Below are 115,343 nucleotides of genomic sequence, written 5' to 3' on the forward strand. Positions count from 1 at the left end.
AGAATTTCTTCGGACACTTCGAAGTTGGAATAGACATTCTGCACGTCGTCATCGTCTTCGAGATTGTCGATGAGCTTCATCAGCGACTGCGCCTTTTCCTCATCCACCGGCACCGTGTTCTGCGGCTTCCAGATGGCCTTGACGCTTTCGGCTTCGCCCAGCACGCTTTCCAGCGCCTTGGAAACCTCGTTCATCGCTTCGAAACCGCAAATGATGGTGTGACCGTCTTCGGAGGATTCGACATCGTCAGCGCCCGCTTCGATGGCCGCTTCCATGACCTTGTCGGCATCGCCCACTTCCGCCTTATAGGTGATTTCGCCAACGCGGTCGAAGGAGAAGGAGACCGAGCCGGTTTCACCGAGTGCGCCACCAGCCTTGGTGAAGATGGAGCGTACGTTGGAGGCGGTGCGGTTGCGGTTGTCGGTCAGGGCCTCGACGACGACGGCGACGCCACCCGGGCCGTAACCCTCGTAACGGACTTCATCGTAGTTTTCACTGTCAGCACCGGCGGCCTTCTTGATCGCACGCTCGATATTGTCCTTCGGCATGGACTGGGCCTTGGCGTTCTGGATCGCCAGACGCAGGCGCGGGTTCATGTTCGGGTCGGGCATGCCCGTTTTAGCCGCAACGGTGATTTCGCGCGCAAGCTTGGAAAACATTTTGGACCGTACTGAGTCCTGCTTGCCCTTGCGGTGCATGATGTTCTTGAACTGTGAATGACCAGCCATGGAAAACCTGATTGTCGTAATTTGGAGATTGCGGGCCTTATAAGTGCGATAGGCCCATCGTTCAAGCCCGCAGGCGCTTTCTCTTCCGCGAACAATGAAAGGAACTGATTTATCCGCTTCTCGTTCTGATCATGAACGCGGTGGAAGAAGGCATGATTTCTCTCCCCCGCGACGTGAAACCGGAAGGAGAGAACATATGGTCAGCCTGACTGAAGCAAGAGAAGCCCCGGCCCGCCAGCTCTGGGACGAGATCAACTCGGTCCATGCCGGAATGCTCGGTCTCGAAGGCCTGCACACTCATATGCAGCCGATGGCGCCTCACGCTGACCCCAGGACCAACACCATCTGGTTTTTCTCCAGGAAAGACACCGATCTCGTGAAATCGCTGAAATCCGGCTCACGCGCGCATTTCTGCCTCGTCGGCAAGGATCATGACTATCACGCTTGCCTCTCCGGTATTCTGGAGGCGCGCGACGACAGGACGAAGATTGACGAATACTGGAATTCCGTCACCGCCGCCTGGTACGAGCACGGCAAGACCGATCCGCAATTGACGATGCTGGCCCTTCATGTCGACGATGCCGACATATGGGCGTCAACCGACAGCACGCTGAAATTCGGCTGGGAAATCGCCAGGGCCAATATGTCAGACGAGAAGACGCCTGACGTCGGCGTTCGCCAGCACCTCACCTTCGCCTGATCGACAGAGTTTCACCGGGCTCCCCCGGCCTTCCTCGCCCGCCGCCTGCTACATGCCTTTCGGCACCAGTATCTGCGGCTGGCGGGGAAGGTTTCTCATCGAAACCCGGATAACCGGGTCGGCGGCATAGGCAATCTGGAAACTCTCGCCGAACATCGTCAGGAACTGCTCAAGCGGCGCCCCGGTGCGGTGCATCGGCAGGATCAGCGCGGAACGCAGGCGCTTGACCACGCGGCTCATGCTGTCGGCACCCATGGTCAGGCCACCATCCACCGGCACCATCAGTACATCCAGCCGGCCTATTTCTGCATAATGCGTATCCGTCAGCTCGTGATGCAGATGGCCGAGGTGACCGATACACAGGCCTGCAATTTCAAATATGAAAATGGAATTGCCATTTTCCTGAAAGGATTCGTAGTCGCCCCAGCGGTTGCGGATATCGGTCGCAACATTGCGGATATAGACATCGTTCACCAGAACCTTGTGATCGGCCTTTTCTCCCGGCACGTCGCTCCAGCCATGCAGAACATATTGAATGGCCGGATCCGGGTTGAGGGTGAAGTGCGTCGAATGCGCCCGGTTCATCGTCACAACAGTCGGTGTGACGGGTGGACGATAGACACCGTTGTAGTCGGTCGCGATCGTCACACCGCCGGGGCTTTCGATGAGATAGGTGGAATGGCCGATGAAGCTGATCTTCACCTCTTCCCGAGAGGTGGCCTGGGCAAGCTGAACGCCGGGTGGATTGAAACTGGCGAACATGACGCCGGGAATGTTGCGGGCAATCGCCTGGCACTGGCTGACGGGCGGGCGGCTTTCCGTCTGGGCGAAGGTCGCTCCCGCGCAGGTGAGCAATCCCGTTATTGCAAGCATTAGCACGCGCAGCATCATGCCACTCTCCTGAACTTGCGAAGGCTCGGAGGATGGGACAGGTTTTGCCGGGCGTCCAGTTGCAAGAGCGGCGGGAGCGCTCACAATCTCGTCATTGTGAGCACCCGCGCGACGGCAAACTCAAGCCCAGAAGGACGGAAGCGTTTCCGCAAGCCGCGGGCCGATACGCAGCGGCGCGATCTTTTCCGCAAGTCCGGTGCGATCGGAAATCTCGACGCCGACGCCGCAGATCGTCGCAGGCCCGCTGGCCGCCTCGAAGCGCCCCTTCGGCATTTTGGAAATGAAGCGGTTGATCGGCTCTTCCTTCTCCATGCCGAGCGAGCTGTCATAATCGCCGCACATGCCGGCATCCGACATATAGGCTGTTCCGCCGTTCAATATCTGGGCGTCGGCTGTCGGGACATGCGTGTGGGTGCCGACGACAAAGCTCGCACGACCGTCGACAAAATGGCCGAAACACTGTTTTTCGCTGGTCGCCTCGGCATGGAAGTCGAAAATGATCGCGTCGGCCTGCTCCTTCAGCGGGCAGGCGGCAAGAATGCTCTCCGCCGACTTGAAGGGATCGTCGAGTTCCGGATGCATGAACACGCGGCCCATGATGTTGGCCACAAGCACGCGGGCGCCGTTGCGGGCATAAAAAATGCCCGAACCCTTGCCCGGCGTGCCGTCGGGATAATTGGCCGGCCGCAGGAACTGGTCGTGGCGCTCGCAGAAGGAAACCGCTTCCTTCTGATCCCAGACATGGTTGCCGGTGGTCACCACATCCGCACCGGCATTGATGGTCTCGAGATAGATATCCTCGGTAATGCCAAAACCGCCAGCGGCGTTTTCACCGTTGACGATAACGAAGTCCAGCTTCAGATCGGAAATCAGCCCCGGCAATTGCTCCCAGACAGCCGTGCGTCCGGTCTTGCCAACCATATCTCCGAGAAAAAGAAGCCTCATTCACCGCCCCGATCTTGCGCATGTTTCTAGATTGCGTTCCCTCTAACGGGTAATCCGTCTTTTAAAAAGTGCTAAAGCGCCTTTTGCCCCGGATCGACTGTCGATAGCGGAGAGGAAAACCAGCGCAGGCCGCTTTCCGTCAGAATGGCGTGGAGCGACACATCATGCGGCTCCGCCGGTATGGATGGCACTTCCTGACAATCGAAGGCAACACCTATGAGAACGGGCTCCCGGCCCTTGGCGTGCAATCTGGCAATGGCCCGGTCATAGTGGCCCGCACCATAACCGATGCGCTGGCCCCGCCCATCGAAAGCAGAAAGCGGCACGAGCAGAATATCCGGATCGAGAACAGCGGCATCCTCACCCGGCCCGGTCGTGCCGAAACCAGTCTTCACCAAGGGCGTATCCGCCTCAAAGCTGCGGAAGACAATGGTTTCACGATCCAGCACAACAGGAAGGGCGAGACGCCCGCCCCGTTCACGCAACATTTCCATCAGCGGACGGATATCAGCCTCGGAACGGATCGGCATGAAGCCGGAAATGACCGCGCCCGGCGCAAAGGAAATGCCGGAAGCACCACGGACCGCCATCGACCGGCTCTTCTGCTGCCGTTCAGCCGGTGTCAACGCATCGCGCGCGGCGAGCCTTTCGCCGCGCAACCGCGCTTTTTCGGCAACGTCGCCCGCCATCAGGCGGCCCGGCTCACAAGCACCTTGTCGATGCGGTGGCCGTCGAGATCGATGACTTCGAAACGCCAGCCGTTGCGGGTCACATGCTCACCCAGCTCCGGCAGGCGGCGGAACTCGTCCAGAACCAGACCGGCAACGGTCTCGAACTCGGCATCCTCATCGATCTGGAAGCCCATACGGTCGGCGAATTCGTCGGCGGGCATCCAGCCCGCAACAAGGAACGAACCGTCCTCGCGCTCGACCATCGCCGGTTCTTCGTCATCCTCTTCCTGGAACGCGCCCGTTATGGCTTCGAGAACGTCGCCGGAGCTAATGATGCCTTCAAAATGGCCATACTCGTCATAGACAAGAACCATATGCACCGTCGAGCGGCGCAGCGACTGGATGACATCCACGGCGCTCGTCAGGTCCGATACGACCGGAACCTCACGCAGAAGCTCGCGGATGTTGAGCTCCTTGCCGGAGGCCAGCGCGTCGAAGGCGTCCTTGGCGAAAAGCACGCCGAGAATTTCATCGGAAGCGCCGTTGCGCACCGGCAGGCGGGAACGTTGGGTGCCGCGAAGCTGCTCGCGGATTTCCTCCGCGCTGTCTTCTATATCCACCACTTCCACATCGCGGCGGGGCGTCATCAGGCCGCGCGCATTGCGGTCTGCAAGGCGCATGACGCCGGTGATCATCGCCGATTCCTCGGTCTCGATCACGCCGGCGCTGTGGGCCTCGGCCAGAACCGTGCGGATTTCATCGTCGGTCACTGACGCGTTGGACTCACCGCTATGGCCAAGAAGGGCGAGAACGACCTTGCCCGACCTGTCGAGCAGCCAGACCAGCGGCGCGCCGACCCGCGACAGCATCACCATGGTTGGCGCGACCCGGGCGGCGACCTTTTCAGGATCGCGCAGAGCGATCTGCTTGGGCACCAGCTCGCCGACGATCAGCGACAGATAGGTGATGGCGACAACCACCGAACCGACACCGATCGCATCGGCGGCACGATCGGGAACGCCCTGCTCCAGAAGCCATGCGGTGAACCGGGCGCCGAGCGTGGCACCGGAAAACGCACCGGACAGGACGCCAACCAGCGTGATGCCGATCTGCACCGTGGAAAGGAAACGTCCGGGATTTTCAGAAAGGCCAAGCGCCATGGTGGCGCCTTTGCTGCCTTGCGCGGCAAGCACCTTCAGCCTCGCCGGTCTGGAGGAGACAACGGCAAGCTCGGACATGGCAAGCACACCGTTCAATACGGTGAGCAGGACCACGATCATAATTTCAGTAAACAAGTTTAGCTCTTTGGGCTGTTGAACGGCACGTCGCGGTTTTGGCCGCAGCGCCCTTTATTTGAAAGGGCATAACAGACATACCAATCCGAATAATAGGCAATTGTTCCGCCATTGCAATGACAGCGATATAAAAAAGCCATGCCCGGCAGCAGTGAAAAGTAACTGTCGACGATAAAACATTCAGGTGAAGAACCGGGGACTGACCCGAAACTTCAAGCGCGATCCACGGCGACCGATGGAGATTTACGATCCTGGGTGCCTACAAAAGTAGGTGGGCACCGTGTGTCCAGCCCCACGGGACTGGCCAGGGACAGCTCCCTTTGGATCGAGTATGGCCCCAGGGATTGTGGTTCCTGTCGGGAAGCGCAGAACGCATCCAAGATATAGGACGGATCAGGGAAAACCGCCAGAGGGTGCGGCGCGAAATTTTGCCGCCTCAGAACTCTTCGGCCGCTCAATGCGCCGCGAGCTTCGGCCGTGCCAGCAGTTTCTCGGTGATTCCGTTCAGACGGTCGGCGAGATCACCGATGGCAAGCGCCACCATCTCGTCCGATTTCGCCTTGTGCTCCGCCATGCCGTCGCGGTTGCGGGACAGGGATGAAACCTCCCCCTCCAGCTTCTCGAGCTTGCGGTTGATCTCTGAAAGCTCGTCCATCACCATGATGCCGGCCATGACGGTGAGCCTGAGATCGCCGATTTCACCGAACTGGCTCTTGAGATGGCCGACATAACGGTCAAAACGCGTGGCGAGATCGGTCAGGTGGTCTTCCTGCCCCGCCTCGCAGGCCATGCGATAGGCCTTGCCATCGATCATAACAGTGACTTGCGCCATGAAACCGCTCCTATCGATCCAGCACCGCGCGGATCGTCTCCATCGCCGTCACCAGCCGGCGGGAAACCTCGCGATTGACTTCTTCAAGCCGGTTGGCGCGAAACTCGGCCTGGTCAAGCTCCTGCGCCAGCCTGGCGCGGTCAACATGGACCCGCTTGACCTCGTTATCGATCTCGCCTGTCTCCCTTTGCCGTTCGATACGCATATCGATGGCATTTTCGAGATTTGTGATGGCAGCATTCAGCTCCGTCAGCGCAGATTGTACGGTCTTCTCAGCCGACATCGTTTTTTCCAACTCGCACGCCACCGGCCGAATCGTCCGGTTTCAGGCTTTTCCAACATTCACGAGGTTATTACCCGATTTACCATCCCGTCAATCAAACCAGTGCATTGAAGCGTTTTGCTCTGTGGATGAACGAAGAAGCGCCGACATATATTGCACGTATTTTGCCGTGACACCTGATTTTCTAAACGATTTTTTCTCCCGGAGAGAACCGCAATTGCCTGTGGATTTATTGACTTGCCTGCCTCACCTGCTATGGATCAACCCGCTTTTTGGATAGTTGCGTAAAACTATCTCCTTTCACCCGGAAACAGACGGAAAAGCCATGATTTCTCGCGACAAACACAACCGGATGGCCAATGCGATCCGCTTTCTTGCCATGGATGCAGTGGAGAAGGCCAATTCAGGCCATCCCGGCCTGCCGATGGGCGCCGCTGATGTCGCCACCGTTCTCTTCACCCGTTACCTGAAATTCGATCCCAAGGCGCCGCTCTGGGCGGATCGCGACCGCTTCGTGCTGTCGGCAGGCCACGGTTCGATGCTTCTTTACTCGCTGCTCTATCTGACGGGCTACGAGGACATGACGATCGACGAGATCAAGCGTTTCCGCCAGTTCGGTTCCAAGACCGCCGGCCATCCCGAATACGGCCATGCGACCGGCATCGAAACGACGACCGGCCCGCTCGGCCAGGGCATCGCGAATGCCGTCGGCATGGCGATTGCCGAACGCAAGCTGGAAGAGGAATTCGGCTCCGACCTGCAGAGCCATTTCACCTATGTGCTGTGCGGCGACGGCTGCCTCATGGAAGGCATCAGCCACGAAGCCATCGCGCTCGCCGGCCACCTGAAGCTCAACAAGCTCGTCCTGTTCTGGGATGACAACAACATCACCATCGACGGTGAAGTCGGCCTTTCCGACAGCACCGACCAGATTGCCCGCTTCCAGGCCGTTCACTGGAACACCATCCGCGTCGATGGCCATGATCCGGACGCGATTGCGGCCGCCATCGAGGCTGCACAGAAATCCGACCGCCCGACCTTCATCGCCTGCAAGACCGTGATCGGTTTCGGCGCGCCCAACAAGCAGGGCACCCACAAGGTTCACGGCAACCCGCTCGGCGCAGAAGAAATCGCTGCCGCGCGCAAGAGCCTCAACTGGGAAGCCGAAGCTTTCGTCATTCCGGAAGACGTGCTCGATGCATGGCGCCTCGCCGGCCTGCGCTCCACCAAGACGCGCCAGGACTGGGAAGCCCGCCTCGAAGCCGCTGAAGCCGGCAAGAAGGCCGAGTTCAAGCGCCGCTTCGCCGGCGACCTGCCCGGCAACTTCGACAGCTCCATCGATGCCTTCAAGAAGAAGATCATCGAAAACAACCCGACTGTGGCCACCCGCAAGGCCTCGGAAGATTCGCTCGAAGTCATCAACGGCGTCCTGCCGGAAATGATCGGCGGCTCGGCCGACCTGACGCCGTCCAACAACACCAAGACCAGCCAGATGAAGTCCATCACCCCGACGGATTTCTCCGGCCGTTACCTGCATTACGGCATCCGCGAGCACGGCATGGCTGCCGCGATGAACGGCATCGCGCTCCACGGCGGTCTCATTCCCTATGCCGGCGGCTTCCTGATCTTCTCGGACTATTGCCGTCCGTCGATCCGACTTGCAGCGCTCATGGGCATCCGTGTCGTCCACGTTCTGACGCATGATTCCATCGGCGTTGGCGAAGACGGCCCGACCCACCAGCCGGTGGAGCAGATCGCAGCCCTGCGCGCCATTCCGAACCTGCTCGTCTTCCGCCCGGCGGATGAAACCGAAACGGCGGAATGCTGGCAGCTGGCGCTGGAACAGAAGCACCGTCCCTCGGCGCTGGCGCTGACCCGCCAGAATCTTGCCCCCTCGCGCAAGGAATATGAAGAGAAGAACCAGTCCGCCTACGGCGCTTACGAACTCGTTTCCGCCAGCGACGCCAAGGTTTCGATCTTCGCTTCCGGTTCCGAAGTCGAAGTGGCGCTGAAGGCCGCTGCAACGTTGAAGGACAACGGCGTTTCCGTCCGTGTCGTTTCCGTTCCCTGCTTCGAGCTTTTCAAGGAACAGCCGGAAACCTATCGCAACGCCATTATCGGCAAGGCTCCGGTCAAGATCGCGATCGAAGCCGCCATCCGCCAGGGCTGGGATTATTTCATCGGCTCCGACGGTGCTTTCGTCGGCATGCACTCCTTTGGAGCGTCTGCGCCGGCGAAGGATCTCTTCAAGCACTTCGGCATCACGGCGGAAGCCGTCGTCGCCGCAGTCGAGGCAAAACTTGCGTGAGGGTTCCCAAGCCCTCACATTTCTGCAAAGACCAAGCCCATATCTTGATCGGGAGACTGTAAATGACTGTAAAAGTTGCCATTAATGGCTTCGGCCGCATCGGCCGCAATGTTCTGCGCGCCATCGTCGAATCCGGCCGCACCGATATCGAAGTCGTTGCCATCAACGACCTTGGCCCGGTTGAAACCAATGCCCACCTGCTGCGCTACGATTCGATCCACAGCAAGTTCCCGGCCGATGTTAAGGTCGAAGGCGACACGATCACCGTCGGTGGCGGCAAGCCGATCAAGGTGACCGCGGTTCGTGATCCGGCAACGCTGCCGCACAAGGAACTCGGCGTCGACATCGCGCTCGAATGCACCGGCATCTTCACCGCCCGCGACAAGGCAGCGGCCCACCTGACGGCAGGCGCAAAGCGCGTTATCGTGTCCGCCCCGGCAGACGGCGCTGACCTGACCGTCGTCTTCGGCGTCAACCACGACCAGCTGACGAAGGACCATCTGGTCATTTCCAACGCGTCCTGCACCACCAACTGCCTCGTGCCGGTCGTGAAGGTTCTCGATGACGCCGTTGGCATCGATCATGGCTTCATGACCACGATCCACTCCTACACGGGCGACCAGCCGACGCTGGACACCATGCACAAGGATCTGTACCGTGCCCGCGCCGCAGCCCTTTCCATGATCCCGACCTCGACCGGCGCCGCCAAGGCCGTTGGCCTCGTTCTGCCGCACCTCAAGGGCAAGCTGGACGGCACGTCCATCCGCGTTCCGACCCCGAACGTTTCGGTCGTCGACTTCAAGTTCATCGCCAAGCGCGACACGACGGTTGAGGAAATCAACGAGGCGATCAAGTCTGCCGCCAACGGCAAGCTGAAGGGCATTCTCGGCTATACCGAAGAGCCGCTGGTTTCCCGCGACTTCAACCATGACAGCCACTCCTCGATCTTCGCGATCGACCAGACCAAGGTCATGGAAGGCAAGTTCGTTCGCATCCTGTCCTGGTACGACAATGAGTGGGGCTTCTCCAACCGCATGTCGGATACGGCCGTCGCCTTCGCGAAGACCATCTAAGCAGGTATCACACCATAAAGAGACCGGCAGGCGCGATCCTGCCGGTTTTTCTTTGCCTAAAAAAGGCCGGCGGGAGCGAGGGATCCCGCCGGCATCGATCCTGAAGCAAGGCGGGGCGCTCCAGATCGAAAACCATCTCCGGCAGAGAGACGACGCAAGCCGTCGCTCAACCGGCGGAATGAGACCACGCATCCATCATTTTCTATTGTTGATAATGACGGGGCCGGAATTTCCGGCATTGCTCCAGATCGTATCGAACGTCTGTTGCCGGAGTTCGCTTTGCTGCATGGAAAGCTTCATCATGCAGTCGGCGAAATCGCGCGAGCCTTCATAATAACCGAACACGCGGCAGCGTTCGCGTTGCGCGGCCATGTTTTCAGCGGTCTGCTCCGTGCTCGAACAACCCGCAACAATCGCGCCCGCTGACAATAATATAAAAATGGAAACCCGTTTCATCCGATCGCTCCGGTAATGATGAAAAGCAATTCGGAAGCGACAACTAACGCAGCTGCATTGTCGCTATGTTACGTGCAAGACCTTGGGATCAATCTCTCCAGGCAAAACATCCTGGCCACTCCCTGCTGGCGGACTGAGAGCCCCTTCCCTGCCGTCGCCATTTTCTGCAACACGCCGAGAAAATTCCCATTTCCTGCCTTCGTCTGGTCCATTTTGAAACGGACAAGGAGGACAGGGATAACGGTCGTGCGCAATGCACTTCGGCCCTGCCGTATCATTCGATACACCCCGCCTTGCGTCGCCTTTCAACGCCAACCAATTGCAGCGCTGACAGACCGCAACCCGTGGCGCATTGGCTGCAGACGCGCAGAGCATTCATTGCATCGGCCAACGCGGTTTGAATGAGGCGGTGGACGTGGAATCATTTTATCTTCTGTTGCTTGTGGCAACTGTTCTGGTTCTCGTCGCTGCTTTTTCCAGCCTCATCGCCTTCCGGTTCGGAGCACCGCTGCTGCTGCTTTTCCTGATGATCGGGCTTGCGGCGGGCGTGGATGGCCTGGGCATCGAATTCACCAATAACCCGCTCGCCTATATGCTCGGCTCGCTCGTGCTTGCCGTCATCCTTTTCGATTCCGGCTTCGGCACCTCCATACAGTCCTTCCGGCTCTCCGCAGCCCCCGCCATGGCGCTCGCCACGGTCGGCGTCATCCTCACATCCGTGTTCTTCGCCGGCGCGGCCGCACTGTTGCTCGGGCTTTCCTGGCTGGAGGGCCTGCTGCTCGGCGCCATTGTCGCCTCCACCGATGCGGCAGCCGTGTTCTTCCTGCTGCGCATCGGCGGCATCCATATCCGCGATCAGGTGCGTTCGACGCTTGAAGTCGAATCCGGCACAAACGATCCGATGGCGATCTTCCTCACCATTGCCCTGGTCGAAATCATCGCCAAGGGTCAGGGGCTGGCCGGTATAGACAGCGGCTTTCTGCTGCTTTTCATTGAACAGATGGGCCTTGGGGTGATTTTCGGCCTGCTCGGCGGCGTCATGATCGCCACCGTCGTCAACCGTTTCGCCGCCGACCGCGGGCTTGCGCCGATCTTCGTGCTGGCGCTGGCGCTGCTTGTCTTCTCCTTCACCGGTACAATTGGCGGCAGCGGTTTCCTGGCGGTCTATGTGGCGGGCATCGTTGCTGGCAACCGCAGGATCTTCGCCAAGGAAACCATTCGCCGTTTCCATGAGGGCCTGACATGGCTTGCCCAGATCATCATGTTCCTGATGCTCGGCCTTCTTGCCACACCATCGCAATTTCCGGCGATCGCCATTCCGGCCGTGCTGCTTGCGCTTTTCCTGATCTTCGTTGCCCGCCCGCTCGCGGTCTGGCTCAGCCTCATGCCTTTCAACTATACCCAGCAGGAAACATCCTTCGTCGCCTGGGTGGGCCTGCGCGGCGCGGTCTCGATCCTGCTTGCCATCATGCCCATTCTCGGCGGGCTCAACGACGCGCAGATCTATTTCAACGCCGCCTTCATCATCGTGCTCGTGTCGCTTCTGGTGCAGGGCTGGACCATCAAGCCGGTGGCGACACGACTCGGCCTCATCGTGCCGCCACGCATGGGCGAGGTGGACAAGCTGGAAGTCGACCTTCCCGGCACCGCCAATCATGAACTGATCTCCTATCGGGTCGCCAAGGGCAGCGCCATCATGCAGGGGGAGCGTATTCCGCGCTGGGCCATGCCCTCGCTGGTGGTGCGCGACGGCAAATCGATCCGCTACCAATATGCGGGACGGCTGCGGGAGAACGATCTCGTCTACCTCTTCATCGCACCCGGTTATTCCCGGCTGATCGACCGGCTGTTCGCCAGCGCCCTGCCGGTTGCCGATGACGACGCCGATTTCTTCGGCACCTTCGCGATCTCGCCCGGCCGTCCGGCGAAGGAACTGGACGCAGCCTATGGTCCCGGCCTGCTTTCATCCGCCGAACAGGCGATGAGCGTTGCCGAACTCATCGAGGCGCGCCTTGCCGGAAAGGCCGATTATGCCGACCGCGTGCGCCTCGGCTCCATCGTCCTGATCGTCCGCACGCTGGACGAACACGAGGCAATCACCGGTGTCGGCATTTCACTCGAACCGGTGGAACCGGCCACCCACCTGCCCATCTTCATCAGCTTTGCGGAAATCCTCAACCGCATGCGCGCCTATCTGGCGCAGAGACGCCAGCCGCGCACCGCCGAGATGGAAGAAAGTGCCCCCGCCCCGGCGACTGCGGCAAGAGAAAATGAGGGCTGACCGACTTGCGTCGGCAATCAGGCATAGTATGGTCCGTGCCGAACTCGCAACAAATCAGGATCGACCTATGCCCGCCTTCAAGACCATCGACGACCTTAACGACATTGCCGGAAAGCGCGTTCTCGTCCGCGTTGATCTCAACGTGCCGGTTGCGGATGGCAAAGTGACGGACACGACCCGTATCGAACGGGTTGCACCGACCATTCTGGAACTGTCAGGCAAGGGTGCGAAAGTCATTCTGCTTGCCCATTTCGGCCGGCCGAAGGGTGAACCGGTGGCCGACATGTCGCTTTCCCAGATCGTACCCACCGTCGAGGAAGTGCTGGATCACGCCGTTTCCTTCGCGACCGATTGCATTGGCGCGCCTGCAGCCGATGCGGTGGCGAAAATGAACGATGGCGACATCCTGCTCCTCGAAAATACCCGCTTCCACAAGGGTGAAGAAAAGAACGATCCCGCTTTTGTCGAGGCGCTGGCCGCCAATGGCGATATCTATGTAAACGACGCCTTCTCCGCCGCTCACCGCGCCCACGCCTCCACCGAAGGCCTTGCACGCCATCTGCCCGCCTATGCCGGCCGCACCATGCAGGCCGAGCTTGAAGCGCTGGAAAAGGGCCTTGGCCAGCCAGCCCGTCCGGTTGTCGCCATCGTCGGCGGCGCCAAGGTTTCGAGCAAGATCGATCTCCTGATGAACCTCGTCAAGAAGGTCGATGCCCTCGTCATCGGCGGCGGCATGGCCAACACCTTCCTGGCCGCCCGCGGCGCGCAGGTCGGAAAATCGCTCTGCGAGCATGATCTCGCCGAGACCGCAAAGCAGATCATGATCGAGGCCGCGACATCCGGTTGCGCCATCGTTCTGCCGGAAGACGGCGTCGTCGCCCGCGAATTCAAGGCCGGCGCGGCCAATGAAATCGTCGACATCAACGCCATTCCCACTGATGCCATGGTTCTCGATGTCGGCCCGAAATCGGTTGAAAGCATCAAGGCCTGGATTTCCCGCGCGGAAACGCTGGTCTGGAACGGTCCGCTCGGCGCCTTCGAAATCGAGCCCTTCGATGCGGCAACCGTCGCCGCGGCAAAACATGCCGCCGAATGCACCAAGGCGGGCAAGCTCGTCTCCGTCGCCGGCGGCGGTGACACCGTTGCAGCGCTCAACCATGCCGGCGTTTCCGAGGATTTCTCCTATGTCTCGACGGCAGGCGGCGCCTTCCTCGAATGGATGGAAGGCAAGGAGCTGCCGGGCGTTGCCATCCTTGCCGCCGCCAAGTAAACTTGGGCCACTTGCCTGACGCGAAGGCCGGACAAGCCATGCTTGTCCGGCCTTGCTTTTTGGTAAGCGGCACCTTGAGGAAAAGTTTCAAACGATTGAAATCATTTCAATCGTTTCAATGAGTTAGCGTGCCATTTCCCTGCCCTGGAACTTCTGTTATCGGAAATTTATTGTGCCTTGGGAGAATAGCAAATGACCGAACGTCTCGAAGACATTGCAATCAAGATGGTCGCCGACGGCAAGGGCCTGCTCGCCGCCGACGAATCCACAGGAACGATCAAGAAGCGTTTCGACAGCATCAATCTGGAATCCACCGAGACCGCCCGTCGCGACTATCGCGAGATGCTGTTCCGCTCCGATGACGCCATGAAGAAATACATCTCCGGCGTCATTCTCTATGAAGAAACCCTGTTCCAGAAGGCCGCCGACGGCACGCCTTTCGTGGATATCATCAAGGCAGCCGGCAGCCTGCCGGGCATCAAGGTGGATATTGGCGCCAAGCCGATGGCTTTCCACCCGCATGAATTCATCACCGAAGGCCTCGACGGTCTTTACGAACGTCTGCGCAAGTACCATGAGGCCGGTGCCCGTTTCGCCAAGTGGCGTGGCGTCATCACCATCGGTGAGCAGCGTCCGAGCTGGGGTTCGATCAAGGCTAACTCCCAGTCGCTCGCCCGTTACGCCGCTCTCTGCCAGCAGGCGGATATCGTGCCGATCGTGGAGCCTGAAGTGCTGATGGACGGCGAGCCAGGCACGCATGACATCGACCGCTGCGCGGAAGTCACGCAATGGGTTCTCCAGACCGTCTTCGCGGATCTGTTCGACGCCCGCGTCAACCTTGAAGGCATGATCCTCAAGCCGAACATGATCATCGACGGCAAGAAGGCCCGCAAGGCTTCGGTCGAGGAAGTGGCGGAAAAGACCGTCAAGGTTCTGAAGGCCACCGTGCCCTCCGCCGTTCCGGGCATCGCCTTCCTTTCCGGCGGCCAGTCCTCCGAAGAGGCGACCGCGCATCTCTCCGCCATGAATGCCGGTTACGACCTGCCTTGGTCTCTGACCTATTCCTACGGCCGCGCCCTTCAGGATACCGCACTCAAGGCATGGGGTGGCAAGCAGGAAAATGTCGCTGCCGGCCAGCGCGCCTTCACGCACCGCGCCGCCATGAACAGCCTTGCCGCCAAGGGTAACTGGAAGCAGGAACTCGAAAAGGCCGCCTGAGGTCTCCACAACGGATATCCACCAAAACAGAAGCCGCCCCACGGGGCGGCTTTTTCTTTGCGGTGGGAATACGCGGTTTTCACCTCAGGTCCCCACCCGTCCCGCCCTAGGGTCGCAAGAGCAGCGTCGCCGACCAGATGACAAAGGCGGCGACCGCGATCTTCCAGCAATCGCCTCTTTTCTTGAGGCCCGGCAGGCCCAGGGGCCGGATGATCTGGACCATCATGGCCAGCAGTAAAAAAAGGCCAATCGCCTTTGTCATTTATTGAGCCTTTTCTTTATTTCTGCATCGTCACAGGCTGGACATTTTTACCGTTCACCAGAAGAGTGCAACTCATTCGGGTAATCCCGTTCTATGGCCTGTCCGACTGTCCGTCCGAACGCATGAGAGTGTCTTCATGAGCAGAAATCTTCTACCCGTATTCGCTCTTTTATCCAGCACTCTGTTTCTTTTCCTTGGCAACGGCCTTCAGGGCCTTATCCTGCCCGTGCGCGGTTCGGCGGAAGGTTATTCCAATGAAATCCTGGGTTTCCTTGGCACCTCCTGGGCAGCTGGCTTCGTCATAGGCTGTTTTGTCGCGCCCGCCATCGTGCGCCGTGCGGGGCATGTGCGGGCTTTCGGCTCCTTTGTCGCTCTGGTGTGCCTGACAGTGCTGATGACCGGCCTGATTGTCGATGATGTCTGGTGGATCGCCCTGCGCGCACTCACCGGCTTCTGCACGGCAGGCACCTCGATGATCATCGAAAGCTGGCTGAACGAGCGTGCCACCAATGAAAGCCGTGGCATGATCTTTTCGCTCTATATCGCCATCACGCTGCTCGGCGTCGTGGCGGGGCAAATGATCGTGCCGATGGGCGATGTCAGCAATACCTCGCTGTTCATGATCTGCGGCATCATCTATTGCATCGCCATTCTGCCGGCCACGCTTTCCAAGGCGGCCAGTCCACAGCCACTGCAGAAGGTCAAACTGGACCTGCCCGCCCTTTATCGCAATTCGCCGGTCTCCTTCATCGGCATCCTGATGATCGGCATCGCCAATGGCGCTTATGGTACGCTTGGCGCCGTCTTTGGCGCCCGGGCCGGTCTCGATCCGACCATGATCGCCATCATGGTTTCCGTCACGATTTTCGTTGGCGCGCTGGCACAGTTTCCGGCAGGTCGGCTATCCGACCGGATAGACCGACGTTACGTGCTGGCCGGGCTCGCCGGGCTTGGCGCGGTGGCGGGCCTCGCCGTCGCGGCCGTGCAACCCCATGACGTCTATGTGCTCATCCCGATGATCGCCGTCTACGGCGCCGCCGCCAACGCGCTTTATCCCATCGCTGTCGCACACGCCAACGACTTTGCCGCGTCCGAAGACTTCGTCAAGGTTTCCGGCGGCCTGCTGCTGCTCTACGGCATTGGCACCATCATCGGCCCGACGCTCGGCGGCGCGGTCATGACCTATTCCGGCCCCTATGCCCTGTTCCTGGTAACGGCGGTGGCCCATCTCCTGATCACCACCTATGCCATCATCCGAAGCCGCCAGCGCGCCGCCCTGTCGACCGACGAGAAGGACAATTTCTCGACCATGATGCCGACAACGCCTTCGCCGCTCGTCACGCCGGAAAGTATTGCGCTTGACCCGCGCGCGCCGCAATATTCCGAAGACGATGGCGACTATGTGGAAAAAGGAGCAGGCATATGAGCCTCTTTGACGATGAACGTCCGCAAAAGCCGGTGGCGCACGAAATCGGCAGCGACCTCAGCCTCCTTTCGGTGGATGAGCTGAGCAACCGTATCGATCTTCTGCAAGCGGAAATCACCCGGCTTGAAGAAGAGAGGCAACGCAAATCCGCCGGCCGGCTGGCTGCGGAGAATCTCTTCCGGTCCTGATACCCGCCTCAGAATAGACGGAGGTCGCGCATCCTGCGCCGCAGGATGCTGGCCCGGATGGCATTGAATAAAGATTCTGGCGCAGTCTTTCGTTTACCATTAACCAAAAATTAAGCTTTCTGAGAGATTACTATACATGTCCAGTTCTTCTGGACCTCAGGCATCTTCTCCATACGGCGAATTGGTCTGATTTTTCTCCCTGTTTTACCTTGAGAGCCGCTTTCGCGGCTCTTTTTTTGCCGCTCCCCGGATTCTGTAAAACTGTGGGTATTAACCCTTCTTTAATAATTGCCTTGCGCATTTCAGGTAAAGATACCATCCTGAAAACACTAAAGGCCGGAACAAAATATCCGGGTCGTCGTTGCCTGACAGTGTGGTGCGTGAGCAGGGATTTAAAGAAATGTCGGAACAGGTTTTAAATACCATAAGCTTTGCGGGGCGCGCGGCTGCTTCCAACCAGTTCAAGACCCTCTATACCGAAGGCATGACCCTGGTTGAGGAAACGGCGAGCTATCTCGACGGCGCGGGGCGCGCTGCCTCGAAGGTTCTGCCGCGCATGGCCTCCGTCCTCTACGCGGCGGAATCGATGCGCCTCACCACCCGCCTGATGCAGATGGCCTCCTGGCTGCTGCTGCAGCGCGCCGTCAACAATGGCGAGATGACGCGCGATCAGGTTCTGAGTGAAAAGAACAAGGTGCGCCTCGACAGCTTCAATGTCGATCGCAACGCGCCCGGCTGGAACGACCTGCCCGAATCCTTCCGCGACCTGATCGAGCGCTCTCTGCGCCTCCAGAACCGCATCGCCCTGCTCGACCGCGAAATCTATCGCCCGTCCGAAGCCGCAAAGGTGCCGGATAACGAAAACAGCGTGCAGGCGCAGCTCAACCTGCTTCGCACGGCTTTCTCGATCAACTGAGAAAAGATGACCTTATCCGGACAATTTGAAAAGCAGGCTTCTCGGCCTGCTTTTTTGTTTATGCGCTATACGCACTGGATATCGCCGCTGAAACGGCGCAACAAAAAAGCCCGGCAAAACCGGGCTTTTTTAAACGATCCGTTCGCAAGAGGATCAGAGGCCGAGGCCGCCGAAACGCTTGTTGAACTTGGAAACGCGACCACCGCGGTCCATAAGCTGCTGGTTGCCGCCCGTCCATGCCGGATGGGACTTGGGGTCGATTTCAAGGTTCATGACGGCGCCTTCCGAACCCCAGGTGGAGCGGGTTTCGTATTCGGTGCCATCGGTCATGACCACCTTGATCGTGTGATAATCGGGATGGATATCAGCCTTCATGACAATCTTCCTGGTTAAGTGACGTGCGGTCCATTTGCCGCAATTGCGTCAACTGAGCCAATTCAATAAATGAAGCCATAGTCCAGATGGGCTATGGCTTCCCAATTCGATGCGGAGCCTATACATGAAGGTCGCCGAGATAACAAGAGCCTGCCATCCCCTTGTGAGAGGGAGATGGATACAGCGGCGGGAATTTCATCGCAAGCCGGAAATTCCCGCATAAAAGGCCGAAAACGGCGCGTAATGAGGAGCACAGAGGACGTGGCAGACATTCAGGAGCAAAAAGCGGCGAAGCAGAGAAGCCTGAAACCGCTTCTCGGTCTGTTTCCCTATCTCAGGCGTTATCGCGGCCTGATGGCGGCAGCCCTTTTCGCGCTTGTCCTGTCTTCCGCCACCACACTGGCGCTACCGCTTGCCGTTCGCCGCATCATCGATCATGGATTTCAGACGCCTGATGGCGGCATGATCAACAGCTATTTCGCGATGCTTCTGGCGATTGCCGTCGTCCTCGCACTCGCCAGCGCCATGCGTTATTATTACGTCATGACGATCGGTGAAAGGGTCGTGGCCGATCTGCGCCGTGATGTCTTTGCCCATCTCACCACCCTGTCCCAGCAGTTTTTCGATTCCAGCCGCTCCGGTGAACTGGCATCACGGCTGACGGCCGATACAGTGCAGATTCGCTCTGCCTTCGGGTCTTCCGCCTCCGTGGCGCTGCGCAACATCATCATGTGTTGTGGCGCGGTGGCGATGATGATCTATACCAGCCCCGGCCTCTCCGGCCTCGCCCTGCTTGCCATCCCTTTCATCGTATTTCCGCTGATCGCTTTCGGACGTTCCGTTCGCGCCCGTTCCCGCACCACGCAGGATACACTGGCGCATTCCGCCGCCTACGCTTCGGAAACGATCGCGGCAAGCCGCACCGTGCAATCCTTCAATGCCGAGGCGCTGGCGAATGCCCGTTACGGTGCTTCCGTTGAAGCCGCCTATCAGGGTGCGCGCGCGGCGATCGGCGCCCGCTCCATCCTCACCGCCGTCGCCATTGCCCTGGTCTTCGGCAGCGTCGTTGGCATTCTCTGGTATGGCGCGCAAAACGTCCTCTCCGGCAGCATGACGGCGGGCACGCTCGGTCAGTTCGTGCTTTATTCGGTCATCGCCGCAAGCGGTCTCGGCCAGCTCTCGGAAGTCTGGGGTGAACTGGCGCAGGCGGGCGGTGCCGCCGAGCGGCTTTCCGAACTGCTGAATGAGCGCTCACCCGTGGCGGAACCCGCGGCACCCGCAGCCATGCCGCAACCGCCGCGCGGCGAGGCCGAATTCGAGAATGTCGATTTTGTCTATCCGCTCGCCAGGGAACGGCCGATTGTTTCCGACCTATCGTTCAGGGTTGCGGCCGGCGAGACCGTCGCCATTGTCGGCCCATCCGGCGCCGGCAAGAGCACGGTGTTTTCACTGCTGATGCGGTTCTACGATCCGCAGCAGGGCCGCATCACCATCGACGGCATAGATATCCGCGACGTTGGCCTCACCGATCTGCGCGCGCGCCTGTCGATCGTTCCGCAGGATGTGGCCATATTCGCCGCCTCCATCCATGACAATATCGCCTTTGGCCGACCGGAAGCGACACGCGAGGAGGTGCGCGCCGCCGCCATCGCCGCGCAGGCGGACAGTTTCATCGCACGTCTCACCGATGGTTACGATACCCAGGTGGGTGAGCGCGGCGTGACCCTTTCCGGAGGCCAGCGCCAGCGCATCGCCATTGCCCGCGCCATCCTTCGCAATGCGCCTATCCTGCTTCTCGACGAAGCGACTTCGGCGCTTGACGCGGAAAGCGAAACGCTGGTGCAGAAAGCCCTCGACGAGCTGATGGATACCCGCACCACCATCGTCATCGCCCATCGCCTTGCCACCGTGCTGAAGGCCGACCGTATTCTGGTGATGGATGAAGGCCGCATCATCGAGGAAGGCACGCATCAAAGTCTCATTCGCCAGAATGGCCTTTATGCGAGGCTCGCCCGGCTGCAATTCCAGACCGGTCCTGACGAGTTGCGCGCCCAGGCCTGACTTACGTCAGCACGCTGCGTCCGGCGACACGACCCGAAAACAGGCAACCGCCAAGGAACGTGCCCTCAAGCGCGTTGTAACCATGCATGCCGCCACCGCCGAAACCCGCCACCTCACCGGCGGCGTAAAGGCCCGGCACCGGTTGACCCGCGGTGTCCAGCACCCGCGCCTCAAGATCGGTATGCAGGCCTCCCAGCGTTTTGCGCGTCAGCACATGCAGGCGCACGGCAATCAGGGGTCCCATTGCCGGATCAAGCAGGCGGTGCGGTTTTGCCGTCCGCATCAGCCTGTCACCGAGATAACGGCGCGCGCCATGAATTGCCGTTACCTGCGCATCCTTGCTGAAACCATTCCCGATTTCCCGATCACGCGCTTCGATCTGTTGGCGGATATGACCGATATCCAGCCGGTCGTCGCCGCTGATGGCATTCATCGCTGCCACAAGTTCGTCCAGCGTATCGCGGACGGCGAAATCCTCACCGCGCTCCATGAAAGCCCGCACCGGTCCCGGCGGTTCCTTGCCCAGCCGTTTGAGCAGCAACCGTACATCCTTGCCCGTCAGATCCGGATTTTGCTCGGAGCCGGAAAGCGCAAATTCCTTCTTGATGATCGCCTTGGTCAGAATGAACCAGCTGTGACCGCTGCCACGCTCACCCAGCATCTTCAACGTACCGAGCGTATCGAAGCCGGGCATGGCGGGGGCAGCCAGACGGTTTCCGTCGGCGTCGCACCAGAAGGATGAAGGACCGGGCAGAATACGGATACCGTGGTCGGGCCAGATCGGGTCGTGGTTCTTCACACCCTCGGTATAATGCCACATGCGGTCACGGTTGATGACGCCGGCGCCCGCTGCCTCGGTGATACCGATCATTCGGCCATCCACATGCGCGGGCACACCACAAACCATATCTTCCGGCGGCCGGCCCAGCCGTTCCACCGGCCAGTTGCGCCGCACCAGCTCCTGATTGCCACCGATGCCGCCGGAACTGACAATGACCGCAGAGGCGGAAAAGCTGAAATCACCCTCCACATCCCGGCTGCTTTTTTGTCCGCGCGGCACCGGATCGGTTGTGAGGATAACGCCGGATATCCCCATCACCCGGCCAGCGGCCATTTCCAGACGGTCGACGCGATGGCGGAAACGAAAGGTGAGTCGGCCATCTGCCGCCATGTCCTGCGCTTTCCTGACGAAAGGTGCCAACACGCCGGGGCCGGTGCCCCATGTGACGTGAAACCGTGGAACGGAATTGCCGTGACCATGGGCAAGGCCGCCGCCGCGTTCGGCCCAGCCAACCACGGGAAACCAGCGCATGCCCATGCGGTGCAGCCATTCGCGTTTCTCGTCGGCGGCGAAGTTCAGATAGGCTTCCGCCCACCGGCGAGGCCAATGATCTTCAGGACGGTCGAAACCGGCTGACCCGAACCAGTCCTGCCTTGCAAGATCGAGACTATCGCGCACCCGCATCCGACGCTGCTCTGGACTATCGACAAAAAACAGCCCTCCCAACGACCAGAAGGCCTGCCCGCCAAGATTTTGTTCTCCCTCCTGATCAACGACACAGACGCTGAGCCCTCGCTCGGCGACTTCAGTCGCCGCCACCAGCCCGGCAAGCCCCGCGCCAACGACAATCACATCATAGCGCTCCATCAGCCCCTCCCAGATATGACGGAATTACCTTTACGCGAACGTAAATCGTAAGCTAACGCAGAATCGTCACCTGTGGGAGATATGGATAGCAACGCCGGCTAAAATTTCTTAAGTGACCAGAGTTTTGTTTCTTTATTTTGCTCTACCACACCCTCTGCTTCCATGATGGAGAGTAAAGTGCGCGAGATGTGACCCTCGTGCTCAACATGGCCCGTATAAATTCCAAGCGCACGGCCGATCTCGGAATTCTTCATTCCCTCACTCTTGGCACCTTTCAGCAAAAGATAGATCGCCGACTTCAGCTGCGACATTGCCAGCTGCGCAATAGCATAAGGCTCATCTGAAAATGTCATGTATTCCCCATAGGATTAGCGCTCGGTGAGCTTGAGTTCGATACGGCGATTCTGCTGCCGTGCTTCCGGCGTATCGCCTTCGGCAATCGGCTGATACTCGCCGAAACCGGCGGCAACCAGCCGGTTTGCCGGCACGCCCCTGGAGACCAGGAATTTCACGACGGATGTGGCGCGGGCAGAGGAAAGTTCCCAATTGTCGCGGTAGCGGCCGGAACCGGAAAGCTGGACATTATCCGTATGGCCATCCACGCGCAGGACCCAGTTGATCTCCGCCGGGATTTCCTTGGCGAGATCGATGAGGGCGGCCGCCAGCTTTGCCATTTCCGCCTGGCCTTCCGGATTGAGATCGCTGCCGCCGGAAGGAAACAGCACCTCCGACTGGAAGACGAAACGGTCACCGACGATGCGGATGTTTTCACGATCCGAGAGGATTTCGCGCAGGCGACCGAAGAAATCCGACCGATAACGGTTCAGTTCCTGCACCCTCTGCGCCAGCGCGACATTGAGCCGGCGGCCAAGATCAGCAATCTTGACCTGGGACGAGGCGTCCTTGGCTTCCGAAGCCTGCAGGGCGGCCTCCACCGATGCGATCTGCGCCCTCAGTGCCGCGATCTGCTGGTTGAGCAATTCGATCTGCGCAGAAGCGCGGGAATTGGCCTGCCGCTGCTCGTCCAGCTCACCGCTCAGACTGCCGATCCGCGCGTTGGCGCTCGCATTGCTGCCCGATCCCGCATCGAGCAGCGCCTGCAGGCGGGAACGCTCGTTCTCGGATGCGGCAAGCGTCGACTGCAGGCTTGCCAGCGCGTCCTCTATATCCTGCTTGTTGCCTTTTTCCATGGCCAGAAGCTCGGTCAATTCGGCAATCTGGCTGTTGAGGCGCGTCAGCACCTCGTCCTTTCCGGTGATTTCCCGCGACAGAACGAACTGTGCCAGCACGAAGACCGTCAGCAAAAACATGATGGCCATCAGCAGCGTCGACAGCGCATCGACAAAACCCGGCCAATAATCCACGCCCCTGTCGCGGCGGCGGTTGCGCGCCAGCGCCATGGCTATTCGCTCCCGTTATCGTGCCGGGTGCGCCCGGAAGATTTCGTGTCGCTGTCAATCCGCACCGACAGCCGGTCAAGCGTGCGGCGGAGCGATTTCGATTCCTCCTGCTGCGCCTCGATCCAGTCTCGCAACATCTGCTGTTCGCTGCGCATGTTCTTGACGAGGCCCTGAATGCCTTCGGCAAGGCTGGTCATGGCCGCAAGCGAGCGTTCGGTGCTGACCACAGCGCCAGGTTCCGCCTTGAATTCCCGCAGCCCGTCCGTTGTCGTATCCGTTACCGACGACAACCAGTTTTCGAGCTGGGTATAAAAGCGGTTCTGCGCACGACCGGCCTGAAGATCGAGAAAGCCGAGTATCAGCGACCCCGACAGACCAAGAAGCGACGAGGAAAAGGCCGTTCCCATGCCGGCGAGCGGCGCGGTGAGGCCGGCCTTGAGCGAGCCTAGAATATCGTTGCTGTCGCCGGCGCTCGGATCAAGCGACTGGATGACGTTGCTGATGGCGCCGATGGTGCCGATCAGACCCCAGAAGGTGCCAAGCAGACCGAGAAAGACCAGAAGGCCGACGAGGTAACGCGACGTGTCGCGTGATTCATCGAGGCGGGTCGCGATGGAATCGAGGATGGTTCTTTGAGTGACAGTGGAAAGCCTAACCTCCCCCCGCTTGCCGATCAGCGTGCTCATCGGAGCGAGCAGCTTTGGCGCCCGACCGACCTTTTCAACGCTGCCGGCGGCACGGAAGGCATTGAACCAGCGAACCTCGGAGCGCAGGCTCATGGTCTGGGTAAAGACCAGAATGATGCCAATGGCGAGCACGCCGAGAATGAAACCATTCAGGCCCGGATTGGTCATGAAGGCGGTATGCGCCTGCCGATAGAGAATCGCCGCCAGAAAGCCGACGAGGATCAGAAACAGAACCATCGTCCAGAGAAACGGTGTGGGGCTGGACAGCTTGTGGCTGTATTGCCGCGTGGTCACCGGTTTCTCGACGCCAAGATCGAGCAGCTCCGAATCCGCCATAACGTTCGCATTCCCTCTGGTCACGTATCAAGCGGAAGCTATTTGAAAATTGCGACGATTTGAAGCGAAAAGCCGGGCTTTCGTCACAGGCATTTCACGAAAACGGACAGGTACCCGGCGACGAAAAACAAAAACGCCCGGCGAACATTCGCCGGGCGACTAAAACTTGCTGAAAACGGCAGGTTTTCCGCCGAAAACCCGTCAGCGGCCCGGCACCGGACGGTTGGCGACCTCGACAAGCGCCTTGTGGATATATTCATTGCCGGCGGCAACGGTGCCGCTGCCGAAAATATCCGAGCCGCCCTTGATGTCCGAGGCAAAGCCGCCGGCTTCACGAATCAGCACCAGACCGGCCGCCATATCCCAGGGCGAAAGATCGGCTTCCCAGAAACCGTCGAAACGGCCTGCGGCGACATAAGCCAGGTCAAGCGAAGCCGCACCCATGCGGCGGATGCCTGCGGCTTCGCCCATGACGTGGCGAAGCTCGACCAGGAATTTGCCGTGATTGCCGCGGCCGAGATGCGGCACGCCGCAGCCGATGACGCAATCGGTCAGGACCTTGCGCGCCGCAACGCGGATGCGGCGATCGTTCAGGAAAGCGCCGCCGCCGCGCTCGGCGGTGTAGAGTTCGTCGGTGGCCGGATTGAAGATCACGCCGGCGACAACCTCACCGTTCCGCTCCAGCGCGATGGAAACCGCGAAATGCGGAATGCCGTGCAGGAAGTTGGTGGTGCCATCAAGCGGATCGACGATCCAGCGATGCGCGCCATCGCTGCCCTTTTCCTCGCCGCCTTCCTCGCCCAGAAAATCGTAGGTCGGGCGGGCCTTCATCAGCTCATCGCGCACGATTTTTTCGGCTTTCAGGTCCGCCTGCGAGACGAAATCGCTCGGTCCCTTGACCGAAACCTGAAGGTTCTGCACTTCACCGAAGTCACGCGACAAAGACTTACCCGCCTTGATGGCGGCCTGAACCATGACATTGAGAAGGGCTGAACGGGCCATCGATGTTGTTTCCTGGAAAGCTTGCGAACCGCCCGAAAGCGCATCGGGCAGGCACGTCATTATTTTCTTGAATTGAAAGTTTGCGGTTCAAGACCACAAAACGCGCGGAAATTCAAGGCAAAAAGCCCGAATGGGGATGCGGGCGGCAAAGGAAAGGCGGCAACCTCACATCGGGCGGAAACGATTTGCAGCATCGATCGCCTTTTTCTGCTGCTCATCGGTGATCCCCAGATAAAAGTCCTCAAGCCCCGGATCCTTCAACCCGGCACGGCGGGACAGCACGTACCATTTGGCTGCCTCCACCGGATCGGGCCGGGTGCCGAGCGCCTGAATGTAGAGATGCGCCACCTTGTTCTGCGCCACGACGTTGCCGCGCTGGGCCGCCCCATAAAGCCAGCGGAAACCCTCATCCAGATTGCGCTCGCCGCCGAAACCGTTGACCAGCCAGATGCCGAGATCGACCTGCGCGGTATCGTAACCGGCCTTGGCGGCCCGCGTCAGCCAGTCGCGCGCCTTGGCCTTCTTTTCGGCGGGAACGTCCTTCACCGACCAGTAGATCTGCGATACCGCATATTGCGCATCGGCAATGCCCTGCTCGGCGGATTTCTCGTAAAACGGCAAAGCCATCAGCAGGCCCTTGGCACCGGGATTTTCCGACACCAGAATCTGCCCCCAGTTGAACTGGGCGGAAGCATTTCCGGCTTCCGCCGCGCGCCGCATGAAATCGTCGGCCTTGACCTTGTCACGCGTGACGAATTTGCCTTCCATCAGGATCAGCGCGAATTTGAACATGGCGACGGGATCACCGCCCTGCGCCGCCTGCTGGTACCAGAAGGCCGCGGTCTTTTCATCGCGAGCGATGCCGAGGCCACGCGACATCATTTCCGCCACCAGTGTCTGGGCGGACGCATCACCGTTCTGCGCGCGGTTCAGAGCCTTGTCGAGCGCCTGCACATATTCGCCACGCTGAAAATGCCCATAGGCTTCGTCCACCCTGCCCTTGAATTCCTTTTCAGGCGGCAGAGCCGGCAGATCCGCCCCCATGCGCTGATAGACATTCACACCCGCGGAGGGCTGCAAATCCTTCTGCTCTTCGGATTGCACCCTGCCCTGACGGGTTGGCTGAGCCTCATTTTCCAGCTGCCGGGAAAGCGCATTGCTTTCGCTCTGCGGCCCCGATTGGGCAAAAGCGACACCCGCCTGCGCGCCGAAAGCAAGCGCCAGCAGCGAAACGGAAAGGCGGAGGTGAACCGAGCGCATGATCATCGCCTGTATCAACCGTCAAACCGTGGCGCTTTTTCGTCAAGCAGGGCGTTGATTTCAGAAACGGCCTGGGCAGCGCCACCGGCATTGTCAAAAACGCCGCTGCGCATCGCCACGAACTCCACACCGGTTTCCGCAACGGCAACCACCGAGGAAACATCCGTGCCACCCATGACGATGGCCGGAATTTCGATCATCGACGCCCACCATTCGCCGAGCGCCAGGTTCTTGGGGTGCGCCTCCGGCTTGATGTCACCTTCCAGCTTTCCGAAAAAGACGTAATCAGGATTGCTCTCACCCTGCTCCAGAGCCTTGTGCCGATCATCCGCATTGCCGCCGCCGACGATCATTTTGGGCGTGAATTTTTCAACAGCCTCAGCAAGCGCCTCGGCATTGCCGGCCACATGCAGGCCGTCCGCCTTCACGCGGCCAGCGACGCGGCTGTCGCCGGCGATAAGGGCGGCCGCACCCGCTTTCTGCACGATCGGCACGATCAGTTCGGCGCGTTTCTGGAAAGCGGCGTCATCCAGCCCATATTGCGGAATGATGACCGAAGCCACATCGCCGCCCCGCAGCGCGCCTTCCAAATCTGCCGCCTGCTTTTGCACATCGTCCGATTGCGGAACGATCAGGACAAGGCGGCAACGGTCTTCAACTGTGGTCATCGGTTCGTCCATTTCAGGCAGAAGACACTTCCGGCGCGATCTGCACTCGTTTTGATATGATAAATCCGATAAACCGGACCGGCGAAAGGATCAACCATCCATCCATGCTGACCGATTTTCATTTTTTCCTCGTCGCCATTCCCGCAGTCGTGCTCGTCGGCCTCTCAAAGGGCGGGCTGGGCGGTGCGCTGGCATTGATGGGCGTGCCGCTGATGGCGCTCGCAGTCTCGCCGGTTCAGGCCGCCGCGATCTTCCTGCCGATCCTGATCGTCATGGATCTTGTGGCACTCTGGGCGTGGCGGCACCACAATCATCGGCAAACACTGCTCATCATGCTGCCGGGCGCAATTGCCGGCATTGCGCTGGGCTGGGCAACCTCCAGCCTCATCTCCGCGGACGCCATGCGTCTGGTCGTCGCCTCGGTAACGATCCTGTTCGTGCTCCGCTATTTCCACGAGAGCTTCAAAAGCCGGAAAGGACAGGAAATCCCGGCCAGACCGCAGCGACCGGTGGCCGCAACGCTCTGGTCCAGCCTGTCGGGTTACGCGAGCTTCGTGGCCCATGCGGGCGGCCCGCCCTTCCAGATCTACGTCCTGCCGCTGAAACTCGATCCCAAAACCTATACCGGCATGAGCGTGCGCTTCTTCGCCATCATGAACGCAATCAAACTCATCCCTTATTTTGCGCTGGGCGCGCTCGACGCCACCAACCTCAAGACATCGGCCAGCCTGTTGCCCGTGGCGATGCTGGCGACGCTTGCGGGCGCAAGGGTGGTGAAATATCTGAAGCCGGCCGTGTTTTATCCGCTCATGTATGCCATGGCGTTTGTCGCAGCGCTGAAACTGCTGTGGGACGGGCTGCCATTCTAGCCTTTCGCGGCCATTAAAAAGCCCCGGCTGCACTGCGGGTGCTGCCAGGGCCGAAAGAAATCCAGCCATCAGTCCTTCATCTCATCGAAGGCCGCGGCCTGGCATTGTTCAATGCCTCGTGGAGGCCCTAAGCCTCTGCAACTCATCCTTCAGGCGCAGTTTACGACGTTTAAGGTCGGCAATCGCCGTATCGTCCGAAGACGGGGAAGCAAGAATACTTTCGAGCTCCTCCTCCAGAGCGCCGTGTTTCTTTTCGAGCGATGCAATATGAGCCTGAATGGTCATGCGGCACGTCCTTCCTTTTTTAAACCTACCTCCAGCTCTCCATCGCTGGAGTTTCAGGTTTGCGACGACAATGTGACACGGATTGGTGATATTGTCGAAGGCGAAATGAAGGCGATAAGTGGGCAATTTGGTCGCAAGGGATAACTTCCCGTTACCGCGATTTGATGATAGAGGCTCGTGAAAGATGACATACGCGCCGGAGGCCATCCGGCTGGCATAAAATGGGGATGACAAGATGCCCGATCAGGACCAGGCGGACATCAGGCTCACGCTGGCGCGGCTGCGTCAGGAGCATGAGGACTACGACGCTGCGATCAATGCGATGATCCAGACCAGCTGCGATGCCTTGAGAATACAGCGCATGAAAAAGAAGAAGCTGGCCGTCAAGGACAAGATGACCCAGCTCGAAGACCAGGTCATTCCCGATATCATCGCCTGAGCCGGAGAAGCCAAGTGACAGCAGAAACACCCCCCGTCGCCATCATCATGGGCAGCCAGTCCGATTGGGAAACCATGAAGAACGCCGCCGATACGTTGGATGCGCTTGATGTGGAATACGAAGCCCGTATCATCTCCGCCCACCGCACGCCCGACAGGCTTTATGATTTCGCCAATGGCGCGAAGGACGAAGGTTTCAAGGTCATCATCGCCGGTGCCGGCGGCGCCGCCCATCTGCCGGGCATGACTGCCGCCATGACGCCGCTGCCGGTCTTCGGTGTTCCGGTACAGTCCAAGACGATGTCCGGCCAGGACAGCCTTTATTCCATCGTGCAGATGCCCGCCGGCATTCCCGTCGGCACGCTCGCCATCGGCAAGGCCGGCGCGATCAATGCCGCCCTGCTGGCGGCTGCGGTTCTGGCGCTTGGCGATGACGATCTGGCCGACCGGCTGGATGCATGGCGCGCGCGCCAGTCGGCAGCCGTCGCCGAATATCCGATGGACAGCGCCCAGTGATGACGAAGATGAATGACCTGACCATCGGCATCATCGGCGGTGGGCAGCTTGGCCGTATGTTGGCGATGGCCGCAGCCCGCCTCAACCACCGCACCATCGTGCTGGAACCGCAGGCCGATTGTCCTGCCGCGCAGGTCTGCAACAGCCAGATCGTCGCGGATTATGACAATGAACGCGCCCTTGCGGAGCTTGCCCGCCTTTGTGACGTCGTCACCTACGAGTTCGAGAACGTACCTGTCGCAGCAGCCGAGGCGCTCGCCGCTTCCGTTCCCGTCTATCCGCCGCCACAGGCGCTCAGCGCCTCGCAGGACCGGCTGACCGAAAAGCGCTTCCTTAATGGCTGTGGCATTCCCACCGCCGATTTTCGCGCCGTGGACAGCCAGGAAGAGCTGGAATCGGCCCTGGCCGACTTTGGCGGCAAGGGTGTGCTGAAAACCCGCCGCATGGGCTATGACGGCAAGGGCCAGCGCCTGTTCCGGGGCGGCGAAGACCTCGCCGGCGCCTTCGGCGCCCTGGGTGGCGTGCCGCTCATTCTCGAAAGCTTCGTCGCCTTCGAGCGGGAAATTTCAATCATCGCCGCCCGCTTCCGGGATGGCACCGTCACCTGCTACGATCCGGCCGAAAATGTCCATCGGAACGGCATTCTGCACACATCGACCGTTCCGGCCGCTCTTTCCGACGCGGCAAAGGCGGTTGCCGTTCAGTCAGCGGAAAAGCTTCTGGCAGCGCTCAATTATGTCGGCGTCATCGGCATCGAATTCTTCGTCCTGCCTGACGGCTCGCTGGTCGCCAATGAAATGGCGCCGCGTGTCCACAATACCGGCCACTGGACAGAGGCCGCCTGCGTTATCTCGCAATTCGAGCAGCATATTCGCGCCGTATCCGGCCTTGCTCCCGGCGGCACGGAGCGCCACTCCGATTGCGTCATGACCAACCTCATCGGCGATGACATCAACGATGTGCCGGCGTGGCTTTCGAAAAAAGACTGTCTCGTGCATCTCTACGGCAAGACCGAAGCGCGGCCGGGCCGCAAGATGGGCCATGTGACAGAGCTTCTTCACACAGGAAAAGCCTCAGTCTTTTAAGGCAAAGACACCGGCAAGTGTTGACAGGCAGGGCTCAAACGGGTATCTGCCTGCCAACCGAAAAGAGCGCGCCCCGTTGCGCGCTTTTGATTGTTTGAATAAGCACGGCAGAAACCGTGCAAAACTGCGGACCAGTAAAATGAAGATCAAGAATTCGCTTAAAGCGCTTAAGGCCCGTCATCGCGATAACCGCCTGGTTCGCCGCAAGGGCCGCGTCTACATCATCAACAAGCAGAACCCGCGCTTCAAGGCTCGTCAGGGCTGATTGACTGCGACTGCGGTTCGCGATCCAGGTCGCGGATCACTTTGTTGACAGAGCAAAACTTTGCATTTGATATTGGGCGCAGGCGGGTTAATCTTTAACCCATGCGCCCAAATCGTTTTTGCACGGCTATCATCCTCGCCCAGGGCTTCCTGTTTTCAAGCCTCCCGCTTCCGGGAATGGCTGCCAATGCCCATGCGGCGGACGGGCAACCGCCAGCTGTTGCGGACTCCGCGCCCTCACCCGCCAAGACGATCGACACACTTTTTGCATCGCTGAAAAAAGAACGGAATGCGGTCAAGGCGCGCAGCATCGCCAATCAGATCGCCTCCGAATGGAATGATTCCGGCAGCGCAACGGTCAATCTCCTGATGCAATGGGCCGGCGAAGCCGCAGACGAGAAACGCAATGCTGCGGCTTATGATTTTCTCGATCAGGTCATTCTGCTCGATCCGGACTATGTGCAGGCACCTTATCGCCGCGCCATGGTGCATTTTTCCGATGGCGACACCCGCAAGGCAATGGCGGACATCAATCTGACGCTGGAGAAGGAGCCACGCTATTTCCCGGCGCTCGCCAGCCTTGCCAATATCCTCGAGGCTTCCGGTCGCGACGAGCTGGCGCTGAAGGCATGGGAGCGTTATCTGGCGCTCTACCCGGCCGATAAGGATGCCCGCAAACAGGCCATCGACCTTTCCGAGAAGCTGGCAGGCACGCGCAGCTGATTTTTGCAGGGATCAAACAAAAATCGCCGCAAAAGCGGCGATTTGTCATTAGGGGATCGTCAGCCGATCATTCCATGCCAAGTGCGGCCATATAGGTCTGAAGGATGGTTTCTTCCTCGATGCGCTCATTGGCATCCTTCTTGCGCAAACGGATGATGGTGCGGATCGCCTTGGTATCGTAACCACGGCCCTTCGCCTCACCCATGACATCCTTGATATCGCCCTGGATGGCGGCCTTTTCTTCCTCGAGACGCTCGACGCGCTCGATGAACTGACGCAGTTCGGCGGCGGCAACGGTTTCTGTGGTGCTGGTTTCGTCCATCATATCATCCTTCATTGGCGGCTCATCTGAGCCTTGTTCATTCCATCCGGCTGGAAGCTCCCGCCGGTCGCCGCCAGCCGGGCGGCACAAATTCAGGCCTGTGAACTGCCCATTGCCGGGCCTCACGTCAAGTCGTTTCCGTCGATCAGGGGTTATTCACTTGGCCGGTTCTGCTCAAAGGCGGCTTTCTGGGCGTCGCTCGCTTCCGCCTGATACTTTTCCTTCCAGTCGTCATAGGGCATGCCATAGACGATTTCGCGGGATTCATCCTTGCTGAGCGGAACGCCGGCCTCCTCGGCCGCTTCCCGGTACCAGTTGGAAAGGCAGTTGCGGCAAAAGCCGGCGAGATTCATCAGGTCGATGTTCTGCACGTCGTGGCGTTCACGAAGGTGCTTCACGAGACGGCGAAATGCCGCCGCCTCGAATTCGACCTGCCGATTATCGTTCTCATTCGTCATGGCAAAACTCCAGGCTCAATAGGGGCCGGTGCGGGAGGCGAACAGCTGATATTCATGCAAGACGGGATCGTCGTTCATTGCGGCGAGAATGGGAGCGAGCCGGTCCGACCATTCAGCGATCCCTTCTTCATTCGCGATCAGATCCTGCCGAACCTCAAGAAGCGCATGCGGTATGCCTTTCATCATGCAGTGACGGTACATGGTGTCGCCCTTGAGCGCCCCGTCATAGGGTTCGTTGTCGCCAACGAGAATGTCGCCCGTGGCGCGCAGATGCGCCAGAAGCGGGTCGACAGCACGATTATCCGTGTCCCAGAGAACCGCCGCATGCCAGGGCCGCGGCGTTTCTTTCCAGAACGGCGTGTAGGAATGCAGCGACAGAACCAGCGGTGCTTCTTCCGAAGCTGCAGCAACACCGGTCAGCACGCGGTCCACGGCATCGTGGTAGGGCCGGTGAAAAATCTCGATGCGCCTTTGCCATTCCTCGTCCGAAATCGGGTGATTGCCGGGGATGATCGCCCCATCCGAAATCTTCATGATGAGGGTCGGATCGTCCTCGCCGCGATTCGGATCGATCAACAGCCGCGAAAACCGTCCAAGCACCGCCGGCACGCCGAGACGGGCGGCAAGCGACCGCGTCAACCCTTCTATGCCGATATCAAATGCGATATGGCGATGAAAAGCGGTTTGCGGAAGGCCAAGTTTGCCGTAGTGTGCCGGCAGAAGGTTCATCGCATGGTCGGCCAGAAGAACCATGCCTTTGTCATATTCGCCTTCTATGATTTCATAGGGTATGAAGTCGTTCATCGATGATTTTCTGGGGCAGGATTGAGGAGAAAAGCTTGATGGCATGGCTTGAGGCCGGGCGCAAGTTTCGGCGAAAGAACAGCCATCTACCTTACCGCACTCATGATCCCACGAACAATATAATCGATTAAAATCGCGTTGACTTTCTTGGGCGGCCACGCCAAGAAGTGTGTTCATTATAACCATGGAATCCGGATGGAAGCCGTGACTCAGTCATCTCTCGCTCTTCCTCGCCATTTTCGGCATCTTGCCCGTCTTTTTTCCGCAGCGGCATTGTTTTTGACCCCGTTCATGATCGCGGAGCCCGCGCGTGCGGATTTTCGCGTCTGCAACAGCACGCAGAATCTCGTGGGGGTCGCAATCGGCTACCGGGCACAGGAGGGCTGGGTCAGCGAAGGCTGGTGGCAGGTCCCCTCCTCGACATGCGCTACGCTGATCGAGGGTGAGCTGCAGTCGCGTTATTATTATCTTTATGCCGAGGACGCCGCCCATGGCGGCCGCTGGACCGGTGACGTCAACATGTGTGTGGCGGAAAACGAGTTCAAGATCGCCGGCGTGGATGATTGTTATGCCCGCAGCTTCCAGAGAATGGGTTTCAAGGAATATGACACGGGCAGACAGGGCAGCTGGATGGTCCAGCTTTCCGATACGCCAGGCACACAGGGAAATCAAAACTGATGAAGCGTAACCGCAAAGTCAAAATTCTTGCAACTCTCGGCCCCGCCTCTTCCGAAGAGGCGATGATCGAGAAGCTGCATCTCGCCGGCGCGGATCTTTTCCGGATCAATATGAGCCATGCGAGCCACGACGTGATGCGGACGCTCATTCAGCGCATCCGCTCGGTCGAGAGCCGCAACGGCCGCCCCATCGGCATTCTGGCCGACCTGCAGGGTCCCAAGCTGCGCGTCGGAAAATTCGCCGAAGGCAAGGTCGAGCTCGTTCCGGGCCAGACCTTCACGCTTGATAACAACGACACGCCCGGCGACAACACTCGCGTTTTCCTGCCGCATCCTGAAATTCTCGAGGCGGTAAAACCCGGCCACCGCCTGCTGATCGACGATGGCAAGCTGCATCTGCGCGCCGAAAAGAGCGACGGCAAGAGCATCGTCACCACCGTCATTTCCGGCACCCGCATTTCCGACCGCAAGGGCATCAGCCTGCCCGATACGCTGCTTGGCGTCGGCGTTTTGACCGACAAGGACCGCGTCGACCTCGACGCCGTTCTCGCCACCAACGAGGTGGACTGGGTCGCGCTTTCCTTCGTCCAGCGCCCTGAGGACCTTGCCGAAGTTCGCAAGATCGCGCGCGGCCGCGTCGGCCTGATGTCCAAGATCGAAAAGCCGCAGGCTGTCGAGCGCATCGAGGAAATCATCGAGCTTTCCGACGCGCTGATGGTCGCACGCGGCGATCTCGGCGTCGAAATGCCGCTGGAAGCCGTTCCGGGCATCCAGAAACAGCTGACCCGCGCCTGCCGCCGCGCTGGCAAGCCGGTCGTGGTCGCCACGCAGATGCTGGAATCGATGATCACTGCACCTGTGCCGACCCGCGCCGAAGTCTCCGACGTCGCCACCGCCGTCTTCGAAGGCGCTGACGCCATCATGCTCTCTGCTGAATCCGCCTCCGGCGACTACCCGGTGGAAGCGGTTTCCACCATGGCCTCCATTGCCAGCACGGTGGAGCAAGACCCCTATTATTCCAATATCATCTATGCGCAGCGCGCCCAGCCTGAACCGACAGGTGCCGACGCCATTTCGCTTGCCGCCCGCCAGATCGCCGAAACGCTGAAGCTTGCGGCAATCGTCACCTATACGTCCTCGGGCACGACCGGTCTGCGCGCCGCGCGCGAACGGCCGCAAGTTCCGATCATCGCGCTGTCGCCGATCATCCAGACCGCGCGCCGCCTGTCGGTTGTCTGGGGCCTGCACTGCGTTGTCACTGGCGATGCCAGCGACCTCGACGACATGGTGAACCGCGCTTGTCGCATCGTCGTTTCCGAAGGTTTCGGCAAGCCGGGCGACCGCATCATCATCTCGGCCGGTGTACCACTCGGCACTCCCGGCGCGACCAATATGGTGCGTATCGCCTATATCGGCTCGGACGGCCAGAGCGGCGTCTGATAAGCACCCACCTCCACGCATAAAAAACCCGCCGGCAACGGCGGGTTTTTTATTGGCCATTAGGCCTCATCGCAAAGGCAGGGATCAGTGCATCTTCACAGGTGTGCTGAAACGGCTGGACTCGATTGCCGCCGCACCGGGCTTGAAGCTTGCGGAGGTCGCCGAAGCCGACATGTCGTGGCTGAGCATACGGTTGGCGACAACACGCGGCGCCTTTACCGAGCGGCCGGTCGTACCCTTGTTCTGGTTAAGCGCCCAATCCGAGATCAGGTCCTGCGTCAGACGGCCACCGCCGACCATCGCCTGATGGGAAACCGCCGCATCCTGCTTGCTCGGTCGTCCACCCTTGGTCGGCAGACCGGCAGTGAGACCACCATTGATGGCAGGCTTCAGATCGAAGGCATCACCGAAACCTTCCTGCGGCTCCGCCTTGGCGGTTTGAGCAGGCGCAACCGTAACCTTGTGGTTGACGGCGGCCGGGAACGGCGCGGCCGTCGGCATCGCTGCGGACTGGACCTGCGAACGCGCAGCCTGACCACTCTGTTCAAGAGCCGCAACCACCGTCGGAGAAAGCGTATCCTGCTGGGCCTCGGCGAGATCGTCTTCGCCTTCCGGATCGGCATTGGCAGCCGCGAGCAGGGCTTCCGCCACGGCCGGCCGATTGGCGGGAACCGGAACGGAGGCAAGTTCACCTGTCGCCGCCGGTGTCGCACCATCGGCGGAAGCCGTCAGTATCGATCCTTCCGCATCCCCTCTCATACCACGCGGCCCGAGAAGCGTCGGCACCGGCACGGAGACCTCGGCCAGATCAGCAAATTGCTGGCGCTCGGCCGGAGCGGAAGCCGGTGTCGGCGTCGTCGCTGCCTGCAGCGCGTCCTGCGCTGCATTGCGGGCAGGAGAATAAAGTGCGGTCGCAAGGCCGGTATTGGCCGGCGGCTGGTTGCCGAAAGCGGGACGAGCCGTCGGCAGCGGCGCATCGTTCACGCCGGGAAGAGATTGCGCTGAAGCAACGGCAATTGTCGGTTCCGGCTCGGGAGCGGCCTGCTGCGGAGCGGCCGGACGGGCGACGGCCGGGCGTTCTGCCGGCGCCGGCGCTGCGATGCTATCGGGATCTTCATCCTCGTCGCCTCCGCCGCCAAACAGCGCCTGCAGCAATGTCTTGCGCTTGCCGCCACCACCGGAGGAGGCAGGACCGGCACCGGCGCTGGAAGCAACCTGAATGGAAGAGGAGCTGACGCGCTTCTTGTAATCGGCCAGAGCCTGCTCGTACCCCGGAAGCGGCTTGCCGTCGGAAGGAAGATGCAGCGTGTTGCCGTTCGGGAAGATACGCACCAGTTCCTGACGGCTCATGCGCGGCCAGGCACGAACGCCGCCAACATCCATGTGCACGAAGGGAGAACCGGAGCTGGGATAAAAGCCGACGCCACCGATCTGCATCTGCATGCCGATTTCGCGCAGGCGGGAAAGCTTCACGCCGGGTATGTAAAAATCCATCGCCTTGCCAAGCATATGCTGGCTTTTTTCCGCGACACCCTTGGTGCGCGAACGCAGCAGGCCATTGGTCTCCGGCGAACGGAAGGCGGAAACGACGTTGATATAATCAGTCGCACCGCTGCGACGATAGACTTCCCAGACGAGGTCGAAAAGGCGCGGGTCCATGCGCGTCGGCTGATTGCGGCGCCAGTCGCGCAGGAACCGGTTCAGTTCCTGCAGACCTTTCTGGTCATATTTTCCATTGCGCTTGAAGGTGATGACCGCCTTCTCGCGTGTATGGATATAATACAGTTTGAGGCTGCGTGTTTCGGCGGCGGCTTCCGTCGCCGAAATGCCTGCGAAAGGCATTGCGGCGAGCATCAGGCAGGCAAAGGTGACAGCGCGCGCCGACAGCTTCGTGCATATATCCTTGATCAAGCCGCGCGCAATCTTTGCCGAAAGCGCGTTATTCCGATGCAGATATGGCAATTCGATCCCCGCCTGGAAGACAATTTCTGTCACATTGCCTCAAATGAACGTCAAATACGGTGACACGATGGCAAAATTGCCACACACATGCAACCTTCCTCTACATAGTGAATCAGCCACTAACAAGAGGTTTATAGACGGTAAGCGGATATCCTTGCTCAGAAGTTAACGAATCTCACGATCTGCCGGGGAATACGCCATTTGCGGCGTCACGCGGCATCTCGAAGGGGATCGTCGGGATCGATGCCGTAATCCTTCAGTTTTCGATAAAGCGTCGAACGGCCGATGCCGAGCTTCCTCGCAACCTGACTCATCTGCCCGCGATAAAAACGCAGTGCGAAGCGGATAAGCTCCTCCTCGATCTCGGCCAGCTTTCGAATATTGCCCGCTTCGTCCATGCTTGAGATCAGGTTTCCGCCCCGATAGATGGTGGTGGAAACATCCGTTGGCTCTTCCACGGCGGCGTGGCTTTCGGCAGGCGGTGGCGGCGGTGAATAGGCGGCCAGCTTCAGCGACGACCCGGACGGAGAGCGGATGGAATCACCCGCATCGTCCATCGCCGCAAATTCCGGCAGCTGCAACGCGATCTGCGGAAAATCGGTATCCGCCAGTTCCTCGCCCTGCGACAGGACAACGGCACGGAAGACCGCGTTTTCAAGCTGACGAATATTGCCCGGCCAGTCATAGGCCGTCAGAAGCGCCAGCGCGCTGGCATCAAGACCGACCGGATTGGGCAGTTTCTGCTCGGCGGAAAAACGCTCGGCAAAAACCCTTGCCAGATGCGGAATATCTTCCTTGCGGCGACGCAGCGCCGGAATGGTGATCGGGAAAACGTTGAGGCGGTAATAAAGGTCTTCGCGGAAGCGCCCTTCCTTCACCTCTTCGATCAGGTTCTTGTTGGTGGCGGAGATCAGCCGGACATTGACCTTCTGCACCCGTGCCGAGCCGACGGTTTCGATTTCACCCTGCTGAACCGCGCGCAGCAGCTTGACCTGCACGTCCAGCGGCAGATCGCCGATTTCGTCGAGGAACAGCGTACCGCCATCCGCTTCCATGAACTTGCCGATGTGTTTTTCCGTAGCTCCCGTAAACGCGCCCTTTTCATGGCCGAAGAGGATGCTCTCCACCAGATTATGCGGGATGGCGCCGCAATTGACGGTGATGAACGGCTTGTTCGCCCTGTCGCCGGCGGACTGGATAGCCCGGGCGACCATTTCCTTGCCAACACCGGACTCGCCTTCCAGCACCACGGGAATGCTGGACTGGGCGGCGCGCTGCGCCAGTTCTATGACCCTCAGCATTGCGGGGCTTGCGGACACGATATCGGTAAAATTCACTGCATTGCTCCGTCCACGTCTGCCCGTGCGGGCCTTTGCCTCTCTCCTGTCGAGTTTGAGGGCATTGGAAATGGCGGCGCCTATCCTTTCCGGCGAAACCGGCTTGACGACGAAATCGAAAGCGCCGGCGCGCATGGCCTGCACGACGGTATCGATGCCGCCCTGCCCGGTCTGGACGATGACGGGAACATCCGTGCCAAGTTCGCCGACGGCCTTCAAAAAGGTAAGGCCATCCATCTCCGGCATCATGAGGTCGAGGACGATGACATTGATCTCGCCGCTATATTGCTTGAGCAATTCCAGCCCCGCCTTGCCGTTTTCGGCAAGCAAGGCCAGATGCCCATAACGTTCCACCGCATTTTTGAGCAGGCGGCGCTGGACGGGATCGTCGTCTATCACGAGAACATGCGCGGTCATTTTTGGCTCCGGTTTCCGGTTTATGGACCTGCGTCATGCGGTCCCTTGTACCGCACTCTGGCACGGGAGACTTGAACATCCAGTTTTGAGATTTGCTTGCATTTTATCCATTGCTACGGGAAACAAAGGCCCCATATGCTTCGCAAGCATAATCAGAAGGACACGTTCGATGACCCTCAATCGCCTCACCCCGCAGCCCCTGTTCTCCCTTGCCGAAACCTCCGGCCCCGCGCTCGGCGATCTGCCGGGCTGGAAGCTCTCGGATCTCTATCCATCGGGCGATTCACCGGAATACAAAGGTGATCTTGAGAAGGCGGCGGCCATGGCTGCGGCTTTCGAAAACAAGTGGAAGGGCAAGCTTGAGGCTGCGGCAAAGGCCACGGGCGAAAAAGGCATTGGCGCGGCGCTGAAGGAATATGAGGCACTGGACGATCTTATCGGTCGTATCGGTTCCTTTGCCGGATTGACCTATTTTTCCGATACATCGAACCCGGCGAACGGCAAGCTCTACGGAGATGCACAGGCGAAGCTGACGGATATTTCCGCGCATCTCCTGTTCTTCACGCTTGAACTCAACCGCATCGATGATGTGACGATGGAGGCCTGCATGGAAAACGACGCGGCCGCGGGGCATTACCGGCCGTGGCTGGTGGATTTGCGCAAGGACAAGCCGCATCAGCTGGACGACCAGCTGGAGCAGCTGTTCCTCGAAAAATCGATGACCAGTGCTGCCGCCTTCAACCGCCTGTTCGATGAAACGATGGCCGATCTGCGTTTCAACATCGACGGCGCGAGCCTTCCGCTGGAAGTGACGCTCAACATGTTGCAGGAGCCGGAGCCAGAGACCCGAAAAAAAGCGGCGGAAGCGCTGGGCGCCACCTTCAAGGATAATCTACGGGTCTTCACCCTCATCACCAACACGCTTGCCAAGGACAAGGATATTTCCGACCGCTGGCGCAAGTTCGAGGATATTGCCGACAGCCGCCATCTGGCCAACCGCGTCGAGCGCGAGGTGGTCGATGCATTGGCCGCCGCCGTAAAGAAGGCCTATCCGCGTCTTTCCCACCGTTATTACGCCATGAAGGCCAGATGGCTCGGCATGGAGCAGATGAATTACTGGGACCGCAACGCGCCGCTTCCCGACACGACGAACACGATCATTCCATGGGATGAGGCCAGGGACACGGTGCTTTCCGCCTATGGCAATTTCGCCCCCGAAATGGCCGATATCGCCCGCCGTTTCTTCGATGAGGAATGGATCGACGCCCCCGCCCGTCCCGGCAAGGCGCCGGGCGCATTCGCCCATCCCACCGTGCCTTCGGCTCATCCCTACGTGCTCGTCAACTATCTCGGCAAACCGCGCGACGTCATGACGCTTGCCCATGAGCTTGGTCACGGCGTGCATCAGGTGCTGGCCGGCCAGCAGGGCGCATTGATGTGCGCCACGCCGCTGACACTTGCCGAAACCGCCTCGGTCTTCGGTGAAATGCTGACCTTCCGCAAGCTGCTCGACGACACCAAGGACGTCAGGGAGCGCAAGGCCATGCTCGCCCGCAAGGTCGAGGACATGATCAATACCGTCGTGCGCCAGATCGCTTTTTACGAATTCGAGCGCAAGCTGCACACCGCCCGCAAGCAGGGGGAACTGACCTCCGAGCAGATCGGCGAATTGTGGCTTTCCGTGCAGGCCGAAAGCCTCGGCCCGGCGATCCGCATTTCCGAAGGCTACGAAACATGGTGGACATACATCCCCCATTTCATCCATTCGCCCTTCTACGTTTATGCCTATGCCTTCGGCGATTGCCTGGTGAACTCGCTTTACGCCGTTTACCAAAAGGCCGAGACGGGCTTTCAGGAGAAGTACTTCGAACTTCTGAAGGCCGGCGGCACCAAGCATCATTCGGAGCTTCTGAAACCCTTCGGCCTCGATGCCACCGACCCCTCCTTCTGGGACAAGGGGCTTTCGATGATCGAAGGACTGATCGACGAGCTTGAAGCGCTGGATAATAAACAGGCTTAACCTCGCCAGCCGGCAAGGCTATCCTATTTCGGACAAGCTTTGCCGGTTGATGATGCCGGCGCAGAAACCGACCATGATGACAGGCGACGAGCACAGGCAATGAAACGCAAACCCGCCGATCTGACCTTGAGAGAAACCCTGCGCTGGGAGCCGCAAACGGGCTTTCAGCGCATCGACCAGCACATTCGCCGATTGCTGCGGTCGGCCGACGCGCTCGGTTTCCGCGCCCCGGCCAATGCGGTTCAGGCGCTGGAAAAGAAGGTGGGCGGCGAAAAACCGCTCTGCGTGAAGCTGGTGATGAACTACAAGGGCGAACTCGATATCGAAACGGCCGAGTTCCGGCCCCTGCAGGAAGACACCGTCTGGCGCGTCCGCATTGCGAAACAAACCACGCTCGATTCCGCCGACACTTTCTATCGCCACAAATCCTCCCGCCGCGAGCCCTATGAGGCCGCCCGCGCCGAGTTTTCAGCTGAAGACGCGGATGAGGTTCTCCTGCTCAACGAACGCGGCGAATTGTGCGAGGGATCATCGACCAGCATTTTTGTCGAAATGCCGGACGGGCAGTTGCTGACGCCACCGCTCGACAGCGGCATTCTGCCAGGAGTGCTGCGCGCCGACCTGATCCGTGAACGCAAGGCCCGCGGACAGGCACTGAAACCTGGGGACATCGCCGGGCGGCGGCTGTTCGTCGGCAATTCGCTGCATGGGCTGATTGCGGCGGAGCTGATTTAAACCGTTACGGCCAGAAGCCGGTCACGGCCTTTTTCCTTGGCCGCATAAAGGGCCTGATCGGCCCGCATGAAAACATCGTCGGCGCTTTCCGCCAGCCGATAGGCCGTCATGCCAGCCGAGCAGCTGTAGGAGAAATCCGGAAATTCGGCGAGGGGGCGGGAAAGGCGGACTTTCTGCAGCAACCGCTCAACGATTTCCCGGCCTTCGGCCACCGTGCTGCGCGGCAGGACGAGCATAAATTCCTCACCGCCGATCCTGCCGAAACAATCCACCCGCCGAATGACGGAATGGGCAATGCCGACGAAATCGCGTAGCACCGCGTCGCCGCATTTGTGCCCGAAGCGATCGTTGATCTGCTTGAAAAAATCGATATCGAGCGTGCAGAGGCAAAAAGGTGCTTCAAGCCCCTTTCCGACCCGTTCCACCTGCAGCGCCAGCTTGGCGAAGACGAAGCGGCGGTTTGCCGTTCCCGTCAATTCGTCGGTCTGCGAGGCGCGCACCGCCAGATCCCTGTCCTGCCGCAGGGTGCGGTAGCCCTGACGCAACTCGGTTACGTCACTTGCGACGCACAGCATCCAGCCATCCTGCTGCACCGTCTCCGTCATCCAGAACCAGCGGCCGTCATACATGTCCATCTCGAAGGCGCGATAGGGCAGCTTGCCGCGCCGGGACTGGGCCGACAGGAGCCAGCCCTCGAAATCCCTGTTCCTGACGACAACACCCGTTTGCAGGCGGTGGTTCAGCCGCATGATATCCGCCCAAGTCGGAAACTCCTGCGGGGCAAGCTGGAAGCTCTCCCGAAACGATGGGTTGGCATGCCGCAACCGGTCTTCGGAATCATAAAGGGCGATCAAAACAGGGGTAGCACTCTGAAGCGCTGCGACACGCTCGATAAGACTGTTCACAACAGGCAACTCTCCTGTAATGGCGAAAAATACCCTGTCGTTATCCGGCCAAGCCCCCCAGCCTTGGACACATACACGAAAAGAAGAGTCCAATTATAAACGCACTATCTAAAATGCGAAGAGCCGGAAGGGGCGAAAACGATGCTTGCTTCGGTCCGGCGACCGCCACCGTCATATGTCCGTCATCCAGCTGCCCTTTATTGTCGCTCGCTTTTATGATCTAGCTTACTTATTGGCTGAAAAAGGAAAATTGACGAATGACGGACGCAAACCACCCGATTTACGGCGATATTGACGGCCCCATCATCATGATCGGCTTCGGCTCCATCGGGCGCGGCACTCTTCCGTTGATCGAACGTCATTTCAACTTCGACAGGACCCGCCTCGTCGTCATCGATCCGCGCGAGGACATCGCGGCGTTTCTGGCCGAAAGGAACATTCGCCATATCCGCACGCATCTGACCAAAGAAAATTACAAGGAAGTCCTCAAGCCGCTTCTCAAGGGTGTTCAGGGGCAGGGCTTCTGCGTCAATCTCTCGGTTGATGCCGCGTCCGTCGATCTCATGCGGATCTGCCGCAAGCATGGCATGCTTTATATCGACACCGTGGTCGAGCCATGGCCCGGTTTCTATTTCGATGCAAAGGCCGACAATGCATCCAGAACCAATTATTCACTGCGCGAGACCATGCTGAAGGAAAAGGCGCGCAGGCCGGGCGGCACGACAGCGGTTTCCACCTGCGGCGCCAATCCGGGCATGGTATCCTGGTTCGTGAAACAGGCGCTGGTCAATCTCGCCGGTGATCTCGGCGTTGAGATCGAGGAGCCGCAACCCCACGACCGGGAAGCTTGGGCGAAGCTCATGAAACAGCTTGGCGTCAAGGGCGTGCATGTGGCCGAGCGCGACACACAGAGGGCGAAGGAACCGAAGCCTTTTGGCGCGTTCTGGAACACCTGGTCCGTCGAGGGATTCATTGCCGAAGGTTTTCAGCCCGCCGAACTGGGCTGGGGCACACATGAAAACTGGATGCCGAAAAACGCGAAAAAGCAGAAGAAGGGAAACAAGGCGGCGATCTATCTCGATCAGCCCGGCGCCAACACCCGCGTGCGGACCTGGTGTCCGGGACAGGGGCCGCAATATGGATTCCTGGTCACCCATAACGAGGCGATTTCGATTTCCGATTATTTCACCGTCCGCAACGACGATGGCGATGTGACCTACCGCCCCACCTGTCATTATGCCTATCACCCCTGCAACGACGCCATTCTTTCCCTGCATGAACTTTTCGGCAATGGCGGCACCCCGCAGCCTGTCCAGCATGTGCTTGGCGAAGAAGAGCTTGTTGACGGCGCCGACGAGCTGGGCGTTCTGCTTTATGGCCACGACAGAAACGCCTATTGGTATGGCTCGCGGCTGAGCCTGCAGGAAGCGCGTTCGCTGGCCCCCAGTCAGAATGCGACCGGATTGCAGGTCAGTTCGGCCGTGTTGGCCGGAATGGTCTGGGCGATCGAAAATCCGCAGGCCGGCATCGTTGAAGCCGACGAGATGGATTACCGCCGCTGCCTCGAAGTCCAGCGCCCCTATCTCGGCCCGGTCGAGGGGCATTACACCGACTGGACGCCGCTCGACGGCCGCCCCGGCCTGTTTCCCGACAATATCGATACGTCCGATCCCTGGCAGTTCCGCAACATATTGGTGCGCTGAGGGATCGGAGTCTCATATTTGTCACGCCGACGCTTTCCTGCACGGCGTCAGGAACCGGGGAGAGCGAACAACGTTGCCTTGAAATAAGGAACGCTTCACGGCATGGTCGAAACACAGAAGATTTCATCGAATCGCAGGAGAACAGGCTCATGAACTTCAAGACAAGCGCTGCTTTGCTTTGTGCCGCCGTGGCGGTGTCTTCATGCGTCGCACCGGGTCCCTCGCAGCAGACCTCGATGGCGCCTTCGCTTTCCCGCGGCCCGGCCGTTGATGGCCGCTGGATCGACCGCAACGGCATCGTGTCGACCTTCCAGAACGGCTCCTTCTCCACCCGTTCGACGGACACCAACACGCTCCTGGCCTCCGGCACCTATGTCACAATTTCGCCGACGCTCTACGAAATCAACATGACATCACTCGTGCGCAATACGCAGTCGCGCGTCAACTGCGCCCTCGTGTCCCCGTCACAATTGAACTGCACGACGGACACGAACAGCCAGTTCTCGCTGACACGCCAGGGCTGATAAGCCCGTCTTTTCAATGGAATGATCTTCTGAAACGCACGCCTCAGGCGTGCGTTTTTCTATGTTGCGGACCTGTCATAATTTCGCTTGCGGCGATAGCCGCTAAATGGAAACATCGCGCTTTGAAAGACTGACATACTTTCGGACTAGAGATTGAGTGGGAACTGCGGGCTGACGATGATCAACAGGCCCGGATTGTGATCTGGACAGGAGAGAGGGACGATGAAAAGAATTTTGGGACTGGGCATGCTGAGCGTTTCCGCAATAACGCTTTCAGCCGGAGTCGCTCTGGCCGACTACAAACTTAACATTCTTCACATCAACGACCTGCACTCACGCATCGAGACGATCAACAAATTCGATTCGACCTGCTCTGCCGCCGAAACGGAAAAGAACGAATGCTTCGGCGGCATCGCCCGCGTGAAGAGCGCGATCGACGCGCGCCGCGGCGAACTGGGCAGCGATGCCAACCTCCTCGTTCTCGATGCCGGCGACCAGTTCCAGGGTTCCCTGTTCTACACGCAGTACAAGAGCGGGCCGGTGGCGGAGTTCATGAACGGTATCGGCTTCGATGCCATGGCGATCGGCAACCATGAATTCGATGACGGCCCGGAAGAACTGCTGAAATTCATCGACGCACTGAAGTTCCCGATCATTTCCGGAAACACCAAGGCGGCGGCCGATTCCATTCTGGCGGATAAGTACAAGGGTTATGTTATCAAGGATCTGGGTGGCGAGAAGGTCGCCGTGGTTTCCGTGCTTGCGACCGACACCAACGAAACCTCGTCGCCGGGCGACAAGATCAGCTTCGAAGACGAGGTCACCTATCTGAAAGGTGCCGTGAAAGAAATTCAGGATCAGGGCGTCAACAAGATCGTGCTGCTTTCGCATGTCGGTTATGTCAGGGATCAGGAAATAGCGCAGGCGGTGGACGGTATCGACGTCATCGTGGGTGGCCATAGCCACACCCTGCTTTCCAGCACCGACCCCAAGGCTGCCGGCCCCTATCCCACACTCGTCAAGAACCCGTCGGGGATCGATGTCCCGATCGTGACGGCCTATGCCTATTCGAAATATCTCGGCGATATCACCGTAACCTTCGATGACAATGGCGTCGTCAAATCCGCCGAAGGCGCACCGAAGCTTCTCGATGCCTCCGTCACGCCGGACGAGGGCTTCACCAAGCGCGTGACGGAACTTGCCGGCCCGCTCGAGGAAATGAAGAAGAAGGAAATCGGCTCTTCGGAAACCGTCATCGACGGATCGCGGGAAGTATGCCGCGCCAAGGAATGCACGATGGGCAACCTCGTTTCCGACGCGCTGCTGGATCGCGTCAAGGATCAGGGCATCACCATCGCCATCCAGAATGGCGGCGGTCTGCGCGCCTCCATCGATGCCGGCACGGTGACGATGGGCGAAGTCCTGACGGTTCTGCCGTTCCAGAACTCCATCGCCACGTTCCAGCTGAAAGGTTCGGATGTGGTGGCCGCCCTTGAAAACGGCGCGGGCCAGATCGAGGAAGGGGCAGGACGTTTTGCCCAGGTCGCCGGTCTCAAATATTCGTTCGACCGTTCCAAGCCGGCCGGCAGCCGTGTCGTTTCCGTCGAAGTCAAGGAGGGTGACGGCTTCGTGCCGCTCGATCCCGACAAGACCTACGGCGTCGTCTCCAACAACTACATGCGCTCGGGCGGTGATGGCTACAAGGTCTTCGCAACCAAGGCGGTCAATCCCTATGATTTCGGCCCCAGCCTCGAAGATGCGGTTGCAGCCTATATCAGCGCCAACAGCCCCTATAAGCCCAATATCGATGGACGCATTACCGACGTAACCCCTGCGGATTACGTCGCGCCAGCAAAACAGCCCGCACCGGCAGCACCCGCCCCGGCTGCGACAGCGCCAGCCCCGGCCACCACTGCGGCTCCGGCACCGGCTGCGACCGCACCGGCAACAACTGCGCCTGCTGCGGCAGCCGCAGCCGCCAGCAAATATATCGTCGAGAAGGGCGACTCGCTGTGGAAGATCGCGGCGGAAAAATATGGTGACGGCGCTCTCTGGACCCGGATCGCCAAAGCCAACACGCTGAAGCACCCGAACCATATCGAGATCGGCAAGGAGCTGGAGCTTCCGGCCCAATAAGGTTTAACGAGACAGGGCAATTTGCCGCAGATCGGGAGCCGGCCTTCAAACAGGGGGCCGGCTTCTTATTTTTCCTGTTAAAACAGGCCATTACAGACTGTGTTTTGTCAAAGCGCGACATCCCCGCCGGCGAACCGGGGAAATCACCTTCCCTGGTGGTTCAATCCTGAGAAATTTCGTCTAGAACACGTGAACAAATCGACGATACGGGCGTATAGCTCGTGCATCTCTGGCAAAAGCCTTTCGGTTTACGCCCGACATGCGGAAAACAAAGAAGATGGAGCCTTTCCGCCCCTTATCTCAAACGGGAAAGCTCCTGCGCAACCAGTCCGAGTTTCAGGGTGTCATTCATGGCGACAGAACTATCCGCACTCCCCGCAAACCATCCCCGCATAACATTTGGCAAGGTTGGCGTCCTGCTCGTCAATCTTGGCACGCCGGATGGGACGGACTACTGGCCGATGCGCCGTTATCTGGCGGAGTTTCTGAGCGACAAGCGCGTGATCGAGTGGTCGCGTCTCTACTGGTATCCAATCCTGTACGGCATTGTCCTCAACAAGCGCCCGCAAAAGGTCGGCAAGGCCTATGAGGAAATCTGGAACCACGAGCACAATGAAAGCTATCTGCGCACCTACACGCGCAGCCAGGGCGAACTGATGGCGGAAGCGTTGAAGGATCTGCCCAATGTCGTCGTCGACTGGGCGATGCGCTACGGCCAACCCTCCATCGCCTCGAAAATCGACGCGCTGAAGGAGCAGGGCTGCGAAAAAATCCTGCTTTTCCCGCTTTATCCGCAATATGCCGCATCGACCACGGCAACCGTGAACGACAAGGCTTTCGAACATCTGATGAAGCTGCGCTGGCAGCCTGCGTTGCGCACCGTACCGCCCTACCATGACGACCCGGCCTATATCGACGCGCTCGCCGCTTCCGTCAAAAACCATCTGGCGACGCTGGACTGGGAACCGGAGATGCTGATCACCTCTTTCCACGGCATTCCTCAGTCATACTTCCAAAAGGGCGATCCCTATTATTGTCATTGTCAGAAAACCGCCCGTCTGCTGCGACAGGCGCTGGGGCTGAACGAGAAGAATTTCATGATCACCTTCCAGTCGCGTTTCGGACCGGAAGAATGGCTGCAGCCCTATACCGACAAGACCGTGGAAAAGCTGGCCTCGGAGGGCATCAAGCGCATCGCGGTGATGAATCCCGGCTTCGTATCGGATTGTCTTGAGACACTGGAGGAAATTGCCGGTGAAGCCGGGGAAATCTTCCTGCACAATGGCGGCGAGAAATTCACCCATATTCCGTGTCTGAACGACAGCGCCGAGGGAATGACCGTTCTCGAAAAGGTTGTAAGACGGGAGTTGCAAGGCTGGGTGTAATCTTGCCATAAGGTTGTTAGGGTAAATCCCCGACAGTTTCGATCCTTGGAGGGAAAGTGATGATTGCATTGGGCGGTTTCGACATCGTCGTCATAGCGGCGGTTGTTCTGGTTATTCTGGTGCTGTTTGCCGGCATCAAGACCGTGCCGCAGGGGCATCGTTACACGGTTGAACGGTTCGGACGTTACACCCGCACGCTAGAGCCCGGCCTCAACCTCATCGTGCCGTTTTTCGAAAGCATCGGCTCGAAAATGAATGTAATGGAGCAGGTGCTCCATATACCGACACAGGAAGTCATCACCCGTGACAACGCCAGTGTCTCCGCCGATGCCGTCACCTTCTACCAGGTGCTCAATGCCGCACAGGCCGCTTACCAGATCGCCAATCTGGAAATGGCAATCGAAAACCTTACCATGACCAACATCCGTTCAGTGATGGGCTCCATGGATCTCGACGAGTTGCTGTCGAACCGCGATGCCATCAATGATCGCCTTCTGCGCGTGGTGGATGAGGCCGTGGGGCCATGGGGCATCAAGGTCACCCGTATCGAGATCAAGGATATCGCCCCGCCGAAGGACCTCGTCGATTCCATGGCGCGGCAGATGAAGGCCGAGCGAGAAAAACGCGCGCAGGTGCTTGAGGCAGAAGGTGCCCGCAACGCCCAGATTCTGCGCGCGGAAGGCGCAAAGCAATCCGCCATTCTCGAAGCGGAAGGCCAGCGCGAGGCGGCATTCCGGGATGCCGAGGCGCGCGAGCGCCTCGCCGAAGCCGAAGCCAACGCGACCCGGATGGTGTCCGAGGCCATTGCCGCCGGCAACGTCCACGCCATCAACTATTTCGTCGCGCAGAAATATACCGAGGCGCTGGCAGAAATCGGTACCGCCAAGAATTCCAAGATCGTGCTGATGCCGATGGAGGCCTCGGCGCTGATCGGCTCGCTCGGCGGCATCGGCACGATTGCGAAAGAAGTGTTCGGCGACAGGGGCGACGCGCCGTCCGCTCCCGCACCGTCCCGCTCTGTGCCGCCCACGCGACCTTCCGGTCAGACGGTCAACGTCACCATTCCCGGCAATCCCTTCGGCTCTTCATCGGAGAAATAACGATGCTGCAACGGCTTGCCACTGATCTGGGACCATGGAGCTGGTGGATTGTCGGCTTCGTGCTTCTGGCTGCCGAACTCGTCGCTCCGGGCGTCTTCCTGATCTGGATCGGCCTTGCCGCGCTGGTCATCGGGGCATTCTCGCTGTTTTTATGGGATGCGGCCTATTGGGCCTGGCAATTGCAGCTGGTTCTGTTTGCCGCGCTCTCGGTCGCATTTGCCCTGCTCGGCCGTAAATATTTCGGCAGGAACAGAGACGCCTCCGATGAACCGTTCCTCAACCAGCGGGAGGCAAGTCTGGTCGGCCGCACCGCGACCCTGCAGGAGCCGATTGTCGAGGGGCGTGGCCGCATAAGACTGGACGATACGTGGTGGCCGGTGAATGGCGAGGACCTTCCCGCCGGAACCCGCGTCAGGATTTCTTCGGCACGCGGCCGCACGCTGACGATCGAACCGATAGACCGATAACAGGACGAACCGGCCTCAGGCCACGCCAATTCTCAACAGATCGTGGAAATGCACCAGCCCGATCGGTCGGTTATCATCATCGACCACGATCAGCGCGCCAATGTGGAACTTTTCAAGAGTAGCCAGCGCACTAGTCGCCAGAACCGATTTTTTGACCGTCTTCGGCGTGGAGGTCATGATGTCATCCACCGTCAATTCGGCGAGGTTGCGCGACAGGTTGCGCGCCATGTCGCCCTCGGTGACGATGCCGCATAGACGCCCATCCTCATCCAGAATGCCGACGCAGCCAAAATGTTTGCGAGCGAGAACGCCGACCGCTTCCGGCATGGCCGTTCCCCTGGCGACCAGAGGCACGCGGTCGCCGATATGCATGATATCGCCGACCAGCGTAAGGCTGGCACCCAGCTTGCCGCCGGGATGAAACACCCTGAAATCGCCGGCGGTGAAATTCCGTGCCTCCAGAAGCGCGACTGCTAGGGCATCGCCAAGCGCCAGCTGCATCAATGTGGAGGTCGTGGGTGCAAGGCCGAGCGGGCAGGCTTCCTGTTCATTGGGAATCAGAAGCACGATATCGGAGGCCTTCGCCAGAGATGAGGTCTCCGAACAGGTCAGTGCGATCAGTGGAATGGAAAAACGGCGCGAATAATTGATAATACTGCGCAGTTCCGCGCTTTCGCCGCCTTTTGAAATGGCCAGCACCACATCATCGCCGCCAATCATGCCCAGATCGCCGTGATTTGCCTCGGCCGCATGCACAAAAAAGGCAGGCGTTCCCGTGGAGGCGAAGGTGGCAGCAAGCTTGGCACCGATATGGCCGCTTTTTCCAACGCCAGTGATGATGAGTCGGCCATTCGACTGGCCGATGGTCTCGATCGCCTTGCAAAACGGCTCGGAAAGTCCGTTCCTCAAAGCATCCTCAAGCGCGGCAAGGCCAGCCCGCTCCACCGAAATCGTCCGCACAGCGGATTCGATGGCATTGTCTTCAACCAGTTTGACGGCGCGCGTAATCATGGCCGACTGTTACTCTTTCATCCGGAAGAAGTCCACTCTGCAGCCAGACAGCGCAGCTTTTTAGTGCCGCAGGTCCGGCGGAGAAATTTCCTCCATCGTTCCCAGCCGCTTGAAGGGGATATTCTCTTCATCGACCAGATACCGTCCGACCGTCCTTATCCACGACACCGAACCATCGTCGCGGCGAACGGCATATTCCTGATGGTAGAAGCTGGCAGCCTTCAGGGTGATCAACGCGGTCTCAATCACATTGTTTCGATGGTCGAGGTCCACTTTTTCGAGCATCTTGAAAATGCTGATGCCCTGCATCGCCTGCTTTAGCGGAATACCGAAAAGCTCAGCGCAGACCTCATCCAGATAGAATCGGTCGTTGGTAATATCCCAGCAATAAAAACCGACCTGCTTGATATTCAAAACGGGATTCATGAAACGACGCTGTCACACAAAATAAAAATCAACAGGATTTGCCAAGCAATAGAAAAACCAATTCCTTTAAATCATAGGGCGATTCCGTGCCAAATTGAAACGTTTAAATCTTATCATATTAGAAATATTTTGCATTGCGGCATGTTCTCCCCGGTCATCCGGCTGAAAGACATGCGAACCCGGCAAGTGACTGCAAGATCCGCCGATTTTCCCGCGCCTGCCGAAGTGCTGAAACTCCGGTGATCTTTATCAACTGTTAACCATAAAAAACCTATTGTTAAAGCGATGTTAAAACGTGCGTCGTCTGTCTGGTCCCAGATTCTCCTACGTCATTTCATCGGCCTCCCATTCTTGAGGCCGGAGAGAAATGATCCGGCGAGTTTCGATCCGGCATCGGCCAAATTCGCCGGGTGAAGAGGAATGAATGTGAAGGGCGCCGCCACACGTCTGCCGACGTCGCGGAAAGCAGCAACCCTGTTGCTTGCCTGCACGCTTCTTTGCCCTGCCACGGGAAGCGCTTTTGCGCAGACGGCGACCACGGCTGCACCGTTATTGCCTGGCGCCACGACTGCCGGAGACGGAACCGTTGCGGCCCCCGCGGTGACGGGCACTGGCGCAGACGCGAGCACAGGCACAGCGCAGGCGACACCTGCGCCCGTGCCGCAACTCTGGCGTCCTTCGAACAATCCCGGCGACCCGATTTACGAGCAGCAGGACGAAGCGGGTCAAGCCTATGCCGACGCGGAGAACCCCTATGAACCGACGGTGGATGGCGGTGAAAATCCCCGAATAGCCACCGAACCCGGCCAGACCCCCGGCATCCGGCTCGGCACCTTCCTGCTGCGGCCTTCGATCAGCCAGACGATCAATACGGAAAAACAGACAAATACCGGCGGTCCCTCAAGACGCAACTATCTGACGACGGGCATACGCGGCACGCTCACAAGCGACTGGTCCCGTCACGCGCTGACGGTGACCGGCGATGGTGCCTGGGAAAGAAATTTCGGCGGCGACAAGGATGGCGAAGAGCCACGGGCGCGGATAGAGGCAGATCTGCGTCTTGATCTCGGTGAAGAGACAAGGGCCAACCTCAAGGCCGGCTACGAATTCAGCCGTGAAGACACAACGGACCCGAATGCCCTGACTGGCGCTGCCGTGCAGGGCGGTGAACATCGCTTCACCACCGGCGCGTCGATAGAGCGGGATTTCGGCAGGCTTCGCGGGCTGGCGGCGCTCGATCTGTCGCGCACGGTCTATACGGATGCGAAAGGTCTCGATGGAAGGCCGATCAGCCTTAGCGACCGCGACCAGAACAGCGCGAACCTGCGCGGACGCATCGGCTACGAACTGTCGCCGGCACTCATCCCCTTCCTGGAGCTGAATGCTGGCACAACCAAATATGACAGGCGTCTCGACAATTCGGGTTACGCCCGTTCTTCCAACTCCTATGGCGCCAAGATCGGGACGGAAGTCGACCTGGGCGAGAAGACTCGCGGCGAGGCCGCCATCGGTTATCTGCGCAAACAATATGATGACGACCGTCTCGCCGCCATCGACGCCCTGACGCTGGATGGCGAACTCAACTGGTCGCCCCAGCGCGGCACGAATGTCAATCTCGGCCTGCGCACGACGATTGAGGATTTTGCCGGCGGCCCGCAGGGCGGCTGGGTTTCCTATCGGCTGGATGCCGGCCTGACCCACGAATTGCGCAGCAATCTGGTGGCGCGACTGACAGGGCAGATCGTGCATCGCACATTCCCCTCCTCCGACATGGAAAACGCCGTGGAATATACGGCCGGCGCCGGACTGACCTGGGGACTGAACCGCTATCTCGACCTGACTGCGGACGTCAGCTACCAGTGGACACCGGTCTATGACAGCAGCGAATTCCGCGTCGGCGCAGGACTTGTCCTCAAACGATAATCGCCAAACAAAAATCCCGGCACGAAGGCCGGGATTTCTTTGGCTGTTGGTATCGATTACTTCAACCCGTCGATCAGGGTCTTGATCGGCTCTTCGATCGCCGGACGGATATCGGCGCGCTCAAGGGCGAAGGCGACGTTTGCGAGGATGAAGCCATCCTTGGCGCCGCAATCGAAGGTCTGGCCACGGAAATGATAGCCGGAGAATTCCTGCGACTTGGCAAGCGTCAGCATGCCATCCGTCAGCTGGATTTCGTTGCCGGCACCGCGTTCCTGATTTTCAAGAATATCGAAAATCTCGGGCTGAAGGATGTAACGGCCGTTGATATAGAAATTCGACGGTGCCGTCCCCTTGGCCGGCTTTTCGACCATTTCGGTGATCTTGAAACCTTCGCCGACCGCATCGCCAACACCGACGATACCGTATTTATGTGTCTGGTCGGGAGCGCACTCCTGCACCGCGATGACATTGCCGGCGGTCTGGTCGTAGAGTTCGACCATGCCCTTCAGGCAGCTTTTCTGCGAATGCATGATCATGTCGGGCAAAAGCACGGCGAAAGGTTCATCGCCGACGATATCGCGCGCGCACCAGACCGCATGGCCAAGACCGAGCGGCACCTGCTGGCGTGTGAAGCTTGCCGTACCCGCTTTGGGCAGAAGGCCGGCCAGCAATGTCAGCTCGGCATTCTTGTTGCGCTCACGCAGCATCTGTTCGAGTTCAAATTGAATATCAAAATAATCTTCGATCACCGCCTTGCCGCGGCCAGTGACAAATACAAAATGCTCAATGCCTGCTTCCGCCGCCTCATCGACGACGTATTGAATGACCGGCTTGTCGACGACGGTGAGCATTTCTTTCGGAACCGCCTTGGTTGCGGGCAGGAAACGGGTGCCGAGGCCCGCGACCGGAAATACGGCCTTCCGAATTTTCTTCTGTTCTACCACATATCCCTCCTGAGAGATAAAACTTGATCACAATCCCCGCACGCTGTTGTTATTTCAAAAATAACAACGTTTTGTAAAGGGTGACGCTACCATCTATTAATGGTAAAGAATTTGTTGACGTTCTTTTGTTATCCATGATGACGCCCGATGCGTTTTCGCAATCGAAATGACATTCGAGAGAACGAAAGACTGACGATGACAAAGATGATCCTTTCAGATGTCCGCAAATTCGGCTGCATGATGGTTGCAGGTCTGGTGATCTCGCTGACACCCGTTTCGGCCCATGCCGATGCCGGATTCAGACAGTGGATCAACCAGTTCTACGCAACAGCCGCGAAAGAAGGCATTAGCAAGGCGACCTACCAGAAGGCCTTCGCCGGCGTCAGCGAACCGGACCCGGACGCGCTGCGCAAGGCGACCTTCCAGCCGGAATTCACCACGCAGATCTGGGATTATCTCGATTCCCGCGTCAACCCTTACACGGTGCGGATCGGCCGTGAGATGAAGATGAAGCATGCGACGACCCTCAACTGGATCGAGCGCAACTTCAATGTCGACAAACACATCATTCTCGCGATCTGGTCGATGGAATCCAATTACGGCGCGGTTCTCGAAAAGCCGGAGCGACTGCACAATATTCCGCAGGCGCTGGCCACGCTCGCCTATTCCGATCCCAAGCGCGCCAAATTCGCGCGCACGCAGCTGATCGCCGCGCTCAAGATTCTCCAGGCGGGCGATGTGACGCCGAAGCAGCTGACGGGCTCCTGGGCCGGGGCGATGGGTCACACCCAATTCATTCCGACAAGCTACCTGCTTTACGCGGTGGATGCGGATGGCAACGGCAAGCGCGACATCTGGCACTCAGTTCCCGACGCGCTGGCAACCGCTGCCAATCTTCTTTCCAAGAACGGCTGGGAACCCGGCCGGACCTGGGGTTATGAAACCGCCGTGCCGCGTGGCGGCGCCCGCTATGAAGGCCAGACGAAGACCATTTCGGAATGGGCAAAGCTCGGCTTCACCCGTCCGAACGGTAAGAACTTCACCCGCGGTTCCGACCGCGCCATGCTGAAAATGCAGGGCGGGGCAAACGGTCCCGGCTTCCTGATGATGAAGAACTTCTTCACCATCAAGAAATACAACGCATCCGACAGCTATGCCTTGGCCGTCGGCCTGCTTGCGGATGAGATCGCCGGTTATGGTGGCATGCAGCAGAAATGGCCGCGCCCGGACGGCACGCTGGACATTCGTGAAAAATTCGAACTCCAGACCCGCATGAAGGAACTCGGTTATTACGACGGCGAGATTGACGGCAATTTCGGCTCCGGTTCGAAAGCCGCCATCAGCGCCATCCAGTCCCGCATGGGCATGGAAAATGACGGCCAGCCGTCGCAGCGATTGCTCAGAGCCCTGCGCAATTGATAATATGCCGGCAAATTCGGCGGCTTCCACCAATGCCGCCGAGCCACCCGGAAAGGTCGATGTCATGAGTACGAAGCCTCAGGTGAAGCGTGTTAAAGCAGGCTGGCGCGTTAGCGCCGTCATTCTTTCCGCTGCCCTCTGCGTGCCTCTCATTCCATCCGAGACCTTTGCCCAGGAACAGCGTCGCACCCTGTTTGAGATGCTGTTTGGCAAGCCGGTGGGCCGCGATGGCGCCTCCGGCCGCGAATACCAGCCCCGCAACCGACGGGATTTTCCGGCCGCGCCGCGCGAAAGATCCGTCACACGCCCGCAACCCGCCCGAAAAGCGCCGTCGGTCGTACAGATGCGAACCGCAAAACCGGAACCCGCCGCCAAGCTTGAAAATGCAAGACGCGTTCTCGTTATCGGTGATTTCCTCGCCGGCGGCATGGGGGAGGAGCTGGTCAATGCCTTCGCCAGTTCGCCGGCAATCGCCGTTGATGTACGTGCGAACGGTTCTTCCGGCCTCGTCCGCACGGATTATTACGACTGGTTCGCCAATCTGCCGCAATTCATAACCGAGACCAATCCGGCCACCATCGTCATCATGATGGGATCGAACGACCGCCAGCAGATGCAGATCGGCGATGTCAGGGAAAAATTCGGCACTGACGTCTGGTTCAAGGAATATGAACGGCGGATCGATGAACTTCTGACCCTTGCGGGCCGCCCGAAAGTACCGCTGCTCTGGGTTGGTCTGCCCGCCTTCCAGTCCCCCTCTCTCACGGCCGATCTCGTCGGCTTCAACCGGCTTTATCGCAGCCATGTCGAAAAATATGGCGGTGAATTCGTGGATGTGTGGGACGGTTTCGTCGATGAAGGCGGGAAATTCGTCATCACCGGTTATGACATGAACGGCCAGCAGGCCCGCCTGCGTGAGGCGGACGGCATCGGCATGACGCAGGCCGGCAAACGCAAGCTTGCTTTTTACGTCGAGAAATTCGTGCGCAGACATCTGGATAGCGCAGGCCCGGATCTTGTGAAACTGGACGGCAGCAACCTGCCGGCGCTCACCTCGCTGCCGGCACTCGGCATCGACGCCGGGCAGGTTCGCACGCAGCCAATCAGCCTGACCGATCCCAATCTCGATGGCGGCGACAAGCTGCTGGGCGACGCCCCTTTGACTGCCGGGCCTACACGCGTCTCGGTGGTTGAATCGCCGCGCGAGCGACTGACGAAGCGCGGCGAAATGGCCGATGCGCCGGCGGGCCGTATCGACGACTATCGCATCGTCCCGGATACCGCGCAGGCTCGGCAATAGTCGCTTCTTGCCTGCGTTGCAGACGGGAGAGGCGTAATGTTTAGGCAATCCGAAAATGGCAGGATGAGTGAAGCTCTGCGGGAATGCGGTCTTTAACCGCGTTTCCGTATGGCGATATTTCTTCGTCACCTCAACGAAGCCGTCATTTCATCTCACGCACTCCCGCTCCGGGGAGGTGCGCCAGGACCCTGCCGAGACCAATTCATGCGCCTGCTGCTTGTTGAAGATGAACGCGAAATGGCAGCAGCCCTGTCCGCCGCGCTCCACCGGTTCGATATCATTGTGGATAATGTCGGCACGCTCGACCTTGCCCGCCATGCCATCATGGATGGCGTTCACGACCTTGTGGTACTGGACCGGCAATTGCCCGATGGCGACGGTATCCAGCTTATAGAGGATCTGCGTCTCCTGCCCGTCACCCCGCCCGTCATCGTTTTGACGGCGCAGGGCGCGCTTGCCGACCGGGTAAAGGGACTGAACCTCGGCGCCGACGACTATCTGGCCAAGCCCTTCGCCGTGGAGGAACTACTCGCCCGTATCCGCGCCCTGATGCGACGACCGGCCAGTGCCGTGACGATGACGGCGAAACTGGGCAAGCTGGAATTTTGCTTCGAAACCCGTGAGGTCCGCATCGCCGGCGAATTTCTTGCCCTGACGAGACGCGAGCTGCTTATCCTCGAGGCGCTCCTGCGGCGGCAGGGCAGAACGGTGCTGCGCTCGCTGCTTGAGGAAGCCGTTTATAATTTCGATGATGAAATCCAGTCCAACGCACTCGATTCCCATATTTCCCGTCTGCGCCGCAAACTGGCGGCAGCGGATGCGGGTGTCGAAGTTCACGGCATCCGGGGCGTCGGTTATCTTCTGAGGGCGGCAGCATGAAGCCGGCGAAGAGAAAATCGCTCAAGCGCCGCCTGACCATTCAGCTGCTGCTCTTCCAGATCGGCAGCCTTTTCATCGTCAGCGCCGCCTTTGTCGCCTATCTGTCGAGCGGTGGCGCAGGCAGCGCGCTGCTCAGCCCGCAGGCAGCCCAGATCACCGCCAACGCGCTCGTGCGGGACGAAAATGGCCGGCTGGTCCTGAAGGAAACGAATGAGTACGCCGAGTTGCGCAACACCACGCCCGATTTCTGGTTCGTTGCCGTCAGCGAAGCGGGGGAAATCATACAGGGCGGCCAGGTACCGGAAGCCTTCAGCAACATGGATCAGCAACTCAGCGACGTCAGGCTCTCCGACATACGCGATGCGGCATTGTCCTATTCCTATCTTGCCGTCGTGCGCATCGCCATCGTCCGCCGTGTTTCCGGGCCGGTAGGCGAATTCGCCATGATCGGCAAGGGCGGGCCCTTCAGCATGACATTTCCGGTATTGCTGTTTTCCAACATCCTGATCATGCCGATCCTCTTCATCATGTCTCTCGTCACGATCATCACCATTCCCTGGATCATCCGCAGGGAATTCCTCCCCCTGTCCGCCATCGCCCGCACGGCGGAAACGATCGATATCGACAAGCGCGGATACCGGTTGCCGGATGGCGATATTCCAAGAGAAGTGCAGCCGCTGGTGCACGCCGTCAACGGCGCGCTGAAACGGCTCGACGATGGTTACGAGCGGCACAAGCGCTTCATTCTCGACGCCGCCCATGAATTGCGAACTCCCGTCGCCATCCTCCAGACCCGCGTTGAAACGCTATTGGAAGGCCCATCACGAAACAGGATATTGGCCGATGCCAGCCGCATCGCCGTGCTGGCGGAACAATTGCTCGATCTGCAGCGCCTCGGCGGGCAGAAGGCCCCCCTCGTTCCGCTTGATCTCGTCGGCCTGTGCAGGTCGGTTGTGGCGGATATGGCGCCGCTTGCCATCTCTCAGGGATATAATCTCTCTTTCGAGCCGGAAGAGGAACCTATTCTCGCCCTTGCGGACGACGCCTCGCTGCAGCGTGCCCTTATGAATATCGTGCAGAATGCCATCGAACATGGCGGCAATCGCGGAACGATCACTGTAAAAGTCGCCGCGAACCGGGTGATAGACATATCCGATGAAGGCAACGGAATTCCCGAAGAAGACAGGGAACTGGTGTTCGACGCGTTCCACCGGCTGAGACCGAAGGACCGTGGCACCGGGCTTGGTCTCAATCTCGTTCAGGAAATCATTCGCTACCATAAGGGCGAGATCGCCATCAGTGATTCCTCTACCGGCGGCGCCTGTTTCCGCATCAGCCTTCCCTATTGCTGAGCATCTGTCGCCTGCCGGCAAAGCTGCTTTTCGGGAAAGCCGTAATGCCGTTGCAATTCGCGGGCGCGATATTTCGCCCGTCCCCATGAATGCAACACCCTCAATCGCATTTCTGGTCGTCCAGTCAGACAAGGGGCCTGTTGTGTCCGCACAACAGGCCCCTTGTTCCGGTTCGTGTGGCTTGCGCCGCCTCAACCGCCGTCAGCGCGGCAATACGGTCGCGCCCATCAGTGCCTCGTCGATTGCACGCGCAGCCTGGCGGCCTTCGCGGATGGCCCAGACCACCAGCGACTGGCCACGGCGCACGTCACCCGCCGCCCACAGCTTGTCGACCGAGGTTTTATAGTCCGTTTCATTGGCGATCACGTTGGTGGAGCCGCGGCGGTCGGTGTTGAGCGTCAGCTTACCGTCCATTTCCTTCAGCACGCTATCCGTGAAGGGGCCGGAGAAACCGATGGCGATGAAGGCGAGATCCGCCTTGATGATGAATTCCGTGCCGGCGATCGGCTTGCGGCGGTCATCCACCTGACAGCACTTCACACCGGTCAACACACCGTCTTCGCCAACGAATTCGAGCGTCGCCACCTGAAACTCGCGGATGGCGCCTTCGGCCTGCGAGGACGAGGTGCGCATCTTGGTTGCCCAGAAAGGCCAGACCGCCAGCTTGTCTTCCTTTTCCGGCGGCATCGGGCGGATGTCGAGCTGCGTGACTTTCACCGCACCCTGACGGAAGGCTGTACCGACGCAGTCGGATGCGGTATCGCCGCCGCCGACCACGACGACATGCTTGCCGCCGGCGAGAATAGGATCGGCAGGCCAGCCGACACTGTCGATGTTTTCACGACCGACGCGGCGGTTCTGCTGCACGAGATAGGGCATGGCATCGTAAACGCCATGCAGATCGGCGCCGCCGATACCGGCCGGGCGCGGGGTTTCCGAACCGCCGCAATAAAGCACGGCATCGTGGTCGGCCAGAAGCGCCTCGACCGTTACATCGACGCCGACATTGACGCCGCAATGGAAGGTGACGCCTTCGCCCTTGATCTGTTCAACGCGGCGATCGATGAAGTTCTTCTCCATCTTGAAGTCGGGGATACCGTAACGCAGCAGGCCGCCTGGCTTGGATTCACGCTCATAGACATGAACCTCGTGGCCGGCGCGGCCAAGCTGCTGCGCCGCCGCCATGCCGGACGGGCCAGAACCGATGATGGCGACCTTCTTGCCGGTGTGGATCGTCGCCGGCTTCGGCACGATGAAGCCCAGCTCATAGGCCTTGTCGGCGATGGCCTGCTCAACCGTCTTGATGGCGACCGGCGCATCCTCAAGGTTCAGCGTGCAAGCCTCCTCGCAGGGCGCGGGACAGACGCGACCGGTGAATTCCGGGAAGTTGTTGGTGGAGTGCAGATTGCGGATCGCCTCCTCCCAATTGTTGTTATAGACCAGATCGTTCCAGTCGGGGATCTGGTTGTGCACGGGACAGCCGGTCGGGCCATGACAGTAGGGAATGCCGCAATCCATGCAGCGCGCCGCCTGCTTCTGCACTTCGGCATCCGACATCGGAATGGTGAATTCGCGGAAATGGCGGATACGATCCGATGCGGGCTGATACTTGCCCACCTGCCGGTCGATCTCCAGAAAACCTGTAACCTTGCCCACGTTTATGTCCTCACATCAAAGCGGAGCGCCTGTCGGGCCCCAGTACCGGGTGGCGAAACCAAAAGCCGCCCCCAATACGATGAACTCAAATCCGGTCTCGCCGCTCGTCCAATAGATCACCGTGGGAACGGCGACCGCGATTATCAGCGAGACCAGTTGGTGTAGTGTCCTCACGCGGCGGATTACTCCGCCGCCACGCCCATGCGCATGCGCTCCATTTCCTCAAGCGCACGGCGGTATTCCACCGGCATGACCTTGCGGAACTTCGGACGGAACTCGCTCCAGCGGTCGAGTATATCCTTGGCGCGCGACGAGTTCGTGTAATGGAAGTGGTTGGAGATCAACTGGTAAAGGCGCTCCTCGTCGTGGCGCGTCATGTCCTCGGAAACGTCCACGCGTCCCTTGTGCATGAGGTCGCCGCCGTGATGGTGCAGCTTCTCCAGCATATCGTCCTCTTCCGGAACCGGCTCCAGCTCGACCATGGCCATGTTGCAGCGGGTGGCGAAATCGCCCTTCTCGTCGAGAACATAAGCCACGCCGCCGGACATGCCGGCTGCGAAGTTGCGGCCCGTTTCACCCAGAACAACGACGATGCCGCCGGTCATATATTCGCAACCGTGGTCGCCGACACCTTCGACAACCGCGACCGCGCCGGAGTTGCGCACCGCGAAACGCTCGCCAGCCACGCCACGGAAATAGCACTCGCCGGTGATTGCGCCGTAAAGTACGGTATTACCGACAATGATCGAGTTTTCCGCCACGATACGGGTGTTTTCCGGCGGGCGCACGATGATGCGGCCACCCGAAAGGCCCTTGCCGACATAGTCGTTGCCGTCACCCACCAGATCGAAGGTGATGCCACGGGCGAGGAATGCGCCGAAGGACTGGCCCGCCGTGCCCTTGAGGGTGACGTGGATCGTATCGTCCTTCAGGCCCTTGTGACCCCAGCGCTTGGCAAGCGCACCCGACAGCATGGCGCCAGCGGAACGGTCGACGTTCTTGATCGGCACTTCGAAGACCACGGGCTCGCGGTTTTCGAGCGACGGCAGCGACTTCTCGATCAGCTTGCGGTCGAGAATGTCATCGATCGGGTGCTTCTGGCGCTCGGTCCAGAAGGTCGCTTCCTTGGGTGCCTCGACCTTGTGGAAGATGCGGCTGAAATCCAGCCCCTTGGCCTTCCAGTGCGCCAGCATCTCATCCTTTTCGAGCAGCTCAGAAGCGCCGATGATCTCGTCCAGCTTGGTGACGCCAAGCGAGGCAAGGATTTCGCGCACTTCTTCGGCCACGAAGAAGAAATAGTTGATGACATGTTCCGGCGTGCCCTTGAAGCGCTTGCGCAGAACCGGGTCCTGCGTGGCAACGCCCACCGGGCAGGTATTGAGATGGCACTTGCGCATCATGATGCAGCCCGCCGCAATCAGCGGTGCTGTGGCAAAGCCGAATTCATCCGCACCGAGCAGCGCGCCGATGATGACGTCGCGGCCGGTTTTCAGACCACCATCCACCTGCAGGGCAACGCGCGAGCGAAGGCCGTTCAGCACCAGTGTCTGCTGGGTTTCGGCAAGACCGATTTCCCATGGGGAACCAGCGTGCTTCAGCGAGGTGAGCGGCGAAGCGCCGGTGCCGCCATCAAAACCGGAAACGGTGATATGGTCGGCGCGCGCCTTGGCAACACCGGCAGCAACCGTGCCGACGCCGACTTCCGACACCAGCTTCACCGAAACATCGGCTTCCGGGTTGACGTTCTTCAAATCGTAGATCAGCTGCGCCAGATCTTCGATGGAATAGATATCGTGATGCGGCGGCGGCGAGATGAGGCCGACGCCCGGCGTGGAGTGACGGGTTTTGGCAACCGTCGCATCCACCTTGTGGCCGGGCAGCTGGCCGCCTTCGCCGGGCTTTGCACCTTGCGCCACCTTGATCTGCAGCATGTCGGCATTGACGAGATATTCCGTCGTCACACCGAAGCGTCCGGAAGCGATCTGCTTGATGGCGGAGCGCTCGGGGTTCGGCTTGCCGTTCAGAAGCGGCATGTAACGGTCGGATTCTTCGCCGCCCTCACCCGTGTTGGACTTGCCGCCGATACGGTTCATGGCAATCGCAAGCGTGGTGTGCGCCTCGCGGCTGATCGAGCCGAAGGACATGGCACCTGTCGAGAAGCGTTTGACGATTTCAGCTGCCGGCTCGACATCGTCGATGGAAACCGGCTTGCGGCCGAGCGCTTCCGCCGACCTGACCTTGAACAGGCCGCGAATGGTGTTCATGCGCAGCGCCGTCTCATTCACCATGCCGGCGAATTCGCGGTAGCGATCCTGGCTGTTGCCGCGCACCGCATGTTGCAGCGAGGCAACCGCATCCGGCGTCCAGGCGTGGCTTTCGCCGCGCATGCGATAGGCATATTCGCCGCCGATATCGAGCGTGTTGGCAAGGATCGGGTCCTTGCCGAAGGCAGCCGTGTGGCGGGTTACGGTTTCTTCGGCAATCTCCGTCAGGCCGACACCTTCGATGGAGGTGGCGGTGCCGAAGAAATACTTCTCGACGAACTCCGAGGAAAGGCCGATGGCGTCGAAAATCTGGGCGCCGCAATAGGACTGGTAGGTGGAAATGCCCATCTTGGACATGACCTTGAGGATGCCCTTACCAACCGCCTTGATGTAGCGATAGACGACTTCGTCGTCGGACACCTCCTTCGGGAAGGCGCCGTGCTTATGCATGTCGAGCAGCGTATCGAAGGCGAGATAGGGGTTGATCGCCTCGGCACCATAACCGGCCAGCAGGCAGAAATGGTGGATTTCGCGCGGCTCGCCGGTTTCCACCACGAGACCGACCGAGGTGCGCAGACCCTTGCGGATCAGGTGATGGTGCACGGCGGCCGTCGCCAGAAGGGCGGGGATCGCAATGCGGTCCGGGCCGAGCTGGCGGTCGGAGAGAACGATGATGTTGTAACCGCCGCGGACGGCCGATTCCGCACGCTCGCACAGGCGCTCAAGCATCTCGGGCATACCTTCGGCGCCGCGCTCGACATCATAGGTAAAGTCGAGCGTCTTGGTGTCGAAACGGTCTTCCGTGTGGCCGATGGAGCGGATCTTTTCCAGATCGCCATTGGTCAGGATCGGCTGGCGCACTTCCAGACGCTTGGCGCGGGCAGCACCTTCGTGATCGAGAATGTTCGGGCGCGGACCGATGAAGGACACGAGGCTCATCACAAGCTCTTCGCGGATCGGGTCGATCGGCGGGTTCGTCACCTGCGCGAAGTTCTGCTTGAAATAGGTGTAGAGCAGCTTCGACTTGTCCGACATGGCCGAGATCGGCGTATCGGTGCCCATGGAGCCGATGGCTTCCTGGCCGGTCGTCGCCATCGGAGACATCAGCAGCTTGGTATCTTCGCTGGTGTAGCCGAAGGCCTGCTGGCGGTCGAGCAGCGACACGTCGCGGCGCAGCGCACGCGGTTCCACCGGCTTCAGCTCTTCAAGGATAAGCTGCGTGCGGTCGAGCCAGGTGCGGTAAGGGTGCTTGGCGGCAAGCTCGTGCTTCACTTCCTCGTCGGAAACAATGGAGCCCTTTTCCATATCGATCAGCAGCATCTTGCCGGGCTGCAGGCGCCACTTCTTGACGATGCGCTCTTCCGGCACCGGCAGCGTGCCGGCTTCCGACGCCATGATGATGCGGTCGTCATCGGTGACGAGATAACGCGCCGGACGCAGGCCGTTGCGGTCGAGCGTCGCGCCGATCTGCTTGCCATCGGTGAAGGCGACGGCTGCCGGGCCGTCCCACGGCTCCATCAGCGCTGCGTGATATTCGTAGAAGGCCTTGCGTTCGGCGGACATGGACTGGTTGCCGGCCCAGGCCTCCGGGATCAGCATCATCACGGCATGGGCCATGGAATAACCACCGCGCACGAGGAATTCGAGCGCGTTGTCGAAGCAGGCGGTATCCGACTGGCCTTCATAGGAAATCGGCCAGAGCTTGGAAATGTCGTCGCCGAACAGCACCGAGGACACCGACGCCTGACGCGCCGCCATCCAGTTGACGTTGCCACGCAGCGTGTTGATTTCGCCGTTATGGGCGACCATTCGGTAGGGATGCGCCAGCTTCCAGGACGGGAAGGTGTTGGTCGAGAAGCGCTGGTGCACGAGGGCGACAGCGGATTCGAAACGCGGATCCGACAAGTCCTTGTAATAGGCGCCCACCTGATAGGCGAGGAACATGCCCTTGTAGACGATGGTCGAGGACGACAGCGAAACGGGGTAGAAATCCTGCGTTTCCTTGCCGCCACCCTCATCATAGATACGGTTGGAGAGCACCTTGCGGATCAGGAACAGCTTGCGCTCGAAATCGGGATTGGTCGCGGCCTCGCGACCGGCGCCGATGAAGACCTGAACATGGTGCGGTTCGGTCGCTGCAATGTCCGGCGCCTTGGAGAGCGAGGCATTGTCGACGGGCACGTCGCGGAAACCGAGAAACTGCTGTCCCTCTTCACCGATCACGTCGACGATGACCTTCTTGTAGTGCTCGATGCGGGCCGGATCGCGCGGCATGAAAATGTGGCCGACAGCATATTCGCCGGCCTTTGGCAGCGTCACGCCCTGCGCCGCCATTTCCTCGCGGAAGAAACGGTCGGGGATCTGCACGAGAATGCCGGCACCATCGCCCATCAGCGGATCGGCGCCAACGGCGCCACGATGCGTGAGGTTTTCGAGGATGAACAGGCCGTCCTTGACGATCTGGTGCGACTTCTGACCCTTCATATGGGCAACGAAGCCGACGCCGCAGGCATCATGTTCATTGGCCGGATCGTAAAGACCCTGCCTTTCCGGCAAACCGCCCGCGAAACGCGCCTTCGCAGAAACGGGTGCGGCCGCAGCCGCGGTGGGACAGTCTGTGGTCAGGGTTGCGGCGGCGATTTCCGCCTGCGGCTTGTTCGTCATTTTTGTCCCTCCTGCAAAATTACTTGCACGGTTTCATGCGAAGATCCGGCTCGACACGAATTTTCGCTTCCCGCAAAATCCGCACTCAGGCCGGCTGGATCAAATTTAGGACAGCAAAGCTGTCTCAATTCCTGAGGATTTTGGCAGAAATGGGCGGAATTGGCAAGGGTGCGAATCCAATTAGTAAAGAGGTTGATGGCAGCGAAGTTTCGATACTGACCTATTGCGCGAAACTTTCTTGTCGCAAAACAGGCAGAGCCATTGCTTTCATTGCCGGATTTGCCAATCACAAGGTTAGGTCCTAGAACTTTTGCGACCACCGCTTCACGCAGCCCAACCCAGAACCTCAGCTATCGGAAAGCCTTCAGAGATGTTTTTTGCTTCAGACAATTGGGCTGGCGCCCATCCGGCCGTCAATGAGCGGCTTTCACGGGAATCCACCCGCTTTGCCGCCGCTTACGGCACCAGCGAACTCGATCTCTCCATCGAAAAACGTTTCAACGAGATATTCGAGCGCGAGGTCGCGGTGTTTTTCGTCGCCACCGGCACGGCGGCCAATTCGCTTTCGCTGGCCAGCATCGCCCGCGCCGGCGGCCTGACCTTCTGTCATTCCGAAGCGCATGTGATCGAGGATGAATGCGGCGCGCCTGACTTCTTCAGCGGCATGCGCATGGTCGCCGTCGAAGGTCCAAACGGCAAGATGCTGCCGGAAAATCTGATCGAACGCATCGCGCGTTATCCGCAGGATGCCGTTCACCATGGCCGCGCCGCCGCCATCACCATGACGCAGGCAACCGAGGCCGGCACGGTCTATACGCTCGATGAAATCGACGCCATCGCCAGGATCGCCAAGGACAACGGCCTGCCACTGCATATGGATGGCGCACGTTTTGCCAATGCGCTTGCCGCACTTGGCACCACGCCCGCTGAAATGACCTGGAAACGCGGCGTCGACGTCCTGTCTTTCGGCGGCACGAAAAACGGCTGCTGGTGCGCGGAAGCGATCGTGTTTTTCGATCCTTCGCTCGCCCGGGACTTCTCCTTCCTGCGCAAGCGCACCGCCCAGCTTTTTTCGAAATCGCGTTTCATCGCCGCGCAGTTCGAAGCCTATCTGCAGGACGATCTGTGGCTCGGTCTCGCCAGCCATGCCAATGCCATGGCCAACCGGCTGCGCGCCGGCTTCGGCTCGCTCAACAGCGCCCGCCTTGCCTGGCCGACACAAGCCAACGAAGTGTTCGCCATTCTGCCGAAGGCAGCCGCCGAAGCCGCAACGGCCAAGGGTGCGAAGTTCTATGACTGGCTGGAGCCGCGCGACATGCCGGAAAAGGTCGGCAAAGACGAAGTGCTGATCCGCATGGTCACCAGCTTTGCGACGACCGAGGCCGACGTGGACGAATTCCTGTCGATCTGCGCCTCTGTCTGACACAACATTTGAGGGCGTCCCATAACGGCGCCCTCAAACCTCCTGCAGCCGGTAACCGACACCGGTTTCCGTCAGGATATAACGCGGCTGGTCCGGGATTTTTTCGATCTTCTGGCGGAGCTGGCGCACATAGACCCGCAAATATTGCACGTCGGTCAACTCGTCCCACGCATGCTCAAGTAAAAATCGGTGCGTCAGCACCTTGCCCGCATGCTGCACCAGAACCCGCAGAATATCATACTCCTTGGGCGAGAGTTTCACCTCCCGGTCCTCCACCTTGACGATGCGCCGGACAAGATCGACCGAAAGATCGCCGGTCTGAAATACCGGTCTTTCCCCCTGGCTCTGCAGGCGGTGGCGAAGGGCCACGCGAATGCGGGCGACAAGCTCGTTCATGCCGAAGGGCTTGCTGATGTAATCATCCGCCCCCAGTTCCAGTGCCTTGACGATACCCGCCTCATCCGTGCGGCTGGAGAGAATGATCACCGGCAGCGCCAGTCCTTCGCCGCGCCATTTCGCCAGCAGATCATGCCCCGACATGTCAGGCAGGCCCAGATCGAGAACGACGAGATCGGGCTTGTCCTGCTCGACAAGCTCCATCGCCACCTTCGCATTCATGGCCTCGCTCACCGCATATCCCTGCGTCGACAGCCCCACCCGCAAAAGCTTGCGGATCGGCGGTTCATCGTCGACGATCAGAATGCGGACGGCGGCATTGGTCATTCCCGATCTCCTTCAACGGCATGGCGCGGCGCATCATCACCTGTTGCCGGCAATAGCGCCTTAATCATGATCCAGCACCGGCGTATCAGCGGGGACGGGCAGACCTATGGTAAATTGCGCGCCGCTGCGACCCGGCCTGTTCTCCGCGCGGATCGACCCGCCCATGGCCTCGATGAAACCCTTGCAGATGGACAGGCCAAGCCCCGTTCCGGCCTGCACATGGTCCGCCTTGCGTACCCGGTAGAAGCTGTCGAACACCCGCTCCGTATCGTCCGGGGGAATGCCCGGCCCCTCGTCGATGACGGACAGAAAGACATGTCTGCCCTGCCGCCATCCTCTGATCTCGATGGCCGTCTGTTCTGGAGCGTATTTGGCGGCATTATCGATGAGATTGAACAGAACCTGCTCGAACAGTACCGGATCGACCTTCAGCATCGGCAGATCGGAGGGAATATCCAGAACGATCTCGTGCCGGACGACGATTTTCGCCGCACGAGACAGCGCCGTACCGACCATGTCCCCCAGAAAATGCAACCCGTAATTCGGCTCCATCGCGCCCGAGCCGATCCTCGTCATATCGAGAAGATTGGAAATGAAGCGGTTCAGCCGTTCGGATTCCTCAACGATTGTCGACAGCAGCTCGGCGCGCGCATCGGGCGGGATATCCTCGGCAAAATCCTTAAGCGTTCCGGCCGAACCCAGAATGGCCGCAAGCGGCGTTTTCAGGTCATGGGAAATGGAGGTAAGGAGCGCGGTGCGCAGCCGGTCGGTTTCCGCCGCAAGCCTTGCCCGGTCGACATCCGAGACAAGCTGGATACGTTCAACGGCAAGGGCCGCCTGATCGGCCAGCGCATCGAAGAGCCGCTGCTGTTCGGGCGTCAAAAGCGGGCCGACCCGGTCGTCATCCAGCCCCACCACGCCGATCGCACCGCTGCCGGTGCGCAATGGCAGATAAAGGCGCTTGGCACCCGGCAGCGTATCCGCACCGCGGCCCGTGGGCTTGTTATGCTCCCATGCCCATTGCGCGGCAGCGATATCGGCATCCGCCAGCGTATCATCCGGCGGATAACCCGCCTTGACGGTGATCGTATTGTTCTCCGGCAAAAGCAGAACCACGCGCACCTTCAGCATCGACGCCATCTGGTAAGCGGTGGCCCATAACACATCGTCCAGCGTACCCGTGCCCGCCAGTTTTCTGGAGAACAGATAGAGGTCCTCCGTGGTGCGTGCCCTCGCCCGCGCCGAGGCCGCCTGCCGCTGCACGGCAACCGCAAGATTGGAGGCGACCAATGCCACCCCGAAATAAAACAGCAGCGCCACGACGCTGTCCGGCGCGCTTACCGTCAGCGTATAGCGTGGCTCCAGAAAGAAGAAATTGAAGGCGAAGGCGCCAAGCAGCGAGGCATAAAGTGCCGGCCCCAGCCCACCGCGCACGGCGGCCGCCAGAACCGCCATCAGGAACACCAGCGCCAGATTCCGGACATCGAGCATCTGGTCAAGCCCGATGCCGACGACAATGGCCACCGCCACCAGCAGCGTGCTGCTGAGATAGGCCTTGATGCGATTACCACGGCGCGAGGACGCCTGCTTCACCGTCTGCGCCGGCTTTTCCGCCGTCTTGTCGCCGGAGATGACGTGAACGCTGATATCACCCGCATGATCGATCAGTTCATGGGTGAGCGAGCGCTGGAACAGGCGCTGCCACCAGTTCTTTTTCGGACGGCCGATGATGATGTGAGTGAAATTATTGGCGTTGGCATAAGCGATGATCTCGCGTGTCAGATCAAGTGCCGGCAGGGTCACCGTCTCGCCGCCCAGCTTCTCGGCAAGCCGCATGGTGCCCGCTAGCCGGTCCTTCTCCGCCTCCGACAATTGCTGCGAACGCGGCGTATCGAGATGCAGCGCCGTCCACGGCGCGCGCAGCCGGTCTGCCTGCCTTCGGGCATAACGCACCAGGCCCGGGCCGTTGCCGCCATGGTCGAGGCAGACCAGAACCCGGTCTCCAGCGGCCCATGGTCCGGAAATGGCGTGCGACTGCATGTGGTTGAGCAATTGCTCGTCCACCCGTTGCGCCGTGCGCCGTAATGCAAGTTCGCGCAGCGCCGTCAGGTTGCCGCGCGAAAAATAATTCTCGATGGCACGCCGCGCGGTGCGGGGCATGTAGACCTTGCCATCCTGCAGGCGTTTCAGCAGATCATCGGGGGTGATATCGATGATCTCGACATCGTCCGCCCTGTCGATGATGCTGTCAGGCACCGTTTCCCGCACGCGGATGCGGGTGATCTGCGCCACCACATCATTCAGGCTTTCGACATGCTGGATGTTCAGCGTCGTATAGACATCAATGCCCTGCGCGAGGATTTCCTGAACATCCATATAGCGCTTGGGGTGGCGGCTGCCGGCGGCATTGGTATGGGCAAGCTCATCGACCAGCACCAGAGCGGGGCGGCGGGCAAGAATGGCATCGAGATCCATCTCGTCCAGCATCTGACCGCGATAATCAATGCGCTTGCGGGCGACCACCTCCAGCCCTTCGACCAGCGCCTCGGTTTCGCGGCGGCCATGGGTTTCCACGACGCCGATGATGGTGTCGACGCCATCCGCAAGCTTCGCACGGCCGGACATCAGCATTTCATAGGTCTTGCCGACGCCGGGGGCTGCGCCTAAAAAAATCTTCAGCCGGCCCCGTGCCTCGCGCCGGGCGTTTTCCAGCAGCGCATCGGGCGACGGTCGGCTCGGCATATTACTGATATCGTCAGGCATATAACCCACCAGTGGTCGAAGCTATGGCTTCCGAAGAAGCCATAGCCATTTCAGTTCATGAGCCGGCTGCGTCAAGAGCCATGTTGAGCGCCAGTACATTTACGACGGGTTCGCCCATGAAGCCCAGTTCCGGTCCCTCGACATGACGCTCGACAATGGCACGCAACGCGGTTTCATCCATGCCCCTTGCCTTTGCGACGCGCGCAACCTGAAAATAGGCGGCCTCAGGTGAAACATGCGGGTCAAGACCGCTACCCGATGCCGTCACCAGATCGGCCGGCACTTCGGCTGCCGGGTTCTCGGCTTTCGCCGTCTCATAATCCTGTTTCACCCGGTCGATCAGCTTGGCGCTGGTCGGGCCAAGATTGGAGCCGGAAGAGGAGGCAGCATTATACCCGTCACCAGCGGCCGACGGCCTGCCATGGAAATATTTCTCACCGGTGAAGGCCTGTCCGATCAATTGCGAACCCACCACGCTGCCGTTTTTCTCGATCAGGCTGCCATTGGCCTGAAAGGGAAAGAGCGCCTGCGCAAGGCCCGTCATGCCCAGCGGATAGGCAAGGCCGGTGATGGCGGTGGTGGCAAGGATCAGCACCAGTGCGGGACGAAACTGTCTAAACATTGTCTTTACTCCTCAGGCAAGACCGAGCGCCGTAATGGCGAGGTCGATGGCCTTGATGCCGATAAAGGGAACGATGATGCCGCCGAGGCCATAAATGACCAGATTGCGGGACAGCAGCGCGCCAGCACCGATCGGGCGATATTTGACGCCCTTCAGCGATAACGGGATGAGCGCGATGATGATCAGCGCGTTAAAGATGATGGCGGAAAGGATCGCGCTTTGCGGCGTCGAAAGCCCCATGACGTTCAGGACGCCAAGCTGCGGATAGAGCACCAGGAACATCGCCGGGATGATGGCGAAATATTTGGCGATATCGTTGGCAATGGAGAATGTCGTCAGTGCGCCGCGCGTCATCAGCAACTGCTTGCCGATTTCGACGATCTCGATGAGCTTGGTCGGGTCGCTGTCGAGATCGACCATATTGCCCGCTTCGCGTGCCGCCACCGTGCCGGTGTTCATGGCGACGCCGACATCGGCCTGCGCCAGCGCCGGGGCGTCGTTGGTGCCGTCGCCGCACATGGCAACGAGCTTGCCCTTGGCCTGCTCCTCGCGGATAAGCTCCAGCTTGTTTTCAGGCGTTGCCTGGGCAAGGAAATCATCGACGCCGGCTTCCGCCGCAATGGCAGCCGCCGTCATCGGATTGTCGCCGGTGATCATGACGGTGCGGATGCCCATGCGGCGAAGCTCGGCGAAACGTTCGCGAATGCCGCCCTTGACGATATCCTTCAGCTGCACGACGCCGAGCAGTTTTCCGTCCCGCACCACGGCAAGCGGCGTGCCGCCAGCCTTGGCGATCTCTTCCGCGATGGCACGGATCCCACGCGTGGCATCGGTTTCAGTTTTGACGGCCAACGCCGCATTGCCCTGTTGTGCAACGCCGCCATCGACATAGGACAGCACGGCATCGACGGCACCCTTGCGAATGGAGGCGCCCTCAAAATCGACGCCGCTCATGCGGGTCTGGGCGGTGAAGGGCACGAAGGTAGCGTGCAGCTTCTGCATGTCGCGGGCGCGGATGCCGTATTTTTCCTTGGCGAGAACGACGATGGAGCGGCCTTCCGGCGTCTCATCGGCAAGCGAGGCGAGCTGTGCGGCATCGGCAAGCTCCTGTTCGGAAACGCCGGCGATGGGCCGAAACTCGGTCGCCTGCCGGTTGCCGAGCGTGATGGTGCCGGTCTTGTCCAGCAACAGCGTATCGACGTCACCTGCCGCTTCGACGGCGCGGCCGGACATGGCAAGCACGTTGAAGCGCACCAGCCTGTCCATGCCGGCAATACCGATGGCGGACAGAAGAGCGCCGATGGTTGTCGGGATGAGCGTCACGAACAGCGCTACCAGAACGATGATCGGGATGGAGCCGCCGGCATAGGTCGCGAAACTTGGAATCGTCGCGGTGGCCAGAACGAAGATCAGTGTCATCCCCGCAAGAAGGATGTTGAGCGCGATCTCGTTCGGTGTCTTCTGGCGCTCGGCACCTTCAACCAGCGAAATCATCCGGTCGAGGAAGGTGGAGCCGGCAGCAGCGGTGATGCGCACCCTTATCCAGTCCGACAAAACCTGCGTGCCGCCGGTGACGGCCGAGCGGTCGCCGCCGGATTCGCGGATAACCGGGGCGGATTCACCTGTTATCGCTGCCTCGTTGACGGAGGCCACACCTTCAACGACTTCGCCATCCGAGGGGATGATATCGCCGGCTTCCACCAGCACGATATCATTCACCTTCAGGCTGGTGCCCGCCACCATCTTGTACTGGCTGCGGTCATCGCCGGTCAGCAGTTTCGCCTGGGTTTCGGTGCGGGTTCGGCGCAGCGAATCCGCCTGCGCCTTGCCGCGCCCTTCGGCGACGGCTTCCGCAAAATTGGCGAACAATACGGTGAACCAGAGCCAGAGATTGATCTGGAAGGAAAAGCCGAGATTGGCGCCGCCCATGACGAGATCGCGGATGAACAGCACTGTCGTCAGCACCGACACCGTCGCCACGACGAACATGACCGGATTGCGCGCAAGCGTGCGCGGGTTGAGCTTTTTGAATGCGGCGGCAATGGCCGGCACGAGGATGCGAGTGTCGAGGATGCTCGCTTGTTTGGACTGGCTCATGAAGAGGCTCCAGCGTTTGAAACAGGGCGACCGATAAGGGTCGATCAGCCCGTGAGAACTTCGAGAGCGACGACGGCGGCGAACAGGGCCGCCATCATCGCAAGAATGAGATTGGACGCGCACCAACCGCCGGGACCGGCGCTCCTTTTGACGGGAGCACCAGTGCGGACAGGAAGGTTGTGTCGGTGTCGAGGGGTTTCATTGGTCATCGTGCCACCTCAAAAGACCTGGCCCGCTGCCATCACCAGATGTTCCGCGACCGGACCAAGCGCCAGCGCCGGCAGGAAGGTGAGGCCACCGACTATCAGGATCGTGCCGACAAGCAGGCCGACAAACAGCGGACCATCGGTCGGGAAGGTGCCGGCCGATGCCGGAACGGTCTTCTTGGTGACCAGCGAACCGGCAATGGCCAGTGCCGGAATGATCACCAGAAAACGCCCCATCAGCATGCCGAAACCAAGGGTGATGTTGTACCAGGTGGTATTGCCGGTGAGACCGCCGAAAGCCGAGCCGTTATTGGCGGCTGCCGAAGTATAGGCATAGAGGATTTCGGAGAAACCGTGCGGTCCAGCGGTGCCGATCGACGCCACCGCCGATGGCAGGACCGTCGCCGTGGCGGTGAAAGCAAGCATGGCGAGCGGCAGGCAGAGAATGGCCAGAATCGCCATCTTCATTTCCTTGGCCTCGATCTTCTTGCCGAGATATTCAGGTGTGCGGCCAACCATCAGACCCGCCACGAAGATGGCGATGATGATGAACAGCAGAATACCGTAGAAACCCGCGCCGACACCACCGACGATCACTTCACCCAACTGCATGTTGATGAGCGGGACGAGACCGCCAAGCGCCGTGAAACTGCCATGCATGGCGTTGACCGCGCCGCAGGACGCGGCTGTGGTGATGACCGCAAACAGCGATGAAAGCGCCACACCGAAGCGGACCTCCTTGCCTTCCATATTACCGCCCGCAAGACCAAAGCCGTGCATCAGCGGATTTCCGGCCGCTTCCGCCCAATAGGTGACGGCGACGCCGGCGATGAACAGAACGCCCATGGCCGAAAGGATCGCCCAGCCCTGCCGCTGGTTGCCCACCATTCGCCCGAAGACATTGGTGAAGGCCGCACCGATCGCAAAGATCGACACCATTTGGATCATGTTGGAAAAGGCATCGGGGTTTTCGAACGGATGCGCGGAATTGGCGTTGAAGAAACCGCCGCCATTGGTGCCGAGCATCTTGATCGCCAGCTGCGATGCCACCGGGCCGACCGCAATCGTCTGCTGTGCACCTTCGAGCGTTTGTGCCGTGACATAGGCACCGAGCGTCTGCGGCACGCCGAGCCACACATAGACAAGGGTCAGTACGATGCAGAGGGGCAAAAGCACGTAGAGCGTCGCACGGATCATATCCACCCAGAAATTGCCGATGGCCTTGCCCGAAGCGCGCGAAAAGGCGCGGATGAGGCCGATGGCAATTGCCATGCCCGTGGCGCCGGAAACAAAATTCTGCACGGTCAAACCAGCCATCTGGGTCAGATAAGACATGGTGCTTTCGCCGCCATAATTCTGCCAGTTGGTATTGGTGACAAAGCTGACCGCCGTGTTGAACGACAGTTCCGGCCCGACGGCCGGCATTGCCTGCGGATTATAAGGCAGCACGGCCTGAAAACGCATCAGCGCGTAAAGCAGGACAAAACCGAGGAGGTTGAAAAGCAGCATGGAGAACGCATAGGTCGTCCAGTGCTGTTCCTCGCGCTCGCTTGTTCCGGCAAGGGCATAAAGGCCGCGCTCGACGGGTACAAGAACCGGCGAAAGCAGGGTGCGTTCACCACTAAAGACACGCGCCATATAGAAGCCGAGCGGCTTCACCAGCGCAAAAATGATCCCGCAAAACAGCAGAATCTGAAACCATCCAGTGAGGGTCATTGTATTGAACTTTCAATAGCCGCCGCTTCCCGATCAGAAGCGTTCGGGGCGAATGAGAGCATAGGTGAGATAGGCGGAGATAAAGACGGTGACGGCACCGCTGAGGACATAGTCGAATATCATCGCAGCCTCCGTCTAAAGCCGGTCACAGGCGCGCGTATAGGCAAAGCAGAGAGCGAAAAACACCGTCGCTGCGCCGATCAGAACAAGGTCCATCATGATGGGACTCCTTTTTTCCACGAGGAGCCGGACAGGAAGAAAAGCGCCGTCATGTGGGACGTCGCTTTTCATTCTTTCTGGCTCAGGAAGGGAACACCATCCCTTCCCGAACAGAAGAATGCACCCGAACCGCATAAAGGTTCGAGACGGCCGCAGAGGGAATAAAATAGGAATCCTATAGGAATTTCGATGCCCGCTGATGCGGGCATCGTCACCGTCTCTTAGTGCGAGAGCGGCTCGCCGAAAGCGGAAACGATGGTTTCCGCCGGGCTGTTATCTGCCAGCAGCGCCGCCAGCAGAATGCGGGCCTGGCCCGGGCGAAGCGTAGAGGAATGCACGGCACCGGCCGCGACAAGGTCATGTCCGCCGCCACCGCCGCCATAACTTGCGACGAGACGGCCTTCCGGCACGCGGCTGGAAACGACGACAGGGACGCCACGTTCCGCGCAGCGTTTCACCGCCTCGGCAATATCAGGATTGGCGTTGCCGGAACCAAGCGCCGCAAGAACGATACCTTTCGCGCCCGCCTGCAGGCTGGCATCGATGTGGGTCGCGTCACAGCCGGGATGGATGGCGACGATATCAACCCTGATATCGGCGACGGGAGCGACAAGGCTCGGCGCTGAGGCCTGAACCAGTGATCGCGCCGAGCGAAAGGCGTCCGCCGCATCCGCACTCAGCTTGTAAAGCCCCCAGGCCGACAGACAGCGACCGCCGAAAGAAAGAAGCACGCCCTTTGCGACGTTCTGCGGATCGAGCGCGGTTTCTATGGCTTGCGCCAGATTGGCGGGGCCGTCTGCATCCTTGTGGTCTGCGGTGAATTGAGCACCGGTGAAGACCACCGGCTTGGTGAGCGCGTGCTGCAGATTAACGAGCAGCGAGGATTCTTCCATCGCGTCGGTTCCGTGCAGAACAACGACGCCCGCCACCGCGGCGTCATTGAGTTCCACGCCTACCGCATCGCTGATGCGCTGCATGTCGGCCAAGGTCAGGCTGGACGAATCCTTGGCCATCAGATCGACCGGCTTCAGCCGCGCGCTGACCTGCGGAACCAGTGCCAGCAGGTCCTCGCCGGAAAGGCTGGGTGTGCTGGCGCCATCGGCACCGCGCCGGCTGGCAATGGTGCCACCGGTGGCGATGACCGCCACCAGTGGAGCATTCCCCTCCCCGCTCAATGCGATGCTCCCGCGCCCGCCCGCTCGGCGGCCAGACGATAGATGCGGTCACGCAGCAGATACCAGCCGATGACCAGCGCCGGGATGATGATCAGCAGCGAAGCGATGGTCCAGGAACCGACAGGATAATCAAACGCCATCAGCACCAGCACGCCGAACAGGAAGATGAGCGTGAGGATGCCGGTATAGGGCGCGCCGAACATGCGGAAATCCGGACGCGCCAGCTCACCGCGCTGCGAAAGCTGCCAGAGCTTCAGCTGGCAGAGCACGATGACGGCCCATGCGCAGATGATACCAAGCGCCGAAAGGTTGAGGGCGATCTCGAAGGCGGAAGCGGGCACGACGGCGTTCAAGGCCACGCCGAGAACGGTGACGACGGCCGTGACCGCAATGCCGCCATAGGGCACGCCGGCCTTGTTCATCTTTGCCAGCGCGGCCGGAGCCGAGCCGGAAACGGCCATGGAATGCAGGATGCGGCCGGTGGAATAAAGGCCGGCATTAAGCGAGGACAGCACAGCGGTCAGAACGACGAGGTTCATTATCACGTCAGCGCCCTCTACGCCAATGGAACCGAAGAAGGTGACGAAGGGGCTCTCACCGGCCTTGTAGGCGGTATAGGGCAGAAGCAGCGTGAACAGCAGCACCGAGCCGACGTAAAACACCACGAGGCGCAGAACCACGGCGCGGATGGCGCGTGGCATGACCTTGCGCGGGTCTTCGGTTTCGCCCGCCGCCGTGCCGATCAGCTCAATCGAGGCATAAGCGAAGACGACACCCTGAATGATGACGAAGGCCGGCAGAATGCCGTTCGGGAAAAAGCCGCCATTATCGGTAATGAGGCTGAAGCCGGTGACATGGCCCTCGATGGGCGTGCCGAAGATGACGAAATAAACGCCGACGACGAGGAAAATGGCAAGTGCCAGAACCTTGATCAGGCTGAACCAGAATTCAAGCTCGCCAAAGACCTTCACCGACAGCATGTTCATCGCCAGCACGACCAGAAGCGCCGTCATGGCGAAGACCCATTGGTCGATACCCGCCAGCCACGGAACATATTGCTTGAAGAAATTCATGTAGAGCGCAACGGCGGTCACATCCGCCACCGACGTCATCGCCCAGTTCAGCCAATACATCCAGCCGGCGGCAAAGGCCATTTTCTCGCCGTAGAACTCACGGGCATAGGACACGAAGGAACCGGAGCTCGGACGGTGCATGATAAGCTCGCCAAGCGCGCGCAGGACCAGAAACGCGAAGAAGCCGCACAGCGCATAAACGAAGACCAGCGCCGGACCCGCCTGCGCTAGCCGGCCGCCGGCGCCAAGGAACAGGCCGGTGCCGATGGCGCCGCCAATGGCGATCATCTGAATCTGACGCGGCTTGAGGGCCTTGTGGTAACCGAGCTCTTCTTCGACGAAGACCTCACGTTCGGCGGATGCCGTTTTCCCAGAATGCATGGATATTTATCCTCCCGATAAAGTGCTTTGCAGTCGGCGATAAGCCGGAAATCAAAATGAAACTGGCACAGTCCGTGCTGGAAATATGGCCAGCATGCTCATGCACGCTGTAAAGCTGCATGACAGATTTTCGACCCTCATAATGGCAGATAATGCCGCTCGTCAAGGGGATGTGATGATTATTGACCTTCTCTCCACCAAGGACTAAGGTCAAAAAATCTGTAAGACAGCTTTACAGATATAGCAACGCTTGAAGCCAGTGGAGGAAGAAGTGAGCGTGACGCGCAGGGAGCAGGATTTGCTCGGGACGAAGGAAATTCCGGCTGATGTCTATTGGGGCGTGCACACGGCACGCGCGGTGGAGAACTTTCAGATCACCGGCGTGGCAATCGGCCATAACCCCTATCTCGTCCGGGGACTGGCCTATGTGAAGGAGGCGGCGGCGCGCGCAAATCACGAACTGGGCCTGCTGGACACCGAACGAATGGAAGCCATTGCCGAAGCCTGCCGCGAAATCCGCGCCGGCGCGCTGCACGGGCAATTCGTGGTGGATGAAATCCAGGGCGGAGCCGGCACCTCCACCAACATGAATGCCAATGAGGTCATTGCCAACCGTGCGCTCGAACTGCTTGGCCACGAAAAAGGCGATTATGCCCGTCTTCACCCCAACGACCACGTCAATCTCAGCCAGTCGACCAACGACGCCTATCCGACGGCGGTCAATGTCGGTCTGATTGAATCAATCGACGATCTGGCGGCTTCCATGGGCGTGTTGAAGGACGCTTTCGACCGCAAGGCGCAGGAATTTGCCGGTTTCATCAAGATCGGGCGCACGCAATTGCAGGACGCCGTGCCGATGACGCTCGGCCAGGAATTCCGCACCTTCGTGGTGATGCTGGGTGAAGACCAGGCCCGCCTGATCGAATCCGCGGCCCTGCTGCACGAGATCAATCTCGGCGCCACCGCCATTGGCACCGGCCTTAATGCGCCGCGTGGTTATGCGGCGCTCGCCTGCCAGCATCTGGCAGCGCTGACAGGCCGGCCGCTGGTGACGGCGGCAGACCTTATTGAAGCGACGCAGGACCCCGGCGCATTCGTGCACCTCTCCGGCGTGCTGAAACGCGTGGCCGTCAAGCTGTCGAAAACCTGCAACGATCTTCGCCTGCTCTCCTCCGGTCCGCGCGCCGGTATCGGCGAAATCACCCTGCCGTCGGTTCAGGCGGGTTCCAGCATCATGCCGGGCAAGATCAATCCGGTCATTCCCGAAGTCGTCAATCAGGTCGCGTATGCGGTCATCGGCAACGATATCACCATCACCATGGCCGCCGAAGCCGGGCAGCTGCAGCTGAACGCCTTTGAACCGATCATCGTGCGTGCCCTTTCCCAGAGCATCAGCCAGCTCAGCGCCGCCTGCCGAACACTGGCGGAACGCTGCGTTGACGGCATCGTGGCCAATCCGGCGATCATGGCACAGCGTGTGGAGGAATCGATCGGCCTCGCCACGGCGCTCAACCCGCTGATCGGTTATTATGCGGCGACGGAAGTGGCCAAGGAGGCGCTTGCCAGCGGCCGCACCGTGCCGCAGGTGGTTCTGGAACGTGGATATCTGACGGATGCGCAATTGCAGCAGGCGCTCAGCCCGCGGCATCTCGCCAACCTGCCGGCGCTTACGGTTGACGAGCCCGATCTTCTCCAATGATCGTTGTCACCACCTGCTTCACCTGCCCAAGGTGAAGCTCCATCGCCTCGCGCGCCTCGGGTGCTGAACCCCGCCGGATCGCTTCGACGATCCGGCGGTGCTCGTAATTCGACGCAACGCGACGGCCCGCCATCAGATTGACCATCTCGGATTGCTGGGACACAGCCTCGCGGGCATCGGCGACCACCTTGGCAAACAGGCCATTGGCCGAAGCCTCCGCGATGGCGCAGTGGAACTGCCCGTCCAGCAGCACCCAGGGATGCGGCCTCTCTTCGGCTTCCATCCGGTCGCAGAGGTGCAGCAATATCTCCAGTTGCGCATCGGTGCGCCTGAGCGCCGCCCACCCGGCCGCCGGCACCTCGATGAAGGGCCGCGCCTCGATAAGATCTCGGGCGGAATAAGCGCCGTAATTCAGTTCGGAAGGCGGCGTCGGCGTCATCACATAGGTGCCGCTTCCGGTGCGGGTCTGTGTCAGCCCCAAAGTCTGGAGTGATCGTAACGCCTCGCGAATGATCGGCCTGCTGACGCCATATCGTGCCGCCAGATGGGCTTCGGAAGGCAGCCGGGTGCCGACCGCAAGCTGCCCGGAAGTAATGGCGGAGCGTATATCCTCAAACACCGCTTCTGCGGCATTCTTGCGATTGATCGGCTGCGCCTCCGCAAGCCAATCCGACAACCCGCCCATCTTTCAACCCTCCTGCAACCCAGTATGACCAGCAGTATCGGCGCAAAATCCTGAAAGATATTACAGGGCGCGATATGCGGATTCGATACGCCAGACCATTCGACCGTCCAGAAACGAAAGGACGGCCGCCGCTCTCGCGGCTAAGCCGACCTTCCTAACATTATCCAGCCCGCCGGAACAACGACGAGGGCCATTTTTATGGGAGTGAGGACGCCATGCCCTCACCCCGCTTCGACATCAGGCCGTTGCGTCCTGTCCTTTCGGCTCGTCATCCTCACGCGGAATACGGAACCATGCGACATAAAGTGCCGGCAGGAAAAGCAGCGTAAGGGCCGTGCCAATCACGATACCACCCATCATCGCATAGGCCATCGGCCCCCAGAATATCTCCCGCGAGATGGGGATAAGGGCAAGTGTGGCCGCCGCCGCCGTCAGCATGATCGGCCGCATGCGGTGCTCGGTCGCCTCGATGACGGCGTGCCATGCCGAAACCCCTTCGCTCCTCAGATGCTCGATCTGCACGACAAGGATGACCGAGTTGCGGATCAGGATGCCGATCAGCGCCAGCACACCCAGAATGGCGACGAAGCCCATCGGCGCATTGGAGAAGAGCAACGCCACCACGACGCCGATCAGGGCCGTGGGCGCCACGGCGAAGACCAGGAACAACCGGCTGAAGCTTTGCAGCTGGATCATCAGGATCGTCGCCATCGCAAACAGCATCAGCGGCACCACGGCAATGATCGGCGCTTGCGAATCCGCGCTGGATTCCACCGAGCCGCCCGTCTCCAGCTTGTAGCCGACGGGAAGCGTTTTCTGGAATGCCTCGATCTTCGGCTTCAGCTGCTCGACGATCGTCGCCGGCTGCGTCGGGCCGATAATGGCGGCCTTGACGGTGATCGTCGGTATCCTATCACGACGCCAGATGGTCGGCTGCTCCAGCTCGTAGCGGAAATTGGCGATGGCCGAGAGAGGTACGGCCTTGCCGTTCGTCGCCGGCAATTGCAGGTTCTGCAACGTCTCGATGGAGCCACGCTCGGACATCTGCGCCCGCGCCACCACATTGACGAGATAGATATCGTCCCTGACCTGGGTGACGGTCGAGCCCTCGACAATGCTGTTCATCGCATTGGCGATATCTTCCGACGAGACGCCAAGCTGGCGGGCCTTGTCCTGCAGGACATCGACCTTGACCACACGCGTCGGCTCGTTCCAGTCCATGACCATGTTGGACAGCAGCCGGTGTTCGCCGACGATGCCCGACAATTGCTGTCCGAGTTCGCGGACCTTCTGGATGTCCGGACCGCTCAGGCGATATTGCACCGGTTTTCCGACCGGCGGGCCGATATCGAGCAATTTCACGAAGGCGTCAGTGCCAGGGAATGTCCGGTTCAGGTAATCCTGCAGTTCGGCACGCACCTTGTCACGCACGTCCAGCCCCTTGGTGACGATCACCGTCTGGCCGAAGGTGACGTCAGGCGTCTGCACGTCGAAGGACAGGATGAAACGTGGCGCGCCTTCGCCGACATAGGTCGTCCAGTGATCGATATCCGTATTCTTGGCCAGCACCTCCTGCTCGAACTGCGCCATCTGCCGGTTGGTTTCAGCAATCGAGCTGTTCTGCGGCAGATTCCAGTCGACAATCAGCTCCACGCGGTCGGATGAAGGGAAGAACTGCTGCTGCACGAGGCTCATGCCGCCGACGGAAAGACCGAACAGTGCAATGGTAAGGAGGATCGTCACCCAGCGCCAGCGCAGTGCCCGGCCGAGAAGCCAGGAAAAGGCGGAGGCGAAGCGGCCCTTCTTTTCGTGGTGGGACTTCATCGTTTTCGGCAAAATCGTCACGCCCAGCAGCGGCGTGAACAGGACCGCGACGATCCACGACACGATCAGCGAAACCGCAATCACCACGAACAGCGTGAAGGTGAATTCACCCGCCGCGCTGTTGTTGAGGCCGACGGGAATGAAACCGGCGACCGTGACCAGCGTACCCGTCAGCATCGGGAAGGCGGTCGAGGTATAAACATAGGTCGCCGCCTTTCTGAGATCGTCTCCCACCTCAAGCCGCGCGACCATCATCTCGACCGCGATCATCGCATCGTCGACGAGAAGGCCGAGCGCGATGATGAGAGCGCCGAGCGAAATACGTTGCAGCGAAATGCCGCTGTATTCCATGTAAACGAAGGTGATCGCCAGCACGAGCGGAATGGAGACGGCAACCACCATGCCAGCCCTGAGGCCAAGGCTGATGAAGCTGATGACGAGAACGATGGCGATCGCCTCGAACAGGGCCGAGGTGAAGCCGGAAACGGCCTCATCGACCACGGCCGGCTGATCGGACACACGGTGCACATCGACGCCAACAGGCAGGTCCGCCACCACGCGCTTCATCTGCGCATCCAGCGCCTCGCCGAAATGCAGGAGGTTCGCACCGGTTTTCATGCCAATTGCAAGGCCGATGGCCGGCTGACCATTAAAACGGAACAGCGATGATGGTGGATCGACATAACCGCGCCTGATCGTCGCCACTTCCGTCAGCGGGAAGAACCTGTTGTTGACGCGCAGATTGATGGACCTCAGACTGTCTTCCGAGGTGAACTGGCCGCTGACACGCAACGCGACGCGTTCAGGTCCGGCATTGACGAAACCGGACTGCGTGACGGCATTCTGGGATTGCAGCGTCTTGATGATCGACTGCTGGTCGATGCCGAGTGCCGCGATCTGCCGCGTGGAAAATTCCAGATAGATCGCTTCGTCCTGCGCACCGATGACATCGACCTTGCCGATATTCTCGACGGTCAGAACCTTCGCACGGGCATCCTCCACCAGATCGCGCAATTGTCGCTGGCTGAGACCGTCGCTGGTGAAGGCGTAGATATTGCCATAGACATCGCCGAAGCGGTCGTTGAAGAAGGGGCCGACGACGCCGGAGGGGAAATCACCCTTGATATCGCCGATCATGTTGCGCACCCGCACCCAGGTGGGTTCGACGTTGCGCGCCTTGGTTTCCGGCACCAGTTCCACGAAGATCGTCGTGCGGCCGGCCACCGTCTGGCTGCGCAGATGATCGAGATTGTCGAGTTCCTCGAGCTTCTTCTCGATCCTGTCGGTCACCTGCCGGGCCACTTCCTCCGCCGAAGCACCGGGCCATTGCGCACTGATCACCATCGTCTTGATGGTGAAATTCGGATCTTCCTCACGTCCGAGGTTGAGATAGGAGAAAACGCCGGCGAGAACGAAGACCAGCATGAAGTACCAGACGAGCGAACGGTGTTCGAGCGCCCAGTCGGAAAGATTGAACTTCTTCACTGACGGACCTCCTGATCGATCCTGATGGCTTGCCCATCTTTAAGCTTGTGAACGCCGGCGCTGGCGACACGCTCGCCGGGCTTGACGCCGCCGGTGATACGCACGCTGCCGCTTTCGACCGGCTCGCCCTCTATCGTGACCGGGCGGTAGGTCACCGTTGCCGTATCGGCATTGACGATCCAGACGCCCCATCCATTATCTGTCTTCAGCAGGGCCGATGCGGGAAGCGTGATCTGCGGTTCGGGTGCCGCAAGGGCCAGAGCCGTGACGACGGACCCCAGCCGGAATGCCGGCGGCGCATCCTGCAGGCTGATTTTCGTGCGGCGCGTTCGCGTCGCCGTTTCAGCTTCCGGGGCGATTTCGCGCACCACACCGGTGGTGCGGATTTTCGGATCGAGCTGCAGGGCAATCTCGAAGGTCGAGCCGATTTCCAGCCGCTGCGCCGCAAATTGCGGAACATCCACCACAACGTCGCGCACTTCCGGCCGGGCGATGGTCACCACCGTCTGCCCGGCAGAAACGACCTGACCGATTTCACCTGATGTGGCAGTCACCACACCGTCAAATTCCGCACGCAACTGCGCATAACCCAGCTGCTCCTCGGCCTTGTCCAGATTGGCGCGGGCCTTGGCGACAGAGGCATTGGCAGTTCGCGTGGCCTGCTCGGCCTCTTCCAGTGCAGCTTCCGTGCCGCTGCGGGCCTCAGCCAGCACGCGCTGGCGCTGTTCGGTCGTGACCGCATTGGCGAGCTGCGCTTCGGCATTAGAAAGATCGGACTGGGCGCTTTTCACCGAAAGTTCCAGCGCCAGCGGATCGATCGACGCGACCACGTCGCCTTTCTTGACCAGATCGGCCACATCGACATTGCGGGCGATGATCCGGCCGAGAACGCGAAAACCAAGGTCGGTCTGGATGCGCGATTCCACCGTGCCGGTGAGGCGCAGCGCATCCGCCGACTTCTCCTCCACCACAACGGAGAGCACCGGGCGCGGTGCCTCCGCGGCGGCTTCCTGCTTTTCCTGGCAGGAAGAGACTGCGATTGCCGCAATGAGCAAAAACAAGCTTCTGTTGATCCTGAACATTATTGTGCCTGCCCCTTTTCATAGGCGACCTTTTCACCGGTCCGGAGAAATTTGGTCCCGCCGGTGACGACGATATCGCCGGGGTTGAGCCCCCCTGCGACAACGAACTGGCCGGTCTCATAATCGGCAACCTCGACCCGATGCATGGCGACCTCCGAGGACTGCGGATCAACCAGCCAGACTGCGGGACGACCGTTCTGCGAGGCCATCGCCGACCATGGAAGCTCGATGGCGTCGACCTGTTTGAAGCGGAAATGGCCGGATACGGGCGCGCCGAGTGGCATGGTCAGATCGCCGTTGAGGCCAACCTTGACCCGGATCGTCCCATTGTCCGGATCGATCGTCGGGGAAATCTCCCGCACCGGCGCCGCAACCGTGCGGGACGGATCCGACAGCAGGCTGACATTGACGAGATTGTCGATATCGCGCTCGAGGAACAGCGATTCGTAGACATCGAAAACCGCATCGCGCGGCCCGTCATGTGCCAGCGTGAAAACGAGCTGTGCGGCCTGCGCCACCTGGCCGACTTCGACATTCCGAGCCGTGATCACGCCATCCGCATCAGCCCTGAGTTCGGTATAGGACAGCGCGTCACGTGCGGTGTCGAGCTGCGCCTGCGCCGATCTCACCGCGCCCTGCGTGGTGAGCAGGGTTTCCTGGGCCTTGTCGACCGCTGAACGCGAAGTGACCTGTGTTTTGAACAGGCTCTGCTGGCGGTCGAACGTCAGTTGCGCCTGCGTCTGCTGCGCTTCGGCGGATTGCAGGTTGGCCACGGCGACATCGATGTCGGCCTTCTGCTCTTCGGGGTCGATGCGGGCGAGCAATTGTCCGGTTTTCACCCGCGCACCCACATCCACCAGCCGCTCGGTGATCTTGCCGCTGACCCGGAAGGACAGGTCCGTCTGGACCCGTGCCCTCACTTCCCCGGTGATGACGCTGCCACGATCGACCGGCTTTTTCACCGCCGTGACCACATCAACTGTCCGCAACGGTTTTTCGGCCGGCGGCTCTTCATTGCTGCAGGACGACAGGGCAAAAACACCGCCAACCGCCAGCGCGATAAGAATGGTTTTCATGGTGACCTCTTGATCTTCGCCCAATCCTATAATATTTGACTGACTGAATAGTCAATGAAATTCTTATGCCGCCGATCCGGGAACCGTCCGGGCATCACGCCGGGCTCCCGGATGAACGTTGCAGATTTGTCCCGGTCATTCGTGGGAGACACCGGGAATGGGCTGACAGACTGAACCACGCACCACCTGCAAAAATCGATTCCGGTTTTTGTGCCGGTGCGATAGGCAGGCCATCAATGACGTCCGCCGCTGACGACGGATAGAAGGGCACGCGCCGAAAATACGTAAGGAGCCGGGGTCATGACAAAAACAAAACTGACACGTGCAGAACAGAAGATACAACGTCCGTTGCAAATTCTCGATGCCGCATTTGAGGAATTCACCAAAAGGGGATTTACGGCGACGCGGGTCGAGGACATTGCCGACCGGGTCGGGGTGACGAAGGGAACGGTCTATGTCTATTTCGAGACCAAGGAAGCCCTGTTTGCCGCGATGATCGAACATGTCGGCAGGCCGTTTCAGGAGGCTTTCAAAGCCTATGCCCGTACCTCCGACGATCCCGTCGAGGAGCTTCGCCTGCTGCTCGAATTCCTGTTCGAAACCCTTGTCGATGACAGGCGGATGCGGGAACTGTTCCGCTTCGTCGTTGCGGAGGGCGCGAAGTTTCCTGATCTCATCGATCAGCATCATGACGTTCTGATGGCGCCGGTGCTGGGACACATCAACACGATCCTCAATGAGGGCGTGGCGAAAAAAAGGTTCAGGGCCAATCCGCCCGAACTCGCCAAGGTCGTCATGTCACCCGTGGTCGGAACATTGGTGTTCCGGCTGATTTTCGATGATCGGCGCAGTCTGGACAGGCAGGCCGTTCTGAAGGTTCATCTCGACCTGCTCATGCGCGGGCTGCTGGCGTAACCGGCGGCATCCTGCTTTCAGCTGATGCCACCAATGCAGACATATTTGAGTTCGGTATATTCCTCGATACCGTGGCGAGACCCTTCCCGCCCGAGCCCCGACATCTTGACCCCGCCGAATGGCGCTTCGGCCGTGGAAATCGCCCCCGTATTGACGCCAACCATGCCGTATTCCAGCGCTTCGGCAACCCGGAAGACACGGGAAAGATCACGCGCATAAAAATAGGAGGCGAGGCCGAAATCGGTATTGTTGGCCTGCGCGATCACATCCGCTTCATCCTCGAAACGGAAAAGCGGGGCAAGCGGCCCGAAGGTTTCCTCACGCGCCACCTGCATGCCGGCATCGACATTGCGCAGGATCGTCGGCTCGAAAAAATTGCCGCCCAGCGCGTGTCTTCTGCCCCCTGTGGCGATCTCGGCGCCTTTCGAAAGCGCATCGGCAATATGCGCTTCCACCTTGGCGACGGCGTTGCCATCGATAAGCGGACCGAGAACGCTTGCCTCCTCCAGTCCGTTGCCGACTTTCAACTTTAAGACGGCGCGTGCGAATTTTTCAGCGAAGGCGTCATACACGCCGCCCTGCACATAAAGACGGTTGGCGCAGACGCAGGTCTGGCCATTGTTGCGGAACTTCGCAAGGATAGCGCCTTCCACGGCGGCATCGAGATCGGCATCGTCGAAAACGATGAAAGGCGCATTGCCGCCAAGCTCCAGCCCCAGTTTCTTGATGGTCGGCGCGCATTGTCTGTAAAGGTGTTCTCCCGTGCGGGTCGAGCCTGTGAAGGTCAGAAGGCGAATATCCGGGCTTGCCGTCAGCACGCCGCCTATTTCAGCAGCGGGACCGGTCACGATGCTGAAAAGTTCAAGCGGCAGGCCGGCACGCTCGGCGAGAATGGCAAGTGCTATGGCCGAAAACGGCGTCTGCGGCGCAGGCTTCAACACCACCGCGCAGCCGGCGGCCAGCGCCGGGCCGACTTTACGGGTAATCATGGCATTGGGAAAATTCCACGGCGTGATGGCCGCAACCACGCCGACCGGCTGGCGCAGAACCAGAATGCGCTTATCCGGCTGATGGCCGGGCACCGTCTCGCCATTGATGCGGCGCGCCTCTTCGGCAAACCATTCGATGAAGCTTGCGCCATAGGCGATTTCGCCTTTGGCCTCAGTGAGCGGCTTTCCCTGTTCCAACGTCAGGATCACGCCGAGATCGTCGCGGTTTTCCATGACGAGCCGGTGCCACGTCTTGAGAATAGTCGCACGCTCACCGGCGGTGCGGCGCGCCCATGCCCGCTGGGCAATCACGGCAGCAGCGGTAGCCTCCTGCGTTTCCGCTGCGCCGAGTTCGGGAACCTGTCCGACGATCTCCCCCGTCGCGGGGTTGCGGATCGTCGCCGTTTCGCGACCATCGCAGCCGATCCATCGGCCAGCCACGGGCACTTTTTCACCTAGAAGTGTGGGATCATTCAGATGCATGGCAAATCCCTCAACAGAAAACCTGAGCCGACGCCGGATCGAAGGCGAGATGCACGAGATCGCCACGGCTAAGACCGGAAATCGCTTCGTGGCCGAAGGGCAGACGGACCGCGAGCGGTTCACCCGAGCCGGTATGGGCAACCACGTGAACGTTGTTGCCGAGGAAGGTGATGTCGCTGACGGTGGCCTGAAAGCCGGTTGCGGCGGCCGACCGGTTACGGCTGAGCTGCAGGCGCTCGGGGCGCAGCATCAACGCCGCTTTCTTGCCCGGCGCGGCCTCGCCATGCATCGGAATATGATCGAAGACGATATCCCGGCCCAGTGAAACCGTTGCCTTGCCACCCGATGCGGCGAGGAGATCGCAGGCGATAAAATCGCTATCGCCGATGAATTCGGCCACGAAGCGGGTAGTGGGATGGGCATAAAGCTCCGGCCCCGTGCCGATCTGGTCGATCACCCCTTTCGAAAACACGGCGATCCGGTCGGAAAGACGCAAGGCCTCTTCCTGATCGTGGGTGACATAAAGGATCGTCACTTCCGTCTGCTGGTGGATGCGGCGAATTTCGAACTGGATTTCTTCGCGCAGCTTCTTGTCGAGTGCCGACAGCGGCTCATCCATCAGAAGTACCGGCGGATCATAGGCAAGCGCGCGCGCCAGCGCCACGCGCTGCTGCTGGCCACCGGACATCTCCGCGGGCTTCCTGTCCTCGAAACCCTCGAGGCGGACAAGCCGCAGCATTTCCTTCACCTTGGCATCGATTTCCGCCTTGCCCTTGCGGCGGACCTTCAGCGGAAAGGCGATGTTCTCCCCGACCGACAGATGCGGAAACAGCGTGTAGCGCTGGAAGACCATGCCGATATTGCGCTTGTGCGACGGGGTGGACAACAGGCTCTCGCCGTTCAACAGGATGTCCCCCGCGGTCGGCTGCTCGAAGCCGGCGAGAATATAAAGCGTCGTGCTCTTGCCCGAGCCGGACGGCCCGAGAAATGTCATGAACTCGCCCGGCTGCACGTCGAGATTGACGTCCTGAACGGCGACGACCGGCCCATATTGTTTGCGGATGCCGCGAATTTGCAGGAGCGGTTTGGTCATGTTTTCAGTCCTTTTCGCACAGCTGCGACAAGCAGCATGAGAATGATGGTCACCGCGATGAGAAGCGTTGAGGCGGCGGCGATGACAGGCGTCAGATCCTGACGCAACGTCGCCCAGATTTTCACCGGCAGCGTCTGCAATGTCGGGCTTGCCATGAAGATCGCCAGCACCACTTCATCCCAGGAGGTGAGGAAGGAAAAGATCGCCGCCGAAAACAGGCCGTGGCTGATAGCCGGAAGCGTGATGCGGATTTTCGCCTGTAACGGGCTTGCACCGCACAGCACCGCCGCATCCTCGATCGATTTATCGAAACCCTCCAGCGCACCGGTCAGCGCCAGAACGGAGAAGGGTAACGCCACGACCAGATGCGCGATGACGAAACCGATGGTGGTGCCGGCAAGACCGAGTTTCAGGAAAAAAGCATAAAGCGCCACCGCAAGCACCACGACGGGCAGGATCATCGGTGTCATGAACAGCGCCCGCAGAGTGCTGCGCCCGATGAAACGGCCACGCACCAGCCCGAAAGAGGCGACGAGACCGATGAGCACGGACAGCACGGTTACCATCAGCGCGATGCGCAGGCTCGTCCAGGCGGCATCCAGCCATCTCGGGTCAGCGAAGAAATCCGCATACCATTTCAGCGTCCAGCCGGGCGGCGGAAAGATCAGCCATTGTGACGAACCGAAGGACAAAGCGGCGATAAAGATGATCGGGAGGATCAGAAATGCTGAGGTCAGCACGGTGATGAGGAGCAGCAGCCATTTCCAGAGGCCGAGGCTGTTATAGTTCAAAAGCATGTCAGCGTCCCCCTGCCCCGGCCGAGCCGAAGAATTTGAGCTGCACGGCGTAGAGAGTGAGCGTCACCACCAGAAGCACCAGCGCAGCGGCCCCGCCCATGCCCCAGTTGACGAGCGACTGGACGAATTGTGCGATGAGTTCGGCCAGCATCATGTTTGCCGTGCCGCCGAGCAGCGCCGGGGTGACGAAATAACCGAGCGACATGACGAAGACCATCAGCGCGCCGGAGATCATGCCGGGTGCGGCAAGCGGAATGAGAATACGGATCAGCGCCTGCAAACGGGTTGCCCCACACAGCGAAGCCGCCTGCAGAATGGCCGGGTCGATCTTGCGGATGACACCGTAGAGCGGAATGATGATGAAGGGCAGCATGATATAGGTCATGCCGATGGTAACCCCGGTGAGATTGTTGACCAGCGGCAGAGGCTGATCGATGATGCCGAGGCCCATCAGCGTCTTGTTCACCACACCCGTGCGCTGCAACAGCACCATCCAGGCATAGGTGCGCGCCAGAAGATTGGTCCACATCGACAGCAGCAGGATAGCGAAAACGATGGAGGCAAGCCGCGCCGGCATGATGGCAAGCGCCCAGGCGACGGGAAAACCGATCACCAGCGACACCGCTGTTACCAGCGCCGACACCACGAAGGTGTTGAAGAAGATCTTCAGATAGGTGGAGCTGCCCAGCAGTGCCGCATAGTTGCCAAGGCCGAAGACAGGCTCGGTAATGCTGCGCGACAGCAGGATCAGAACCGGAACGACGAAGAACAGGACAAGCAGAACCAGCGCCGGCAGGGTGGCGGCAAAATTGCCGGGCCGGAAGGACATTCGCGCCCTCGCCTTCGTGCTGACTGTTTCATCGGTTAGCGAGACCATGTCCAAACCTCCCCGGACGTGGAAAATCGCGCGGGCGTTTCGCTGCCCGCGCCGTTATCTTATTTCGCCTGCCAGGCGTACCAGCGCTCGCCGATTTCATCGCGATGCTGTGCCCAGTAGCTCATATCGGCATCGACCTGGCTTGCGGTCTGCTGGTCCGGCAGGGTTTTGGCCGTTTCCGGATCCATCAGCCTGGCGGATTCGATGTTAACAGGGGCGTAGCCCGTCGCGGTCGCCATATCCGCCTGCGCCTGCGCGGAGGTGGCGAGTGCGATGAACTTCATCGCCGCATCCCGGTTCTTCGTTCCCTTGGGCACGACGAGGGAATCCGCTGCGGTGATGTTCTGCTCCCAGGAGGTCTCCACCTTCACGCCGCTCTTCTCAAGCGCCGTCATGCGGCCGTTCCAGACACTGCCGAAGGGCGCTTCCGCCGATGCGATCAGCTGTTGCGACTGCGCGCCACCCGACCACCAGATGATATCGGATTTGATCGTATCGAGCTTCTTGAAAGCACGGTCGAGATCGAGCGGATAGAGCTTGTCGGCGGTCACACCATCGGCAAGAAGGGCGGCTTCGATCACGCCCGGAGCAGACCACTTGTAGAAAGTGCGCTTGCCGGGAAACTTTGCCGTATCGAACAGGTCCGCCCAGCTCTTGGGGCAGGCGGCCACGGCATCGACATTGCAGCCGATGACGAAGGAGTAATAAAAGCTGCCGACGGAATAGTCCGTCACGAAACGCGGATCGAGCTTCGTCTTGTCGATGACGGAAAAGTCGAGTTTCTCCAGCAGGCCTTTCGGTCCGGCCTGCGCGGCATAGTCGCCTTCGACATCGACCACATCCCAGGTCACGCCGTTGGCCTCAACCATGGCCTTCAGCTTGCCGTAGTCGGTCGGGCCGTCCTGCACCACATTGATGCCGGTCGATACCATGAATTTATCGGCCCAGGCCGCCTTCTGGGCGTCCTGTGTGGTTCCTCCCCAGCTGGAAAAAACCAGATCATTCGCCTCGGCAGATGCGCCAAGGGCAAAAAGTGCTGCGCATGTCGTCAATACCAGTTTCGATCTCATGTTCCCTTACTCCGTTTTAGAGCTTGTCGTTGGCATGCACGTCGCGGCCGGCGGCTTTCACACGAGCGGAGAAAAACGCGCCGGCTTCATGATCTTGTTTTCAGCGACTTCGATGAGGTCGCGAATTTTCGGCAGAAACGATAACCAGCGCGGATCGGCCATCAGCTTTGCGCGCCGCTCCTCCCGGTCATCAAGGCTCGCAAAAGCCCAGATATGGACAATTTCGTTGATCGGGCCGATCTCGGAAAAGAAGTAACCCACCAGTTCGCCAAGGTGGCTTTTCTGGATTTCGATACCCTCTTCCTCCACGACCTTGAGATAGGCCGGGATGGCGCCGTTCTTCAGCCTGTAGGTGCGGATCTCGTAAAACATCGGCTCACCGCATCACGAAAGGATCGGGGATCGGGTCGTCGGAGGTACGCAGCCATATGGTCTTGGTACGCGTGTAATCGAGCGCCGCCGCAAGCCCGCCTTCGCGTCCATCACCCGAGAGGCCAAAGCCGCCGAAAGGCGCGATCGGTGAGACCGCGCGATAGGTGTTCACCCAGACGATGCCGGCACGGATCGCCTTCATCAGCCGATGGGCGCGTGTCAGGTTCTGCGTGAAAACGCCGGAGGCGAGGCCGTAGACGGTATCATTGGCGAGCGCGATGGCTTCGGCCTCGGTCTCAAAGGAAACGACCGAAAGAACGGGGCCGAAAAATTCCTTTTCCATGGAGGGCGAACGGATGCCGTCGCAATCAAGAATGGTCGGCCGATAGAAATAGCCGTCACCATCCAGAGGCTCACCACCGGTAACCACTTTCGCACCGGCATCCACGGAAGCGGAAACCAGTGAGACGATGTGCTTGCGCTGGCGCTCCGTCGCCAATGGCCCCACTTCCGTCGCCATATCCAGCGGTGAACCGATGCGGATCGCCTCAGCCTTCGCCGCCAGAATCTGGAGGAAACGCTCCTTGACGCTTCTTTCGATAATCAGCCGCGAGCCGGCGACACAGCTTTGGCCGGTCGCGGCAAAAATGCCCGCCACCTGCGCATTGGCGGCGCTCTCAAGATCGGCATCGGCGAAAACGAGGATCGGCGATTTGCCGCCGAGTTCCAGCGATGTAGAGGCAAGGTTTTCAGCCGAATTGCGGACAATGTGACGCGCCGTTTCCGGCCCGCCGGTAAAGGCGATATGGGCGACCTTCGGGTGGGTGGTAAGCGCAGTGCCGCAGGACGCGCCGAAACCGGTGACGATATTGACGACGCCGGCGGGAAAACCGGCCTCATGCACCAGCCGGGCAAATTCCAGCAGCGGCGCCGGCCCATCTTCCGACGCCTTGACGACGATGGTGCAGCCCGCAGCTAGCGCCGGGCCGATCTTCACGGCAGCGAGAAACAGCTGGCTGTTCCACGGTACAATCGCCGCCACCACGCCAACCGGTTCGCGCCGCAGCCAGACATCCATATCCGGCTTGTCGATCGGCAGATAAGCGCCTTCTATCTTGTCGGCGAGCCCGGCATAATAGCGGTAATAATCCGCGACATAGGCTATCTGCGCCGACGTCTCGCGGATGATCTTGCCGGTATCGCGGGTTTCGAGCTCGGCCAGCGTCTTTGCATTTTCCGCAACCAGATCGGCCAGCCGGTAAAGCAGCTTGCCACGCTGCGTCGCCGTCAGCTTCGACCAAGCCGCATCCTCATAAAGCGCCCGGTGCGCGGCCTCGACCGCGCGGCCGATATCCGCCTGCCGGCTTTCCGGCATTTCGGCCCATGCCGTGCCGGTTGCCGGATCAAGGCTTGAAAAGCTCGCCTCGCCATCCTCGAAACGTCCGTCGATATAGCACTGAAAACGGCGCATCACTTACTCCTTGAAAGCCGGCATGACATCGGAAAGGAAACGCTCCAGTGAGGCTTTCTTCCGCTCGAAGCTCATGCCGGTGTCGATCCAGAAGGAATATTCGTCGTAACCCATGGCCTCATAGGCTTTAAGCCGGGTAATGACTTCATCGGCATCGCCGACGACATTGTTCTTGCGCATGACATCGCCGGAAAGCATGGCATTTCCGGCAATATCCTCCGGCGCAATACGCTCGATGAGGCCCTGATGAACCGGCTTCTCGTTTTTGAACCAAGCGAAGAAGTAATTGTAATAAACGCTCATCTCATGCGCCGCCTGGGCGATATCGGCTGCATCGGAACCCACATAGGTGTGGCGCAGCAGCATGATTTTCGGCCGCTGTTTTTCCGGGTTTTTGGCGCATGCATCGTTGAAGCGGCCCATCAGGGTTTCCACCTCGTCATCGCCCTGCCACAGCGGCGTCACCTGCACGTTGCAATCATTGGCGACGGCGAATTCATGCGAATTCGGATCACGCGCCGCCACCCAGATCGGCGGGAAAGGCTGCTGCAGCGGTTTGGGAGCCGACGTGGTGGCGGGGAATTTGTAGAATTCACCATCATGAGCGTAGTCGCCCGCCCAGACGCCTTTAACGGCCGGGATCAGCTCGCGCATGCGCTGGCCGGCACCCCAGGCGTCGAGGCCGGGAAGCAGCCGTTCATATTCAAAGGAATAGGCACCGCGGGCAATGCCGATATCAAGGCGACCATCGCAGATGAGATCCGTCATCGCCGCTTCACCCGCCAGTTTGATCGGATGCCAGAAGGGCGCGATGACCGTGCCGGTGCCGAGACGTGCCGTCTTCGTGCGGCGCGCGAGATCGGCAATCGTTACGAAGGGGTTCGGGGCAATGGTGAAATCCATGCCGTGATGTTCGCCGGTCCAGATGGCATGCATGCCGCCAAGGTCGGCGATTTCGCAAAGGGTGACGAACTCTTCATAAAGCGTCTTGTGATCCTGCGAGGCGTCCAGCCGTTCCATGTGGACGAAGAGCGAAAATTTCATGGGTTTGCCCCCTTCATGGAAATGGGATGGACTTTGCCGGCGGTCTCGTTGCCGACATAGACACCGAAATTGCCGATGGAACTTTCCAGCGCGAAACGATTGACGATATCCGCGGTCGCGGCGGAATCGAATTTTGTGGAGCCAAGCGCACTCGGCAACAGGAAACGACCCTGTTCCGGCGCGTCGTCACCCTCGGCAAGCGCGTGATAGACGATATGCTGGCGTCCATCCGCCTTGTTTTCATAAACGGAGTAGAGGAAGCCCGTCCTGACGGAGAGGCCCGTCAACTCCTCAAGGCGCGACGTCAGCGCCGCAACGGGATCACCGCCTGCGACGACGCAGCCGGGCAGCGACAGCACGTCATCACCAACGAGGTAAATCTCGCCGCGCCGCTCCAGCACGGCGCCAACCGTAATTTCGCCCTCGGCTGCCGCCGAGACCGCCTTGGCGGCCAGCATCGGCGTGAAATAACCGCCACGCGCATAGCCCAGACCGTTCAGGCCGCTATTGTCGAAAGCACCAATGCGCCCAAGCAGGATGACGTGGTCACCCGCCTCGATAACCTCCTGCATGGAGCACTCAAACCAGGCCGCAACATCAGCGAAGACGGGCGATCCCTGCGGTGCATCCGACCAGGCGGCGGCGGCAAAACGATCCTCCACCGGACGAGCGAAGGTGTTGGACAGGTCCTTCTGGTTTTCCGACAGAATGTTGACGGCGAAGTTTTTTGCGCCGGTCATCGTCGCGAAATTGCTTGAGGTGCGTGCGAGGCAGATCAACAGCAGCGGCGGATCGAGCGAAACGGAAGTGAAGGAATTTGCGGTGAAGCCAACCGGCTTTCCCGCGTCATCCCGCGTGGTCACGATCGTTACTCCCGTCACGAAAGCGCCGAATGCGTCGCGCAGAGCGCGCGGGTCAAGGGTTGCAACAGTCATTGCGGCTCCTCCTCAATAGCCAGCCATTCGGCCATCAGTGCATTGACAGTTTCAGGTGCGGTCAGATTGACCATATGCCGGTGCGCCTCAACGATGCGAGCGTAACCGCGCGGCGTGATTGCCGCCATCTGCTCGGCCATCAGCGGCGTCGAATTCGGGTCATCAGAACCAGTCAGGAAAAGTGCGGGGCAAGCGACCGAAGGCCAGCGATCCGCATAGGTCTCATCCCCGCCCGCAAAGGCCGTGTAGGCAACTGCGTAGCCTTCCGGGTCGACCATTTCCAGCCAGCCGCGTGTCAGTTCGCGCGCATGCTGGCTCTTGGCGTCATCGCCGAACCAGCGCAGCAGCGGACCTTCCTTGTCCACGCCCTCGGTGCGGATTGCCGCCGCACGGGCAAGAACCGCTGCCTTTGCCACCGGATCACGGCGATAGACGCCGTTCAGGTAACCGACGCGCGCAATGCGATCTCCGAAGGTTGCTGCCGCCCCGCCGGAAATCAATGCGCCCATGGAATGGCCGGCAACATTGGCGCGTGCGATCCGCATATCGTCAAGAAAACGGCCGAACCAGCCGACAAAATCCGTAAGCGTGCTGCCCGCGGCCAAACGTGCGCTGCCGCCATGGCCCGGCATATCGACCGCAATGACACGGTGCGTCCGGGAAAAAACTTCGATCTGCGGCTCCCATGCTTCAAGCCGCATGCCAACGCCGTGGATGAGGATCAGATCCTCACCCGCACCGGCTTCGAAATAAGCCGCCCCGCCCTCGGTCGTCTTGCGAGGGAGCACGGCAGCACCTGCCTTTGCAACATTGACCCGTGAGGTGGTGGCGGCCTCCTGCATTGGCGTCACCCTCAAACGCCGGCCGGGTTGGCAACGTCCTGACCGAGATCCTGCAGATCCTGGTAACGGTCGCCAATGCGGTGGTGAGGCCGGCCGCCAACCGAAGCGCCGAGTGCGACGACGATCTCATCGGCGGCCGGGGCATCGGGAATGGCGGTCTGAATGGTCAGATAATGCGAACGGCGGCCTTCATCATTCTTGTCCATCAGCGGGATCATGATCGGTGCATTGCCCGGACCACGGGTGTTACAGAAGGCCAGGTAAGATTTCGCGCCAACCGCCTGGCGATAGTGATTGCCAAACCGCAACGTGTGGATGAGCGCGGACGCATGTTCGATCTCGCCATCCAGCCCGACGACCGCCGCCTTGCCATAGGCCTCGACGGCCTCACCCGAGCCGACGGCATCAAGGATCATCTTCGTCAGCAATTCACCCAGCACGGGCGCACCGGCATGGATTTCCGGCTTCAGGTTTTCGACGAAGCCTTTTCCCGCCCAGGGATTTTTCACGACCGCAATCGCGCTGAACAGCTTCAAGGGCGTAGCGGCAGCCTTGCCTCCCTCAATCAACGTCGTTTCGACCTGCAGCAGGGTCTTGCGGATCTGGATGGACATGGGCGTTCTCTCCGTAAATATGATATCTTATGGTATGCCATAATACATTGCTGTCAAGAGCCAGATGATTTTCGTTTTCAAAATCGAAAATCATTAATTTTAACAGTATGTTACACCTTAGAATTCTGCGATGCTTCCGTCATAGGCGAGCTTGTACAGACGCGTCATTTCGGCAATTGTGGGCACCCGGGGGTTATTGGCGGGCGTGCCGGACGCGAGGCCCTGACGCACCATTTCCGGCAACAGTTCGAGATAGCGGCTCCTGTCGATGCCGAACTCTTGCGGGGTCGGCACCTTTAGCCGCCTGTTCAGACCGATGAAGGCCTCCACCAGCTTTGTGCCGGCAATCTGGTCGCTATCCGCCGCACTGGCACAACCCAGCGCACGGGCGGCGGCGGCATAATGCGGCAAAGCGGAATTTAGCGAAAACTGCGTGACCAGTGGCAGCACCATCGCGTTCGACATGCCATGCGGCACATGGAAAAAAGCACCTACCGGCCGGCTGAGACCATGGATCAGCGCAGTCGATGTGTTGGAGACGGCAAGCCCGGCATGGGTTGCGCCCAGCATCATCGCTTCGCGCGCATCCCGGTCATCAGGATTATCAGCCACTTTTTCAAGATTTGCGCCGATCAGCTTCAGCGCGGAAAGCGCCAGCGCTTCGGAATGGGCATTGCCGTTACGGTTGACCAGCGCCTCCAGCGCGTGGGTCAACGCATCGATGCCGGTATCGACGGTGACGCGGTAGGGGCAGGTCAGCGTCAGTTCGTAATCGATGATGGCGGCGACAGGCAAAGCGGCGGTGCCAAGGATCAGCATTTTTTCGCTCGCCACCGTATCGGTAACGACGGCGGCGCGTGTCACTTCCGATCCGGTGCCGGCGGTGGTGGGGATAGCAATCACCGGCATGACGGCGAAATCCACGATCCGCGGCACCTTCAGGGTGCGCAACTCTTCGCCGCTGGTCGCGACGATGGCGCCTGCCTTTGCGGTATCCATGGCGCTGCCGCCACCGACGGCGACAAGACCGTCATGACTACCATCGGAAATGCGCTTCACTAAAGCAGCGATCGATATGTCCGTCGGGTCCTCAACGACCTCGGAGAAAATGGCGCCATTTATGCCTTCGCCTGAAAGCGCCTGCAAAAGCGCATCGGCATGGCCGAGCTTCTGCATCACGGGGTCACAGACGAGCAGAGGACGATTGACGCCGAGCGATTTCAGCATGGCCGGCAATCGGAAACGGCTGCCGCCGCCGATCAGCATTTCGCGGGGCATCAGGACACGGTTTATCATTGCAGTTCTCCGCCAATCTCATTCTGCATTGTTCGGAAAGGCCGAAGGCCCGATGACCTGAAGCGGAATATCGTTATCCCGCTCCGGCCGAGACGAGCCTAGTGCGCCAGGATTTTCGACAGGAAGGAGCGGGCACGCTCCGTCTTCGGATCGGTGAAGAAACTGTCACCCTCACCGATTTCCACGATTTCGCCGCCATCCATGAAAACGATGCGGTCCGCCACCTTGCGGGCAAAACCCATCTCATGCGTCACCACCATCATCGTCATGCCCTCCTGCGCGAGCGAGACCATGACGTCGAGGACCTCGTTGATCATTTCCGGATCGAGCGCCGATGTCGGCTCATCGAAGAGCATGGCGACCGGGTCCATCGCCAGCGCACGGGCAATGGCGACGCGCTGTTGCTGACCGCCCGACAATTGCCCGGGATATTTCCTGGCATGCGCCGTCAACCCCACCCGTTCGAGAAGGGCATTGGCCTTGGCAAGCGCTTCCGCCGGCGAACGGCCCAGAACCTTCTCCTGCCCGATGCAGAGATTTTCAAGGATCGTCATATGCGGGAAAAGTTCGAAATGCTGAAACACCATGCCCACCCTGGAGCGCAGTTTCGGCATATCGGTCTTAGGATCTGTCACCTCCACACCATTGACCGTGATGACGCCGTTGCCAATCGTCTCCAGCGCATTGACGCATTTGATCAGGGTCGATTTTCCGGAACCGGAAGGCCCGCAGATCACGACGACTTCCCCCTTGGCGACATTCAGGCTGCAATTGGTCAGAACCTGAAAATTCGGGCCGTACCATTTGTTGACGGATTGTAGTTCGATCATGCTGATTGCTTGCGACATAGGACCGCTCCTTAATGCACGTCAGTCGACATGGGGCCATAGGCCTTGCCGAACCGCTTTTCGATCCGGCGCTGGATCAGTTCCCAGGCGGTCGTCATGGCGAGGTAATAAAGGGCTGCGACCATAAAGAGTTCGAGAACCAGGAACTTTTCCTGAATGAGCACCTGCGTGCGGCGCAGAAGCTCTTCCATGGAAATGATCGAAGCGATCGACGTCGTCTTGAGCACGCCGTTGACGGAATTGCCGAGCGGCGGAATGATGATGCGGAAAGCCTGCGGCGCAACGATGTACCGCATCACCTGCGCCTCGGTCATGCCGATGGCGCGGGCAGCATTGATCTGGCCCTTTGGAACCGCGGCAATGCCCGCCCGGACGATTTCCGACAGATAGGCCGCTTCACAGAGCGACAGGCCAATCAGCGTTGATTGCAGAACCGTCAGCTTGATGCCGATCTGCGGCAGACCGGTATAGATGATGATGAGCTGCACCAGAAGCGGGGTGCCGCGAAAGATCCAGGTGTAGAAATAGGCCGGCCCGGACAGGAACCGGTATTTCGACATGCGCATCACCGCAATAACGAAGCCCAGCGCCAGACCCGCCGTCATGGCGAAAACAGTGAGGCCGAGCGTCACCAGCGCGCCCTCGAACAGATAATAATTCGTCAGATATTCGAAGAAACCTTCCCAGTTCCAACCCTTCACGTCTTTCTCCAATTCATGCGGGAACGGTCGCGGCGAGAGCTTTCCCGCCGCGATGACTGTTCAGATGGATGGAATTCAGCCTTCCGGGCCGAGAACGGCGAGATCGCCCGGCGCAATGCTGACGCCATACCCGCCCATCAGCTTCTCGAGCGCGCCATCGGCCTTCATCTCCTTCAGAGCGGCAGAAACGGCGTCGGCGACGTCCTTGTTACCGAAGGAAAGCGAACCGGGTGTGGGATACATGCCGGAAAGCGCATGGGTGAATTCACCGCGATCCTGATATTGCTTGGCAACCGGATCGATCGATACCGCCGCCTGCACCTGGCCGGCGCGCAACGCCTGATAAACCGTCGCATAATTGTCGAAGAGGTTGATCGTCATCGGCGCCAGACCGCGCTTCTTGAAGTCCTCGTTCAGTTCCTTGATCTTGCGCTCGGCATAACCGCCAATATCGGTGCTGACGGCCTTGCCGGCGAGATCATCGACCTTGGTGATGGGATCGGATGCACCGACCGCCGTGGAAATGCTGATGGCGAGGTTTTCATAGGGGATCATGAACAGGATCTTGCGTCGCTCTGCCGTCACGAACAGGCCGGCATTGATCATGTCCCAGCGGCCACCCTGCAGGCCCGGCACCATGGTCGCATATTCGGTGCTGATATATTCCGGCTTCAGGCACAGACGCTTGGCGATTTCATAACCCAGCTCAATGCGCAGCCCTTTAAGGACACCCTGCTGATCCGCATAGGCCATGGGCGGCAGGGTCGGGCTGGTGGCCATGACGAGATGACCGGGCTTGATGAGATGATCGTCGGATATTTTCGGTGTGCAGTCCTGAGCAACAGCAGCACCGGCAAAAAGAGTGATGGCAACGCCCGCCAGAAAGGTTTTGGCGCGCACGGCTGTGCATTTCCGGGAAATCGGATTCCAGTTCATATTAAGCTCCGCTCTTTATATTATTTATTATGGCATACCATCACACCAAACGGTTTACCCTGTCAAGAAGCGGTCGAGGATTTTTCTAAATTACTGAAAAACAAAGATAAACATAATAACCGCAACCTTGCGGCTCCCGGCAGGGTAACCACAAGGGCGGGATAATCGGAGTGCCGAAAACCGTCAGTCGGCGGTTTTTTGCGCCGTCAGAACGGCTTCGGCGATGGCGCAGGCGCTTGTGACGTGATCGAGCGCGGCCTTGTAGGCAGCGTCACCGTCTCCCTTTCGGATGGCCTCAACGATCTTTTCCATCTGCGCCGGACCGTCAGTGTCGCGGCTTTTCGTCTTGATGGTCATGGAGCGCAGATGGTTGATCCGAACCGTCAGCAGATTGACGACGCCCCAGGCGACATGCCGGTCGATCTTGCTGAACAAGGTCTGGTAAAAGGACGAGGTATGTGCCAGCACGCCGGGCATATCCTTCGCGAGATAACTTTCACGGATGTGCCCGAGCGAAACCTCCAGCGCCTCGACAATGGTGGGATCGCGGCGTTCGGCGCAAAGACGTGCCGCCATTCCCTCCAGCGCACCGCGAATTTCGTAAATCTGCTTGGCCTCATCGAGATCGAGCAGCGCGACCATAGGCCCCTTATTGGGCAAATTCGCCACCAGCCCTTCGGATTCCAGATGCCGCAGAACCTCACGCACAATGGTGCGGGAAACGCCGAGCTGGGCGCAGAGATCACGCTCCACAAGACGGTCTCCCGGGCGGAAATAACCATTCACGATGGCATCCCGCACCTTGTCGAGCGCGAGTTCCCTCAGCGTTTTCGTCGGACGCTCAACGCGAATGGCAGTTCCCTGCAAAGCACCGGTCATGGTATCACCTCGTTTGGCACATTCCGCTTCGGCTCGCCGCACGCCAAAGCAGGTTCTGGCTCTTGATATTATGGCGTACCAACTTATTTAGCCGCGCATCATCTTTATGGCAACAGCAGACCGCGCGGCAGGACAGCCTGCCGCAGCACCGGGAAACCTTATCCCATTCGTTCCGAGGCATAGGAGCCGGGACCGGGCGGAAACACCACGGTTCGGCTGCCGTTCAGGAATACCCGCCGGTGGATGTGGGCGTGAATGGCGCGGGCCAGCACCTGCGCTTCCACATCGCGGCCAAGCGACACGTAATCCTCCGCACTCTGGGCGTGGGTGATGCGCACGATATCCTGTTCGATGATCGGGCCTTCATCCAGATCCGCAGTCACATAATGCGCCGTCGCACCGATCAGCTTCACACCGCGCTGATAGGCCTGTTTATAGGGATTGGCGCCCTTGAAGGATGGCAGGAAGGAATGGTGAATATTGATGATCTTACCCGACATCGCCGCGCACATCCTGTCGGATAGCACCTGCATGTAACGGGCGAGCACGATGAGTTCCGTTCCGGTGCTTTCGACGATCTCCATGATCCGAGCTTCAGCCTGCGGCTTGTTTTCTTTCGTCACCGGAATGTGGTGGAAGGGAATGTCGTGGTTGACGACGACCTTCTGGTATTCGAAGTGGTTGGAGACCACGCCGACAATATCGATCGGCAGGGCGCCGATGCGCCAGCGATACAGCAGATCGTTGAGGCAATGACCGAAGCGCGACACCATCAAAAGAACCCTCATCCGTTCGGACTGGTCGTGCAGCGCCACCTCCATGCCGAACTTTTCCGAGATCGGTGCAAGCCCGGTCATAAGCTCGTCGCGTTTTGCTCCCTCCTCCGAAATGAAACCCACACGCATGAAGAAACGACCCGTGCCCAGATCATCGAACTGCGAACTGTCGATGATGTTGCAGCCCTTGTCAGCCAGAAAGCCTGAAAGGGCGGCGACGATGCCACGGGTGGACTTGCATGTTACGGTCAGGACGAAATTCGTCATCTGGCGTTCTCTCTGTCATCAATAAGGGAAAAACCCGCGCCGTTTGACGAGCGCGGGAAGAGCCGCAAGGGCGGCGGGGAAACCGGGTTCAAACGTCGAGCGTGGTCTGATGCTCCCAGGCGGTGAACTGCGAGCAATAGCTGTTCCACTCACCCTGCTTGAGCTTGAGATAGGCTTTCGAGAATTCAACGCCCAGCGCCTGCTGCAATTCCGCATCCTTCTCATATTCGCGCAGCGCATCGAGAAGATTGAGCGGCAGCTTCGGGGCATCCGTGACCTTGTGCCCCTCGCGATACATGTCGATGTCGTGATGCGGACCGGGATCGGCCTTTGAACGGACACCGGAGAGGCCGGCGGCGATGATGATGGCCTGCAGGAGATAGGGGTTTACCGCGCCATCCGGCAGGCGCAGTTCAAACCGCCCCGGCCCCGGCACGCGCACCATATGGGTGCGGTTATTACCGGTCCATGTCACCGTGTTCGGCGCCCAGGTAGCGCCCGAAATGGTGCGCGGTGCGTTGATGCGCTTGTAGGAATTGACCGTCGGATTGGTAACCGCTGCAAGGGCCGACGCGTGTTTCATGATGCCACCGAGAAAGGTCTTGCCCTTGGCGGAAAGCCCGAAAGGCATCGCCTTGTCGGCAAAGGCATTGATCTTGCCGTCGAGATCCCAGACCGAGATATGGGCATGGCAGCCATTGCCAGTCAGGCCCTTGAAAGGCTTCGGCATGAAGGTTGCGCGCAGCCCGTGCTTTTCGGCGACGGATTTGACCATGAACTTGAAAAAGGAATGTTTGTCGGCAGTCTGCAGCGCGTCATCATATTCCCAGTTCATCTCGAACTGGCCATTCGCGTCCTCATGGTCGTTCTGGTAGGGCTTCCAGCCCAGTTCCAGCATGTAATCGCAAATCTCGGCGATCACATCGTAACGGCGCATAACAGCCTGCTGGTCGTAGCACGGCTTTTCCGCCGTATCGTATTCGTCGGAGATTTTCGCCCCGTCAGGCGAAATCAGGAAAAATTCCGGCTCAACGCCGGTCTTGACCCGCAGCCCCTCGCTTGCCGCTTCCGCGATGAGCTTTTTTAAAACCACGCGCGGCGCCTGTTCCACCGGCTGGTCTTCCATCACGCAATCGGCAGCGACCCAGGCGACATCCCTTTTCCACGGAAGCTGGATGACCGAGGAGGCATCGGGCACGGCAAAAAGATCGGGATGAGCAGGCGTCAGATCGAACCATGTGGCAAAACCGGCAAAACCCGCCCCGCCCTTCTGCATATCGGCAATGGCTTCCGCAGGAACCAGCTTGGCGCGCTGGCCGCCGAAGAGATCGGTATAACTGATCATGAAATATTTGATGCCGTTTTCGGCAGCAAATTTGGAGAGGTCCAGTGTCACGTCATTCCCCTTTTTTTGGTATCAGACACTTCATTGAAAAAAGACGGGCACATCCTCCCAAATGCGCCCGTCCGTTCTTTATGGCTTAAAAGCTGCCTTTCCCCGGGAACCAACTCGTTCCCGCCAGCGGAACCTGCGCCATTGCCGCAGCCTCCATGGTCAACGCCACCAGATCTTCCGGCTCCAGATTGTGGAGATGGTTTTTGCCGCAGGCGCGCGCGATGGTCTGCGCCTCGAGCGTCATGACCTTCAGGTAATTGGCGAGGCGGCGGCCGGCGGCAACGGGATCAAGGCGTGCTGCCAATTCCGGGTCCTGCGTGGTGATGCCGGCGGGGTCTTTGCCCTCATGCCAGTCATCATAAGCGCCGGCGGTGGTGCCGAGTTTCTGGTATTCCGCTTCCCAATGCGGATCATTGTCACCCAACGCCACCAGTGCCGCCGTTCCAATCGCAACCGCATCGGCACCAAGCGCCAACGCCTTGGCGACATCAGCGCCTGAACGAATGCCGCCGGAGACGATGAGCTGCACCTTGCGGTGCATGCCGAGATCCTGAAGCGCCTGCACGGCGGGGCGAATGCAGGCGAGCGTTGGCATGCCGACATTTTCGATGAACACATCCTGCGTCGCGGCCGTGCCGCCCTGCATACCGTCAAGCACCACCACATCGGCACCGGCTTTCACCGCCAAAGCCGTGTCGTAATAGGGGCGTGCACCACCGACCTTGATGTAGATCGGTTTTTCCCAGTCAGTGATTTCGCGCAGTTCTAGGATCTTGATTTCCAGATCATCCGGGCCGGTCCAATCGGGATGGCGGCAGGCGGAGCGCTGGTCGATGCCCTTCGGCAGGTTGCGCATGTTGGCGACGCGATCGGAAATCTTCTGGCCGAGCAACATGCCGCCACCGCCCGGCTTCGCGCCCTGGCCGACCACGACCTCGATGGCGTCCGCACGGCGCAGGTCTTTGGGGTTCATGCCGTAACGTGAGGGCAGATACTGGTAAACCAGCGTCTGGCTATGACCGCGCTCCTCATCGGTCATGCCGCCATCACCCGTCGTGGTGGACGTGCCGGCGATGGTCGCGCCACGGCCGAGCGCTTCCTTAGCATTGCCCGAAAGCGCGCCGAAGCTCATGCCGGCAATGGTGATCGGCGTTTTCAACGTGATCGGCTTTTTGGCGAAACGTGTGCCGAGCGTGACGGTCGTATCGCATTTCTCGCGGTAACCCTCGAGCGGATAACGCGAGATGGAGGCGCCAAGAAACAAGAGGTCGTCGAAATGCGGCACCTTGCGCTTGGTGCCCGCACCGCGAATGTCATAGATGCCGGTCGCCGCCGCGCGGCGGATTTCCGCCAGCGTGTGATCATCGAATGTTGCGGATTTACGCGGCGGGGTGAAGGGGTTGTGATAGCTCATCGGAATATCCCTCGCCTCAATACGCGTCGGCGTTGTCGATGTTGAAATTGTAGAGCGTGCGGGCCGAGCCGTAGCGCTTGAACTCACCGGGACTGACATCGGTGACGCCGGCCTTTTCGAGGAGTTCGGCAAGCTTTTCGAGATGTTCCGGACGCATCTCCTTTTCGATGCAATCAGCACCCAGGCTTTTCACCGAACCGCGCACAAAAAGCTTCGCCTCATAAAGGGAATCGCCCAGCGCATCGCCCGCATCACCGCAGACGACGAGATGGCCGGACTGGCCCATGAAAGCGGACATGTGGCCGATATTGCCCTTCACGACGATATCGATGCCCTTCATGGAAATGCCGCAGCGGGAGGCGGCATTGCCCCTGATGACCAGAAGCCCGCCGCGACCGGTGGCGCCGGCATATTGCGAAGCGTCGCCCTCGATGACGACGGTGCCGGACATCATGTTTTCCGCAACGCCCGGCCCGACCGAACCGTGCACGGTGACGGTGCCGCCATCATTCATGCCCGCACAATAATAACCGACGGAGCCGCGTACCTCGACGATCACAGGGCTGTCGATGCCGACAGCCACGGCATGATGGCCGCGCGGATTGACCACTTCGAATTCGGTGTCGTTGGCTCCAGAGGAAAGGCCGTGGAGAGCACTGTTGAGTTCACGCAATGGCGTGTGGGAGAGATCGAAAACTGGCATGGATTATGACTTTCAAAACAGGCGCCGATGACGGGTCTCAGGCAGCCTTTTCATGGTCCCAGAAATAGACGGTCGCCGGTTCCGGCTCCCAGACGCGGGCATTTTCGATGCCGGGCAGATTGACCAGCGCGCGATATTCCGAGCCGAAAGCGACATATTGGTCGGTCTCAGCCATGACAGCGGGCTTGCAGGCGATGGGATCACGCACCACGCCAAAGCCGGATTTGGTACCAACGACGAAGGTGAAGAAGCCGTCGAGATCATCGAGCGCACCCTCGAGCGCCTCGCCTAAATCCTTGCCCTTGGCCATCTCAGCCGTGAGATAGGCGGCGGCGACTTCCGAGTCGTTCTGGGTCTCGAACGTCATGCCCTCGCGCACCAGTTCGCGGCGCAGATTATTGTGGTTGGAAAGCGAGCCATTATGCACGAGGCACTGGTCGGCACCGGTGGAAAAGGGATGCGCGCCCAGCGTCGTAACCGCCGATTCCGTTGCCATACGAGTGTGGCCGATGCCATGGCTGCCGGCCATGGAGCGCACGTCGAAACGGGCGACAACGTCTTTCGGCAGGCCGGTTTCCTTGTAGATTTCCACGCTGTCGCCGGAGCCCATGACCCGGACATCAGGACGGATGGCGGCAAGAACCGCACGAATGCTGCCCAGCTTTTCGGACGGAATATCCAGAACAGCGTGGGTGCTTTTCACCGTGACCACGGCGTTAACGCCATTTTCCTTCAGCACTTCAGCGAGGCCGGAGAAATCGGCGATGGGATCAGCCGACTGGATCGTCACTTTCGCGCGGCCATTGGCAGCGCTGCCATAGATCGCAATCCCAGCCGAATCCGGGCCGCGATCGGTCATGGTGACGAGCATGTCCGAGAGCAGCTGACCCAGCTGCGGCTCAAGGCTTTTGTCTTTCAGGAATAGTCCAACAATGCCGCACATCGACAGGCACCTCCATTCGTTTCTGAATGAAGGGCTAACATATGGAATTCCAATTCGTCAACTATCAGGAATATTTTTTTCTTCTAAGGCAAATAACTCGTTATGGATCATAGCGAGGTATGTCCATGAAAGCCGTGGGGTTTTCGTGGAAAAGAGAGACGATTTTTTCCAATGTACTCCGCTGAACAAAATCGTTCACCGATGCGGGTTCAACATTTGGATACCAAGTCCCACGAAGCCCAGCACCATTTAAATCCTCTTCCCTCGAAGCTAAAAAGGCAGCAGCTAGGCCTAAATTCTTTGAACTTCGAGCAGACTTCATTTTTCCCATGGCACGCTCCATGAGGTCAATTGGCATCCAGTCCACATTCATTTCGGGCAGCATTCTGCAATTGCCAAACTCATCCAAAATTTCAGCGATACCCATCGGTCGCCAAGCATGCTCAGGGCTTTCATCCGAGACAATTAGGTGCGCTACTGCAACGTAGGGAAATCCCATCTTTAGTAGGCCATCGGCTTGCGTCATGCCCATAGAATTTGGAGATCTGCCTTGATTGAAGAAAGAAGCCCTAACTACTTTCACTTCAATAGCCAATATTTGGTCCAAAATCAGGGCATTATCTTGATACGGAATAACAAGTATATCTATGTCACCAGGCTTACTTATACCCAAATTCAATTCATCTGTGGGCACAACCAATGACACAAACACACCACTTACCTCACCCATACTGCGAAAATATTGGGGACAAAGACCGCTATAAACTAACCCAAAGAGATAACGGTTTGTGACGAGAGAAACTGTGAGAAGTAACTCATGCCTTTCTTTGACGTAGGAATGAGGGAGGACATATGCCAATTCGCCCGAGCGAAGGTATTTGGGTCTCCTAATGATTTTTCGAAGCACATAACCTCCTAGACTTCTCAAAGGATTACTGGTCCCCCGCACCTCTCTGCGGATAGGAAATGATCGACAGATAACGGGCGGGAAGCTTCACCAACTCCTCTGGCCCGTGCGGCGCATCGGCGTCGAAAAACAGGCTGTCGCCTGCCTGCATGGTGAAAAGCTGTTCGCCGTGGCGATAGACCACCTCGCCTTCCAGCATGTAAAGAAACTCCATTCCCTCATGTTGAAAGGTCGGAAACACATCCGAATCCTTGGTGAGCGTGATGAGATAGGGCTCGACGGTGACGCCGCTGGTATTGTTGTCGATATGGCCGAGCAGGCTGTATTGGTGGCCGGCCCGGGTGCCCCTGCGTTCGATATTCACCCCTTGCCCCGCTTTGACGAAGGTGGCACTGCGCGGCTCCTCAAAACCGCGAAAGAACGCAGTGATCGGCACGCCCAGCGCCTTTGAAAGCGTCTGCAGCGTGGTGAGCGACGGCGAGATATTACCGTTCTCGATCTTGGAAAGCATGCCCACGGAAACACCGGTGGCGGACGCAAGATCAGTGACGGTGATACCAAGTTTCTTGCGATAGGCGCGCACTTCATGACCGATTGCCATTTCCAGATTGTTGACCCTCGGCTCGCGAACGGCATGCGGGTCCTGGGACAGGAACTGCGCCTGCTCGGTCTTGGTGGTATCCTTGGCCATCGGTTCCTCCGGCATTTTCGTGTTTTCCCTTCTTTACAGGAAAACTATTTTAATTCAGGGGAAATCTTTGTCGCATCGCATTCGGTGTTTGACCGAAGCGGGCCTTGAAGCAACCCGAAAAATGGCCTGCACTGGAAAAGCCCGTGGCGAAGGCCACTTCCGCGATGGAGAGCGGGCTTTGCTCCAGCAATCGCCGGGCGTGGTCAAGGCGAATGGCGCGGTAGGTCTCCAGAAATGTCGACTTCAGATGGCTCGCAAAAAGCCGGTCGAGATGCCGCGCGCTGGTTCCGGCCAACTTTGCCATCGTCTGCCGGTCAAGCGGGCTTTCGATGGTCGTTTCCATTTTTTCCAGCACGGTCAGCAAGGCCGGATGGTGGGTGCCATGACGTTCCGCCGAGGAGCCACGCTGCGGCGCGCCGGGTTCGGCGACCGCCGTGTGCAGATACCAGTCGCTGACACGCCTTGCAAAATGGGCACCCATTCTCTGCGAAATCATCGCATGCATCATGTCGAGGGGTGCCACACCGCCGGCACAGGTAATGCGGTCCCCATCGATGACGAAGCGGGCCTGTCTGGGCGTGAGATGGGCAAAGGCTTCCCGGAGTACCGGCGCGTGCTCCCAGTGGATCGTAAAATCGCGATTATCCAGCAGGCCCGCCGCCGCCAGCAGGTAAGCACCGCTGGAAATGCCACCAATCCTGACGCCCTGGCGCGCCAGCCGCCGCAGCATGCCAAAAGAACCTTCCCCCACCGCCCAGTCCTGCGGCCCACCGCCGGCACAGACGAAGATCGTATGGCATCGCTCGCCCACCAAGGCGAGTGACTGGCAATCGACGAGGATTCCCGACGAGCTTCTGACGGATTCACCGCCGAAGGACAAAGGCACGACCTCATAAAGATCGGTCCCGGCAATGAGATTGGCAGCCCGCAGCGGCTCCGCCGCCGAGGCGTAGGACATCAGCGCAAAATTCGGGACGAGGACAAAACCGATATGCTGGGTATTTTTTTGCTCGATGACGGTCATGTCTCGTTTCTAATTCATAATGTCCCTTTTCTGCAATCGCCTTTCGAACCGTGTCGGTAAGCTTGCTTGATATCGTTCGAGGTACGCCAGATGCGCTATTCCGCCTTTTCCATTTTCATGAACGGCCTTCTTGGCAATAAATCGTGGAAGCCCGCATGGCGGGATGTGTCACCGAAACCGCATTATGACGTCATCATCGTTGGCGGCGGCGGGCACGGGCTGGCGACCGCCTATTACCTTGCCAAGGAATTCGGCATCACCAATGTCGCGGTGCTGGAGAAAAACTATATCGGCTCCGGCAATGTCGGCCGCAACACCACGATCATCCGCTCCAATTACCTGCTGCCGGGCAACAACCCATTCTACGAGCTTTCAATGAAGCTGTGGGAAGGGCTGGAGCAGGATTTCAATTTCAACGCCATGGTTTCCCAGCGCGGCGTGCTGAACCTTTTCCATTCGGATGCACAGCGCGATGCCTATACAAGGCGCGGCAATGCCATGCGGCTGCACGGCGTCGATGCCGAACTTCTGGACCGCGCCTCTGTCAAGGCAATGCTGCCGTTTCTCGATTTCGACAATGCCCGCTTTCCGGTTCAGGGCGGCCTGCTGCAAAAGCGCGGTGGCACGGTGCGGCATGATGCTGTTGCCTGGGGTTATGCCCGTGGTGCAGATAGCCGGGGCGTCGATATCATTCAGGGCTGCGAGGTGACGGGTATTCGTCGCGAAAACGGCATGGTCGTGGGTGTGGAGACCAGCCGCGGCTTCATCGGTTGTGGCAAGCTGGCGCTGGCGGCAGCGGGCAATTCCTCGCAGGTGGCCGCCATGGCCGGCCTGAAATTGCCGATCGAAAGCCATGTGCTGCAGGCTTTTGTGTCGGAAGGGCTGAAGCCCTTTATCGATGGCGTCGTCACCTTCGGGGCGGGCCATTTTTACGTTTCGCAATCGGACAAGGGCGGCCTCGTCTTCGGCGGCGATATAGACGGTTACAACTCCTATGCCCAGCGCGGCAATCTGGCGACGGTCGAACATGTCGCCGAAGCCGGCAAGGCGATGATACCGGCGCTTTCCCGCGTCAGGGTCCTGCGCTCTTGGGGCGGCATCATGGATATGTCGATGGATGGCTCACCGATCATCGACCAAACCCCGATCGACAATCTCTATCTCAATGCCGGCTGGTGTTACGGCGGCTTCAAGGCGACGCCCGCTTCCGGGTTCTGCTTTGCCCATCTTCTGGCACGCGGCACGCCGCAGGAAACGGCGACGGCCTTCCGGCTGGACCGCTTCCGGCGCGGTTATCTCATCGATGAAAAAGGTCAGGGCGCACAGCCCAACCTTCATTAAATCCATAGCGGGATTTCAGGCGAAAACCGGTCACACTTTTCGCCATCCCGCTATCTGGCGTAGCAAGGACATCTGAAATGGCAAGTCTCGTGCCCTGCCCGCATTGCGGGCCAAGACCCAGGCAAGAATTCACTATCAAGGGCGCTGCCCTTCAGCGACCGGCGGCGGATGCCGGTGCTGAGGAATGGTTCGATTATGTCTATCTGCGTGACAATCCGCGGGGCGCCTATGAGGAATATTGGCACCACACCTCCGGCTGCCGCCGCTGGTTGATCGTCGCCCGCGACACCGTCACCCATGAGATATCCGCCTGCCGAGATGCCGCCGGAGAGAAGGAAGTGACAAGCGCATGACATCCAGCCGCCTGAAGACCGGCGGTCTGATTGACCGCACCCAGCCGCTTTCCTTCACCTTCGACGGCAAGGTGATGCAGGGTTTTGCAGGCGACAGTCTCGCCTCCGCCCTGCTCGCCAATGGCCAGCAGCTCGTCGGACGCAGTTTCAAATATCACCGCCCGCGCGGCCTATTGACGGCGGGTGCCGCCGAGCCGAACGCCCTGATGACGATCGGCAGCGGCGGGCGCACGGAGCCGAACACGCGCGCCACCATGCAGGAGCTTTATGCCGGGCTGGAAGCGAAAAGCCAGAACCGCTGGCCCTCTCTCGATTTCGATATCGGCGCATTGACCGGCCTTCTTTCGCCCTTCCTCGGCGCGGGTTTCTATTACAAGACCTTCATGTGGCCTGCCGCCTTCTGGGAAAAAATCTACGAGCCCTTCATCCGCAAAGCGGCCGGTCTCGGCAAGGCGAGCTATGCGGCAGACCCGGACGCCTATGACAAATGCTGGGCGCATTGCGACCTGCTGGTGATTGGCTCCGGCGCGGCAGGACTTGCCGCAGCCCTTGCCGCTGGGCGCGCCGGCGCGCGCGTCATCATCATCGATGAACATTCCATGGCAGGCGGCGGGCTCCTTTCCGAAACCGCGACCATCGGCGGCAAGAGCGCTGCGGATTTCGCGGCGCACTGCGTCGCCGAACTCGAAACCCTGCCGAATGTGACGATGCTGACGCGGACCACGGCCTTCGGCTGGTACGATGGCAATGTCTTTGGCGCGCTGGAGCGTGTGCAAAAACATGTGGCCAACCCGGAAGCCCACGTGCCGGTGGAGCGCCTGTGGCGCATCGTCGCCAAGCAAGCGCTGCTCGCCACGGGTGCGGAAGAGCGGCCACTGGTTTTCGGCGGTAATGATATTCCCGGCGTGATGATGGCCAGCGTCATGCGCAGCTATCTCAACCGTTATGCCATCAGTCCCGGCACGGCGACGGCGATTTTCACCACCAATGACAGTGGTTATGCCCTTGCCCGCGACCTGGAAGCACAGGGCGTCACTCTTGCCGCCATCATCGACAGCCGCGACCAGGGTAATCCGGGCTACGAAGGCAAGGCGCGTGTCATCAAGGGTGGCGTCGTCTCGAATGCAAAGGGCGGCAAGGCACTTTCCGCCATAGAAATTTATGCCAATGGCCGCACGGAAAGCATGAATATCGATGCGCTCGCCATGTCGGGCGGTTTCAGCCCCATCATCCATCTCGCCTGCCATCGCGGTGGAAAACCGGTCTGGTCGGAAGACAATGTTGCCTTCCTTGCCCCGGCCAATCTCAAGGGGCTCGAACTTGCCGGTGCGGTATCGGCGACAAATGGCATCGCCGCCTGCCTTGAAGACGGCGCGCGAAAGGGTGCCGCGCTTGCGCAGGATCTCGGTTTTGCAGCGACCACACCGACATTCGGCGTTGTGGAAAACGATATCGTCGCCCCGCCCGCAAAGCCGCTCTGGTCGATCCCCGGCATCAGGGCCAAAGCCTTTGTCGATTACCAGAATGATGTTCATCGCAAGGATCTCGGTCTCGCCGTCACCGAAGGTTACGGCCATGTGGAACTGGCCAAGCGTTATACGACGAACGGCATGGCGACCGATCAGGGCAAGCTTTCCAACGTTAACGCCATCGGGCTGCTTTCCGAGGCGCGCGGCGTTTCCCCGGCCGATGTCGGCACCACCACCTTCCGGCCTTTTTATACGCCCGTCTCCTTTGGCGCGCTCACCGGTGCTTATCACGGCCAGCATTTCCAGCCGGTGCGCAAATCGCCGCTGCATGGCTGGGCCGAGAAAAATGGAGCGATCTTCGTTGAAACCGGTCTATGGTATCGCTCCTCCTGGTTTCCCCGCAAAGGTGAAGACAGCTGGCGGGAAAGTGTTGACCGCGAGGTTCTGAATGTTCGCAAGAGTGCCGGCCTCTGCGATGTCTCGATGCTCGGCAAGATCGAGATTTGCGGCAAGGACGCCGCCGAATTCCTCAACCGGGTCTATTGCAATACCTTTCTCAAGCTGCCGGTCGGCAAGGCGCGATATGGCCTGATGCTGCGTGAGGATGGCATGATCTATGATGACGGCACCACCAGCCGGCTGGAGGAGAATCGTTTCTTCATGACGACCACCACGGCCTATGCGGCGGGTGTCATGAACCATCTGGAATTCTGCGCCCAGGCACTCTGGCCGGATCTCGACGTGCGGCTTGCCTCCGTCACCGATCAATGGGCGCAGATGGCGATTGCCGGACCGAAGGCGCGCACAATTCTGCAAAGAATCGTCGATGAGGATATTTCCGACGAGGCTTTCCCGTTTCTTGCGGCCAAAGACGTCTCGCTGTTTGGCGGGGAACTGCACGGACGCCTGTTCAGGATTTCCTTCTCCGGCGAACTGGCCTACGAGCTTGCCGTTCCGGCCGGTTACGGTGAAAGCGTTGCCGATGCGCTGATGGAAGCAGGAAAGCCGGAGAGCATCATGCCTTATGGTGTCGAGGCGCTTGGCGTGCTGCGCATCGAAAAGGGCCATGTCACCCATAATGAAATAAACGGCACGGTGGTGCCCGCCGATCTCGGCTTCGGCAAAATGGTCTCCGCCACCAAGGCCGATTTCATCGGCCGGCGAATGCTGGAGCGCGAGGGGCTTTCCGCTGCCGACCGTCCGAGCCTTGTCGGCGTCGTGCCGCTGGATAAAAACCAGTCATTCCGCACCGGTTCGCATATTCTCGAAAGGGATGCGGCGGCAACGCTGGAAAACGATCAGGGTTATGTGACCTCAAGCGCGTTTTCACCGCATCTCGGTTCCACCATCGGCCTCGCCCTCGTCAAGAATGGCCCCGCGCGGCATGGCGAGGAAGTCATGGTCTGGAACGGTCTGCGCAATGAATTCACCGCCGCCCGCCTGTGCCATCCGGTTTTCTTCGACCCTGAGAACGAGAAGCTCCATGTCTGATTTCAAGCCCGATTTCAAATCTGGTTTCCGGCCGACGCTCCGCCCGGTGCTGGGCAAAAAGAGAGCGATCGCTTCCACCGCCATCAAGCTCTCTCCCCTGCCGGAAGGCGCGATCATCCATGTGCTGGCCGCGCCCGGCGCAGCGGATATGGAAGTCCGCCTGCGCAGCCTCGCAAAAGGCGATGTGCGGGCGGTCTCTCCCGGCCAATGGTTCATCGTCGGCGAAGAGCCGCTGTCCCACGCGGAGATGAAGGCGTTTCTTGCGGCGCTTGAGCCACAGGCAACGGGTATAGACCAGAGCCAGGGACGTGTACGCATCCGCATCGAAGGCAGAATGGCCGAGCGGGTGCTGGCAAAAGGAACGGCGGTCGATCTTTCCATCGCGGCTTTTCCGGTGGGACGCTCCGCGACGACGCTGATCGGCCATATCGCCGCGCATCTCACCCGGCTCGACGGGCAGGTGTTCGAAGTCATCGTTTTACGCGGTTTTGCCGAAAGCCTGTGGGACGATCTTGCCAGGATGAGCCTTGAATTCCAGTGATCCTATCGGCCTAGGTCCAGATGCTTT

Annotated in this window: 105 protein-coding genes and 1 other RNA gene (2 of these 106 cut by a window edge); 38 read left to right on the top strand and 68 right to left on the bottom strand. The window is 59.8% G+C overall.

The features are described 5' to 3' along the window. On the bottom strand, positions 1–728 hold the 5' portion of the coding sequence (locus tag N434_RS12305; RefSeq protein WP_110758067.1) for a YebC/PmpR family DNA-binding transcriptional regulator. 19 nt of this gene lie to the left of the window's left edge; only the first 728 of its 747 coding nucleotides appear in the window; the start codon lies at positions 726–728; its stop codon lies beyond the left edge, outside the window. 196 nt (positions 729–924) lie between these two features. On the opposite strand from N434_RS12305, the gene N434_RS12310 reads away from it, so the two are divergent. Next, positions 925–1,428, top strand: coding sequence for a pyridoxamine 5'-phosphate oxidase family protein (locus N434_RS12310; protein ID WP_110758069.1), 504 nt, complete (start codon positions 925–927; stop codon positions 1,426–1,428). Positions 1,429–1,476: 48 nt separating this feature from the next. On the opposite strand, the gene N434_RS12315 is transcribed toward N434_RS12310, so the two are convergent. The 7 genes from N434_RS12315 to N434_RS12350 all read right to left on the bottom strand — a co-directional run bounded on the left by N434_RS12315 (position 1,477) and on the right by N434_RS12350 (position 6,345). Next, positions 1,477–2,319 carry an MBL fold metallo-hydrolase gene (locus N434_RS12315; protein WP_110758071.1) on the bottom strand — a complete coding sequence of 281 codons (843 nt, stop codon included), beginning with the start codon at positions 2,317–2,319 and terminating at the stop codon, positions 1,477–1,479. A gap of 120 nt (positions 2,320–2,439) precedes the next feature. Next, positions 2,440–3,264 carry a TIGR00282 family metallophosphoesterase gene (locus tag N434_RS12320; RefSeq protein ID WP_065117395.1) on the bottom strand — a complete coding sequence of 275 codons (825 nt, stop codon included), beginning with the start codon at positions 3,262–3,264 and terminating at the stop codon, positions 2,440–2,442. Positions 3,265–3,335: 71 nt separating this feature from the next. Beyond that, positions 3,336–3,953 (bottom strand): 5-formyltetrahydrofolate cyclo-ligase, encoded by a 618-nt coding sequence (locus N434_RS12325; protein WP_110758073.1) that lies wholly within the window; start codon positions 3,951–3,953, stop codon positions 3,336–3,338. Next, the gene (locus N434_RS12330) at positions 3,953–5,215 is read right to left on the bottom strand and encodes a hemolysin family protein (protein ID WP_065117393.1); all 1,263 of its coding nucleotides are present in this window, start codon (positions 5,213–5,215) and stop codon (positions 3,953–3,955) included. Before N434_RS12330 ends, N434_RS12325 begins: the two co-directional genes overlap by 1 nt. A gap of 231 nt (positions 5,216–5,446) precedes the next feature. Next, positions 5,447–5,605: non-coding RNA, 6S RNA (ssrS, locus tag N434_RS12340), on the bottom strand. A 79-nt stretch (positions 5,606–5,684) separates the two neighbouring features. Then, positions 5,685–6,062: a cell division protein ZapA gene (locus tag N434_RS12345; RefSeq protein WP_110758076.1), complete on the bottom strand. Its 378-nt coding sequence runs from the start codon at positions 6,060–6,062 to the stop codon at positions 5,685–5,687. 10 nt (positions 6,063–6,072) lie between these two features. Next, complete coding sequence (locus N434_RS12350; RefSeq protein WP_046799912.1) at positions 6,073–6,345, bottom strand: DUF4164 domain-containing protein; 273 nt, start codon at positions 6,343–6,345, stop codon at positions 6,073–6,075. A gap of 325 nt (positions 6,346–6,670) precedes the next feature. On the opposite strand from N434_RS12350, the gene tkt reads away from it, so the two are divergent. Further along, positions 6,671–8,653: a transketolase gene (tkt, locus tag N434_RS12355; RefSeq protein ID WP_110758078.1), complete on the top strand. Its 1,983-nt coding sequence runs from the start codon at positions 6,671–6,673 to the stop codon at positions 8,651–8,653. 62 nt (positions 8,654–8,715) lie between these two features. Beyond that, entirely contained in the window at positions 8,716–9,726 is a 1,011-nt protein-coding gene (gene gap, locus N434_RS12360) for a type I glyceraldehyde-3-phosphate dehydrogenase (RefSeq protein WP_110758079.1), read from the top strand. A 195-nt stretch (positions 9,727–9,921) separates the two neighbouring features. On the opposite strand, the gene N434_RS12365 is transcribed toward gap, so the two are convergent. Continuing rightward, on the bottom strand, positions 9,922–10,098 hold the full coding sequence (locus N434_RS12365; RefSeq protein ID WP_246753490.1) for a hypothetical protein: 177 nt from the start codon (positions 10,096–10,098) through the stop codon (positions 9,922–9,924). A 499-nt stretch (positions 10,099–10,597) separates the two neighbouring features. Between N434_RS12365 and N434_RS12375 the strand changes: the two genes are divergently transcribed. From N434_RS12375 to N434_RS12385, 3 genes are all read left to right on the top strand, one after another. Further along, on the top strand, positions 10,598–12,463 hold the full coding sequence (locus N434_RS12375) for a potassium/proton antiporter (RefSeq protein WP_110758345.1): 1,866 nt from the start codon (positions 10,598–10,600) through the stop codon (positions 12,461–12,463). A 67-nt stretch (positions 12,464–12,530) separates the two neighbouring features. Next, a complete protein-coding gene (locus N434_RS12380) occupies positions 12,531–13,733 on the top strand; it encodes a phosphoglycerate kinase (RefSeq protein WP_110758083.1) in 1,203 nt (400 codons plus the stop codon). Positions 13,734–13,925: 192 nt separating this feature from the next. Further along, positions 13,926–14,951 (top strand): class I fructose-bisphosphate aldolase, encoded by a 1,026-nt coding sequence (locus N434_RS12385; protein WP_110758084.1) that lies wholly within the window; start codon positions 13,926–13,928, stop codon positions 14,949–14,951. Positions 14,952–15,057: 106 nt separating this feature from the next. On the opposite strand, the gene N434_RS25790 is transcribed toward N434_RS12385, so the two are convergent. Continuing rightward, on the bottom strand, positions 15,058–15,213 hold the full coding sequence (locus tag N434_RS25790) for a hypothetical protein (RefSeq protein ID WP_162854470.1): 156 nt from the start codon (positions 15,211–15,213) through the stop codon (positions 15,058–15,060). A 136-nt stretch (positions 15,214–15,349) separates the two neighbouring features. Between N434_RS25790 and N434_RS12390 the strand changes: the two genes are divergently transcribed. The 3 genes from N434_RS12390 (at position 15,350) to rcdA (ending at position 17,743) form a co-directional block, all read left to right on the top strand. Further along, positions 15,350–16,639 carry an MFS transporter gene (locus N434_RS12390; RefSeq protein ID WP_110758086.1) on the top strand — a complete coding sequence of 430 codons (1,290 nt, stop codon included), beginning with the start codon at positions 15,350–15,352 and terminating at the stop codon, positions 16,637–16,639. Beyond that, the gene (locus N434_RS12395; RefSeq protein WP_110758087.1) at positions 16,636–16,827 is read left to right on the top strand and encodes a DUF1192 domain-containing protein; all 192 of its coding nucleotides are present in this window, start codon (positions 16,636–16,638) and stop codon (positions 16,825–16,827) included. The genes N434_RS12390 and N434_RS12395 overlap by 4 nt, the downstream gene beginning before the upstream one ends. A gap of 400 nt (positions 16,828–17,227) precedes the next feature. Then, positions 17,228–17,743, top strand: a complete 516-nt coding sequence (rcdA, locus tag N434_RS12400) for a protease adaptor protein RcdA (RefSeq protein WP_003506184.1) — start codon at positions 17,228–17,230, stop codon at positions 17,741–17,743. 153 nt (positions 17,744–17,896) lie between these two features. Here the strand turns inward: rcdA and rpmE are convergent, their stop codons facing one another. Further along, entirely contained in the window at positions 17,897–18,118 is a 222-nt protein-coding gene (gene rpmE, locus N434_RS12405; RefSeq protein ID WP_003497640.1) for a 50S ribosomal protein L31, read from the bottom strand. 261 nt (positions 18,119–18,379) lie between these two features. Between rpmE and N434_RS12410 the strand changes: the two genes are divergently transcribed. After that, positions 18,380–20,179 (top strand): ABC transporter transmembrane domain-containing protein, encoded by a 1,800-nt coding sequence (locus tag N434_RS12410; protein ID WP_110758347.1) that lies wholly within the window; start codon positions 18,380–18,382, stop codon positions 20,177–20,179. Between the two features lies 1 nt (position 20,180). Here the strand turns inward: N434_RS12410 and N434_RS12415 are convergent, their stop codons facing one another. From N434_RS12415 to N434_RS12445, 7 genes are all read right to left on the bottom strand, one after another. Next, positions 20,181–21,827 carry an FAD-binding dehydrogenase gene (locus N434_RS12415; RefSeq protein WP_110758088.1) on the bottom strand — a complete coding sequence of 549 codons (1,647 nt, stop codon included), beginning with the start codon at positions 21,825–21,827 and terminating at the stop codon, positions 20,181–20,183. 98 nt (positions 21,828–21,925) lie between these two features. Continuing rightward, positions 21,926–22,180, bottom strand: coding sequence for a hypothetical protein (locus N434_RS12420; protein ID WP_110758090.1), 255 nt, complete (start codon positions 22,178–22,180; stop codon positions 21,926–21,928). A 15-nt stretch (positions 22,181–22,195) separates the two neighbouring features. Continuing rightward, positions 22,196–23,227 (bottom strand): peptidoglycan -binding protein, encoded by a 1,032-nt coding sequence (locus N434_RS12425; RefSeq protein WP_065117381.1) that lies wholly within the window; start codon positions 23,225–23,227, stop codon positions 22,196–22,198. A gap of 2 nt (positions 23,228–23,229) precedes the next feature. Beyond that, the gene (locus N434_RS12430) at positions 23,230–24,249 is read right to left on the bottom strand and encodes a flagellar motor protein MotA (RefSeq protein WP_110758092.1); all 1,020 of its coding nucleotides are present in this window, start codon (positions 24,247–24,249) and stop codon (positions 23,230–23,232) included. Between the two features lie 201 nt (positions 24,250–24,450). Continuing rightward, entirely contained in the window at positions 24,451–25,251 is an 801-nt protein-coding gene (locus N434_RS12435) for an inositol monophosphatase family protein (RefSeq protein WP_110758349.1), read from the bottom strand. A 165-nt stretch (positions 25,252–25,416) separates the two neighbouring features. Beyond that, positions 25,417–26,517 (bottom strand): tetratricopeptide repeat protein, encoded by a 1,101-nt coding sequence (locus N434_RS12440; RefSeq protein ID WP_065117379.1) that lies wholly within the window; start codon positions 26,515–26,517, stop codon positions 25,417–25,419. Positions 26,518–26,525: 8 nt separating this feature from the next. After that, positions 26,526–27,179 (bottom strand): thiamine phosphate synthase, encoded by a 654-nt coding sequence (locus tag N434_RS12445; protein WP_110758094.1) that lies wholly within the window; start codon positions 27,177–27,179, stop codon positions 26,526–26,528. A gap of 104 nt (positions 27,180–27,283) precedes the next feature. Here N434_RS12445 and N434_RS12450 point away from each other — a divergent pair, with 104 nt between their 5' ends. Further along, positions 27,284–28,048 carry a sulfite exporter TauE/SafE family protein gene (locus N434_RS12450; protein ID WP_110758096.1) on the top strand — a complete coding sequence of 255 codons (765 nt, stop codon included), beginning with the start codon at positions 27,284–27,286 and terminating at the stop codon, positions 28,046–28,048. Between the two features lie 108 nt (positions 28,049–28,156). Here the strand turns inward: N434_RS12450 and N434_RS12455 are convergent, their stop codons facing one another. Further along, positions 28,157–28,333, bottom strand: a complete 177-nt coding sequence (locus N434_RS12455; RefSeq protein WP_065117378.1) for a YdcH family protein — start codon at positions 28,331–28,333, stop codon at positions 28,157–28,159. Positions 28,334–28,568: 235 nt separating this feature from the next. Here N434_RS12455 and N434_RS12460 point away from each other — a divergent pair, with 235 nt between their 5' ends. The 5 genes from N434_RS12460 (at position 28,569) to N434_RS12480 (ending at position 31,359) form a co-directional block, all read left to right on the top strand. Then, a complete protein-coding gene (locus tag N434_RS12460) occupies positions 28,569–28,772 on the top strand; it encodes a YdcH family protein (protein WP_003497661.1) in 204 nt (67 codons plus the stop codon). Between the two features lie 47 nt (positions 28,773–28,819). Beyond that, entirely contained in the window at positions 28,820–29,287 is a 468-nt protein-coding gene (gene purE, locus N434_RS12465) for a 5-(carboxyamino)imidazole ribonucleotide mutase (RefSeq protein WP_046800035.1), read from the top strand. Continuing rightward, entirely contained in the window at positions 29,287–30,372 is a 1,086-nt protein-coding gene (locus N434_RS12470; protein ID WP_110758098.1) for a 5-(carboxyamino)imidazole ribonucleotide synthase, read from the top strand. The genes purE and N434_RS12470 overlap by 1 nt, the downstream gene beginning before the upstream one ends. Positions 30,373–30,511: 139 nt before the next feature. Next, the gene (ykgO, locus tag N434_RS12475) at positions 30,512–30,637 is read left to right on the top strand and encodes a type B 50S ribosomal protein L36 (protein WP_003497670.1); all 126 of its coding nucleotides are present in this window, start codon (positions 30,512–30,514) and stop codon (positions 30,635–30,637) included. A gap of 101 nt (positions 30,638–30,738) precedes the next feature. After that, a complete protein-coding gene (locus tag N434_RS12480) occupies positions 30,739–31,359 on the top strand; it encodes a tetratricopeptide repeat protein (RefSeq protein WP_110758099.1) in 621 nt (206 codons plus the stop codon). Between the two features lie 67 nt (positions 31,360–31,426). On the opposite strand, the gene N434_RS12485 is transcribed toward N434_RS12480, so the two are convergent. The 3 genes from N434_RS12485 to N434_RS12495 form a co-directional block, all read right to left on the bottom strand. Continuing rightward, positions 31,427–31,684, bottom strand: a complete 258-nt coding sequence (locus N434_RS12485; protein ID WP_006314683.1) for a DUF2312 domain-containing protein — start codon at positions 31,682–31,684, stop codon at positions 31,427–31,429. Positions 31,685–31,833: 149 nt separating this feature from the next. Beyond that, positions 31,834–32,139: a DUF1244 domain-containing protein gene (locus tag N434_RS12490; RefSeq protein WP_065117375.1), complete on the bottom strand. Its 306-nt coding sequence runs from the start codon at positions 32,137–32,139 to the stop codon at positions 31,834–31,836. Between the two features lie 15 nt (positions 32,140–32,154). After that, on the bottom strand, positions 32,155–32,943 hold the full coding sequence (locus N434_RS12495) for an N-formylglutamate amidohydrolase (protein WP_110758101.1): 789 nt from the start codon (positions 32,941–32,943) through the stop codon (positions 32,155–32,157). A gap of 291 nt (positions 32,944–33,234) precedes the next feature. Between N434_RS12495 and N434_RS12500 the strand changes: the two genes are divergently transcribed. Both N434_RS12500 and pyk read left to right on the top strand, forming a co-directional pair. Then, positions 33,235–33,621, top strand: a complete 387-nt coding sequence (locus N434_RS12500) for a DUF1036 domain-containing protein (protein ID WP_371741149.1) — start codon at positions 33,235–33,237, stop codon at positions 33,619–33,621. Continuing rightward, complete coding sequence (pyk, locus tag N434_RS12505) at positions 33,621–35,060, top strand: pyruvate kinase (protein WP_065117372.1); 1,440 nt, start codon at positions 33,621–33,623, stop codon at positions 35,058–35,060. The genes N434_RS12500 and pyk overlap by 1 nt, the downstream gene beginning before the upstream one ends. A gap of 84 nt (positions 35,061–35,144) precedes the next feature. On the opposite strand, the gene N434_RS12510 is transcribed toward pyk, so the two are convergent. Beyond that, a complete protein-coding gene (locus N434_RS12510; RefSeq protein ID WP_065117371.1) occupies positions 35,145–37,055 on the bottom strand; it encodes a peptidoglycan L,D-endopeptidase MepK in 1,911 nt (636 codons plus the stop codon). A 176-nt stretch (positions 37,056–37,231) separates the two neighbouring features. Then, entirely contained in the window at positions 37,232–38,776 is a 1,545-nt protein-coding gene (locus N434_RS12515) for a sigma-54-dependent transcriptional regulator (protein WP_065117370.1), read from the bottom strand. A 169-nt stretch (positions 38,777–38,945) separates the two neighbouring features. On the opposite strand from N434_RS12515, the gene N434_RS12520 reads away from it, so the two are divergent. Continuing rightward, positions 38,946–40,796 (top strand): M3 family oligoendopeptidase, encoded by a 1,851-nt coding sequence (locus N434_RS12520; RefSeq protein WP_110758104.1) that lies wholly within the window; start codon positions 38,946–38,948, stop codon positions 40,794–40,796. Positions 40,797–40,895: 99 nt separating this feature from the next. Continuing rightward, positions 40,896–41,531, top strand: a complete 636-nt coding sequence (locus tag N434_RS12525) for an aminotransferase class IV family protein (RefSeq protein ID WP_065117368.1) — start codon at positions 40,896–40,898, stop codon at positions 41,529–41,531. On the opposite strand, the gene N434_RS12530 is transcribed toward N434_RS12525, so the two are convergent. Continuing rightward, on the bottom strand, positions 41,528–42,436 hold the full coding sequence (locus N434_RS12530; RefSeq protein ID WP_110758106.1) for a sensor domain-containing diguanylate cyclase: 909 nt from the start codon (positions 42,434–42,436) through the stop codon (positions 41,528–41,530). The genes N434_RS12525 and N434_RS12530 overlap by 4 nt on opposite strands. 257 nt (positions 42,437–42,693) lie before the next feature. Between N434_RS12530 and N434_RS12535 the strand changes: the two genes are divergently transcribed. The 6 genes from N434_RS12535 (at position 42,694) to N434_RS12560 (ending at position 49,751) form a co-directional block, all read left to right on the top strand. Continuing rightward, positions 42,694–44,139 carry a homospermidine synthase gene (locus N434_RS12535; RefSeq protein ID WP_110758108.1) on the top strand — a complete coding sequence of 482 codons (1,446 nt, stop codon included), beginning with the start codon at positions 42,694–42,696 and terminating at the stop codon, positions 44,137–44,139. A 149-nt stretch (positions 44,140–44,288) separates the two neighbouring features. Next, on the top strand, positions 44,289–44,663 hold the full coding sequence (gene omp10, locus N434_RS12540) for an outer membrane lipoprotein Omp10 (RefSeq protein ID WP_065117365.1): 375 nt from the start codon (positions 44,289–44,291) through the stop codon (positions 44,661–44,663). A gap of 222 nt (positions 44,664–44,885) precedes the next feature. Next, positions 44,886–46,799 (top strand): 5'-nucleotidase C-terminal domain-containing protein, encoded by a 1,914-nt coding sequence (locus N434_RS12545; RefSeq protein ID WP_110758110.1) that lies wholly within the window; start codon positions 44,886–44,888, stop codon positions 46,797–46,799. A gap of 350 nt (positions 46,800–47,149) precedes the next feature. After that, entirely contained in the window at positions 47,150–48,184 is a 1,035-nt protein-coding gene (gene hemH / locus N434_RS12550) for a ferrochelatase (RefSeq protein ID WP_110758112.1), read from the top strand. Between the two features lie 59 nt (positions 48,185–48,243). Next, the gene (locus tag N434_RS12555; RefSeq protein WP_065117363.1) at positions 48,244–49,284 is read left to right on the top strand and encodes an SPFH domain-containing protein; all 1,041 of its coding nucleotides are present in this window, start codon (positions 48,244–48,246) and stop codon (positions 49,282–49,284) included. 2 nt (positions 49,285–49,286) lie between these two features. Continuing rightward, positions 49,287–49,751 (top strand): NfeD family protein, encoded by a 465-nt coding sequence (locus N434_RS12560; RefSeq protein WP_065117362.1) that lies wholly within the window; start codon positions 49,287–49,289, stop codon positions 49,749–49,751. Between the two features lie 15 nt (positions 49,752–49,766). Here the strand turns inward: N434_RS12560 and N434_RS12565 are convergent, their stop codons facing one another. Continuing rightward, a complete protein-coding gene (locus N434_RS12565; RefSeq protein ID WP_110758114.1) occupies positions 49,767–50,762 on the bottom strand; it encodes a KpsF/GutQ family sugar-phosphate isomerase in 996 nt (331 codons plus the stop codon). A 60-nt stretch (positions 50,763–50,822) separates the two neighbouring features. Then, the gene (locus N434_RS12570; protein WP_065117360.1) at positions 50,823–51,188 is read right to left on the bottom strand and encodes a PAS domain-containing protein; all 366 of its coding nucleotides are present in this window, start codon (positions 51,186–51,188) and stop codon (positions 50,823–50,825) included. A 420-nt stretch (positions 51,189–51,608) separates the two neighbouring features. Here N434_RS12570 and uppP point away from each other — a divergent pair, with 420 nt between their 5' ends. Next, a complete protein-coding gene (gene uppP, locus N434_RS12580; protein WP_110758115.1) occupies positions 51,609–53,111 on the top strand; it encodes a polysaccharide biosynthesis protein UppP in 1,503 nt (500 codons plus the stop codon). Between the two features lie 56 nt (positions 53,112–53,167). Here uppP and galU read toward each other — a convergent pair whose 3' ends face one another. Beyond that, complete coding sequence (gene galU / locus N434_RS12585; RefSeq protein WP_065117358.1) at positions 53,168–54,055, bottom strand: UTP--glucose-1-phosphate uridylyltransferase GalU; 888 nt, start codon at positions 54,053–54,055, stop codon at positions 53,168–53,170. A 195-nt stretch (positions 54,056–54,250) separates the two neighbouring features. Between galU and N434_RS12590 the strand changes: the two genes are divergently transcribed. The 4 genes from N434_RS12590 (at position 54,251) to N434_RS12605 (ending at position 59,005) form a co-directional block, all read left to right on the top strand. Next, entirely contained in the window at positions 54,251–55,474 is a 1,224-nt protein-coding gene (locus tag N434_RS12590) for a lytic murein transglycosylase (protein ID WP_110758351.1), read from the top strand. 64 nt (positions 55,475–55,538) lie between these two features. Next, positions 55,539–56,774, top strand: a complete 1,236-nt coding sequence (locus tag N434_RS12595) for an SGNH/GDSL hydrolase family protein (protein ID WP_110758352.1) — start codon at positions 55,539–55,541, stop codon at positions 56,772–56,774. A gap of 204 nt (positions 56,775–56,978) precedes the next feature. Beyond that, positions 56,979–57,653: a response regulator transcription factor gene (locus N434_RS12600; RefSeq protein WP_065117356.1), complete on the top strand. Its 675-nt coding sequence runs from the start codon at positions 56,979–56,981 to the stop codon at positions 57,651–57,653. Next, positions 57,650–59,005 (top strand): sensor histidine kinase, encoded by a 1,356-nt coding sequence (locus N434_RS12605; RefSeq protein WP_065117355.1) that lies wholly within the window; start codon positions 57,650–57,652, stop codon positions 59,003–59,005. Before N434_RS12600 ends, N434_RS12605 begins: the two co-directional genes overlap by 4 nt. Before the next feature lie 201 nt (positions 59,006–59,206). On the opposite strand, the gene N434_RS12610 is transcribed toward N434_RS12605, so the two are convergent. The 3 genes from N434_RS12610 to N434_RS25490 all read right to left on the bottom strand — a co-directional run bounded on the left by N434_RS12610 (position 59,207) and on the right by N434_RS25490 (position 65,879). Next, the gene (locus N434_RS12610; protein WP_003519554.1) at positions 59,207–60,661 is read right to left on the bottom strand and encodes a glutamate synthase subunit beta; all 1,455 of its coding nucleotides are present in this window, start codon (positions 60,659–60,661) and stop codon (positions 59,207–59,209) included. 182 nt (positions 60,662–60,843) lie between these two features. After that, positions 60,844–65,589, bottom strand: a complete 4,746-nt coding sequence (gene gltB, locus N434_RS12615) for a glutamate synthase large subunit (RefSeq protein WP_110758117.1) — start codon at positions 65,587–65,589, stop codon at positions 60,844–60,846. Then, positions 65,586–65,879 (bottom strand): hypothetical protein, encoded by a 294-nt coding sequence (locus N434_RS25490; protein ID WP_146227647.1) that lies wholly within the window; start codon positions 65,877–65,879, stop codon positions 65,586–65,588. The genes gltB and N434_RS25490 overlap by 4 nt, the downstream gene beginning before the upstream one ends. A gap of 80 nt (positions 65,880–65,959) precedes the next feature. Here N434_RS25490 and N434_RS12620 point away from each other — a divergent pair, with 80 nt between their 5' ends. Next, on the top strand, positions 65,960–67,012 hold the full coding sequence (locus tag N434_RS12620) for a threonine aldolase family protein (RefSeq protein WP_110758119.1): 1,053 nt from the start codon (positions 65,960–65,962) through the stop codon (positions 67,010–67,012). 33 nt (positions 67,013–67,045) lie between these two features. Here N434_RS12620 and N434_RS12625 read toward each other — a convergent pair whose 3' ends face one another. The 8 genes from N434_RS12625 to N434_RS12660 all read right to left on the bottom strand — a co-directional run bounded on the left by N434_RS12625 (position 67,046) and on the right by N434_RS12660 (position 77,987). Further along, on the bottom strand, positions 67,046–67,735 hold the full coding sequence (locus tag N434_RS12625; protein ID WP_065117352.1) for a response regulator transcription factor: 690 nt from the start codon (positions 67,733–67,735) through the stop codon (positions 67,046–67,048). Positions 67,736–67,795: 60 nt separating this feature from the next. After that, positions 67,796–70,498: a DUF4118 domain-containing protein gene (locus N434_RS12630; RefSeq protein ID WP_110758354.1), complete on the bottom strand. Its 2,703-nt coding sequence runs from the start codon at positions 70,496–70,498 to the stop codon at positions 67,796–67,798. Positions 70,499–70,553: 55 nt separating this feature from the next. Next, positions 70,554–71,120, bottom strand: a complete 567-nt coding sequence (gene kdpC / locus N434_RS12635; protein WP_110758121.1) for a potassium-transporting ATPase subunit KdpC — start codon at positions 71,118–71,120, stop codon at positions 70,554–70,556. A 12-nt stretch (positions 71,121–71,132) separates the two neighbouring features. Then, positions 71,133–73,217, bottom strand: a complete 2,085-nt coding sequence (gene kdpB, locus N434_RS12640; RefSeq protein ID WP_110758123.1) for a potassium-transporting ATPase subunit KdpB — start codon at positions 73,215–73,217, stop codon at positions 71,133–71,135. Positions 73,218–73,435: 218 nt separating this feature from the next. Then, a complete protein-coding gene (gene kdpA, locus N434_RS12645; RefSeq protein WP_110758125.1) occupies positions 73,436–75,139 on the bottom strand; it encodes a potassium-transporting ATPase subunit KdpA in 1,704 nt (567 codons plus the stop codon). Positions 75,140–75,172: 33 nt separating this feature from the next. Further along, a complete protein-coding gene (kdpF, locus tag N434_RS12650; protein WP_110758126.1) occupies positions 75,173–75,262 on the bottom strand; it encodes a K(+)-transporting ATPase subunit F in 90 nt (29 codons plus the stop codon). Between the two features lie 317 nt (positions 75,263–75,579). Continuing rightward, positions 75,580–76,533, bottom strand: a complete 954-nt coding sequence (locus N434_RS12655) for an asparaginase (RefSeq protein WP_110758128.1) — start codon at positions 76,531–76,533, stop codon at positions 75,580–75,582. Further along, positions 76,530–77,987, bottom strand: a complete 1,458-nt coding sequence (locus N434_RS12660; protein ID WP_065117347.1) for an amino acid permease — start codon at positions 77,985–77,987, stop codon at positions 76,530–76,532. Before N434_RS12660 ends, N434_RS12655 begins: the two co-directional genes overlap by 4 nt. Positions 77,988–78,258: 271 nt before the next feature. Here N434_RS12660 and N434_RS12665 point away from each other — a divergent pair, with 271 nt between their 5' ends. After that, entirely contained in the window at positions 78,259–79,686 is a 1,428-nt protein-coding gene (locus N434_RS12665; RefSeq protein ID WP_236774330.1) for an aspartate ammonia-lyase, read from the top strand. Here N434_RS12665 and N434_RS12670 read toward each other — a convergent pair. The 4 genes from N434_RS12670 to N434_RS12685 all read right to left on the bottom strand — a co-directional run bounded on the left by N434_RS12670 (position 79,655) and on the right by N434_RS12685 (position 85,838). Further along, positions 79,655–80,371, bottom strand: coding sequence for a FadR/GntR family transcriptional regulator (locus N434_RS12670; protein WP_065117345.1), 717 nt, complete (start codon positions 80,369–80,371; stop codon positions 79,655–79,657). The genes N434_RS12665 and N434_RS12670 overlap by 32 nt on opposite strands. 237 nt (positions 80,372–80,608) lie before the next feature. Further along, positions 80,609–83,680, bottom strand: a complete 3,072-nt coding sequence (locus N434_RS12675) for an efflux RND transporter permease subunit (protein WP_110758135.1) — start codon at positions 83,678–83,680, stop codon at positions 80,609–80,611. Beyond that, positions 83,677–84,762 carry an efflux RND transporter periplasmic adaptor subunit gene (locus N434_RS12680; protein ID WP_110758137.1) on the bottom strand — a complete coding sequence of 362 codons (1,086 nt, stop codon included), beginning with the start codon at positions 84,760–84,762 and terminating at the stop codon, positions 83,677–83,679. Before N434_RS12680 ends, N434_RS12675 begins: the two co-directional genes overlap by 4 nt. Next, positions 84,762–85,838, bottom strand: a complete 1,077-nt coding sequence (locus tag N434_RS12685) for an efflux RND transporter periplasmic adaptor subunit (RefSeq protein WP_065117452.1) — start codon at positions 85,836–85,838, stop codon at positions 84,762–84,764. Before N434_RS12685 ends, N434_RS12680 begins: the two co-directional genes overlap by 1 nt. A 300-nt stretch (positions 85,839–86,138) precedes the next feature. On the opposite strand from N434_RS12685, the gene N434_RS12690 reads away from it, so the two are divergent. Beyond that, a complete protein-coding gene (locus N434_RS12690) occupies positions 86,139–86,753 on the top strand; it encodes a TetR/AcrR family transcriptional regulator (RefSeq protein WP_110758139.1) in 615 nt (204 codons plus the stop codon). 17 nt (positions 86,754–86,770) lie between these two features. Here N434_RS12690 and N434_RS12695 read toward each other — a convergent pair whose 3' ends face one another. From N434_RS12695 to N434_RS12810, 24 genes are all read right to left on the bottom strand, one after another. Next, positions 86,771–88,225, bottom strand: coding sequence for an NAD-dependent succinate-semialdehyde dehydrogenase (locus N434_RS12695; RefSeq protein ID WP_110758141.1), 1,455 nt, complete (start codon positions 88,223–88,225; stop codon positions 86,771–86,773). 10 nt (positions 88,226–88,235) lie between these two features. Then, on the bottom strand, positions 88,236–89,318 hold the full coding sequence (locus N434_RS12700; protein ID WP_110758142.1) for an ABC transporter ATP-binding protein: 1,083 nt from the start codon (positions 89,316–89,318) through the stop codon (positions 88,236–88,238). Further along, the gene (locus N434_RS12705; RefSeq protein ID WP_110758144.1) at positions 89,315–90,115 is read right to left on the bottom strand and encodes an ABC transporter permease; all 801 of its coding nucleotides are present in this window, start codon (positions 90,113–90,115) and stop codon (positions 89,315–89,317) included. Before N434_RS12705 ends, N434_RS12700 begins: the two co-directional genes overlap by 4 nt. A 1-nt stretch (position 90,116) precedes the next feature. Then, entirely contained in the window at positions 90,117–90,944 is an 828-nt protein-coding gene (locus tag N434_RS12710; protein ID WP_502695775.1) for an ABC transporter permease, read from the bottom strand. 107 nt (positions 90,945–91,051) lie between these two features. Then, positions 91,052–92,062: an ABC transporter substrate-binding protein gene (locus N434_RS12715; protein WP_110758146.1), complete on the bottom strand. Its 1,011-nt coding sequence runs from the start codon at positions 92,060–92,062 to the stop codon at positions 91,052–91,054. Positions 92,063–92,119: 57 nt separating this feature from the next. Then, positions 92,120–92,434, bottom strand: a complete 315-nt coding sequence (locus N434_RS12720; protein ID WP_065117336.1) for an NIPSNAP family protein — start codon at positions 92,432–92,434, stop codon at positions 92,120–92,122. A 4-nt stretch (positions 92,435–92,438) separates the two neighbouring features. Next, a complete protein-coding gene (locus N434_RS12725) occupies positions 92,439–93,905 on the bottom strand; it encodes an aldehyde dehydrogenase (protein WP_110758147.1) in 1,467 nt (488 codons plus the stop codon). A gap of 3 nt (positions 93,906–93,908) precedes the next feature. Then, positions 93,909–94,949, bottom strand: coding sequence for an LLM class flavin-dependent oxidoreductase (locus N434_RS12730; protein ID WP_110758149.1), 1,041 nt, complete (start codon positions 94,947–94,949; stop codon positions 93,909–93,911). After that, positions 94,946–95,884 (bottom strand): flavin reductase family protein, encoded by a 939-nt coding sequence (locus N434_RS12735; RefSeq protein ID WP_110758151.1) that lies wholly within the window; start codon positions 95,882–95,884, stop codon positions 94,946–94,948. Before N434_RS12735 ends, N434_RS12730 begins: the two co-directional genes overlap by 4 nt. Further along, on the bottom strand, positions 95,881–96,726 hold the full coding sequence (locus N434_RS12740) for an alpha/beta fold hydrolase (protein WP_110758153.1): 846 nt from the start codon (positions 96,724–96,726) through the stop codon (positions 95,881–95,883). The genes N434_RS12735 and N434_RS12740 overlap by 4 nt, the downstream gene beginning before the upstream one ends. A gap of 11 nt (positions 96,727–96,737) precedes the next feature. Next, positions 96,738–97,340, bottom strand: a complete 603-nt coding sequence (locus N434_RS12745; RefSeq protein WP_006316014.1) for an amino acid synthesis family protein — start codon at positions 97,338–97,340, stop codon at positions 96,738–96,740. 117 nt (positions 97,341–97,457) lie between these two features. Then, complete coding sequence (locus N434_RS12750) at positions 97,458–98,636, bottom strand: iron-containing alcohol dehydrogenase (protein ID WP_110758155.1); 1,179 nt, start codon at positions 98,634–98,636, stop codon at positions 97,458–97,460. Positions 98,637–98,734: 98 nt separating this feature from the next. Beyond that, entirely contained in the window at positions 98,735–99,466 is a 732-nt protein-coding gene (locus tag N434_RS12755) for an amino acid ABC transporter ATP-binding protein (protein ID WP_110758157.1), read from the bottom strand. A 29-nt stretch (positions 99,467–99,495) separates the two neighbouring features. Further along, positions 99,496–100,185, bottom strand: a complete 690-nt coding sequence (locus tag N434_RS12760) for an amino acid ABC transporter permease (RefSeq protein WP_046799979.1) — start codon at positions 100,183–100,185, stop codon at positions 99,496–99,498. Between the two features lie 75 nt (positions 100,186–100,260). Then, complete coding sequence (locus N434_RS12765) at positions 100,261–101,121, bottom strand: transporter substrate-binding domain-containing protein (protein ID WP_065117328.1); 861 nt, start codon at positions 101,119–101,121, stop codon at positions 100,261–100,263. Positions 101,122–101,304: 183 nt separating this feature from the next. Then, positions 101,305–102,000 (bottom strand): GntR family transcriptional regulator, encoded by a 696-nt coding sequence (locus N434_RS12770; RefSeq protein WP_110758159.1) that lies wholly within the window; start codon positions 101,998–102,000, stop codon positions 101,305–101,307. Positions 102,001–102,158: 158 nt separating this feature from the next. Further along, complete coding sequence (purU, locus tag N434_RS12775) at positions 102,159–103,043, bottom strand: formyltetrahydrofolate deformylase (RefSeq protein ID WP_110758161.1); 885 nt, start codon at positions 103,041–103,043, stop codon at positions 102,159–102,161. 88 nt (positions 103,044–103,131) lie between these two features. Further along, a complete protein-coding gene (glnT, locus tag N434_RS12780) occupies positions 103,132–104,439 on the bottom strand; it encodes a type III glutamate--ammonia ligase (protein WP_110758163.1) in 1,308 nt (435 codons plus the stop codon). An 85-nt stretch (positions 104,440–104,524) separates the two neighbouring features. Next, positions 104,525–105,853 carry an FMN-binding glutamate synthase family protein gene (locus tag N434_RS12785; RefSeq protein WP_065117324.1) on the bottom strand — a complete coding sequence of 443 codons (1,329 nt, stop codon included), beginning with the start codon at positions 105,851–105,853 and terminating at the stop codon, positions 104,525–104,527. A gap of 16 nt (positions 105,854–105,869) precedes the next feature. Then, positions 105,870–106,556, bottom strand: coding sequence for a GXGXG domain-containing protein (locus N434_RS12790; RefSeq protein WP_110758165.1), 687 nt, complete (start codon positions 106,554–106,556; stop codon positions 105,870–105,872). A 37-nt stretch (positions 106,557–106,593) separates the two neighbouring features. After that, positions 106,594–107,499: a class II glutamine amidotransferase gene (locus N434_RS12795; RefSeq protein WP_110758167.1), complete on the bottom strand. Its 906-nt coding sequence runs from the start codon at positions 107,497–107,499 to the stop codon at positions 106,594–106,596. 100 nt (positions 107,500–107,599) lie between these two features. Next, positions 107,600–108,406, bottom strand: coding sequence for a hypothetical protein (locus tag N434_RS12800; protein ID WP_146227649.1), 807 nt, complete (start codon positions 108,404–108,406; stop codon positions 107,600–107,602). 25 nt (positions 108,407–108,431) lie between these two features. Next, positions 108,432–109,112, bottom strand: coding sequence for a helix-turn-helix domain-containing protein (locus N434_RS12805; protein WP_181423960.1), 681 nt, complete (start codon positions 109,110–109,112; stop codon positions 108,432–108,434). 34 nt (positions 109,113–109,146) lie between these two features. Then, positions 109,147–110,121, bottom strand: coding sequence for a GlxA family transcriptional regulator (locus N434_RS12810; protein ID WP_110758170.1), 975 nt, complete (start codon positions 110,119–110,121; stop codon positions 109,147–109,149). Positions 110,122–110,211: 90 nt separating this feature from the next. On the opposite strand from N434_RS12810, the gene N434_RS12815 reads away from it, so the two are divergent. The 4 genes from N434_RS12815 to soxG all read left to right on the top strand — a co-directional run bounded on the left by N434_RS12815 (position 110,212) and on the right by soxG (position 115,316). Beyond that, positions 110,212–111,462 (top strand): sarcosine oxidase subunit beta family protein, encoded by a 1,251-nt coding sequence (locus tag N434_RS12815; protein ID WP_110758172.1) that lies wholly within the window; start codon positions 110,212–110,214, stop codon positions 111,460–111,462. Positions 111,463–111,539: 77 nt separating this feature from the next. Beyond that, positions 111,540–111,815, top strand: a complete 276-nt coding sequence (locus N434_RS12820; RefSeq protein ID WP_065117318.1) for a sarcosine oxidase subunit delta family protein — start codon at positions 111,540–111,542, stop codon at positions 111,813–111,815. Next, positions 111,812–114,775: a sarcosine oxidase subunit alpha gene (locus N434_RS12825; protein WP_110758174.1), complete on the top strand. Its 2,964-nt coding sequence runs from the start codon at positions 111,812–111,814 to the stop codon at positions 114,773–114,775. The genes N434_RS12820 and N434_RS12825 overlap by 4 nt, the downstream gene beginning before the upstream one ends. Then, positions 114,768–115,316 (top strand): sarcosine oxidase subunit gamma family protein, encoded by a 549-nt coding sequence (gene soxG / locus N434_RS12830; protein WP_110758176.1) that lies wholly within the window; start codon positions 114,768–114,770, stop codon positions 115,314–115,316. Before N434_RS12825 ends, soxG begins: the two co-directional genes overlap by 8 nt. 10 nt (positions 115,317–115,326) lie before the next feature. On the opposite strand, the gene N434_RS12835 is transcribed toward soxG, so the two are convergent. Continuing rightward, positions 115,327–115,343: the final stretch of a LacI family DNA-binding transcriptional regulator gene (locus N434_RS12835; RefSeq protein ID WP_110758178.1), read on the bottom strand. It continues 1,024 nt past the right edge of the window; only the last 17 of its 1,041 coding nucleotides appear in the window; the start codon falls outside the window, past its right edge; the stop codon is at positions 115,327–115,329.

The organism is Rhizobium sp. UGM030330-04 (assembly GCF_003208455.1).
In the GTDB taxonomy this organism is placed as follows: domain Bacteria; phylum Pseudomonadota; class Alphaproteobacteria; order Rhizobiales; family Rhizobiaceae; genus Agrobacterium; species Agrobacterium rhizogenes_A.

Coding starts and splice junctions, on each gene's coding strand:
- N434_RS12310 (WP_110758069.1), top strand. CDS start 925: ATGGTCAGCCTGACTGAAGCAAGAGAAGCCCCGGCCCGCCAGCTCTGG.
- N434_RS12315 (WP_110758071.1), bottom strand. CDS start 2,319: ATGATGCTGCGCGTGCTAATGCTTGCAATAACGGGATTGCTCACCTGC.
- N434_RS12320 (WP_065117395.1), bottom strand. CDS start 3,264: ATGAGGCTTCTTTTTCTCGGAGATATGGTTGGCAAGACCGGACGCACG.
- N434_RS12325 (WP_110758073.1), bottom strand. CDS start 3,953: ATGGCGGGCGACGTTGCCGAAAAAGCGCGGTTGCGCGGCGAAAGGCTC.
- N434_RS12330 (WP_065117393.1), bottom strand. CDS start 5,215: ATGATCGTGGTCCTGCTCACCGTATTGAACGGTGTGCTTGCCATGTCC.
- N434_RS12345 (WP_110758076.1), bottom strand. CDS start 6,062: ATGGCGCAAGTCACTGTTATGATCGATGGCAAGGCCTATCGCATGGCC.
- N434_RS12350 (WP_046799912.1), bottom strand. CDS start 6,345: ATGTCGGCTGAGAAGACCGTACAATCTGCGCTGACGGAGCTGAATGCT.
- tkt (WP_110758078.1), top strand. CDS start 6,671: ATGATTTCTCGCGACAAACACAACCGGATGGCCAATGCGATCCGCTTT.
- gap (WP_110758079.1), top strand. CDS start 8,716: ATGACTGTAAAAGTTGCCATTAATGGCTTCGGCCGCATCGGCCGCAAT.
- N434_RS12365 (WP_246753490.1), bottom strand. CDS start 10,098: ATGGCCGCGCAACGCGAACGCTGCCGCGTGTTCGGTTATTATGAAGGC.
- N434_RS12380 (WP_110758083.1), top strand. CDS start 12,531: ATGCCCGCCTTCAAGACCATCGACGACCTTAACGACATTGCCGGAAAG.
- N434_RS12385 (WP_110758084.1), top strand. CDS start 13,926: ATGACCGAACGTCTCGAAGACATTGCAATCAAGATGGTCGCCGACGGC.
- N434_RS25790 (WP_162854470.1), bottom strand. CDS start 15,213: ATGACAAAGGCGATTGGCCTTTTTTTACTGCTGGCCATGATGGTCCAG.
- N434_RS12390 (WP_110758086.1), top strand. CDS start 15,350: ATGAGCAGAAATCTTCTACCCGTATTCGCTCTTTTATCCAGCACTCTG.
- N434_RS12395 (WP_110758087.1), top strand. CDS start 16,636: ATGAGCCTCTTTGACGATGAACGTCCGCAAAAGCCGGTGGCGCACGAA.
- rcdA (WP_003506184.1), top strand. CDS start 17,228: ATGTCGGAACAGGTTTTAAATACCATAAGCTTTGCGGGGCGCGCGGCT.
- rpmE (WP_003497640.1), bottom strand. CDS start 18,118: ATGAAGGCTGATATCCATCCCGATTATCACACGATCAAGGTGGTCATG.
- N434_RS12415 (WP_110758088.1), bottom strand. CDS start 21,827: ATGGAGCGCTATGATGTGATTGTCGTTGGCGCGGGGCTTGCCGGGCTG.
- N434_RS12420 (WP_110758090.1), bottom strand. CDS start 22,180: ATGACATTTTCAGATGAGCCTTATGCTATTGCGCAGCTGGCAATGTCG.
- N434_RS12425 (WP_065117381.1), bottom strand. CDS start 23,227: ATGGCGCTGGCGCGCAACCGCCGCCGCGACAGGGGCGTGGATTATTGG.
- N434_RS12430 (WP_110758092.1), bottom strand. CDS start 24,249: ATGGCGGATTCGGAGCTGCTCGATCTTGGCGTCGAGAAACCGGTGACC.
- N434_RS12435 (WP_110758349.1), bottom strand. CDS start 25,251: ATGGCCCGTTCAGCCCTTCTCAATGTCATGGTTCAGGCCGCCATCAAG.
- N434_RS12440 (WP_065117379.1), bottom strand. CDS start 26,517: ATGATCATGCGCTCGGTTCACCTCCGCCTTTCCGTTTCGCTGCTGGCG.
- N434_RS12445 (WP_110758094.1), bottom strand. CDS start 27,179: ATGACCACAGTTGAAGACCGTTGCCGCCTTGTCCTGATCGTTCCGCAA.
- N434_RS12450 (WP_110758096.1), top strand. CDS start 27,284: ATGCTGACCGATTTTCATTTTTTCCTCGTCGCCATTCCCGCAGTCGTG.
- N434_RS12455 (WP_065117378.1), bottom strand. CDS start 28,333: ATGACCATTCAGGCTCATATTGCATCGCTCGAAAAGAAACACGGCGCT.
- N434_RS12460 (WP_003497661.1), top strand. CDS start 28,569: ATGCCCGATCAGGACCAGGCGGACATCAGGCTCACGCTGGCGCGGCTG.
- purE (WP_046800035.1), top strand. CDS start 28,820: ATGGGCAGCCAGTCCGATTGGGAAACCATGAAGAACGCCGCCGATACG.
- N434_RS12470 (WP_110758098.1), top strand. CDS start 29,287: ATGACGAAGATGAATGACCTGACCATCGGCATCATCGGCGGTGGGCAG.
- ykgO (WP_003497670.1), top strand. CDS start 30,512: ATGAAGATCAAGAATTCGCTTAAAGCGCTTAAGGCCCGTCATCGCGAT.
- N434_RS12480 (WP_110758099.1), top strand. CDS start 30,739: ATGCGCCCAAATCGTTTTTGCACGGCTATCATCCTCGCCCAGGGCTTC.
- N434_RS12485 (WP_006314683.1), bottom strand. CDS start 31,684: ATGATGGACGAAACCAGCACCACAGAAACCGTTGCCGCCGCCGAACTG.
- N434_RS12490 (WP_065117375.1), bottom strand. CDS start 32,139: ATGACGAATGAGAACGATAATCGGCAGGTCGAATTCGAGGCGGCGGCA.
- N434_RS12495 (WP_110758101.1), bottom strand. CDS start 32,943: ATGAACGACTTCATACCCTATGAAATCATAGAAGGCGAATATGACAAA.
- N434_RS12500 (WP_371741149.1), top strand. CDS start 33,235: ATGATCGCGGAGCCCGCGCGTGCGGATTTTCGCGTCTGCAACAGCACG.
- pyk (WP_065117372.1), top strand. CDS start 33,621: ATGAAGCGTAACCGCAAAGTCAAAATTCTTGCAACTCTCGGCCCCGCC.
- N434_RS12515 (WP_065117370.1), bottom strand. CDS start 38,776: ATGACCGCGCATGTTCTCGTGATAGACGACGATCCCGTCCAGCGCCGC.
- N434_RS12520 (WP_110758104.1), top strand. CDS start 38,946: ATGACCCTCAATCGCCTCACCCCGCAGCCCCTGTTCTCCCTTGCCGAA.
- N434_RS12525 (WP_065117368.1), top strand. CDS start 40,896: ATGAAACGCAAACCCGCCGATCTGACCTTGAGAGAAACCCTGCGCTGG.
- N434_RS12535 (WP_110758108.1), top strand. CDS start 42,694: ATGACGGACGCAAACCACCCGATTTACGGCGATATTGACGGCCCCATC.
- omp10 (WP_065117365.1), top strand. CDS start 44,289: ATGAACTTCAAGACAAGCGCTGCTTTGCTTTGTGCCGCCGTGGCGGTG.
- N434_RS12545 (WP_110758110.1), top strand. CDS start 44,886: ATGAAAAGAATTTTGGGACTGGGCATGCTGAGCGTTTCCGCAATAACG.
- hemH (WP_110758112.1), top strand. CDS start 47,150: ATGGCGACAGAACTATCCGCACTCCCCGCAAACCATCCCCGCATAACA.
- N434_RS12555 (WP_065117363.1), top strand. CDS start 48,244: ATGATTGCATTGGGCGGTTTCGACATCGTCGTCATAGCGGCGGTTGTT.
- N434_RS12560 (WP_065117362.1), top strand. CDS start 49,287: ATGCTGCAACGGCTTGCCACTGATCTGGGACCATGGAGCTGGTGGATT.
- N434_RS12565 (WP_110758114.1), bottom strand. CDS start 50,762: ATGATTACGCGCGCCGTCAAACTGGTTGAAGACAATGCCATCGAATCC.
- N434_RS12570 (WP_065117360.1), bottom strand. CDS start 51,188: ATGAATCCCGTTTTGAATATCAAGCAGGTCGGTTTTTATTGCTGGGAT.
- uppP (WP_110758115.1), top strand. CDS start 51,609: ATGAATGTGAAGGGCGCCGCCACACGTCTGCCGACGTCGCGGAAAGCA.
- N434_RS12590 (WP_110758351.1), top strand. CDS start 54,251: ATGACAAAGATGATCCTTTCAGATGTCCGCAAATTCGGCTGCATGATG.
- N434_RS12595 (WP_110758352.1), top strand. CDS start 55,539: ATGAGTACGAAGCCTCAGGTGAAGCGTGTTAAAGCAGGCTGGCGCGTT.
- N434_RS12600 (WP_065117356.1), top strand. CDS start 56,979: ATGCGCCTGCTGCTTGTTGAAGATGAACGCGAAATGGCAGCAGCCCTG.
- N434_RS12605 (WP_065117355.1), top strand. CDS start 57,650: ATGAAGCCGGCGAAGAGAAAATCGCTCAAGCGCCGCCTGACCATTCAG.
- gltB (WP_110758117.1), bottom strand. CDS start 65,589: ATGACGAACAAGCCGCAGGCGGAAATCGCCGCCGCAACCCTGACCACA.
- N434_RS12620 (WP_110758119.1), top strand. CDS start 65,960: ATGTTTTTTGCTTCAGACAATTGGGCTGGCGCCCATCCGGCCGTCAAT.
- N434_RS12625 (WP_065117352.1), bottom strand. CDS start 67,735: ATGACCAATGCCGCCGTCCGCATTCTGATCGTCGACGATGAACCGCCG.
- N434_RS12630 (WP_110758354.1), bottom strand. CDS start 70,498: ATGCCTGACGATATCAGTAATATGCCGAGCCGACCGTCGCCCGATGCG.
- kdpC (WP_110758121.1), bottom strand. CDS start 71,120: ATGTTTAGACAGTTTCGTCCCGCACTGGTGCTGATCCTTGCCACCACC.
- kdpB (WP_110758123.1), bottom strand. CDS start 73,217: ATGAGCCAGTCCAAACAAGCGAGCATCCTCGACACTCGCATCCTCGTG.
- kdpA (WP_110758125.1), bottom strand. CDS start 75,139: ATGACCCTCACTGGATGGTTTCAGATTCTGCTGTTTTGCGGGATCATT.
- kdpF (WP_110758126.1), bottom strand. CDS start 75,262: ATGATATTCGACTATGTCCTCAGCGGTGCCGTCACCGTCTTTATCTCC.
- N434_RS12660 (WP_065117347.1), bottom strand. CDS start 77,987: ATGCATTCTGGGAAAACGGCATCCGCCGAACGTGAGGTCTTCGTCGAA.
- N434_RS12670 (WP_065117345.1), bottom strand. CDS start 80,371: ATGGGCGGGTTGTCGGATTGGCTTGCGGAGGCGCAGCCGATCAATCGC.
- N434_RS12680 (WP_110758137.1), bottom strand. CDS start 84,762: ATGTTCAGGATCAACAGAAGCTTGTTTTTGCTCATTGCGGCAATCGCA.
- N434_RS12685 (WP_065117452.1), bottom strand. CDS start 85,838: ATGAAAACCATTCTTATCGCGCTGGCGGTTGGCGGTGTTTTTGCCCTG.
- N434_RS12690 (WP_110758139.1), top strand. CDS start 86,139: ATGACAAAAACAAAACTGACACGTGCAGAACAGAAGATACAACGTCCG.
- N434_RS12695 (WP_110758141.1), bottom strand. CDS start 88,225: ATGCATCTGAATGATCCCACACTTCTAGGTGAAAAAGTGCCCGTGGCT.
- N434_RS12700 (WP_110758142.1), bottom strand. CDS start 89,318: ATGACCAAACCGCTCCTGCAAATTCGCGGCATCCGCAAACAATATGGG.
- N434_RS12705 (WP_110758144.1), bottom strand. CDS start 90,115: ATGCTTTTGAACTATAACAGCCTCGGCCTCTGGAAATGGCTGCTGCTC.
- N434_RS12710 (WP_502695775.1), bottom strand. CDS start 90,944: ATGTCCTTCCGGCCCGGCAATTTTGCCGCCACCCTGCCGGCGCTGGTT.
- N434_RS12715 (WP_110758146.1), bottom strand. CDS start 92,062: ATGAGATCGAAACTGGTATTGACGACATGCGCAGCACTTTTTGCCCTT.
- N434_RS12720 (WP_065117336.1), bottom strand. CDS start 92,434: ATGTTTTACGAGATCCGCACCTACAGGCTGAAGAACGGCGCCATCCCG.
- N434_RS12725 (WP_110758147.1), bottom strand. CDS start 93,905: ATGCGCCGTTTTCAGTGCTATATCGACGGACGTTTCGAGGATGGCGAG.
- N434_RS12730 (WP_110758149.1), bottom strand. CDS start 94,949: ATGAAATTTTCGCTCTTCGTCCACATGGAACGGCTGGACGCCTCGCAG.
- N434_RS12735 (WP_110758151.1), bottom strand. CDS start 95,884: ATGACTGTTGCAACCCTTGACCCGCGCGCTCTGCGCGACGCATTCGGC.
- N434_RS12740 (WP_110758153.1), bottom strand. CDS start 96,726: ATGCAGGAGGCCGCCACCACCTCACGGGTCAATGTTGCAAAGGCAGGT.
- N434_RS12745 (WP_006316014.1), bottom strand. CDS start 97,340: ATGTCCATCCAGATCCGCAAGACCCTGCTGCAGGTCGAAACGACGTTG.
- N434_RS12750 (WP_110758155.1), bottom strand. CDS start 98,636: ATGATAAACCGTGTCCTGATGCCCCGCGAAATGCTGATCGGCGGCGGC.
- N434_RS12755 (WP_110758157.1), bottom strand. CDS start 99,466: ATGATCGAACTACAATCCGTCAACAAATGGTACGGCCCGAATTTTCAG.
- N434_RS12765 (WP_065117328.1), bottom strand. CDS start 101,121: ATGAACTGGAATCCGATTTCCCGGAAATGCACAGCCGTGCGCGCCAAA.
- N434_RS12770 (WP_110758159.1), bottom strand. CDS start 102,000: ATGACCGGTGCTTTGCAGGGAACTGCCATTCGCGTTGAGCGTCCGACG.
- purU (WP_110758161.1), bottom strand. CDS start 103,043: ATGACGAATTTCGTCCTGACCGTAACATGCAAGTCCACCCGTGGCATC.
- N434_RS12785 (WP_065117324.1), bottom strand. CDS start 105,853: ATGAGCTATCACAACCCCTTCACCCCGCCGCGTAAATCCGCAACATTC.
- N434_RS12790 (WP_110758165.1), bottom strand. CDS start 106,556: ATGCCAGTTTTCGATCTCTCCCACACGCCATTGCGTGAACTCAACAGT.
- N434_RS12795 (WP_110758167.1), bottom strand. CDS start 107,499: ATGTGCGGCATTGTTGGACTATTCCTGAAAGACAAAAGCCTTGAGCCG.
- N434_RS12805 (WP_181423960.1), bottom strand. CDS start 109,112: ATGCCGGAGGAACCGATGGCCAAGGATACCACCAAGACCGAGCAGGCG.
- N434_RS12810 (WP_110758170.1), bottom strand. CDS start 110,121: ATGACCGTCATCGAGCAAAAAAATACCCAGCATATCGGTTTTGTCCTC.
- N434_RS12815 (WP_110758172.1), top strand. CDS start 110,212: ATGCGCTATTCCGCCTTTTCCATTTTCATGAACGGCCTTCTTGGCAAT.
- N434_RS12820 (WP_065117318.1), top strand. CDS start 111,540: ATGGCAAGTCTCGTGCCCTGCCCGCATTGCGGGCCAAGACCCAGGCAA.
- N434_RS12825 (WP_110758174.1), top strand. CDS start 111,812: ATGACATCCAGCCGCCTGAAGACCGGCGGTCTGATTGACCGCACCCAG.
- soxG (WP_110758176.1), top strand. CDS start 114,768: ATGTCTGATTTCAAGCCCGATTTCAAATCTGGTTTCCGGCCGACGCTC.